General features: G+C 59.2%; 122 protein-coding genes, 1 tRNA gene, 1 other RNA gene and 1 pseudogene (1 of these 125 only partly in view). 50 read left to right on the forward strand and 75 right to left on the reverse strand.

The features are described 5' to 3' along the window. On the forward strand, nt 1–146 hold the final stretch of the coding sequence (locus ASD36_RS22400; RefSeq protein ID WP_060506429.1) for a YciI family protein. The gene continues 277 nt to the left of window position 1, outside the view; the window shows 146 of its 423 coding nt (coding positions 278–423); its start codon lies beyond the left edge, outside the window; the stop codon is at nt 144–146. Between the two features lie 71 nt (nt 147–217). Then, nucleotides 218–1,498 (forward strand): RNA polymerase sigma factor, encoded by a 1,281-nt coding sequence (locus ASD36_RS22405; RefSeq protein ID WP_060506430.1) that lies wholly within the window; start codon nt 218–220, stop codon nt 1,496–1,498. Here the strand turns inward: ASD36_RS22405 and ASD36_RS22410 are convergent. From ASD36_RS22410 to ASD36_RS22420, 3 genes are read right to left on the reverse strand one after another with little or no spacing between them, the layout of a single operon-like run. Continuing rightward, complete coding sequence (locus ASD36_RS22410; protein ID WP_060506431.1) at nt 1,495–2,250, reverse strand: DUF930 domain-containing protein; 756 nt, start codon at nt 2,248–2,250, stop codon at nt 1,495–1,497. The two genes, ASD36_RS22405 and ASD36_RS22410, sit on opposite strands and share 4 nt — an antisense overlap. Before the next feature lie 20 nt (nt 2,251–2,270). After that, nucleotides 2,271–3,428 (reverse strand): GTP-binding protein, encoded by a 1,158-nt coding sequence (locus ASD36_RS22415; protein ID WP_060506432.1) that lies wholly within the window; start codon nt 3,426–3,428, stop codon nt 2,271–2,273. A 28-nt stretch (nt 3,429–3,456) separates the two neighbouring features. Continuing rightward, nucleotides 3,457–4,551, reverse strand: a complete 1,095-nt coding sequence (locus ASD36_RS22420) for a D-alanyl-D-alanine carboxypeptidase family protein (protein WP_082512300.1) — start codon at nt 4,549–4,551, stop codon at nt 3,457–3,459. A gap of 171 nt (nt 4,552–4,722) precedes the next feature. On the opposite strand from ASD36_RS22420, the gene ASD36_RS22425 reads away from it, so the two are divergent. The 4 genes from ASD36_RS22425 (at nt 4,723) to ASD36_RS22440 (ending at nt 7,947) form a co-directional block, all read left to right on the forward strand. Beyond that, a complete protein-coding gene (locus ASD36_RS22425) occupies nt 4,723–5,886 on the forward strand; it encodes a M20 aminoacylase family protein (protein ID WP_060506594.1) in 1,164 nt (387 codons plus the stop codon). Nucleotides 5,887–5,955: 69 nt separating this feature from the next. Continuing rightward, on the forward strand, nt 5,956–6,420 hold the full coding sequence (locus ASD36_RS22430) for an Lrp/AsnC ligand binding domain-containing protein (RefSeq protein WP_037099784.1): 465 nt from the start codon (nt 5,956–5,958) through the stop codon (nt 6,418–6,420). A gap of 153 nt (nt 6,421–6,573) precedes the next feature. Then, nucleotides 6,574–7,425 (forward strand): 3-deoxy-8-phosphooctulonate synthase, encoded by an 852-nt coding sequence (gene kdsA, locus ASD36_RS22435; protein WP_060506433.1) that lies wholly within the window; start codon nt 6,574–6,576, stop codon nt 7,423–7,425. A gap of 159 nt (nt 7,426–7,584) precedes the next feature. Continuing rightward, on the forward strand, nt 7,585–7,947 hold the full coding sequence (locus tag ASD36_RS22440; protein WP_060506434.1) for a hypothetical protein: 363 nt from the start codon (nt 7,585–7,587) through the stop codon (nt 7,945–7,947). Between the two features lie 68 nt (nt 7,948–8,015). On the opposite strand, the gene ASD36_RS22445 is transcribed toward ASD36_RS22440, so the two are convergent. Beyond that, nucleotides 8,016–9,056: an NAD(P)-dependent alcohol dehydrogenase gene (locus tag ASD36_RS22445; RefSeq protein ID WP_060506435.1), complete on the reverse strand. Its 1,041-nt coding sequence runs from the start codon at nt 9,054–9,056 to the stop codon at nt 8,016–8,018. A 220-nt stretch (nt 9,057–9,276) separates the two neighbouring features. Here ASD36_RS22445 and ASD36_RS22450 point away from each other — a divergent pair, with 220 nt between their 5' ends. Next, nucleotides 9,277–10,215, forward strand: a complete 939-nt coding sequence (locus ASD36_RS22450; protein ID WP_060511839.1) for an AraC family transcriptional regulator — start codon at nt 9,277–9,279, stop codon at nt 10,213–10,215. 223 nt (nt 10,216–10,438) lie between these two features. Beyond that, the gene (locus ASD36_RS22455) at nt 10,439–11,227 is read left to right on the forward strand and encodes an ABC transporter permease (protein WP_244482364.1); all 789 of its coding nucleotides are present in this window, start codon (nt 10,439–10,441) and stop codon (nt 11,225–11,227) included. Nucleotides 11,228–11,280: 53 nt separating this feature from the next. Here ASD36_RS22455 and ASD36_RS22460 read toward each other — a convergent pair whose 3' ends face one another. The 8 genes from ASD36_RS22460 to ASD36_RS22495 all read right to left on the reverse strand — a co-directional run bounded on the left by ASD36_RS22460 (nt 11,281) and on the right by ASD36_RS22495 (nt 18,764). Beyond that, on the reverse strand, nt 11,281–12,300 hold the full coding sequence (locus tag ASD36_RS22460; protein WP_060506438.1) for an ABC transporter substrate-binding protein: 1,020 nt from the start codon (nt 12,298–12,300) through the stop codon (nt 11,281–11,283). Between the two features lie 127 nt (nt 12,301–12,427). Beyond that, on the reverse strand, nt 12,428–14,107 hold the full coding sequence (locus tag ASD36_RS22465) for a flagellin (protein WP_060506439.1): 1,680 nt from the start codon (nt 14,105–14,107) through the stop codon (nt 12,428–12,430). A 221-nt stretch (nt 14,108–14,328) separates the two neighbouring features. Further along, entirely contained in the window at nt 14,329–14,988 is a 660-nt protein-coding gene (locus ASD36_RS22470) for a hypothetical protein (RefSeq protein ID WP_060506440.1), read from the reverse strand. A 120-nt stretch (nt 14,989–15,108) separates the two neighbouring features. After that, on the reverse strand, nt 15,109–15,663 hold the full coding sequence (locus ASD36_RS22475; protein ID WP_060506441.1) for a hypothetical protein: 555 nt from the start codon (nt 15,661–15,663) through the stop codon (nt 15,109–15,111). After that, nucleotides 15,645–15,875, reverse strand: coding sequence for a hypothetical protein (locus ASD36_RS22480; protein WP_156393906.1), 231 nt, complete (start codon nt 15,873–15,875; stop codon nt 15,645–15,647). Before ASD36_RS22480 ends, ASD36_RS22475 begins: the two co-directional genes overlap by 19 nt. Before the next feature lie 517 nt (nt 15,876–16,392). Further along, a tRNA-Met gene (locus ASD36_RS22485) sits at nt 16,393–16,469 on the reverse strand. A gap of 171 nt (nt 16,470–16,640) precedes the next feature. Continuing rightward, on the reverse strand, nt 16,641–17,837 hold the full coding sequence (mnmA, locus tag ASD36_RS22490; protein WP_112834522.1) for a tRNA 2-thiouridine(34) synthase MnmA: 1,197 nt from the start codon (nt 17,835–17,837) through the stop codon (nt 16,641–16,643). Nucleotides 17,838–18,017: 180 nt separating this feature from the next. Further along, nucleotides 18,018–18,764, reverse strand: a complete 747-nt coding sequence (locus ASD36_RS22495) for a LuxR C-terminal-related transcriptional regulator (RefSeq protein WP_060506596.1) — start codon at nt 18,762–18,764, stop codon at nt 18,018–18,020. 497 nt (nt 18,765–19,261) lie between these two features. Here ASD36_RS22495 and ASD36_RS22500 point away from each other — a divergent pair, with 497 nt between their 5' ends. Then, a complete protein-coding gene (locus ASD36_RS22500; protein ID WP_037099805.1) occupies nt 19,262–19,537 on the forward strand; it encodes a DUF1153 domain-containing protein in 276 nt (91 codons plus the stop codon). Nucleotides 19,538–19,574: 37 nt separating this feature from the next. Here ASD36_RS22500 and ASD36_RS22505 read toward each other — a convergent pair. Beyond that, nucleotides 19,575–20,020 (reverse strand): annotated as a pseudogene (locus tag ASD36_RS22505) (paraquat-inducible protein A). Nucleotides 20,021–20,187: 167 nt separating this feature from the next. Between ASD36_RS22505 and ASD36_RS22510 the strand changes: the two are divergent. Further along, nucleotides 20,188–20,469, forward strand: coding sequence for a GNAT family N-acetyltransferase (locus ASD36_RS22510; protein WP_060506443.1), 282 nt, complete (start codon nt 20,188–20,190; stop codon nt 20,467–20,469). Nucleotides 20,470–20,575: 106 nt separating this feature from the next. Here ASD36_RS22510 and ASD36_RS22515 read toward each other — a convergent pair whose 3' ends face one another. Further along, nucleotides 20,576–20,926 (reverse strand): hypothetical protein, encoded by a 351-nt coding sequence (locus tag ASD36_RS22515; protein WP_037099811.1) that lies wholly within the window; start codon nt 20,924–20,926, stop codon nt 20,576–20,578. A gap of 441 nt (nt 20,927–21,367) precedes the next feature. Between ASD36_RS22515 and ctrA the strand changes: the two genes are divergently transcribed. Further along, complete coding sequence (gene ctrA / locus ASD36_RS22520; RefSeq protein ID WP_037099813.1) at nt 21,368–22,066, forward strand: cell cycle two-component system response regulator CtrA; 699 nt, start codon at nt 21,368–21,370, stop codon at nt 22,064–22,066. A 223-nt stretch (nt 22,067–22,289) separates the two neighbouring features. On the opposite strand, the gene ASD36_RS22525 is transcribed toward ctrA, so the two are convergent. Together ASD36_RS22525 and ASD36_RS22530 are read right to left on the reverse strand one after the other, a co-directional pair. Further along, a complete protein-coding gene (locus ASD36_RS22525) occupies nt 22,290–22,652 on the reverse strand; it encodes a response regulator (protein WP_060506444.1) in 363 nt (120 codons plus the stop codon). Between the two features lie 111 nt (nt 22,653–22,763). Beyond that, complete coding sequence (locus ASD36_RS22530) at nt 22,764–23,411, reverse strand: histidine phosphotransferase family protein (RefSeq protein WP_060506445.1); 648 nt, start codon at nt 23,409–23,411, stop codon at nt 22,764–22,766. Nucleotides 23,412–23,679: 268 nt separating this feature from the next. Between ASD36_RS22530 and ASD36_RS22535 the strand changes: the two genes are divergently transcribed. Together ASD36_RS22535 and ASD36_RS22540 are read left to right on the forward strand one after the other, a co-directional pair. After that, nucleotides 23,680–24,270, forward strand: coding sequence for an EipA family protein (locus ASD36_RS22535; protein ID WP_060506446.1), 591 nt, complete (start codon nt 23,680–23,682; stop codon nt 24,268–24,270). Between the two features lie 165 nt (nt 24,271–24,435). Next, nucleotides 24,436–25,635 (forward strand): hypothetical protein, encoded by a 1,200-nt coding sequence (locus ASD36_RS22540; protein ID WP_060506447.1) that lies wholly within the window; start codon nt 24,436–24,438, stop codon nt 25,633–25,635. Nucleotides 25,636–25,644: 9 nt separating this feature from the next. Here the strand turns inward: ASD36_RS22540 and ASD36_RS22545 are convergent, their stop codons facing one another. Together ASD36_RS22545 and ASD36_RS22550 are read right to left on the reverse strand one after the other, a co-directional pair. Continuing rightward, complete coding sequence (locus tag ASD36_RS22545; RefSeq protein ID WP_060506448.1) at nt 25,645–26,466, reverse strand: RNA methyltransferase; 822 nt, start codon at nt 26,464–26,466, stop codon at nt 25,645–25,647. Nucleotides 26,467–26,478: 12 nt separating this feature from the next. Beyond that, nucleotides 26,479–26,862, reverse strand: coding sequence for a hypothetical protein (locus tag ASD36_RS22550; protein ID WP_060506449.1), 384 nt, complete (start codon nt 26,860–26,862; stop codon nt 26,479–26,481). A gap of 30 nt (nt 26,863–26,892) precedes the next feature. Here ASD36_RS22550 and ASD36_RS22555 point away from each other — a divergent pair, with 30 nt between their 5' ends. From ASD36_RS22555 to rpoH, 6 genes are all read left to right on the forward strand, one after another. Continuing rightward, complete coding sequence (locus tag ASD36_RS22555; protein ID WP_060506450.1) at nt 26,893–27,915, forward strand: RluA family pseudouridine synthase; 1,023 nt, start codon at nt 26,893–26,895, stop codon at nt 27,913–27,915. Nucleotides 27,916–27,977: 62 nt separating this feature from the next. Continuing rightward, nucleotides 27,978–28,808, forward strand: coding sequence for a helix-turn-helix domain-containing protein (locus tag ASD36_RS22560; protein ID WP_060506451.1), 831 nt, complete (start codon nt 27,978–27,980; stop codon nt 28,806–28,808). Between the two features lie 93 nt (nt 28,809–28,901). Beyond that, a complete protein-coding gene (locus ASD36_RS31060; RefSeq protein WP_164491972.1) occupies nt 28,902–29,063 on the forward strand; it encodes a hypothetical protein in 162 nt (53 codons plus the stop codon). Nucleotides 29,064–29,132: 69 nt separating this feature from the next. Then, nucleotides 29,133–29,447, forward strand: a complete 315-nt coding sequence (locus tag ASD36_RS22565) for a DUF1127 domain-containing protein (RefSeq protein ID WP_082512301.1) — start codon at nt 29,133–29,135, stop codon at nt 29,445–29,447. A gap of 98 nt (nt 29,448–29,545) precedes the next feature. Beyond that, complete coding sequence (locus tag ASD36_RS22570) at nt 29,546–29,803, forward strand: DUF2171 domain-containing protein (RefSeq protein WP_060506452.1); 258 nt, start codon at nt 29,546–29,548, stop codon at nt 29,801–29,803. Nucleotides 29,804–30,049: 246 nt separating this feature from the next. Beyond that, nucleotides 30,050–30,955, forward strand: coding sequence for an RNA polymerase sigma factor RpoH (gene rpoH, locus ASD36_RS22575; protein WP_060506453.1), 906 nt, complete (start codon nt 30,050–30,052; stop codon nt 30,953–30,955). Nucleotides 30,956–31,030: 75 nt separating this feature from the next. Here the strand turns inward: rpoH and ASD36_RS22580 are convergent, their stop codons facing one another. Both ASD36_RS22580 and ASD36_RS22585 read right to left on the reverse strand, forming a co-directional pair. Next, nucleotides 31,031–33,337 carry a hypothetical protein gene (locus tag ASD36_RS22580; RefSeq protein ID WP_060506454.1) on the reverse strand — a complete coding sequence of 769 codons (2,307 nt, stop codon included), beginning with the start codon at nt 33,335–33,337 and terminating at the stop codon, nt 31,031–31,033. Between the two features lie 62 nt (nt 33,338–33,399). Beyond that, complete coding sequence (locus ASD36_RS22585) at nt 33,400–34,698, reverse strand: adenylosuccinate synthase (RefSeq protein WP_060506455.1); 1,299 nt, start codon at nt 34,696–34,698, stop codon at nt 33,400–33,402. A gap of 300 nt (nt 34,699–34,998) precedes the next feature. Between ASD36_RS22585 and ASD36_RS22590 the strand changes: the two genes are divergently transcribed. Continuing rightward, entirely contained in the window at nt 34,999–35,910 is a 912-nt protein-coding gene (locus ASD36_RS22590) for a DMT family transporter (RefSeq protein ID WP_060506456.1), read from the forward strand. Here the strand turns inward: ASD36_RS22590 and ASD36_RS22595 are convergent. The 14 genes from ASD36_RS22595 to tolQ all read right to left on the reverse strand — a co-directional run bounded on the left by ASD36_RS22595 (nt 35,907) and on the right by tolQ (nt 52,225). Then, nucleotides 35,907–36,428, reverse strand: a complete 522-nt coding sequence (locus tag ASD36_RS22595; protein WP_162246400.1) for a GNAT family N-acetyltransferase — start codon at nt 36,426–36,428, stop codon at nt 35,907–35,909. The two genes, ASD36_RS22590 and ASD36_RS22595, sit on opposite strands and share 4 nt — an antisense overlap. A gap of 93 nt (nt 36,429–36,521) precedes the next feature. Beyond that, nucleotides 36,522–38,117, reverse strand: a complete 1,596-nt coding sequence (gene serA, locus ASD36_RS22600; RefSeq protein WP_060506458.1) for a phosphoglycerate dehydrogenase — start codon at nt 38,115–38,117, stop codon at nt 36,522–36,524. 76 nt (nt 38,118–38,193) lie between these two features. After that, complete coding sequence (locus ASD36_RS22605; RefSeq protein WP_060511841.1) at nt 38,194–39,372, reverse strand: phosphoserine transaminase; 1,179 nt, start codon at nt 39,370–39,372, stop codon at nt 38,194–38,196. Between the two features lie 153 nt (nt 39,373–39,525). Continuing rightward, nucleotides 39,526–40,332: an outer membrane protein gene (locus tag ASD36_RS22610; RefSeq protein ID WP_060506460.1), complete on the reverse strand. Its 807-nt coding sequence runs from the start codon at nt 40,330–40,332 to the stop codon at nt 39,526–39,528. Between the two features lie 183 nt (nt 40,333–40,515). Next, nucleotides 40,516–41,337, reverse strand: a complete 822-nt coding sequence (locus ASD36_RS22615; protein ID WP_060506461.1) for an outer membrane protein — start codon at nt 41,335–41,337, stop codon at nt 40,516–40,518. A 232-nt stretch (nt 41,338–41,569) separates the two neighbouring features. Continuing rightward, nucleotides 41,570–42,922, reverse strand: a complete 1,353-nt coding sequence (gene glmM / locus ASD36_RS22620; protein ID WP_060506462.1) for a phosphoglucosamine mutase — start codon at nt 42,920–42,922, stop codon at nt 41,570–41,572. Nucleotides 42,923–43,286: 364 nt separating this feature from the next. Continuing rightward, complete coding sequence (gene ftsH / locus ASD36_RS22625; RefSeq protein ID WP_060506463.1) at nt 43,287–45,227, reverse strand: ATP-dependent zinc metalloprotease FtsH; 1,941 nt, start codon at nt 45,225–45,227, stop codon at nt 43,287–43,289. Nucleotides 45,228–45,328: 101 nt separating this feature from the next. Beyond that, nucleotides 45,329–46,627, reverse strand: a complete 1,299-nt coding sequence (gene tilS / locus ASD36_RS22630; protein ID WP_060506598.1) for a tRNA lysidine(34) synthetase TilS — start codon at nt 46,625–46,627, stop codon at nt 45,329–45,331. Between the two features lie 73 nt (nt 46,628–46,700). Continuing rightward, entirely contained in the window at nt 46,701–47,687 is a 987-nt protein-coding gene (gene ybgF, locus ASD36_RS22635) for a tol-pal system protein YbgF (protein WP_060506464.1), read from the reverse strand. Nucleotides 47,688–47,866: 179 nt separating this feature from the next. Then, complete coding sequence (pal, locus tag ASD36_RS22640; protein WP_060511843.1) at nt 47,867–48,391, reverse strand: peptidoglycan-associated lipoprotein Pal; 525 nt, start codon at nt 48,389–48,391, stop codon at nt 47,867–47,869. 197 nt (nt 48,392–48,588) lie between these two features. Further along, nucleotides 48,589–49,893 carry a Tol-Pal system beta propeller repeat protein TolB gene (gene tolB, locus ASD36_RS22645; protein WP_060506466.1) on the reverse strand — a complete coding sequence of 435 codons (1,305 nt, stop codon included), beginning with the start codon at nt 49,891–49,893 and terminating at the stop codon, nt 48,589–48,591. Between the two features lie 37 nt (nt 49,894–49,930). Continuing rightward, nucleotides 49,931–50,998, reverse strand: coding sequence for a TonB C-terminal domain-containing protein (locus tag ASD36_RS22650; protein ID WP_060506467.1), 1,068 nt, complete (start codon nt 50,996–50,998; stop codon nt 49,931–49,933). Nucleotides 50,999–51,008: 10 nt separating this feature from the next. Next, the gene (gene tolR, locus ASD36_RS22655; protein ID WP_037099870.1) at nt 51,009–51,473 is read right to left on the reverse strand and encodes a protein TolR; all 465 of its coding nucleotides are present in this window, start codon (nt 51,471–51,473) and stop codon (nt 51,009–51,011) included. A gap of 32 nt (nt 51,474–51,505) precedes the next feature. Further along, nucleotides 51,506–52,225, reverse strand: a complete 720-nt coding sequence (gene tolQ / locus ASD36_RS22660) for a protein TolQ (protein ID WP_060506468.1) — start codon at nt 52,223–52,225, stop codon at nt 51,506–51,508. A gap of 308 nt (nt 52,226–52,533) precedes the next feature. On the opposite strand from tolQ, the gene ASD36_RS22665 reads away from it, so the two are divergent. The 3 genes from ASD36_RS22665 to ligD are packed head-to-tail and all read left to right on the forward strand — an operon-like array spanning nt 52,534 to nt 56,293. Next, nucleotides 52,534–52,806 (forward strand): hypothetical protein, encoded by a 273-nt coding sequence (locus ASD36_RS22665; RefSeq protein ID WP_060506469.1) that lies wholly within the window; start codon nt 52,534–52,536, stop codon nt 52,804–52,806. A gap of 28 nt (nt 52,807–52,834) precedes the next feature. Next, nucleotides 52,835–53,674 (forward strand): Ku protein, encoded by an 840-nt coding sequence (locus tag ASD36_RS22670; protein WP_060506470.1) that lies wholly within the window; start codon nt 52,835–52,837, stop codon nt 53,672–53,674. 9 nt (nt 53,675–53,683) lie between these two features. Then, complete coding sequence (gene ligD / locus ASD36_RS22675; protein ID WP_060506471.1) at nt 53,684–56,293, forward strand: DNA ligase D; 2,610 nt, start codon at nt 53,684–53,686, stop codon at nt 56,291–56,293. A gap of 3 nt (nt 56,294–56,296) precedes the next feature. On the opposite strand, the gene ybgC is transcribed toward ligD, so the two are convergent. Continuing rightward, a complete protein-coding gene (ybgC, locus tag ASD36_RS22680; protein ID WP_112834513.1) occupies nt 56,297–56,740 on the reverse strand; it encodes a tol-pal system-associated acyl-CoA thioesterase in 444 nt (147 codons plus the stop codon). A 121-nt stretch (nt 56,741–56,861) separates the two neighbouring features. Here ybgC and ASD36_RS22685 point away from each other — a divergent pair, with 121 nt between their 5' ends. Genes ASD36_RS22685 through ASD36_RS22695 form a run of 3 tightly spaced genes read left to right on the forward strand, consistent with a single transcriptional unit; the run spans nt 56,862 to nt 59,852 of the window. Beyond that, complete coding sequence (locus tag ASD36_RS22685) at nt 56,862–58,082, forward strand: NAD-dependent epimerase/dehydratase family protein (RefSeq protein ID WP_060506472.1); 1,221 nt, start codon at nt 56,862–56,864, stop codon at nt 58,080–58,082. Next, nucleotides 58,082–58,951 carry a glycosyltransferase gene (locus tag ASD36_RS22690; protein ID WP_060506599.1) on the forward strand — a complete coding sequence of 290 codons (870 nt, stop codon included), beginning with the start codon at nt 58,082–58,084 and terminating at the stop codon, nt 58,949–58,951. The genes ASD36_RS22685 and ASD36_RS22690 overlap by 1 nt, the downstream gene beginning before the upstream one ends. Before the next feature lie 13 nt (nt 58,952–58,964). After that, entirely contained in the window at nt 58,965–59,852 is an 888-nt protein-coding gene (locus ASD36_RS22695) for an NAD(P)-dependent oxidoreductase (RefSeq protein WP_060506473.1), read from the forward strand. A 36-nt stretch (nt 59,853–59,888) separates the two neighbouring features. On the opposite strand, the gene ASD36_RS22700 is transcribed toward ASD36_RS22695, so the two are convergent. From ASD36_RS22700 to ruvC, 7 genes are read right to left on the reverse strand one after another with little or no spacing between them, the layout of a single operon-like run. Next, a complete protein-coding gene (locus ASD36_RS22700; protein ID WP_060506474.1) occupies nt 59,889–60,398 on the reverse strand; it encodes an NUDIX hydrolase in 510 nt (169 codons plus the stop codon). 3 nt (nt 60,399–60,401) lie between these two features. Then, on the reverse strand, nt 60,402–61,274 hold the full coding sequence (locus ASD36_RS22705; RefSeq protein WP_060506475.1) for a metallophosphoesterase: 873 nt from the start codon (nt 61,272–61,274) through the stop codon (nt 60,402–60,404). Next, the gene (gene ruvB / locus ASD36_RS22710) at nt 61,275–62,315 is read right to left on the reverse strand and encodes a Holliday junction branch migration DNA helicase RuvB (protein ID WP_060506476.1); all 1,041 of its coding nucleotides are present in this window, start codon (nt 62,313–62,315) and stop codon (nt 61,275–61,277) included. 40 nt (nt 62,316–62,355) lie between these two features. After that, nucleotides 62,356–62,973 (reverse strand): Holliday junction branch migration protein RuvA, encoded by a 618-nt coding sequence (ruvA, locus tag ASD36_RS22715; RefSeq protein WP_060506477.1) that lies wholly within the window; start codon nt 62,971–62,973, stop codon nt 62,356–62,358. A 13-nt stretch (nt 62,974–62,986) separates the two neighbouring features. After that, on the reverse strand, nt 62,987–63,406 hold the full coding sequence (locus tag ASD36_RS30345; RefSeq protein WP_081927832.1) for a type II toxin-antitoxin system VapC family toxin: 420 nt from the start codon (nt 63,404–63,406) through the stop codon (nt 62,987–62,989). Continuing rightward, nucleotides 63,384–63,650 carry an AbrB/MazE/SpoVT family DNA-binding domain-containing protein gene (locus ASD36_RS22720; RefSeq protein ID WP_060506478.1) on the reverse strand — a complete coding sequence of 89 codons (267 nt, stop codon included), beginning with the start codon at nt 63,648–63,650 and terminating at the stop codon, nt 63,384–63,386. Before ASD36_RS22720 ends, ASD36_RS30345 begins: the two co-directional genes overlap by 23 nt. Nucleotides 63,651–63,705: 55 nt before the next feature. Next, entirely contained in the window at nt 63,706–64,218 is a 513-nt protein-coding gene (gene ruvC / locus ASD36_RS22725; protein ID WP_060506479.1) for a crossover junction endodeoxyribonuclease RuvC, read from the reverse strand. Between the two features lie 173 nt (nt 64,219–64,391). Between ruvC and ASD36_RS22730 the strand changes: the two genes are divergently transcribed. Next, a complete protein-coding gene (locus tag ASD36_RS22730) occupies nt 64,392–65,393 on the forward strand; it encodes an LLM class flavin-dependent oxidoreductase (protein ID WP_060506480.1) in 1,002 nt (333 codons plus the stop codon). A 48-nt stretch (nt 65,394–65,441) separates the two neighbouring features. Here ASD36_RS22730 and ASD36_RS22735 read toward each other — a convergent pair whose 3' ends face one another. The 8 genes from ASD36_RS22735 to ASD36_RS22770 all read right to left on the reverse strand — a co-directional run bounded on the left by ASD36_RS22735 (nt 65,442) and on the right by ASD36_RS22770 (nt 70,188). Continuing rightward, entirely contained in the window at nt 65,442–65,792 is a 351-nt protein-coding gene (locus ASD36_RS22735) for a cupin domain-containing protein (RefSeq protein WP_060506481.1), read from the reverse strand. A gap of 93 nt (nt 65,793–65,885) precedes the next feature. After that, nucleotides 65,886–66,632: a YebC/PmpR family DNA-binding transcriptional regulator gene (locus tag ASD36_RS22740; RefSeq protein WP_060506482.1), complete on the reverse strand. Its 747-nt coding sequence runs from the start codon at nt 66,630–66,632 to the stop codon at nt 65,886–65,888. Between the two features lie 87 nt (nt 66,633–66,719). After that, complete coding sequence (locus ASD36_RS22745; RefSeq protein ID WP_060506483.1) at nt 66,720–67,199, reverse strand: hypothetical protein; 480 nt, start codon at nt 67,197–67,199, stop codon at nt 66,720–66,722. 15 nt (nt 67,200–67,214) lie between these two features. Next, on the reverse strand, nt 67,215–68,054 hold the full coding sequence (locus tag ASD36_RS22750) for an MBL fold metallo-hydrolase (RefSeq protein WP_060506484.1): 840 nt from the start codon (nt 68,052–68,054) through the stop codon (nt 67,215–67,217). A 115-nt stretch (nt 68,055–68,169) separates the two neighbouring features. Beyond that, the gene (locus tag ASD36_RS22755) at nt 68,170–68,487 is read right to left on the reverse strand and encodes a BrnA antitoxin family protein (protein WP_060506485.1); all 318 of its coding nucleotides are present in this window, start codon (nt 68,485–68,487) and stop codon (nt 68,170–68,172) included. Further along, nucleotides 68,474–68,728, reverse strand: coding sequence for a BrnT family toxin (locus ASD36_RS22760; protein WP_060506486.1), 255 nt, complete (start codon nt 68,726–68,728; stop codon nt 68,474–68,476). Before ASD36_RS22760 ends, ASD36_RS22755 begins: the two co-directional genes overlap by 14 nt. A gap of 46 nt (nt 68,729–68,774) precedes the next feature. Further along, on the reverse strand, nt 68,775–69,599 hold the full coding sequence (locus ASD36_RS22765) for a TIGR00282 family metallophosphoesterase (RefSeq protein ID WP_060506487.1): 825 nt from the start codon (nt 69,597–69,599) through the stop codon (nt 68,775–68,777). Beyond that, on the reverse strand, nt 69,577–70,188 hold the full coding sequence (locus ASD36_RS22770; protein ID WP_060506488.1) for a 5-formyltetrahydrofolate cyclo-ligase: 612 nt from the start codon (nt 70,186–70,188) through the stop codon (nt 69,577–69,579). Before ASD36_RS22770 ends, ASD36_RS22765 begins: the two co-directional genes overlap by 23 nt. Before the next feature lie 281 nt (nt 70,189–70,469). On the opposite strand from ASD36_RS22770, the gene ASD36_RS22775 reads away from it, so the two are divergent. Beyond that, nucleotides 70,470–70,682 carry a LuxR C-terminal-related transcriptional regulator gene (locus tag ASD36_RS22775; protein ID WP_060506600.1) on the forward strand — a complete coding sequence of 71 codons (213 nt, stop codon included), beginning with the start codon at nt 70,470–70,472 and terminating at the stop codon, nt 70,680–70,682. Here the strand turns inward: ASD36_RS22775 and ASD36_RS30785 are convergent. Beyond that, on the reverse strand, nt 70,677–70,838 hold the full coding sequence (locus ASD36_RS30785) for a hypothetical protein (protein ID WP_156393907.1): 162 nt from the start codon (nt 70,836–70,838) through the stop codon (nt 70,677–70,679). The genes ASD36_RS22775 and ASD36_RS30785 overlap by 6 nt on opposite strands. 149 nt (nt 70,839–70,987) lie before the next feature. Between ASD36_RS30785 and ASD36_RS22780 the strand changes: the two genes are divergently transcribed. Next, nucleotides 70,988–71,872 (forward strand): LysR family transcriptional regulator, encoded by an 885-nt coding sequence (locus tag ASD36_RS22780; protein WP_060506601.1) that lies wholly within the window; start codon nt 70,988–70,990, stop codon nt 71,870–71,872. Nucleotides 71,873–72,031: 159 nt separating this feature from the next. On the opposite strand, the gene ASD36_RS22785 is transcribed toward ASD36_RS22780, so the two are convergent. The 4 genes from ASD36_RS22785 to ASD36_RS22800 form a co-directional block, all read right to left on the reverse strand. Next, nucleotides 72,032–72,250 carry a hypothetical protein gene (locus tag ASD36_RS22785; RefSeq protein ID WP_037099921.1) on the reverse strand — a complete coding sequence of 73 codons (219 nt, stop codon included), beginning with the start codon at nt 72,248–72,250 and terminating at the stop codon, nt 72,032–72,034. 702 nt (nt 72,251–72,952) lie between these two features. Then, a non-coding RNA gene (gene ssrS, locus ASD36_RS22790) (6S RNA) lies at nt 72,953–73,112 on the reverse strand. Nucleotides 73,113–73,172: 60 nt separating this feature from the next. Continuing rightward, a complete protein-coding gene (locus ASD36_RS22795; protein ID WP_037099923.1) occupies nt 73,173–73,550 on the reverse strand; it encodes a cell division protein ZapA in 378 nt (125 codons plus the stop codon). Between the two features lie 30 nt (nt 73,551–73,580). Continuing rightward, nucleotides 73,581–73,853, reverse strand: a complete 273-nt coding sequence (locus ASD36_RS22800; RefSeq protein ID WP_037099924.1) for a DUF4164 domain-containing protein — start codon at nt 73,851–73,853, stop codon at nt 73,581–73,583. Between the two features lie 338 nt (nt 73,854–74,191). Here ASD36_RS22800 and tkt point away from each other — a divergent pair, with 338 nt between their 5' ends. The 6 genes from tkt to ASD36_RS22830 all read left to right on the forward strand — a co-directional run bounded on the left by tkt (nt 74,192) and on the right by ASD36_RS22830 (nt 81,529). Further along, complete coding sequence (gene tkt / locus ASD36_RS22805; protein WP_037099926.1) at nt 74,192–76,174, forward strand: transketolase; 1,983 nt, start codon at nt 74,192–74,194, stop codon at nt 76,172–76,174. 73 nt (nt 76,175–76,247) lie between these two features. Beyond that, the gene (gene gap, locus ASD36_RS22810; RefSeq protein ID WP_037099929.1) at nt 76,248–77,258 is read left to right on the forward strand and encodes a type I glyceraldehyde-3-phosphate dehydrogenase; all 1,011 of its coding nucleotides are present in this window, start codon (nt 76,248–76,250) and stop codon (nt 77,256–77,258) included. A gap of 186 nt (nt 77,259–77,444) precedes the next feature. After that, nucleotides 77,445–77,978: a putative glycolipid-binding domain-containing protein gene (locus ASD36_RS22815; RefSeq protein WP_060506489.1), complete on the forward strand. Its 534-nt coding sequence runs from the start codon at nt 77,445–77,447 to the stop codon at nt 77,976–77,978. Nucleotides 77,979–77,991: 13 nt separating this feature from the next. Next, the gene (locus ASD36_RS22820) at nt 77,992–79,191 is read left to right on the forward strand and encodes a phosphoglycerate kinase (protein WP_060511845.1); all 1,200 of its coding nucleotides are present in this window, start codon (nt 77,992–77,994) and stop codon (nt 79,189–79,191) included. Nucleotides 79,192–79,408: 217 nt separating this feature from the next. After that, a complete protein-coding gene (locus ASD36_RS22825) occupies nt 79,409–80,434 on the forward strand; it encodes a class I fructose-bisphosphate aldolase (RefSeq protein WP_060506491.1) in 1,026 nt (341 codons plus the stop codon). A gap of 174 nt (nt 80,435–80,608) precedes the next feature. Continuing rightward, nucleotides 80,609–81,529 carry a PhzF family phenazine biosynthesis protein gene (locus ASD36_RS22830; protein ID WP_060506492.1) on the forward strand — a complete coding sequence of 307 codons (921 nt, stop codon included), beginning with the start codon at nt 80,609–80,611 and terminating at the stop codon, nt 81,527–81,529. Nucleotides 81,530–81,580: 51 nt separating this feature from the next. On the opposite strand, the gene ASD36_RS22835 is transcribed toward ASD36_RS22830, so the two are convergent. From ASD36_RS22835 to ASD36_RS30945, 3 genes are all read right to left on the reverse strand, one after another. Beyond that, nucleotides 81,581–81,940 carry a response regulator gene (locus tag ASD36_RS22835; RefSeq protein WP_082512304.1) on the reverse strand — a complete coding sequence of 120 codons (360 nt, stop codon included), beginning with the start codon at nt 81,938–81,940 and terminating at the stop codon, nt 81,581–81,583. Next, entirely contained in the window at nt 81,933–83,447 is a 1,515-nt protein-coding gene (locus tag ASD36_RS22840; protein WP_082512305.1) for an HWE histidine kinase domain-containing protein, read from the reverse strand. The genes ASD36_RS22835 and ASD36_RS22840 overlap by 8 nt, the downstream gene beginning before the upstream one ends. Nucleotides 83,448–83,585: 138 nt before the next feature. Continuing rightward, nucleotides 83,586–83,846 carry a hypothetical protein gene (locus ASD36_RS30945; RefSeq protein ID WP_162246399.1) on the reverse strand — a complete coding sequence of 87 codons (261 nt, stop codon included), beginning with the start codon at nt 83,844–83,846 and terminating at the stop codon, nt 83,586–83,588. Nucleotides 83,847–83,919: 73 nt separating this feature from the next. Here ASD36_RS30945 and ASD36_RS22845 point away from each other — a divergent pair, with 73 nt between their 5' ends. The 3 genes from ASD36_RS22845 (at nt 83,920) to ASD36_RS22855 (ending at nt 86,297) form a co-directional block, all read left to right on the forward strand. After that, entirely contained in the window at nt 83,920–85,203 is a 1,284-nt protein-coding gene (locus ASD36_RS22845) for an MFS transporter (protein ID WP_060506494.1), read from the forward strand. Further along, a complete protein-coding gene (locus ASD36_RS22850) occupies nt 85,200–85,388 on the forward strand; it encodes a DUF1192 domain-containing protein (RefSeq protein WP_060506495.1) in 189 nt (62 codons plus the stop codon). Before ASD36_RS22845 ends, ASD36_RS22850 begins: the two co-directional genes overlap by 4 nt. A 390-nt stretch (nt 85,389–85,778) precedes the next feature. Further along, entirely contained in the window at nt 85,779–86,297 is a 519-nt protein-coding gene (locus ASD36_RS22855; protein ID WP_060506496.1) for a DUF1465 family protein, read from the forward strand. Nucleotides 86,298–86,378: 81 nt separating this feature from the next. Here the strand turns inward: ASD36_RS22855 and ASD36_RS22860 are convergent, their stop codons facing one another. The 8 genes from ASD36_RS22860 to ASD36_RS22895 form a co-directional block, all read right to left on the reverse strand. Beyond that, nucleotides 86,379–87,029, reverse strand: coding sequence for a CDP-alcohol phosphatidyltransferase family protein (locus ASD36_RS22860; RefSeq protein ID WP_060506497.1), 651 nt, complete (start codon nt 87,027–87,029; stop codon nt 86,379–86,381). Next, the gene (locus ASD36_RS22865) at nt 87,026–87,421 is read right to left on the reverse strand and encodes a hypothetical protein (protein WP_112834523.1); all 396 of its coding nucleotides are present in this window, start codon (nt 87,419–87,421) and stop codon (nt 87,026–87,028) included. The genes ASD36_RS22860 and ASD36_RS22865 overlap by 4 nt, the downstream gene beginning before the upstream one ends. Beyond that, nucleotides 87,418–88,368, reverse strand: a complete 951-nt coding sequence (locus tag ASD36_RS22870) for a phosphatidate cytidylyltransferase (RefSeq protein ID WP_060506499.1) — start codon at nt 88,366–88,368, stop codon at nt 87,418–87,420. The genes ASD36_RS22865 and ASD36_RS22870 overlap by 4 nt, the downstream gene beginning before the upstream one ends. Further along, entirely contained in the window at nt 88,365–89,009 is a 645-nt protein-coding gene (locus ASD36_RS22875; RefSeq protein ID WP_060506500.1) for a lysophospholipid acyltransferase family protein, read from the reverse strand. Before ASD36_RS22875 ends, ASD36_RS22870 begins: the two co-directional genes overlap by 4 nt. Nucleotides 89,010–89,117: 108 nt before the next feature. Next, nucleotides 89,118–89,534 carry a GFA family protein gene (locus ASD36_RS22880; protein ID WP_060506501.1) on the reverse strand — a complete coding sequence of 139 codons (417 nt, stop codon included), beginning with the start codon at nt 89,532–89,534 and terminating at the stop codon, nt 89,118–89,120. Nucleotides 89,535–89,738: 204 nt separating this feature from the next. After that, nucleotides 89,739–90,221, reverse strand: coding sequence for an SRPBCC domain-containing protein (locus ASD36_RS22885; protein ID WP_060506502.1), 483 nt, complete (start codon nt 90,219–90,221; stop codon nt 89,739–89,741). After that, the gene (locus ASD36_RS22890; protein WP_060506503.1) at nt 90,218–90,547 is read right to left on the reverse strand and encodes a metalloregulator ArsR/SmtB family transcription factor; all 330 of its coding nucleotides are present in this window, start codon (nt 90,545–90,547) and stop codon (nt 90,218–90,220) included. The genes ASD36_RS22885 and ASD36_RS22890 overlap by 4 nt, the downstream gene beginning before the upstream one ends. 63 nt (nt 90,548–90,610) lie before the next feature. Continuing rightward, nucleotides 90,611–91,039, reverse strand: coding sequence for a rhodanese-like domain-containing protein (locus ASD36_RS22895; RefSeq protein ID WP_060506504.1), 429 nt, complete (start codon nt 91,037–91,039; stop codon nt 90,611–90,613). An 88-nt stretch (nt 91,040–91,127) separates the two neighbouring features. Here ASD36_RS22895 and ftrA point away from each other — a divergent pair, with 88 nt between their 5' ends. Further along, the gene (gene ftrA, locus ASD36_RS22900) at nt 91,128–92,114 is read left to right on the forward strand and encodes a transcriptional regulator FtrA (RefSeq protein WP_060506603.1); all 987 of its coding nucleotides are present in this window, start codon (nt 91,128–91,130) and stop codon (nt 92,112–92,114) included. Nucleotides 92,115–92,199: 85 nt separating this feature from the next. On the opposite strand, the gene rpmE is transcribed toward ftrA, so the two are convergent. Then, on the reverse strand, nt 92,200–92,421 hold the full coding sequence (gene rpmE / locus ASD36_RS22905; protein ID WP_037099961.1) for a 50S ribosomal protein L31: 222 nt from the start codon (nt 92,419–92,421) through the stop codon (nt 92,200–92,202). A gap of 217 nt (nt 92,422–92,638) precedes the next feature. On the opposite strand from rpmE, the gene ASD36_RS22910 reads away from it, so the two are divergent. Both ASD36_RS22910 and ASD36_RS22915 read left to right on the forward strand, forming a co-directional pair. Further along, on the forward strand, nt 92,639–94,444 hold the full coding sequence (locus ASD36_RS22910; RefSeq protein ID WP_082512306.1) for an ABC transporter transmembrane domain-containing protein: 1,806 nt from the start codon (nt 92,639–92,641) through the stop codon (nt 94,442–94,444). A gap of 118 nt (nt 94,445–94,562) precedes the next feature. Then, the gene (locus ASD36_RS22915) at nt 94,563–95,552 is read left to right on the forward strand and encodes a tripartite tricarboxylate transporter substrate binding protein (protein ID WP_060506505.1); all 990 of its coding nucleotides are present in this window, start codon (nt 94,563–94,565) and stop codon (nt 95,550–95,552) included. A 47-nt stretch (nt 95,553–95,599) separates the two neighbouring features. Here the strand turns inward: ASD36_RS22915 and ASD36_RS22920 are convergent, their stop codons facing one another. From ASD36_RS22920 to ASD36_RS22950, 7 genes are all read right to left on the reverse strand, one after another. Then, on the reverse strand, nt 95,600–97,243 hold the full coding sequence (locus tag ASD36_RS22920) for an FAD-binding dehydrogenase (RefSeq protein WP_060506506.1): 1,644 nt from the start codon (nt 97,241–97,243) through the stop codon (nt 95,600–95,602). 128 nt (nt 97,244–97,371) lie between these two features. Next, nucleotides 97,372–98,403 carry a peptidoglycan -binding protein gene (locus tag ASD36_RS22925; protein ID WP_060506507.1) on the reverse strand — a complete coding sequence of 344 codons (1,032 nt, stop codon included), beginning with the start codon at nt 98,401–98,403 and terminating at the stop codon, nt 97,372–97,374. Beyond that, on the reverse strand, nt 98,403–99,506 hold the full coding sequence (locus ASD36_RS22930) for a MotA/TolQ/ExbB proton channel family protein (RefSeq protein WP_060506508.1): 1,104 nt from the start codon (nt 99,504–99,506) through the stop codon (nt 98,403–98,405). Before ASD36_RS22930 ends, ASD36_RS22925 begins: the two co-directional genes overlap by 1 nt. 263 nt (nt 99,507–99,769) lie before the next feature. Continuing rightward, nucleotides 99,770–100,570, reverse strand: a complete 801-nt coding sequence (locus ASD36_RS22935; RefSeq protein ID WP_060506509.1) for an inositol monophosphatase family protein — start codon at nt 100,568–100,570, stop codon at nt 99,770–99,772. A 70-nt stretch (nt 100,571–100,640) separates the two neighbouring features. Continuing rightward, nucleotides 100,641–101,204: an elongation factor P gene (gene efp, locus ASD36_RS22940; RefSeq protein ID WP_037099974.1), complete on the reverse strand. Its 564-nt coding sequence runs from the start codon at nt 101,202–101,204 to the stop codon at nt 100,641–100,643. Nucleotides 101,205–101,309: 105 nt separating this feature from the next. Next, the gene (locus ASD36_RS22945; protein ID WP_082512307.1) at nt 101,310–102,512 is read right to left on the reverse strand and encodes a tetratricopeptide repeat protein; all 1,203 of its coding nucleotides are present in this window, start codon (nt 102,510–102,512) and stop codon (nt 101,310–101,312) included. Between the two features lie 9 nt (nt 102,513–102,521). Next, nucleotides 102,522–103,175, reverse strand: coding sequence for a thiamine phosphate synthase (locus ASD36_RS22950; RefSeq protein ID WP_060506510.1), 654 nt, complete (start codon nt 103,173–103,175; stop codon nt 102,522–102,524). 103 nt (nt 103,176–103,278) lie between these two features. Between ASD36_RS22950 and ASD36_RS22955 the strand changes: the two genes are divergently transcribed. Next, nucleotides 103,279–104,058, forward strand: a complete 780-nt coding sequence (locus tag ASD36_RS22955; RefSeq protein ID WP_060506511.1) for a sulfite exporter TauE/SafE family protein — start codon at nt 103,279–103,281, stop codon at nt 104,056–104,058. Between the two features lie 142 nt (nt 104,059–104,200). Beyond that, entirely contained in the window at nt 104,201–104,461 is a 261-nt protein-coding gene (locus ASD36_RS22960; protein WP_060506512.1) for a metalloregulator ArsR/SmtB family transcription factor, read from the forward strand. Nucleotides 104,462–104,649: 188 nt separating this feature from the next. Here ASD36_RS22960 and ASD36_RS30350 read toward each other — a convergent pair whose 3' ends face one another. Then, nucleotides 104,650–104,823: a DUF465 domain-containing protein gene (locus tag ASD36_RS30350; RefSeq protein WP_037099985.1), complete on the reverse strand. Its 174-nt coding sequence runs from the start codon at nt 104,821–104,823 to the stop codon at nt 104,650–104,652. A gap of 178 nt (nt 104,824–105,001) precedes the next feature. On the opposite strand from ASD36_RS30350, the gene ASD36_RS22965 reads away from it, so the two are divergent. The 7 genes from ASD36_RS22965 to ASD36_RS22995 all read left to right on the forward strand — a co-directional run bounded on the left by ASD36_RS22965 (nt 105,002) and on the right by ASD36_RS22995 (nt 109,831). After that, complete coding sequence (locus tag ASD36_RS22965) at nt 105,002–105,205, forward strand: YdcH family protein (protein ID WP_037099988.1); 204 nt, start codon at nt 105,002–105,004, stop codon at nt 105,203–105,205. A gap of 115 nt (nt 105,206–105,320) precedes the next feature. Then, entirely contained in the window at nt 105,321–105,785 is a 465-nt protein-coding gene (purE, locus tag ASD36_RS22970) for a 5-(carboxyamino)imidazole ribonucleotide mutase (protein WP_060506513.1), read from the forward strand. After that, nucleotides 105,782–106,831, forward strand: coding sequence for a 5-(carboxyamino)imidazole ribonucleotide synthase (locus ASD36_RS22975; protein WP_060506514.1), 1,050 nt, complete (start codon nt 105,782–105,784; stop codon nt 106,829–106,831). Before purE ends, ASD36_RS22975 begins: the two co-directional genes overlap by 4 nt. A 184-nt stretch (nt 106,832–107,015) precedes the next feature. Then, nucleotides 107,016–107,141 carry a type B 50S ribosomal protein L36 gene (gene ykgO, locus ASD36_RS22980; protein WP_034855034.1) on the forward strand — a complete coding sequence of 42 codons (126 nt, stop codon included), beginning with the start codon at nt 107,016–107,018 and terminating at the stop codon, nt 107,139–107,141. Between the two features lie 175 nt (nt 107,142–107,316). Beyond that, nucleotides 107,317–107,910, forward strand: coding sequence for a hypothetical protein (locus ASD36_RS22985; RefSeq protein WP_112834516.1), 594 nt, complete (start codon nt 107,317–107,319; stop codon nt 107,908–107,910). Between the two features lie 119 nt (nt 107,911–108,029). Next, nucleotides 108,030–109,028, forward strand: a complete 999-nt coding sequence (locus ASD36_RS22990) for an alpha/beta hydrolase (RefSeq protein ID WP_060506606.1) — start codon at nt 108,030–108,032, stop codon at nt 109,026–109,028. Nucleotides 109,029–109,114: 86 nt separating this feature from the next. Beyond that, nucleotides 109,115–109,831, forward strand: coding sequence for a hypothetical protein (locus ASD36_RS22995; protein ID WP_060506516.1), 717 nt, complete (start codon nt 109,115–109,117; stop codon nt 109,829–109,831). The last annotated feature ends 180 nt before the right edge of the window (nt 109,832–110,011 follow it).

Here is a 110,011-nt window from a genome sequence, read left to right on the forward strand (position 1 = left end):
GGGCCAAGCGTTGCCCGAACCCGATGCTTGGACCAAGCGAGCTGGAAATCCGCCAGGTGTTCGAAGCAGCCGATTTCGGCGAGGCGTTTACGCCGGAACTGGCCGAGCAGGAAGAACGTCTGCGCGAAAAGGCAGCCAAGCGCTAAAACCCGTCAAGCTGCGTCAAGCCGCCCCCCCCCGCTTGACGCAGGCCTTGCTCCTCGCCTAAGCGGGATGCATGGCAGTAAACGAAACGCATCACGCGATAGAGACTGTTTTCCGGATCGAGCAGGCCAGATTGATCGGCGGCTTGGCCCGGATGGTCAGGGATGTCGGCCTTGCCGAAGAACTGGCGCAGGACGCGCTGGTGATCGCCCTGTCCGAATGGCCGAAAACCGGTGTCCCCAAAAATCCGGGCGCCTGGCTGATGGCAGCGGCCAAGCGGCGGGCCATTGATGGCTTTCGGCACAAGAAGATGCTCACCCGCAAACATGCCGAAATCGGCCGCGACCTCGAAGACGAACGCGATACCAGCGTCGAGGATGTGGAAGCTGCACTGGACGACGATCTCGGTGACGAACTGCTGGGGCTGATCTTCACGGCCTGCCACCCCGTCCTGTCGGCGGAAGCGCGTGCAGCACTCACCTTGCGGCTGATCGGCGGCCTGACAACCGACGAGATCGCCCGCGCCTTTCTCTCCAATGAAGCGACCATCGCCCAGCGGATCGTGCGGGCCAAGAAGACACTCGGCAATGCCGGCCTGACCTACGGCGTGCCGCGCGGGCCTGAACGCAGGGAACGCCTGTCATCGGTTCTGGAGGTGATCTACCTGATCTTCAACGAGGGCTATGCGGCTACCACCGGCGAGGACCTGATCCGTCCTGCCCTGTGCGCCGAAGCCCAGCGTCTCGGCCGTATCCTCGCCGGCTTGCTGCCGGGCGAGCCGGAAGTGCTGGGCCTGCTCTCGCTGATGGAAATCCAGGCTTCCCGCCTCAACGCCCGCACCGCCCCGGACGGTTCACCGATCCTGCTGACAGAGCAGAACCGCGCCCATTGGGATCAGTTGCTGATCCGCCGCGGGCTTGCTGCCCTTGAGCGCGCCGAAGCACTCGGCGGCGCCAACGGTCCCTATGCCCTGCAGGCGGCGCTGGCGGCTTGCCACGCCCGCGCCCGCAAGGCGGAGGACACGGACTGGCAGAAAATCGCCGGGCTCTACGACACGCTGCGCGAAATCATGCCGTCTCCGGTGGTCGACCTCAATCGGGCGATCGCACACTGCATGGCTTTCGGACCGGAAACAGGCCTCGCGCGCCTCGATGAAATCGATCCCGCAGCGGGCTTGCACGCCTATGCTCCCCTGCCGGCAGCACGAGGCGATTTCCTCTTTCGCGCCGGGCGGCTGGATGAAGCCAGGGTCGAATTCGAGCGGGCGGCAAATCTTACCCGCAATGCTCGTGAAAAAGCGTTCTTTCTCGGCCGCGCTGCCGCCTGCGGCCGTGGAGCCGTTCGCGCCGGCTAATCCGCAGGGCCATCGTCAGCCAACAGGTTGTGTTCGGCCCAGTCGCCTTTCGGAATCTCGCTGCCAACGGCAAAGGCAAACGACACGACCTGCTTCAGGTCCGGGGTCACCTCGCAGTTGAAGCCGATATTATACCAACGGCCTTTGCTGCGAAACGCGCCGCCATGGGCCGTCAGCTTTTGTCCGGAAAATTCGGTATCCGCCATCGCATAGGCAACCAGAAAATCCGGTTTCAGCGCCGCTTCCCAGAGATGGACCTGTTCCATCGCTTCGATATTGCAGAGCTGGACGATGCGCTCGGACGGTGCCAATTGCCCAAGCGTCTTGCGCGCCTTGGCGCTGCGCGGATCGGCCAGAACCTTTGCCGACCGCAGATGTGTTGCCTGAACCATGACGGGTGCTTGCGCAGGTGGCCGGTCCGTCGGCAGCTTGGCAAAATCTGGCGCGGGGCTTTCGGTTGATGGCTGAGACGACGCATCGTCCACGAGCTGAGGCAAGGGCTCAGCCGGGATTTGTGCCTCGGCAACCGGCGCCCTGCTTGCGGCTTCAAACTGTTGCGGCGTCAGAACATCGACACTGACGCTCTCTTCCGATGAAGGCCCCTGCGGGCGCGGCGCTACCGCGAGAAGGAGAGCAAGCCCGATCAGCAGGTGGAAGCCAAGAGAGGCGCTGACACTCCAGCCGCCGGGGCGGCTGGCAGCAGAGGCTGGCGCCCGCATGTTGCCGATGACTTCGCCCGCCTCGAGAAACATGCCAGCCCCTTGCCGGTGTGTTACATCCTGAGCCCGGGCACCGCGAGCGGATTGTCTTCCAGCGCCTGCCGGTCCGGCCGGTCGATACGCGGCTTGCCGGTGAAGGCGTCGAAGAGATCGCGCACGAACGCTTCCGGCAGGTCCTTGGTGATCAGCACCATGCGGGTGCGCCTGTCGGACGGGTCGGGCCAGGCCGCCATGCGCTGCGGCGTATGAAACACCGTCTGTACGCCGTGCAGGATCAGCGGCCTGTCCGGATTGTCCGACATCGAAACGATCGCCTTCATCCGCAACAGCTTTTCACCATGGGCGGAGCGCAGGAGGTCGACGAACATTTCCAGCGCCATCGGATCGATCGGCCGGTCATGCACGAGGCTGAACGAGCGGATATCGGCGCCATGCCGGTTTTCATCATGGTGGTGGTGATCGTGATGATGGTCATGACCGCAGTTTTCATGGCCACAATGGTCATGGTGATCATGATGGTGATCGTGGTCTGCCACCGCCTCATCCTGCAGCCAGCGTCCAACATCGGCGATCTTGGTTGCCGGGTCGTAGAGCCCGCAATGAAAGAGTTCGGCTTTGCCCGCTTCAGGCAGATCGCCATCGATCATCGGCGCGCGTGGATTGAGCGCTCGCAACCGCGCCTTCAGCGTGATCACCGCATCCGGCGTCGCAAGCTGCATCTTGCTGATCACCAGCCGGTCGGCCATCGCTACCTGCTTGACCGCCTCTTCGTGATGATCGAGCGTCGACAGACCATTGGCCGCATCGACGACGGTAACGACGCCATCGAGCCGGAAGCTCTGGGCGATGACCGGATTGCCCATCACCGACTGCAGCACCGGCGCCGGATCGGCAAGACCGGTGGTCTCGATAACGACGCGCTTCAACGGCTTGATCTTGCCGGTCTGCATCCGGTCCATCAGATCGGCCAGCGTATCGACCAGTTCGCCACGCACGGTGCAACACAGGCAGCCATCCGACAGCTCGATGATCCCGTCGCTCGATGCCTCGACGAGAAGGTGATCCAGCGAAACGTCGCCGAATTCATTGATGATCACGGCGGTATCGGTGAGATCAGGATCCTTCAGCAGCCGGTTGAGCAGCGAGGTCTTTCCCGCACCAAGAAAACCGGTGAGGATCGACACCGGCACGGCGTTCAAAACAGGGCTCATGGATTTATCCGATCAGTATGCGGGATGCTCAGAAGACGGGACGCGGAACCGGGACCGGCACATTGGCGACATCGCCCTGGGCGGCCTCCGTCTGTGCCTTGCCCTTGACGTCAGCCGCCTTCTCGGTGCCCGGGATAAGCCCGGCGGCAACAAGGTTCAGCGGACGGTTGATCTCGTGGATATAGGGCGACAGCAATTTCTGCCGGCCACCTTCGTCACGGTTTTCCGAACGCACCTTGGCAGCCTTCGGATTGCAGATTTCCTTGCTGACATCGGCGACCATGTCGCGGGTCTCGCCATAGGGCGCGATCTGGCCAAGGCCCGGCTTGCCGCCGCCGCTCGAGGTCAAACCGAGTTGAAGCAGTCGCGCCGACTCGTCCGCCCGCCCGCCAAGACTGTCTGCTCCGAGAACGACAGAGACGACCGCACGGCCATTGCGCGTGGCGGAAGAAACCTGATTGAAGCCCGAAGCGCAAATGAACCCGGTCTTCATGCCATCGGCACCATCGAAGCGGCCGATCAGCATGTTGAAGTTGGGATAATTCTTCTTGCCGGTGGTAAAACCCTCATAGGCGAAATACGGCGCGTATTCCGGAAACTCGCGCTTGATGGTGATCGCCAGAACCGCAAGGTCCCGCGCCGTCGTATACTGACCGGCACCCGGCAATCCGTTCGGGTTGATGAAATGCGACGAGGTCATGCCGATCCGCTTGGCTTCGGCGTTCATCTGGTTGACGAAGGCGGGCTCCGAGCCGGCGACTGTCTCGCCGATCGCGACCGCAATATCGTTGGCCGACTTGATCAGCATCATCTTCAATGCGCTGTCGAGCGTGACGGCCTGTCCGGGCTTGTAGAACATCTTGCTCGGCGGTTCGCCCGCGGCGTTTTTGCTCATCACCACCGGGGTTTCGAGCGTCAGCTGGCCGGATTTCAGGGCGCGGAAAGTCGTGTAGGCGGTCATCAGCTTGGTCAGCGAGGCCGGATACCATTTCTGGTAAATTTCCCGCTGCTCGTAGACCTTCAGCGAACTGACATCGACAACCAGCTGCGGATTGGCAGCACTTGGCAGGGTGGCAGAAAGCAGCGACGCGCAGGCGCCCGTCAGGACTGCGAATAACTTCAACGCGCCAGTCTTGCGAATTCCAGTTGTCACATCAAACCTCGAAATTTCGGGAATTGCCTCGTATCGTCCGGCTATTTAACCTATATGGCGAGGAGATGGCAAAGACCATTCTTTGTGCCGATGCCGAATATCCCGTATCCCATGCCCGCAATGGACCCACAGGAAGCCAAAATGCCTATTCTGAACCGCGCAGCAGAGCTCCAGACCGAAGTCACTGAATGGCGCCGCCATCTTCACACCAAGCCGGAACTGCTGTTCGCCGTCGAAAATACGGCAGCTTTCGTCGAAAATAAATTGCGCGAATTCGGCGTTGACGAAGTCGTGACCGGCCTTGGCCGCACCGGCGTCGTCGGCCTGATCAAGGGCAATCTCGGCGAAGGCCGCACCATCGGCATGCGCGCCGACATGGATGCGCTGCCGATGACCGAAACCAGCGGCAAGCCATGGGCTTCGACCACGGCGGGCAAGATGCACGCCTGCGGCCATGACGGCCATACCGCCATGCTGCTCGGCGCTGCAAAATACCTCGCAGAGACACGCAATTTCAAAGGCGCGGTCGCGGTGATCTTCCAGCCGGCCGAAGAAGGCGGCGCCGGTGGCCACGAGATGGTCAAGGACGGCATGATGGAGCGGTTCGCCATCGAGGAAGTCTACGGCATGCACAACATGCCGGGCATGCCGGTCGGCCAGTTCGGCAGCCGTGTCGGCCCGATCATGGCCTCGACCGATGAATTCAACATCACCATCGATGGCCGCGGCGGCCACGCCGCTCAACCGCATAAGACGATCGACCCGATCGTTATCGGCTCTCAGATCGTCAACGCGCTGCAGACCATCGCCTCGCGCACCGCCGATCCCCTGGCTTCAGTCGTGGTCTCGGTCACCAAATTCAACGCGGGCTTTGCCCATAACATCATTCCAGAGCAGGCCATCCTTGCCGGTACCGTGCGCACGCTGATGCCGGAAATGCGCGACATTGCCGAACAACGGATCAAGCAGATTTCCGAGAACTTGGGCGCCGCCTATGGCGCCAAGGTCAAGGTCTCCTATGCCCGCAACTATCCGGTCACGGTCAACCACCGCGAAGAAACCGGCCATGCGCTTTCGGCGGCGGCAAACATCGCGGGCGAGAATCAGGTATCGGGCGATCTCGATCCGATGATGGGTGGCGAGGACTTTTCCTACATGCTGCTGGCCCGTCCGGGCGCCTTCGTCTTCATCGGCAATGGCGATACCGCCGGTCTGCATAACCCGGCCTATGACTTCAACGATGAGGCAATCCCGCACGGCATTTCCTATTGGGTGAGGCTCGCCGAAATGCGGCTGGCGGCCTAAGCTGCTTTCGCCATTGAAGACATGGCGCGCAGATGGGTTTTTGCGCGCCGAAGGGTTTGGAGGCATCCCATGCATGAAATAGACAAGATCGACCGCCGGATCCTCAACATCCTGCAGGCGGATGGCCGGATTACCAATCTGGAACTGGCCGACCGCATCGGGCTTTCCCCCACGGCCACCAGCGAGCGGCTGCGCCGTTTGCTGAAAGAGGGTTATGTCTCCGGCTTCGGCGCCCGGCTCGACCCGCACAAACTCGGCTTCGGGTTGCTCGTCTTCATCGAGGTGATGCTGGACAAGACGACGCCTGAAGTGTTCGACAAATTTGCCGAGGCGGTCAAACAGGCACCCTCCGTGCTTGAATGCCACATGGTGGCCGGCGGCTTCGACTATCTCGTCAAGACGCGCTTCGAAGACATGAACGCCTATCGCAATTTCCTTGGCCAGGTGCTGTGGACCTTGCCGGGGGTCAAGGAAACGCGGACTTACGCCGTCATGGAAGAAATCAAGAACGACGGGCCGCTGCCGCTGGGCTGATATGCGCCGGCGCCGCCGTCCCGTTCCTCAATCTCAAATTGCAGCCTTCGCGAAATTCCATATTGTGCGCATCTGCGGTGATCAGAGGTGTGATTCTCGCTTCAATCCACAGAGTGCCGGCGCACCGCTGTGCCGTGCAAGGGAAAGTCGACCATGGCCGTAGCTCACCTGAAACACTGGAACATATCGTTTGGCGAGGGCCAGCCTTTGGCCGTTATCGCAGGGCTGAATGTTCTTGAAAATCTGGAGCTGGCACTGGGGGTCGGGCAGCACCTGAAGGCGGTGACGGCCGATCTCGGCTTGCCTTTCGTGTTCAAGGCAAGCTTTGACAAGGCAAACCGCTCCTCGAACGCCAGTTACCGAGGTCCTGGGCTGAAAGACGGCCTCGCCATGCTTGCGGAAATCAAGCGAACCTTGAATGTGCCGATTGCCACGGACATTCACGAAATCGACCAGGCAGAGGCGGTTGCCGCCGTTGCCGATCTGGTTCAAATTCCGGCGTTCCTCTGCCGCCAGACGGATCTGATCGTTGCCACCGCCATTGCCACGCAGCGTGCCGGTGGCCTGCTGCACGTCAAGAAAGCCCAATTCCTCGCTCCATGGGATTGCAAGAACATCATCGCCAAGGCGCGGGCGGTCGCGCCGGATCTCCAGATCGTCTTGTGCGAACGCGGCAGCTCCTTTGGCTACAACAATCTGATCGTCGACATGCTGGGTATCGCCGAAATGCAGCGCCTCGGCGTTCCGGTGACGATCGATGCGACCCATTCGGTGCAATTGCCGGGCGCCGACCCCCGCACCAACGGTGGTTCGACAGGTGGGCGCCGCGAGGGTGTTCCCATCATCGCCAAGGCGGCCGTGGCGGCCGGTGCCAATGGCGTGTTCCTCGAGTTCCATCCTGACCCTGACCGTGCGCTTTGCGACGGGCCAAGCTGCCTGCCGCTCGACACGGCTGCAAGCCTGCTTTCGACCCTGCGCGCGGTGCACCGGGCGGTGCGGAGTTAGCGCGGCGGCCACACGACGGCGGCCATCTTCGTGATGAAATCTGCCGATCTGGGGCTCCCCCGCGCACCAATCAGCACAATTTTGGTTCTTTTCAAACGGCCCTGATTGCGCATAGGCTCAAGTGCAGCTCGATCATCGAGCATTGCTTTGAGGGGTTAGATGAAAAAGATCATTTTCGCCGCAGCACTCGCGCTTGAGGCCGCGACCACTGCGCATGCGCAGACTGTCAACGCCGGAAAATACACGGTCGAGGGGACCAATCTTGATGGATCGAGCTATTCCGGCACGGCTGAAATAACGCTCGCCAGCGAAACCACCTGCGTGATCGAATGGGAAACGGCAGGCGTGAAGTCGACCGGTGTTTGCATGCTCAACGGCAACGCGTTTGCGGCCGGCTATGTCTTGGAAGACGCGCTGGGTCTGATCGTCTACAAGGTCAACGGCGATGGTACGCTGGATGGCAAGTGGACGATTACCGGCAAGGACGGCTCCGGCACGGAAGTTCTGACCGAAGTTAAATAGTCCGCCTTTTGGTGGCAGGACAATGAAAGGTCGGCAAGTCGAACCTGCCGGCCTTTCGTTTGAATGGATTACAGTGTCGCCATGTCGATGACGAAACGGTAGCGCACGTCGCTCTTGATGACGCGCTCATAGGCTTCGTTGACCTGATCCATGCGGATCAATTCGATTTCCGAGACGATATTGTGCACGCCGCAGAAATCGAGCATTTCCTGGGTTTCCTTGATCGAGCCGATCATCGAGCCGGCAATCGAGCGGCGGGACGGAACCAGCGAGAACGCATGGACCGGCACCGGCTTTTCCGGAATGCCGAGCAGCACCAGCGTGCCATCAACCTTGAGCAGGCCGAGATAAGCGTTCCAGTCGATCTCTGCCGACACGGTGCACAGGATGAGGTCGAACGTTCCTGCCAGTTTCGTGAAGGTCTCAGCGTCGGCGGTCGCGTAATAATGATCGGCACCGAGCTTCAGGCCATCTTCTTTTTTCGACAGGGACTGGCTGAGCACAGTGACATCCGCGCCCATCGCGTGGGCCAGCTTGACGCCCATATGGCCAAGCCCGCCCATGCCGACGATAGCCACCTTCTTGCCCGGGCCAGCGCCCCAGTTGCGCAGCGGGGAGTAGAGCGTAATGCCCGCACAAAGCAGCGGTGCCGTTGCCTCGAAGGGCAGGTTCTCCGGGATGGAGAGGACATAACCTTCCTTGACGACGATAAAATCGGAATAGCCGCCCTGGGTGGGTGTCTTGCCGTCGGCTTCGACGCTATTATAGGTGCCGACAAGGCCGGGCATATACTGTTCCAGGTCGACATCGCGGCTGGCGCAGGTGGTGCAGCTATCGACGAAGCAGCCGACGCCAACCCGGTCGCCGACCTTGAATTTTGATACTTTCGAACCTACAGCCGTAACGATACCGGCGATCTCATGGCCGGGCACCATCGGGAATGCCGAATTACCCCACTCGTTGCGGGCCTGATGGATATCCGAATGGCAGATGCCGGAATACTTGATGCTGATGACGACGTCGTCCTCGCGGGGTTCGCGCCGTTCGAATGTGAAGGGCTGCAGCGGCTTCGACGCATCCGTCGCCGCATATCCTCTTGCCAGGGCCATGGATCACTCCTTTATCTGATGAAGCGGGGATGTGATGGAAGCACAGATCGCCTCTCCCCGGAAGCATACTGGCAGATCGCACAGACAGAACGTTAGAGCAATCCTGCAAGATTATTGTACGATCCTGCAAAACATGTCGCCGCGGTTTTGCAAATGCACGCAGGAGGACTAACTTCCGGTGTGCGAGACACAATCTAAATAGCTGGAAAGACTTTCGATTATGACAGCTTCACGAACCCCACGCAGTCAGGAACTGATTGATCTTATTGCCCGTTTCGCCAAGGAAGATGGCGATCACCCAACGGCCATTCCGGGCGTCAGCGTGCATCGTCGCTCCGGAACCGGCACAAAATCCTGCGGCTCCTACAGACCGAGCCTGGCGTTGATTGCCCAAGGCGCAAAACAGGTGGTGCTCGGCGACGACGTCTATCGCTATGGCGGCGCCGATTATCTGCTGACCTCGATCGACCTGCCGGTCACCACGCAGATCGTCGAAGCCTCGGAGGACAAACCCTATCTGAGCGTGATGTTCGGCATCGATACCACGCGCATATCCTCGCTGCTGGAACACGCCGGCAGCGGCGGCACCCCTGCCCCCTCCGCACGCGGCATGACCGTGAGTTCGATGACAGTGGAACTGGAAGACGCGGCCATACGACTTCTCAAGCTGCTGGATCGGCCGGAAGACATACCGGCTCTGCTGCCACTGATCGAGCAGGAGATTATCTACAGGCTTTTGACCGGTCCTCAGAGTGCGCGCCTGCGCCAGATGGCAGTGACCGAAAGCCAGTCACACCAGATCAGCCGCGCCTGCGTCTGGCTGAAGGAACACTACGCCCTGCCCCTCAAGATCGAGGAACTGGCCAGCCGTGTCAGTATGAGCGTCTCCTCCCTGCATCATCACTTCAAGGCAATCACTGCCATGAGCCCAATGCAGTATCAGAAACAGCTGCGGCTGCAGGAAGCCCGCCGGCTGATGCTGGAAGACATGCTGGATGCAGGCTCTGCCGGCCATCAGGTCGGCTATGAAAGCCAGTCGCAGTTCAGCCGCGAATATGCCCGCCAGTTCGGCGAACCGCCGCTACGCGACGTCGGCCGTGTCCGACGCAGTCTGATGGACCGCTTGACCCGCGGCATGGAAATGTTGAGCGAAGGGTGAAGAGCGGGCGAAGTGCCAATCCTCGTGCTGCTACCTGCGGCTCCTGCGGGAGCCTGTGTTTAAGACACTCCTCCACTTCGACACCTAGACATCACGCACGTCCTGGCGCAAGGCGATTACAGACACAAGGTCCACGAAACGCGGTGGTGGTACGGCCTTGCCGAGGACCATTTGAACCCAAGTGATTTTGTTGAAGCGATTGCCTTTTCCAGCCAGAAAGCCCGTGCTGCATAACCTGGCCCCCCGGTTATTGGTGCGGATTGCGGGTTTCCTCATCCTCATCGTGGCTTGGCAGCTTTATGTCATCCTCGCTGGCGTACCAGCCTACATTTTGCCAAGCCCGCTCGCCGTGGCCAATTCCATCGTGACCGATTGGCCGATACTGGCGCCGGCTCTTTGGGTCACCACGAAAACGACCCTGTTCGGACTGATCCTTGCGGTCATCGGCGGGGTCGGCGCTGCGGTGGTTCTTGTTCAGGCCCGATGGGTCGAAACACTGTTCTCCCCGCTCATCGTGACCCTTCAAGTCACACCGATCGTCGCGATCGCGCCACTGATCCTGATTTACGCACCGTCGCCACAAATCGCTCAACTCATCTGCGCGTTTATCGTGACGTTCTTTCCGGTCCTTCTGAACACGCTTCAGGGCCTGAAAAACGCAGACCGGGATTTTACCGATTTGCTTCGAACATATGGTGCATCCCGGTGGCAGACGCTTCGTTATCTCGGCGTGCCATCGGCACTGCCGCATTTTTTCGCCGGCCTTAAAATTGGTGGCGGGCTGGCATTGATCGGTGCCGTGGTCGCGGAATTTGCGGCAGGCTCCGCCGGTGCGACGTCGGGGCTGGCATTCCGCCTGCTTGAAGCACAATACAGGCTGAACACCCCTCGCCTTTTCGCCGCCCTCGTATTACTTGCTTTGCTCGGCTACCTGATGTTCGAAATCACATCCCGTTTGTCCAGGCTGGCGCTGCGGCGGTGGCATCCAAGTGAAGCCGAGCGCGAAGGCTGAACCAGGTCCTGCCGCAGCAACATTCCGATCAGTACCGATCCGAGAGCGATACTCTACTTCTTCAACGCCAGCCCTACGCCTTTGCAAGAAAAGCGCGTATCGAATGCCACGGTATAATCGGTCTCCGCACGCAACAGCTTCACCTTCACCAATTCGTCAAAGAGCTGTTTGTAGCGGGCCCCCGTCATGCAGCCGATCCCCTTTTCCAGGGTATCGCCACTATCGACAATCCCATATGCCTTGATTTTGCCGATGGCATAAGCGATCTGGCCATCGGTCATCTCCGGGTTTTCCGCCTTGATCAGAGCATTGGCAGAGGTGTTGTCATTGTTGAGGTAATTGTACCAACCCTCAATTGATGCATCGACAAACCGCTGGACAAGGTCGGGATTGGTGTCGATGAGGCTCCGCTGGACGGTGATCATGTTCGCATAGGGTTTGTATCCGCTATCCGCGAGCAGGAAGATCTTTGGCTCGGTGCCGGTTTGTTTCTGGATCTCGTAGGGCTCCGCTGTGATCAGGCCCTGCTGTGCGGAGTTCTTGTCCAGGAGGAATGGCGCAGGACTGAAATTATAGGGCCTGAATTGCTCATTGCGGAAGCCGGCGAAATTAGCTTTCATCCATTCGAAATATGCGCCAAACCCACCGTGCGTCATGAAAATCGTTTCGAGCTTGGCAAGGCCTTCGAAATTCTCGATGCCTCTGTCAGGGTGCGCAAGAATAACTTGGGCATTCTTTTGATAGAACGCCGCGACATCGACCAGCGGAATACCCTGCTCGATCCCGATCAGTTGCTCCTGCTGGGTGCCGAGGTAAAAATCAAGCTTGCCTGCGAGCAGCATGGTGCGATTTTGGGTTCCAGGGCCGCCTTGGGTAATTTCCACCTCAAGACCGTACTTGGCATAGGTGCCGTCGGCAGCAGCCTGATAGAACCCCCCGTGATCGGCCTCGGCGAGCCAATCGGTGCCGAACCGGACCTTATCCAACGCATAGGAAGGAGAAACCATAGCGGCTGTCGCGATTGCCCACAGAGCGGCGCTACCCAGCCTGTGCAACGAAACATATGAGTTCATTCAAAATTCCTAAGATAGTTGACATGGGGGACAAACGCATGCGTTGTAAAGACATCCGTTTTGCCCGTGTCAATGGCAGTTTGTGAAAACGTCAAGCTATGGTTGGCTCGAGCCGATTGCCCGCCAATTATTGAAACAATTGCAGGACATTTTCGGCATTCACGTTGGCGATCTGAAGTGCTTGTATCCCAAGTTGCTGCTGCGTCTGGAGGGCTTTCAGCCGGGTCGAGGCTTCGTCCATATCGGCGTCGACAAGACGGCCGATGCCCTTGTCGATCGTGTCCATGAGGGTCTGCACGAAACTTTCCTGCATATCGACCCGCGTCTTGACGGCACCGAGCGTGCTTGCGCCTGAAATGACCTTTTGCAGCATGATATCGACGCCGGTCAGATAGTTGTCGAGATCATTGGCTGGGTCGGTGATATCCACGTCGAGGATGTCGAAATCCGGTACAGGACCGATATTGTCGGCAACGTTGCCGATGCTCATGAACGAGCGGGTACCGGCATTCGGATAAAGGGTCTTGTCGATGTCGAAGGTCACGGCCGTTCCGGTAGAACTGACATTCAACCCTCTCCCTGCAAGCTCCAGGCCAAGAAGCGTTGCCATGTCGGCGGCGGATGTGATTTTACCGTCCGATGTACCAAGCGCCAAATCCACCTTGTCGCGGGTGATGGTGAGGGTTATCGCCGGATCGCTTCCGACCTGAATGTCGAAGCTGAACTCCACGTCGCGATGGACCGACACAGGACCGGAAAAGCTAAAACTCCATTGCGGATACATGTTGGCCTGCTCGGCGACCGGTGGCAACTCCAGCCCGGCTCCAAAGTTCCCAGGGGCAACACTCGACGTGACGCCGGAAACGGCGATGCTGGAGCCGGGATGACCGGTCGTTTCATTGCTCCGAATAGAAAATGCGCTGCCGCCAGCCCATTGCGCTGTCGCTGGAACGCCGCCGGCGGCGAGAACATGCTGCAGCACTGCGGCATAAGCCTGGGCAGTCGAAACAAGGCCATCAGTCGTACCGAGAGCGGCATCTACCGCCGCCCTGTTGATGGTGATGGGGTAACTCGTGCCGGCCGCAAGCGGGCTGTCATCGACCAGAACGTCAAAGCTGATCGTGTCAGCAGCGTCCCATGTAAATGGACCGGAGAAACCATACTGCTGATAGCCAGCGCCCCCCGCCGCATCAATGTCTGTTGGCCTGAACCCGCCGATGTTTCCAAGCGCACGGATATCCTTCTGCAAGGCGGCACCGCCACCGGCATTGAACAGGCTGATATCGGCGGTATCGACTTCCGTTGTGCCGACGTGAACAGTGCCATCCGCAGAGCGCGTGAAGGCGGAGACGATGTTCGTGGGAAGCGAGGATAGATCCCAAAGATTTTGCGGTGCATCCGTCTTGAGCCAGTTGACGCCGTTAAAGCTCGCAGACGTGGCGATGGAGACGAATTGCTCCTTGAACTGTTCAAGTTCCTTCTGGATTTTGGCCTTGTCCACGCCTGGTTCTTTTGCGGCCACCAGCTTTGCCCGGAATTCGCTGAGAACATCTTTGGCGGCATCAAGGCCGGTATAGGTCGTATCGACCTTCGCCGCACCAAGCCCGATCGCATCAGCCACGGTGGAAATCGCCATATTGTCGGAGCGCATGGTGGTCGAAATCGACCAATAGGCTGCATTGTCTGCTGCGGTTTGAACGCTCAGGCCCGAGCTGATCTGAGACTGCGTTTCAGCCAGGCGGGAGCCTATGCCGCGCAATGTCTGGAGGGCAGCCATAGCGGCGGTGTTCGTCAGGATACTGGTCATGTTAAAAGCTCCTTGAGCATAGGCTAGCGCCCGGCGGTCAGAACCAGTCCGGTAAAAAGCTAGCAATGATGGGAACACTTTTAACGGTTAACCACGAGGGTGCCCGCCGTCATGGCGAGACCGTCACCCTAAAAAACGAGAACACTTGATATTTAGAGTTGCCCGACGAGAATCGAGCATATTTCATTAACCTTACTGCATTAAGATAGGTTAACAAAAAGTTAACGCCGCGCGAGCGCCTCTCTGACACGCAAGAACTGCGGTATGACGCGTGCGACCAATTCGAACTCCGGTTCGAAGTCAGCCATAAGCTGCACGATTTTACTCTCCACACCGTCCGTGTCGCTCATATCTTTCACAGCGGCGGAGTTTTTCCGCAGGAAACGTGAATAAAGTCCCCGTTCGTCAACGGCACCCGGCGGGAACTGGATGCGTTCCAGCCCTTCGGCAGATGCTGCCATCCGGATCGCCTCGATAATCCCCTTGCGGGTCTTATGGTCTGAAATGGGACCGACTTCCGCATTCAGCTTGAGGACCCCTGTGATTCCATCATCGCCAGCCCGTATCTCCACCCAGGCAATAAACGGATAGCCGGCCCACCAGTTCTCGCAGCCAGGCCACCTGCCCTTCGTCTTGTCCAACTCCTCGTGCCATCGTGCAGGCAGAAAACTTACGAGGTTTTTCTGAATCCCAGGACATACGACCGTGCTGTTGCCTATCCTGACGGGCTTCTCCCGCTCAGGTTTGTCACCAAACAACCGCTGGGCGGCGAGCTCAAAGCCCGTACCGGAACTGCGCTCCGCAAGCAGGCCCAGCACCTTTTTATGGTCGCGGTAAAGCTGACGTGCCAGGTTTTCCATCTCGGAGCGTTCTTTACCCATACCGGTCATTTCCTCAACAATTTGGAGGTGTTGGACAAGGCACGTAGCCGCATGGAGGGAAAAAAGAAAGATGCCTTGTCATTCCGCCGACACGCAGACGAAAAGTTCAACATCGAAGGCCTAGATTGTCGAAACCAAGGTATCGAGAATGGCAATCGGCTCTGCGCTCATGAAAAACCTCGGAATTCTAAAGGCGTAGTCTTGCAATCTTTGCAGGCTGCTCCTGCTCGCCATCGTGGCCTGCCGTTGAAGCTGCCTGATGCGCAGCAGCCTCAACGAAGCGACGTCGCTGGAATCACTCGAAGCAATTTTCACCACGGAGGCCGCAGCTTTCACTGCATCCTTCAACCGATCGGCATGCACCAAATAGTCTCGCTTCCTCCGATAGAGCTCAACGCTGTTTGGGAGTGAAGAAATGCCGTTGTCCAAGGTCGATATCGCGGCGGGCAAATCGCGAACCCGCATATTGAGGTGTGCAAGGTGAAGGATGTCTGCGGTATTGCGCGGAGCAAGGGAGACCACGCGCGCGGCAGCTTCGCGAGCCTCATAATTGCGCGCCAGAGCGTCGAGGCAATCCCGCCGGCGCCGCAACGCAAGAAGGCTTGCATTGTTGTCGATTGCGGCATCGATATGCTGAAGTGCACCAGAATAATTCTTTAGCGCGCCCTGCCGCAAAACTGCGTAACAACGTCCGCAAAATCTTGGAGACTTAGGTCACGGTACCAGTTATCGGCGCGCTTCTTGACGGCGATAACGCTGCAACCGCTTTTTTCAAGAAATTGCTGGCCAAAACCAGGCAACAATGGATCGTTTTCTCCAAACGACGAAAAGGTAATCACGAGCCTCTGGGCCGAGATAGGCGCATGACCGGCTTCGATGACAGTCATGCCATTGTCAAATAGAACAGCCCTCATTATTAGAACTCACTACAATAGTATAATCTAAAATTAAATAAAAATGTCCAGAATTCGCGAAATCAACACCTCGGATTCAGAAGCTCAATGCACTTGAATCGATCGGCTTTGGCAGTATTTAATGTTTGATCAACCTAAAAAGCCAGAGAATTTTGCTCCGGAGTCCTGCCGAAACAGCTCATAATAGTCAACTCAATATTGCAAGGACCCGACTAGCAGCTCTTGCTATGCTGAAAGCCAGCGTTCAGCCTGGACGATTTCTCGTTCCGGGCGGCTGTAAAAGTGCAGATGGATTGTTTTAGCCGCTGCGAGCTCAAACCTCGACGGCGTTACGCTGCAACAATGCCAGCGTTAAAACTGCGCGAATAGGTTCGAGCGAGCCTAACGCGGCCAATGAATGAAGGGGTGTACAAATGTACCGGAATGGCACCAGCAAGATTTTTTCAATAGTAGAGGTGGATTCTTCAATACTACTCTTGTTGAAGAGCAGTGGTAGCGGGAGAGGGACTCGAACCCCCGACACGCGGATTATGATTCCGCTGCTCTAACCACCTGAGCTACCCCGCCATCAGGCTGCGACTTGGGCTCTTGGCCGCTGTCGTCGCCGTCAGTGGGGCGGCTTATAAGGTGCGGTTCATGCTGGTGTCAAGCCGAGGTGTTTCAAAAAACGGGAAGTTTTTCAAGGGACGGTGGACAACGGCCGGAGACGGCATGTTATGGACCGTCCCCTGCCCTCAATCAGGCCGCAACCACGCCCTGCAGCAGATCCTTGAGCGCGGCCTCGGCCGCTGCCTCACGTTCGGAACGCAGGATGAAGCCGCCGCCGTAGACGCGGGCATCTTCGCCGATACCGGAATAGAGCGCGCAAGCCTGGCCGGGGGCAACGCCCGCCTCACCTTCCAGAAGCTCGACCGAGACGCCATTCTCGTCGGCACGCAGGATCGCAGGTGCCGGTTGGCGGGTGGATCGAACCTTGGCGAAACAGGCAAAACCATCGGCCGCCACATCGAAAACATCGCCGTCGCCCAGCCAGTTGATGTCGCGCAGATAGACGCGGCGTGTTTCCAGCGCCTCCTTCGGGCCGACGATGACGCGGCGCGAACGGGCATCGAGATGCACGACATAAAGCGGCTCGCCGGTAGCGACGCCGATGCCGCGGCGCTGGCCGATCGTATAGTGCAGGATACCATCGTGGCTACCGAGCACGCGGCCGTCGAGGTGGACGATATCACCCGCCAGCGACGCATTCGGCTTCAGCTTGTTGATGATATCGGCATATTTGCCCTGCGGCACGAAACAGATGTCCTGGCTGTCGGCCTTCTTGGCAACGACGAGGCCCATCTCTTCGGCAAGCTGCCGTGTTTCAGCCTTGGTGAGATTGCCGAGCGGGAACCGCAGATAATCGATCTGCTCCTGCGTGGTGGCAAAGAGGAAATAGCTCTGGTCGCGATCAGCATCCGTCGGACGAAACAGCGCGCGACGGCCCGGCGCACCCGGCTGCGGATTGGCCTTGGAGCGAATGTAGTGGCCGGTCGCCAGCGCATCGGCGCCGAGATCGCGCGCGGTTGCCAGAAGGTCGGCGAATTTGACGGTCTGGTTGCAGGCAACGCAAGGGATCGGCGTTTCGCCGGCAACATAGCTCTCGGCGAAAGGATTGATCACCGTTTCGCGAAAACGCTGCTCGTAATCGAGCACATAATGCGGAATGCCCAGCACCTCGCAGACACGGCGGGCATCGTCGATATCCTGTCCGGCACAGCAGGAGCCGGCGCGGTGGACGGCAGCGCCATGATCGTAGAGTTGCAGCGTGATGCCGAGGACGTCGTAACCTTGCCGTTTCAGGATGCCGGCCACCACGGAACTGTCGACGCCGCCGGACATGGCAACGACGACGCGCGTATCTTCGGGCTTGCGATCAAAATCGAGACTGTTCACGGCATCCAATCCGGCATTCCGGTCCATCGGCGGGTTGTTCGGCATTTTCGCGCGACCATACCCTGTTTCCTGCAAACGGCCAACGCCGCAGCGAAGCGGTCGCCGGGCAGACCGGCCATACCGCAAGCCGCTATATAGAAAGTCGGGAAGAATTGAACAAGGGCAAGGGCTCTGCCGCGTTCAGATCAGCTTCATTCGCATGGCGCGCGCGATCGCCTGCATGCGATTGACGGAATCGAGCTTGCGGGTAGCGGTCTTGAAATAACTGGAGACCGTATAGGCGGAAATGCCGAGAATGATCGCGATCTCATCGCTGCTCTTGCCGGCTGCAGCCCAGCGAAGACATTCAATCTCGCGCGTCGACAGCTTGTCGCGCGCCGAGGCGCCGACCTCGAAGGTGCGCTCGAGAGTTTCGAACAGTTGCAGCAATGTCAGATAGAGGTCAGCCGTCTCGGCCCTGTCAGGTTCACCACGCGGCCCGCAGAGCAGGACGGCAAACGCTTCCCCGTGGGTGGTGTGCAGCGTAACGGCAAATGTGTTGCTCATCGCCTGCCCGCCAAACAGCGCATCGACATGTTCACGTGCCGCAGGTCCTTGCGCATTGAGCAGGGATTGTGTTGCGCCGAAAACTGGCAGCTTCGTATGGCGCAGCTGCTCGATCAGCGCACTGGCCTGGAAAACCGTAGCGGCGTCATATTCCCGCACAAGCTCCGATGGCCAGCTGCTCAAAACGAGACGCTCGGCGAAGCGCTGCTGCTCGCCGAACGGAACGCGCGCGATCATGAAATGGCTAAAACCGAACTGCGCCGTACACTGGCGCATCAGGTGGAGCACTTCATACTCCGTCTGGACTGCGGAACTGTTCATACCGGAAAGGAAATCAGCATAAGCCTCGCTTCGCAAGGTCAGCTTGTCAGGGTCTCTCATATTTTTAATCACCAAACTGCCGGCCATACCACCAGCTCTCCAAAAAATTCTCGTTCCGGAATTTTTTCGGCAGCACGCTATAAATCCAACACCGACAAAACCCCGAGAGGCCCCAAGGGACACAATCGAAGCGAAAGGAACGGTATTTTGAAATAAAATGGTGCATCGAGAGCATTCCAGAGCAACAAAATGCTGCATATGCTCAATTACTGGCCGTTACTATCAACAATTTTATGCAAATTGAACCATTATATTTGCATAGCTCCCATGCAGACCTTGAAGACACGAATACAAAACTTCAACACCTTATAATAGAGCCACGCACCCGGGAAAACTCATGATGTATGTGCACGGGGTTTTCGAGATCTGCAATTGGTCGAAGAGCACGCTGGAAGTCTCTAAAATTATTAGCAAATTGTTACCACTCGCTTAGGCAAATGTTAAATGTGGCAGGGTAAGTTGAGCCTATATGGTCTTGAGTATGTGTAGAGAGTCCAATGACCGAAATGATACGACCCCGCGTGAAATATGTCATCGGACCCGATGGCAGCCCTTTGACAATTGCTGACCTTCCTCCGGCCAATACGCGCCGTTGGGTGATCCGCAGAAAGGCAGAAGTCGTCGCCGCCGTGCGTGGCGGACTGCTGAGCCTGGAAGAAGCCTGCGACCGCTATACCCTGACCGTTGAAGAATTCCTGTCCTGGCAGTCCTCGATCAGCGACCACGGCCTTGCCGGCCTGCGTACGACGCGAATCCAGCAGTATCGCCACTAGCCAGATACTTAATTTGCAAGAGCTCAAGCGGCCGCATTCAGTGCGGCCGCAGCCGCATTTGAACGAGCCCCGTCAGCACCGCCGATCCGGCATAGAACCATAGACCGGGTTGAGTGAAAGCCTCGGCCATTCCACTGGTCTTGGCTGCAAAGATGACGAGCGCCACAAGCATCACATCCATCATCGACCATTTGCCGAGGATCGGCAGAAGGCGGGCAACCACGCCCGCAGCCTTGCCGTCCGCCGACGCTGTCGCCTCGAAAGTCATGCCGACCAGCTTCGCCAACGGGAACACGACGGAAAAAAGCGCCACAATGACGGCAAGCATCTGATTGCCCTCATCCCAGAGTGACGACACGATTCCGAGAAGCGACGGCGTTTCGTTGAAAATACCAGTTTTTCAAACCTGACCAGCGGCAACACAAGCCCGAGAGCCAGAAAAAAGGCTGAAAGGACAAGGAAAAGCGGTGTGATAAGACGCATGATTCTTGTCTTCTGTTGCGCGGACAGGATTACATATCATCTTTGGCGATGCTGAACAGCGAGGTCCTTGGTGGTGCGCCGGGGACCTTGGCCTGAACATGTGCGGCAATGAACCAACCACGCAACGGAAACGGTCCCGGCTCAGCCGGAAAAAAGGGAGAGATGTCATGGATATCATCAGTGAGGAAACCGGCTCGCATGGCCGCTACAGCACAACGGTCGAGGGCCATACCGGAGAAATGACCTATTCCCGGTCATCGTCGCATCTGATCATCATCGATCATACCGCCGTTCCGGACGCGTTGCGCGGCAAAGGCGTCGGCCAGGCGCTGGCGGCGCACGCAATCGCCGAGGCGCGAAAAGGTGGCTGGAAGATCATTCCGCTCTGCCCTTTCATGCGTGCCCAGACGCAACGCCATCCCGAATGGCAGGATGTGATCCAGGCTTAGGAAGTGCTGCTAAAAACAGCTGGGAAATACACAAGGCCCTTCTCACGAACTTGAGACAAGTCCGTGAGAAGGGCCTTTTGGCCTTGAGCAAAAGCTCGAGCGCGCCTTAAGCGCGCATGCGAGCACCGCTATCACGTTCTTCAAGCGCTGCGGCCTTGGCGAATTCCGCCTGAACCTCTTCCAGCGCGAGTTCCGCCGCATCCTGCTGCACCTTCAGCTCCCGAACCGAGACCTGGAGATTGTCTGCCCGCTGCCGCGCAGCCTTGGCAAATGTCGGATAGGCGAAATGGGTGGGATCAGTGATCCCGGACTTCTTTTCCTCGAACGTGATCTGGTTTTCCAATTCCTTGGTCATCCGCTCAAATTCGGACATCATCAGCTGCAACTGGCTCAACTGACGCTGTTTCTCCTTCACCTGAAATTCCTTCAGGCGAACAAGGCTCTCACGTGACTTCATACGCAATACTCCCGTGATGCGAGACCCCGGTTACTGGATTTGACCCGTCCAACCGACCTTACGGTGTCGGAAACAAAAAAAATTACAGCGATCTTAACAAAATCCTACCGCTGGTAACCTTTCGTTTACGGGCATCGTTAATCATAGGGACGATCATTTAAGGGTCAGTAAATGCTAAGCGCAAAATTTGGTGTTTGGCATAGATTGAGTCAGATGAGTCAGATAGCCGATTTCCTTAATGTTACGCATTAAGGATGTCATTCTAGATTCACATGCAAAATCAGGGGACTGCAAAAAATATTTAACATTTTCGGTACACCTTGCCAGAGTGAATCAGAATTTGTTAACCATTTGCTGGCAGCCTCCAAATCAGGCAACGACTGGATCCGTATCGCGTAAGGGGGCCATCAACACCTTTCGGCGGCGGAAAAGGGGACAATTATGCGGGTTCTACTCATCGAAGACGACAGCGCGACAGCGCAGAGCATCGAACTGATGCTCAAGTCGGAAAGTTTTAACGTTTACACCACCGATCTTGGTGAAGAGGGTGTCGATCTCGGCAAGCTCTATGATTACGACATCATTCTGCTCGATCTTAACCTGCCGGACATGTCCGGTTACGAGGTTTTGAGAACGCTGCGCCTATCCAAGGTCAAGACACCTATTCTTATCCTGTCCGGCATGGCCGGCATCGAAGACAAGGTTCGCGGTCTCGGCTTTGGTGCCGACGACTACATGACCAAGCCGTTCCACAAGGACGAACTGGTCGCACGCATCCATGCGATCGTGCGCCGTTCCAAGGGGCATGCACAGTCGGTCATCTCGACCGGCGAACTGATCGTCAACCTGGATGCCAAGACTGTTGAAGTCGGCGGCCAGCGCGTTCACCTGACGGGCAAGGAATACCAGATGCTGGAGCTGCTTTCGCTCCGCAAGGGTACGACGCTGACCAAGGAAATGTTCCTCAACCACCTTTATGGCGGTATGGACGAGCCTGAACTGAAGATCATCGACGTGTTCATCTGCAAGCTGCGCAAGAAGCTCGCAAATGCTGCCGGCGGCGCAAACTACATCGAAACCGTCTGGGGCCGCGGCTATGTGCTGCGCGAGCCTGAAGGCGAACTCGCAGAAAGCGCCTGATCGGCGCTTGAAAGACAATACGGGCAGCCGGTTGGCGCTCAGCATCCCGCATATGCGCGGGCGCCATGACGGCATATGCCCCGAAGTTTCAGAAACCCGCCAGAAATGGCGGGTTTTTCGTTGCCACCTGCCAGGATAACCGGCACAGGGACTGAAAACAGAGACGAAAAAGCCGCGACCAAAGGGGCGCGGCTTCAAAGAAACTGGAAACTTGGCGAAGGGATCAGGCGGCGATCGACAGGCTGCCGAAGACGCTCGTCAGGATCTTCCGGTCGAATGGCTTGAGAAGAAAATCATCGGCACCGGCGCGTTTGCCAGCCATCATCTTCTTCAGGTCCGCCTCGACGACGCAGTAATAGATGCGCACGGTCTTGCCTTCAGGCAGATTGCGGATGTTGGCAATCAGATCCAGCGCGCCATCAAGACCGGCATCGACGATGATGATGTTGGGCAGTTCCGCTTCGCAGCGCACGAGTGCTTCGAGACCATTGGCAGCTTCGGAGACGAGGAAATTCAGGCCGGAGAGAATGCGCTTTCCGACCTTGCGTACGACGTCCGAATCATCGGCAATCATCAAGCGTTGCATCTCAAGCTCCCTCTCTGCGCTACAGCGGGAATTTAATCCCTATCAACAACCGTAGGCCGCTTTGGCAAAGAATCAGTTACCGCGACGCCTAAAAGCAGATTTATCTCCGCCTCAGGCTGCAACCATCTTCGCGGAAAACACGATTTCTTCCGCGTTCGAGTTGACCTCGATTTCCATGCCGGCCTCCTCGGCAAGCAGAACCGTGTAATAGGGCTGGATCGTATGGGCATCGACGGCTTCTTCGAGTGTGCCCGAAAGAAGCTCGACCAGTTTTGGCGGTACACGCATCATCCGCCCCTTGCAGATCAGCTTGAAAGCCGCGTCATATTCAGGGTTTTCCAGGATGACATCGATCGAACCACCGCGCGGAATGGCGCCGTAAGCGATCAGGAACAGGTTGAGCAGCAGCTTGACGCGGTTCTTGGCGATGATCACGCGCGGGCCGGTCCAGGTGACTTCCGTCTTCTTTTCGACGGAAGCGAAATCCTTGGCTGCTTTTTCCGCTTCACCGGTATCGATCGATGCGCCGACCGAGCCCGAGGCGCCGAACGCCAGCCGGGCGAATTTCAACCGGACGGAAGCATTGAGCGCGCTGGTGCGGATCAGGTCCATGGCATCGGCATCCGCCCCGCCCTCGTCGAGCAGTTCAAGGCCGTTGTTGATCGCGCCGACCGGCGAGATGATGTCGTGGCAGACACGGCTGCACAGAAGCGCTGCGAGATCGGGACCGGTCAAGGTCAGGTTCGGGTTCTTTCCCATGGTCGTATCCTCAATAGCCTTCGAGCGGCTCACAAGCGAGATCAGGCGGCCTTCCGCGATCCTTTTGCCCCATCGTCTAACCCACGAACATTGTGCGGGCATAGCCTCGGGACGAAGATCATAAAGACACCACATTTGGTAAACCGATTGTTAAGATCATCGGTTCAAATTGCTGACGATCAGCCCGAAGCCCGTCACCAAGTGAGACGGGACAGGACAGCGGCCCGCGCATGACGTCGCAGGCAGGCCTGAGTTTACGGAGAAGAACATGCAGCGGATCGTCAATGCCGTGAAATTCCCACTCTTGCGCACATTCGTGGCGTTGATGGCTGCGTTCAGCCTCATGCCGGCGGCGTTTGCGCAGAGCAACAACGGCGGCCAGTATACGATGCAGGAAATCGTCGATGCCGGCCACGGCTTCTTCGGCTCCACCTCTGGCGGACTTGCCAAGGTGGTCGAGAACGCATTTTCGAAATACGGCCTGCCGAATGGTTATATTCTCGGCCAGGAGGGATCCGGCGCATTCGTGGCTGGCCTGACCTATGGCGAAGGCGACCTCTATACCAAGAACGCCGGCCAACATAACGTGTTCTGGCAGGGGCCGTCCCTTGGCCTCGACTGGGGTGGCCAGGGCAGCCGGACGATGATGCTGGTCTACAACCTGCCGGCCGTTCCTTCACTCTACAAGCGCTTCGGCGGCGTCTCCGGCTCGGCCTATGTGGTTGCCGGGGTTGGCATGACCGTGCTGACGGACGAAAACATCGTCCTGGTTCCCATCCGCACCGGCCTTGGTGCACGCCTCGGCATCAATGTCGGCTATCTGAAGCTGACCCAACAGCCGACCTGGAACCCCTTCTAAACGCTCCGCCTTTTCCAAAAGTCTTTCCAGTCGCCGAGGCGGCTGGAAAAAAATGCGCGTTCGCGAACACTTGAAGTGATATTGTCGTTCGTCTTTAGTGCGAATGAAACGAAAACCATGGATTATGGCGTATCGCCGCGTGTTCAGAACTGAAATGGCCAGCCCGTGATTGAATTCGCACTCCTGTTTGCCCTGGGTTTTCTGACCGCGGCTCTCCTCGGCCTGCTGGCGGCACCGGTCGTTCACAGGCGTATCGTGCGCTTTGCAGAAGACCGGCTGACAGCAACGATGCCGCTATCGCCACAGGAAGTTCGCGCCCAGAAAGACGCGGCCCGCGCCGGTTATGCAGCCGAAAATGCCCGGACAAGCCAGATGCTGAAACGCGAGCGCGACAAGAACGTCGCGCTGCTGCTCCAGAATGGAGCGACGCTAAAAGAAACCCAGCGCCTCGCTGGTGAAAATGCCGACCTGCATGCGCAACTTGCCGACATGAATGTGGAAGCCGCGGACCTGCGCTCGGCAGCCCGCCAGCTCGAGCAGAACATCGAGCGGCTGAAAGCGACGCTTGCCAATGTCGAACGGGACAGTGTCAAAAAGAACGTCGATATCAAAACCCTGAACAGACAGGTGGACCATCTGACCGGCGACATGGACAGCCTGAAGATCGACGTCGCCGCCCATGATGCAGAGGCCGAGAACCTGAAAAGCCGTATTGCCGGCCTGAAGGATGAGCGCGAGATCATGCGCAACGAGTTGAAAGCCGAAAGCACCAAGGCGCGGGAACTGGAAGTACGGCTTGCCCGCGACGAAACCCGCCTGAAGCAGTTCGAAGTCAAGCTCGCCCGGGAAATGGCCGCCAATGCCGATAAGGACAATTTTCTTGAACGCAGGGGCAGTGAGATCGAACGCTTGAAGGCCAAGGTCAGGGATACGGGCACGGACCTGCGCGATGCCTCCAAGGCGCTGCGGGCCGCCGGCCTGACCATGCCCGTGCGCCGCGAAAAGAAAACCACAGCAGCCGGCCCGGCAACAGGCGGCACTTTGGAAACACAGGACAACACCGATGCACAGAACACCATGTCACCCGTAGCAGCCATCGATCTGACCGTACCGGCCGACTATGCCCGCAACCGGGCTGCAGCACTTTCGGAGCAGCTGACACACTCGACGTCTTCAGCGCATGACGATGCCTTGCGCGAGGAGATTGCCGATATCGCGGCAACTATGGTGGCTTTGACAGCGGCCAAGGAAGGTCCGGCGTCACCGATCCCTTCCCTCCTCTCGACAGCAAGCACGCAACCCAACGCCCCAGACAAGAGCCTCGCTGCCCGCGCCCGCGACATGCTACCGCCGGAACAGAACTAATCTTTGCCGTCAGATAAAGCCGTTGATCATCGCCACCTGATGCAGAGCGATGCCGGTGGCGGTAGCGACATTCAGACTGTCCAGTCCCGGCCGCTGGCGGATACGGGCGGTCTGGATCGATGCCATGATGTTTTCAGGCAACCCCTCGCCTTCCGTCCCGGCGAGAAGCACGGTGCGCGGCGACGGAGGAATATCGTGCAGGTCGGTCTTTCCGCGCGGCGACAGACCCCAGATCGCAAAGCCTTCAGCCTGCAGACGCCCGATCAGCGCCGTCACTGATCCTTCGCGGGCGAAGGGGACACTCAGCACCGAGCCGACAGAGACCCGGATCGCCTTGCGGTACATTGGATCGCAGCTGCTTTCGTCCATCAGGATGGTATCGACGCCAAAGGCAGCGGCGTTGCGGAACATCGATCCCATATTGTCGTGGTTGGAGATTCCGCAAGCGGCAAGAACCAGGCTTTTGGCGGGAAGACCATTTACCAGCGCATCCAGACCAGGCGCCGTTTGGCGCTTACCGAGCGCCAGCACACCACGGTGCATGTTGAAACCGGCTATGGCGTCGAACACGGGAGCACTGGCGACATAGACCGGAATGTCCGCCGGGAATTCGGCGAGAATGCCGCTGACACCATCGACGCGGTTTTCGAGAAGAAGAATGGCTTCAGCCTCGATACCACGGCCCGCTTTATGCGCCACCGCCAGCATGCGCAGCACGACCGTGCCCTCGGCGATAAAGCGGCCATGCCGGCCCGTCAGGTCGCGCTCCCTAATCGAGACGAAACCGGCAATACGCGGATCGGCCGGATCATCGATGCGGAGCGGTGTCACAGCTCAGCCTTCTCAGTTGGTCTTGACGGAGACATCCGCAACGACGCGGCCAGCGGCGATATCGAAAACGATCGCCTTGCGCTCTCCACCAGCAACCGCGCCGTAGAACAGGATCTGCCCGCCCGACAAGGCAACATTCGAAACTTCAAACCCGGCGGGCAGTGCTGCGATTGCCGTGATCGGCGCATCGCCCGGCACCGAGACTGAGGCGCTTTGCTCCACATCGGCCTTGCCCGGACGCGTAAGCTTATAGACAATCGCTGCAAGCACGACCATAAGCATCACCAACATGATACCACCCGAGACCAGCTGCAGCTTGATCATCTTGCGGCGCACGTTCTCCATCACCGGATCGAGCGGCTTGTCTTCCTGTTCGACTGGTTTCTGATTGGACATGGCTGGCCTTACCTGCGGAATGGAACGAGAATGAACGACCCCTTTAAACAAGCCCCGGCAATTAGGAAAGTCCTGACGGCAAATGAAGACGCGGCTGGGCGTTTGGACGCATACCTGACGGAAGCGCTGGGCGGCGAGTTTTCCCGCAACCGCATCAAGGCCCTGATCGAACAGGGTGAGGTCTCCGTCAACGGCAAGACCGTCAAGGAAGCCAAGAAGAAGGTGCAGCCCGGCGACGTCTTCGAGATCGGCCTGCCGGAAGCGGAAGACCCCGAGCCGAAGGGCGAGGATATCCCGCTCAACGTGCTCTATGAGGACGACGATCTGATCGTGCTGGTCAAGCCCCCGGGTCTGGTCGTCCATCCCGGCGCCGGCAACTGGACCGGCACGCTGGTCAACGCCCTGATCCACCACTGCGGCGCAAGTCTTTCGGGTATTGGCGGGGTCAAGCGGCCCGGCATCGTCCATCGGCTCGACAAGGATACCAGCGGCGTCATGGTGGTCGCCAAAAACGATATCGCTCATCGCCACCTCTCAGACCAGTTTGCCGACCATGGCCGCACCGGTCCACTGGAACGCGCCTACATGGCCATCGTCTGGGGCCGCCCGCGAGGGCTGAAGGGCACGATCGATGCACCGCTCGGCCGCGCCGGCGACCGCGTGAAGCGCGCGGTCAAGCAAGAAGGGTCAGATGATGCGCGCGAGGCGATCACCCACTATGAGGTGATGGAGCGCTATCACGAAAAACCGGATGCGACCGCCCTTGCCGCGATGATCAAGTGCAATCTCGAAACCGGGCGCACCCACCAGATTCGCGTCCACATGGCCCATATCGGCCACCCACTGATCGGCGATCCCGATTACGGCGCGGCCTTCAAGACCAAGGCCAACCTTCTGCCGGATGAAGCAAAGGCGGTAGTCAACCGTTTCCCCCGGCAGGCGCTGCACGCCTTCATGCTGGCCTTCGAGCACCCCACCACCGGGGAAACCATGCATTTTGAATCGCCGGTCCCGGATGACATGCAGGAACTGGTCGAAGCCTTGCGGGGCTAACGCTGGGACTTGGCGATCCGGCCATTCGAGGCGTATAAAGACCCTTGGAACCCGGAGCGCTCATGAGCCAGTTTGCGGCCAGGAAAATTCTCGATACCGAGATGGTCAGCGTCCATGACGTGCTGTGCACCGGTGAATGCCGGCACAGGAGCGACGTGGAATGTTCGCACGTCACCAGTCTGGTGTTTCCCTATCGGGGTGTCTTCCTTCGCCATGTCGGCAGCGATGACGTTGTTGCCGAAGCCAATCAGGTCTTGTTCTTCAATCGCGACGAGGACTATCGCATCACCCATCCCGTGGAAGGCGGCGATGCATGCCTGAGCCTGGCCGTGCACGAAGCGGCGCTTGAGGAACTGGTCCCAAAAGTTCACAGTGCCGCAAGAAGTCCCTTCGCCTTCAACAAGCAGCGCCTGCGCATAGACGCCCGCGCACAGGCGCTCGTCGCCCTTTTGCGCCACAGCCTGCTCAGGGGCACGGCGGAAACCCTGGAAGCAGAAACGCTGGCAATGACGCTGGTGCGCCGCGCAGTCGGCGAACGCACGGCCCGTGCGGCGACCGCCAGCATCGGCCGGCAGAAACTGGTGGACCGGGCCAAGCTTATCCTCTCCTCCGATCTCGCCCGGCGCTGGACACTGGCGGAGATTGCAAGGGAAGCCGGTGTCTCGCCGGTCTACCTGACGCAAGTTTTCCAGCAGGTGGAAGGCACGCCGCTCTATCGCTATCATTTACGGCTGAGATTGGCCAAGGCGCTCGACTTGCTCGGCAGCTATGACGACCTGACGGGGCTTGGCCTCGATCTCGGCTTTTCGAGCCATAGCCATTTCTCGTCGTCATTCCGCCAGGCTTATGGCCGCACTCCGGCCGAATTCCAGCGCTTCGCCGGCCTGCGCTGATCGATAGGCAAGATCGCTAAAGAATCTGACAGCGCTGTCCTGGCCAAAATGGTCTTCTCTCCTGGTCGAAACACATCAACCGGAGGAATGATCATGCAGGACAATACATGCGCCGCCTGTGACTGCGAACTTGATGCCAGCCGTATCGCCGTCAAGATCGGTGGCAAGACCGTCGAAGTCTGCTGCGAGGAATGTGCGCAGGCGCTGCGCGAGGCCGACGCGGCAATCCACCCCACCCAACTATCGAAGGGATAGGACCGAAACCGGTCCCCTGCCCCGACCCGCCGGCCTGATGATGGGCCGGCATTTCCCGGAGAGATATCGATGAAAAACGAACCTCATGTGATTGGTGATCGCGTGCCGCACGAACACGCCCTGATCGCCGGATTGAAGCTTGTTGTGCAAGGGTCCGGCGATCAGGCGTCGGCGGACATCACCCACCCCGCAGGCTTTGCGCGTCTACGTGCATTTCTCGGATCGATCGGCAGGCTGGTGCGGCAGCGCCGCAACCGGCTGGCCCTATTGGAACTCAACGATGACCAGTTGAAGGATATCGGCATCTCGCGATGCCAGGCCTATGGCGACGGATACAGCCGCTATCGCCGGGCCAGAACGGGTAACGGCGGCGCTTCGATTTGACGGCCCATGGGCTGGATTGAGGGCGGGCGGATTTCTAAGGCCGGTATGCATCCTTTCCCGCCGTCGTGCGTTTTGGCATGACAATAAGGAGAAACCCGATGATTGATGCCACACAGATCAGAGAACATGCCGAAATCATCAGCGCCGACGGTCTTCATATCGGCACGGTCGATCGCGTCGAAGGCGATCGCATCAAGCTGACCAAGAAGGACAGCGGCTTCGGCCACGAAGACCACCACCACTTCATCGCCCTTGAACTGGTGGCAAGCGTCGATGACAATCGCGTCCGTCTCAGCGCCAATGGCGATGTCGCCGTCATGTTTGAGGAAGAACAGGACAACTCGCCGATCCATTGACCGGCACGCGCCGGAAATTCTACAAAATGTTACAAATGACCGGTTCCGCCCTTGATATTTCGAGGGCGGACACAATTTACAGGCTGTAACCCAACTGGAGCATGCGCTTCTCTGGCTTCACATCTCTGTGAAACCGGAGTTCTTGAATCATGCTTTCGCCGCACTTATCTATGAGCATGTGGGGTCGGATAGACCCACATGCCCGGCCTGCCAAGAGGAGGCTGGAACGCGAAAGGGGGGTGCATCATGGCCCGCAGTACGTTACCGTCCATTACCGCTGGAGAAGGCGGTCTCAACCGTTATCTCGATGAAATCCGCAAATTTCCCATGCTTGAACCGCAGGAAGAGTACATGCTCGCCAAGCGGTATCAGGAGCATGACGACCGCAAGGCTGCCCATCAGCTCGTAACCAGCCATCTGCGCCTCGTGGCGAAGATCGCCATGGGTTATCGCGGCTACGGCCTGCCAATCGGTGAAGTCGTTTCAGAAGGCAATGTCGGCCTGATGCAGGCGGTCAAGAAGTTCGATCCGGAACGCGGCTTCCGCTTGGCCACCTACGCCATGTGGTGGATCAAGGCTTCGATCCAGGAATATATCCTGCGTTCGTGGTCGCTGGTGAAAATGGGTACGACCGCCAACCAGAAGCGGCTGTTCTTCAACCTGCGCCGCCTCAAGGGCAAGATTCAGGCCCTTGACGAGGGCGACCTGAAGCCCGATCAGGTCGCGCATATCGCCACGACCCTGAAAGTGTCGGAAGCGGAAGTGATTTCGATGAACCAGCGTCTCTCCGGCGACGCTTCGCTCAACGCGCCGATCAAGGCCGGTGAAGGCGAATCCGGCCAGTGGCAGGATTGGCTTGTCGATGATCACGACAACCAGGAAGACATCCTGATCGAACAGGACGAACTGGAAAGCCGCCGTAGCCTTCTGTCGAGCGCGATGAACGTGTTGAACGACCGGGAACGCCGCATCTTCGAGGCGCGCCGCCTGACGGAAGATCCGGTGACGCTGGAAGATCTGTCGACAGAGTTCGACATCAGCCGCGAGCGCGTCCGTCAGATCGAGGTCCGCGCCTTTGAAAAGGTCCAGGACGCCGTCCGCAAGGCGGCTCAGGATCGCCAGAACGCGCTGCGGGTCGTTGAAGACGCCTGATACCGGCGCTGACTGAACAAACAAAAACCCGGCTGGATCGCTCCAGCCGGGTTTCTTTTTGTGCGTATGGACGAATTACTGACCGGCCGGATCAGGCTTTGCGGCCAGGCTCCAGGCCTGCATGGCCTTGGTGAAGGCTTCGGTGCCAGCAGCACCCTTCTCCAGCGTCAGCAGCGCGCGGCGGCCGTTGCGGTAGGTCAACGGAATATCCATCCAGCCACGCGTGCGTAGAAGTTCGGTGTTTGTCGCAACGGCTTCCGGGAAGTCGTTGAGCGCGATCATGTGGAAATCCTCGGTGATCTTGGCCGGAACCGCGATCAGCGCATCGCCACGATCCTGTTCGTTGCGCTTCATCGAAACACGCTGAACGCTATCGATGCTGCCGCCTTCGAAGTTTTCCGGCAGTGAGAAGACGAATTCGATTACATGGCTGGCGGGCAGCGACGAGTCGGCATTGCGCTTGATCGTCATCAGTGCCGTCAGACCGCGTTCCGGAACATTGATTTGCGCCTGAACGACCGGCTCCGGTTTGGCGTCGCCACCCGGGGATTCTTCCTTCACAGACCAGGCAACATTGCCCTCGATCGCCGTTGGTGCGGACTGCCCCAGCCGTTCCTCGTAAAGGAACATCTTCTGGGCTCCGGCCGGCACCTGTTGCGTCGCCGGATTGGGTGTCGTCTGCTGACCGGGCACCGGTTGGGCAGGTTGCGCGTCAGTTGCCGTCTGGCCTGCAGGCGTGGTTGCCGTTGCCTGAGCGGTATCGACCGGCTTGCCCGCTTCCGTCTGCGCAGCCACAGACTTGCCTTCCTCGGTGGCAGCAGAACCTGCAGGCGCGGGCGCCGGGCCCTCGTCGATCTCGGTGCCATCCTGCTGCAGGCGCTGCGTGAATTTGGTGCTGCCTTCGACTGCCGCGACCTCGGCATTCGGAGGCGTCTGCGTCTGGTTGTTCGTCTCCGGCGCGGTCAGATCCTTGCTGCCCTCTTCAGGCGCAGATGCTTCCGGCGTCGTCTGTCCCGGGATGCTGGCGGTGATAGAAGCCAGTACGCCGGAAACCCAGGAATTCACCGTGGTCTGATTTTGCCAATAGGCGTAACCGCCACCGCCCAGGATCAGCGCAAGCACTGCCGTGAGCCCGATCGCCTTGACATTCAATCGCGAGCGCTTCGGCTCCACCCGGTAGGAAACCGGACGCGCCGGCACTTCGACATCTTCATCGACGGCGGAGGAAGCCTTGCCGGCCTGTGACGCTGCTGCAGCGCCAACGGCTGCAGCCGTACCGCCATGCGCCAGAAGCTCATCGATATCATTCCAGCTGTCATTGGCAGCCTTGCGCTGCTCAGGCTCAGCAGCATCCGTTTTCTCGACCGGCCAAGACCAATCGGCGATGGCGGGTTCCGATGTTTCGGCGGCCGCAGCGGCCGGGGCCTGGGTAAACGGATCGTTATCGTCCCAAGCCCAGGCAGCCGCAGCTTTATCCTTGGCGCCGCTGTCGTCATTCAGCGGCGTTACCGTCTCGACAGGCTCGTATTGCGTGAGGTCGGGGATTTCATCGGCAACAGGTGCTTGCTCCGCAGCCTCTGTCCAGACCGGCTCGCTATGGGCGGTTGCCGGAACCGGATCGTTCCATTCCGGCAATTCCCATTCCGTGGAGGCCGAAGGCGCGGGTTTTTCAACGACCGGCTCTACAGCCGGCTCTGCAAAGGTGTCCGATTGGACCGCGGCTTCCAGAATATCGGCCGTTTCATCAACCGTTGCGCCGTAACGGCTCTGAGGCTCGAACGTCGCGGCGGCCGGATGCTCCGGCTCTGCGACAACCTCGTGGCGATCATCTTCCGGTTCTTCCGAATAGGCCGCCTCGACGGGGATATTTTCCTCTATAGCATCGGCTGTGTTGCCAGCCTCGACCACTTCGGGTTCCGGCTGAGCATCAACATGATCGTCCTCCACCGTCGGCTCAACGACCGCAATCGGTGCAACGTCCGCGACGGGTTCCGGCTGTTCCACCGGTTCAGGTGCGACCTGCGACTCCGCTACAGGCTCCGCGCGTTCCTCTTCCTCGACGTCAGCCTCGGGCTCACGCGCTTCCACCACCGGCGGCTCTGCAACGTGATCCTCGACTTCGGCCGCTTCCGGCACCACGTCCGCGGGCTGATCGTCCAGCGGAGGTAGCGCCTCGGCGTGATCGTCCTCGACCTCGTTGATCGCCGCCTCGAGCTTGACCATCTGGCGTTCGATCATCTCGTCCGAGGGACGAGGTTTCATGCTTTCAAGCTGACGGCGGACAGCACCGCGGGCCTTGTCATAGACCTTGGCCCGCATTTCAGGAACATTGTCCGACAGACCATCGACGGTCCTTCGAATAACTGCAACAAAATCCGCCATCAGAACTTTCTCATACCATCGGCGTATTTACGCCAAATTCTTCCCTAGCCGTCAACGTCAGACTAGTCCTCAAACGGGTCCGTCACAAGTATGGTGTCGTCACGTTCGGGGCTGGTGGAAAGCAGCGCCACCGGCGCACCGATCAATTCCTCGACCTGACGCACATATTTGATCGCCTGAGCCGGAAGCTGCGCCCAGCTGCGGGCACCGACAGTCGATTCTTTCCAGCCTTCCAGCGTGATATAGCGCGGTTTTGCCTGGGCCTGCTGTGCCTGGCTGGCTGGCAGGTGATCGATATCGACGCCATCGAGCGTATAGCCAACGCAGATCTTCAGTTCATCGAGGCCGTCGAGCACGTCGAGCTTGGTCAACGCGATGCCGGTGATGCCATTGGTGGCAACCGACTGGCGCACGAGCGCCGCATCGAACCAGCCGCAGCGGCGCTTACGGCCAGTGACAGTGCCGAACTCATGGCCTTTTTCACCGAGAAACTGGCCGATTTCATCGTGCAGTTCGGTCGGGAACGGACCTTCGCCGACGCGGGTCGTGTAGGCCTTGGTGATGCCGAGGATATAGCCGAGCGCACCCGGGCCCATGCCGGAACCGGCAGCCGCCTGACCAGAAACCGTGTTGGACGAGGTAACGAAAGGATAGGTACCGTGATCGATATCCAGCAGCGTGCCCTGCGCGCCTTCAAACAGGATGCGGGCACCCTTGCGCCGATGACGATCCAGCAGCAGCCAGACGGTTTCCATGAACGGCAGGACGCGAGCAGCAACCGAGGAAAGCTCGGTCATGATCGTCTCATGGCTCACTTCGGCTTCGCCAAGACCACGGCGCAGCGCATTGTGATGGGTGAGCAGCCGATCAACCTTGGCCGGCAGTGTGTCGAGATCAGCGAGATCCATAACGCGGATGGCGCGGCGGCCAACCTTATCTTCGTAGGCCGGGCCGATACCGCGGCGTGTCGTGCCGATCTTGGTGCCGCTGTTGGACGCCGCATCCTCGCGGATGCCGTCCAGTTCGCGATGCAGCGACAGGATCAGCGTGGCATTGTCGGCGATGCGCAGGTTTTCCGGGGTAATGGCCACGCCCTGCTTGTCGAGCTTCTCGATTTCCGCGATCAGCGCGTGCGGGTCGATGACCACGCCATTACCGATGACGGCGAGCTTGCCCGGACGAACGACGCCCGACGGCAGAAGGGAAAGCTTGTAGCTGGTACCGTCGATGACCAAGGTATGGCCGGCATTGTGCCCGCCCTGAAAGCGCACAACCACGTCGGCACGCTCGGAGAGCCAGTCGACAATCTTGCCTTTGCCTTCATCACCCCATTGCGATCCGACCACCACGACATTCGTCATTTCAGTTTTCCTGTTTCCACGCGCCTGTGATTGCGCTGTCTTCAAACCCGCGCATCTATACTGTTTTGTTTTTTGGAAAGCGACCCTGTTTAACCGGGGATTCGGGGTTTTTGCATGGCAAAGACCGCATTTCGCTTCCCTTCATCGATAACAACACCAGCGACGGCCAATAATGCGGGGTTGCCATATCCGTTCTGGATTGATTCAATACAACCGAGAATGAGGTGTTCTGCAAGATCGATACGACCGCTTCATTCTATCCGCTGCCATCGTTTGCTTCCCCGACTTGCCAGGAACACCGTGCCCGTCAATCTGCAAGCCTATATCATCCTTTGTATCACCACCTTGATCTGGGGTGGAAATTCCGTGGCCGGGAAAATGGCGGTCGGCCATGTCAGCCCGATGATGCTGACCGGCATGCGCTGGGTCATTGCCTGTATCGTGCTGTTGATTTTCGCGGCCCCGCAGGTACGCCGCGATTTTCCGGCCATCCGCAAAAACTGGCTGCTTCTTTTAGGCTATGGCACCGTCGGGTTCACCGCTTTCAACGCCTTTCTCTATTCGGCATTGCAATTCACCAGCGCCATCAATGCCGTCATCGAGCAGGCTGGCATCCCGATGGTGATCTTCGTGATGAATTACGTGCTGTTTCGCACCGCCTTTTCCATGGCGCAGATTGCCGGTTTCACATTGACCCTGTTCGGTGTTGCATTGACCGCATCGCATGGCGACCTCACCACGCTGCTCTCGCTGGATCTCAACCAGGGCGACGCCATGATGATGGCGGCGGTCCTGCTCTATGCCGGCTACACGGTGGCGTTGCGCTGGAAACCGGACATCCACTGGAAAAGCCTGATCGCGATCTCCGCCTTCGGCGCGCTGGTCAGCAGCATTCCGCTGGTCATCTGGGAATTCTCCACCGGCCGGATGATCTGGCCCGATACGCAAGGCTGGATCATCGTCGCCTATGCCGGCCTACTGCCCTCTCTCGTCTCGCAGATCCTGTACGTGCGAGGCGTCGAGTTGATCGGCCCCAACCGGGCCGGCCTGTTCATCAACACCATTCCGATCTTCGGCACCCTGCTGTCGATCGCCCTGATCGGCGAAGCCCTGCAGATGTTCCATATTATCGCGCTCGCACTGGTGTTGGGCGGCATCGCGGTGGCGGAACGCGGCCGTCCGCGCCTGCTTGAAGACACGAGAAAAAACTAACTGAAATCTGCGCTGTTGAGATCGCGCTCCATGTAGACGGCCTCGCTGCCATAGCCGGACAGCTTGGCGGCAAGCATTTCGTGCCTATGCACCGCAAAACTCTGCCGTTCCCAGAAACCTTGCGATCCGTTGACGGAGACGAGTGCGACGGTTCGGTATCCGGCCTGACGGGCCTGTTCGGCAAGCAGCCCTGCGACCTTGGCCCCTGCCCCGGAACCACGTGTCCCCGGCAGCAAGGCCAGATCGTGAAGATACCAGCTATCCGCCTCCCCCGGGATCTCGCCCAGCTTTCTATCGAGTTGCGGCGGTGAAAACCGGCGCCATGGGTGGCTGAGAAGATATCCCGAGATTGTACCGCGCTTTCCAAACACAAAGCATCCCTGCGGGCACAGTTCAAGCCGCTCGAGCAGGACATCACGCGCTTCGGGATGATCGGCATGCGCGATGCACTGGATGTCGTAGATGGCGGCAATGTCCACCAGGGCAGCCGGGCGCCAATCGGCGGAGCGGTCAATCATGTTCATTTCATTCACTTTCATCAACGGCAAACGCGCCGGAGGTCATCCGGCGCGTTTGTGTCAATCCTTCGGAGCCCAAAGTGCTCCGGCGTATCAGTCGACGTTGAAGACCAGTGGCTTGGCAGCCCGGATGGCCGGGTTGGCGCGCAGCTTGTCAAGAACGTCTTCAGACACGGCACCATCGACATAGAGCAACGCAATCGCATCGGCACCGGCATTGTGGCGGCCGAGCTGGAAGTTGGCGATATTGACGCCCGCGTCACCCAGCGTCATGCCGATGAAGCCGATCATGCCGGGAACGTCGGTGTTGGTGATGTAGACCATGTGGTTACCGACATCGGCGTCAAGGTTGATGTCCTTGATCTGGATGAAGCGCGGCTTTCCATCCGAGAACACCGTACCGGCAACCGAACGTGTCTGGTTCGCCGTCGTCACCGTCAGCTTGATATAGCCATCGAAGACACCCGACTTGTCACGCTTCACCTCGGACAGGATGATACCCTTTTCCTTGATCATGACCGGCGCCGAAACCATGTTGACGTCGGAAACCTGACTACGGATGAGACCGGCAAGGGCTGCACTCGTCAGCGCCTTGGTATTCATCCCGGCAGTCGATCCGTCAAACAGGATCTCGATTTCCTTGATGGCGCTTTCCGTCACCTGACCGACAAAAGCGCCGAGGACATCGGCGAGCCGGATGAACGGCTTCAGGATCGGTGCTTCTTCCGCGGTGATCGACGGCATGTTGATGGCGTTGGAGACGGCACCCTTGACGAGGTAGTCCGACATCTGCTCGGCAACCTGCAGGGCAACGTTCTCCTGCGCTTCCGTGGTGGACGCGCCGAGGTGCGGAGTGCAGACGACATTCGGCAGGCCGAACAGCGGGCTTTCCGTTGCAGGCTCGACCTCAAACACGTCGAAGCCGGCACCAGCGACATGACCGGACTTGATGGCATCGGCAAGCGCATGCTCATCGACCAGACCACCACGGGCGCAGTTGATAATACGCACGCCAGGCTTGGTCTTGGCCAGCGCTTCGCGGTTGAGGATGCCGCGCGTCTTGTCGGTCATCGGCACGTGCAAGGTGATGAAATCGGCCTGAGCGAGCAGTTCGTCCAGTTCCACCTTGGTGACGCCCATTTCCTCGGCCCGTTCCTTCGACAGGAATGGGTCATAGGCCAGAACATGCATCTTCAGGCCAATGGCGCGCGAGCAGACAATACCGCCGATATTGCCGGCGCCGATGACACCGAGCGTCTTGCCGGTGATTTCGACGCCCATGAACTTCGACTTTTCCCATTTGCCGGCCTGGGTGGAGCTATCGGCCTGCGGCAACTGACGGGCAACGGCAAACATCAGCGCAATGGCGTGTTCGGCCGTCGTGATCGAGTTGCCGAACGGCGTGTTCATGACGATGATACCGCGACGCGACGCGGCCGGGATATCGACATTGTCGACGCCGATACCGGCGCGCCCGATCACCTTGAGGTTGGTCGCAGCCGCAATCAGCTTTTCCGTCGCCTTGGTGGCGGAACGGATAGCGAGACCATCGTAATTGCCGATGATCGCGGCAAGCTTTTCCTTGTCCTTGCCGAGCTGCGGCTGGAAATCGACGTCTACGCCGCGATCCCGGAAAATCTGGACGGCGGTTTCCGACAGTTCATCGGATACGAGTACGCGAGGTGCCATGAGAGGCCTCCATTGGTTTCGTCAAAAAATCTGATTGGTGAGGAGGACCGCGCCCTGTTGGCGCGGTCTAAGCCGGTTAGGCGGCCGCCTGAGACAGCGTCGCCTTCTGGGTCGCAAACGCCCAGTCGAACCAGGGCATCAATGCCTTGATGTCCGAAGTCTCGATCGTCGCACCGGCCCAGATACGGAAACCGGACGGCGCATCACGGTAAGCGCCGATGTCATGGGCGACAGCCTGCTTTTCAAGCAGTGCCACCATGCCCTTGGCAAAGGCCTCCTGACCAGCGGCATCAAGTGCTGCAACGTCCTTGTCGACGATCTTCAAGCAGACCGAGGTGTTGGACTGCGTTGCAGGATCGACCGCCAGATTGGCGATCCAGTCCGTCTTCGCAACGAAGTCATGGATGGCCTGCGCATTGGCATCAGCCCGGGCGATCAGCGCCTTGAGGCCGCCGAGCGACTTTGCCCAGTTGAGCGCATCGATATAGTCCTCGACGCACAGCATCGACGGGGTGTTGATCGTCTCGCCCTGGAAGATACCCTCGATGATCTTGCCGCCCTTGGTCATGCGGAAGATCTTCGGCAGCGGCCAGGAAGGCTCATAGCTTTCCAACCGTTCGACAGCGCGCGGCGACAGGATCAGAATGCCATGCGCACCCTCACCGCCCAGCACCTTCTGCCAGGAGAAGGTGACGACATCGAGTTTGGCAAAGTCCAGATCCTGCGCAAACGCGGCAGACGTCGCGTCGCAGATCGTCAGCCCCTTGCGGTCCGCCGGGATGAAATCGGCATTGGCAACGCGGACACCCGAGGTCGTACCATTCCAGGTAAAGACGACATCACGGTCGAAATCGACCTGGGCAAAGTCGACGAGCTTGCCGTAGTCGGCAACGAATTTGCGGGTATCAGGGAGCTTCAGCTCCTTGACGACATCGGAAACCCAGCCGGAGCCGAAGCTCTCCCAGGCGACCATGTCAACGCCGCGCGGACCGAGCAGTGACCAGAGCGCCATCTCGACTGCACCGGTGTCGGAGGCAGGCACGATGCCGATGCGGTAGTCCGCCGGCACCTGAAGAATTTCACGGGCGAGATCGATCGCCTGCTTCAGCTTGCTCTTGCCAACCTTGGCACGGTGCGAACGCCCGAGGGCCGCATCAGAGAGCGCATCAAGCGACCAACCGGGGCGCTTGGAGCAGGGACCAGAAGAAAAATGAGTATTTGCCGGACGCAATTCCGGTGTCGCAGGGATCGTCATCGAAGCTATCCTTCCAGATAGAAAGCCTCTCGTTAGGGAGAGGTGGCCTGCCGCCGTGAATATGGCGGACAGGCCTGGAAGTCAAGAATGATGTGTCGTTTCCGGAAAGATTTTTGGCGCTCGAAGCATCGCTGAATGCGGATGCTCTTTCAGCTACCAGATTGACAGGCGCAAACCGGCGCGGATTTCGTGGCGGCCGAGACCGTCGTCGAGGCCGTCGATATCGCTGCCATTGAACATATCGCCGTCGGTGATCTGCGAATAGCGATAGCCGACGTCAAGCTTCAGCTGCTCGGTCATGTTGTAGGAAACGCCGGCCATCAGCGCGTAGGTCAGACGCCAGCTGCTTTCGCCGTCAAAGGTCTGGTTGACCGGCCCGGCACCGGAGCAGCCTGCCGCTCCCGGCACGCAGCTGGTGCGCAGTGCGACGTCGTTCCAACGAAGCTGCGTCACCCCGAGACCAGCACCGACATAAGGCGTCAAGCCAGCCACCGTTGCCAGATCGACATAGCCGTTCGCCATGAGGCCAATTGCCTTGTAGTCGGCATTTAGCCGGCCGCCGCAAGACGTTCCAGCGGCTTCGCCAGCGCAGGGAATGTTGGCCTGGCCGCTTCCGCGGACGTCGCCTTCGAAATAATCGCCAGTCAAATCCGCCCGAAACATGTCGTTGAACTGATAGCCAACGCCGAGGGTCCCGGAAAAGGGTTGGTCGAAATCATTGTCGAACGACGCGGAGTTGGTAGCGCCGGTGCCGGCATCGAACAGCCGCAGTGACGGGTCGCCACCGCGCGTCCATCCGGCGTAGCCAAGATCACCACGCAGGTAGAAACCCTGGCCGCTTGTCTCCAGCGGCGAGATGCTGACTTCCGGCGCTTCGAGAAGATCAGCAGCCATCGCCTGCCCCGCGGCAAACAGCAGGATCAGTGCAGATGCATTGAGGAGAGTGTGCCGCAACTTCATTTTGCTGTCCTTGGAAAATCGTAACGGCGACAGAAACGCCCGTCGCCCGTGTTAATATGTCCCCATCATCGCATCCACGGGTTAACCTCAGGTTAAGCATGCTTCTTAACCAAACAGGCCGGCAAAAACCGAAAAGGCCGCCCGGAAACCGGACGGCCTTTTGAAACGAAGAGCGCGATGCGCTTACTTGTAGACGATCGGCTCAGCCGGTGGGACGTAGGCTTCGGCGCAACCACCGAAGGAATAACGCAGACCTGCACGGGCTTCATGCAGATACATGCCCTTGTCGGATCCAGGACCGCTATTGGCGTTGTAGCCGAACATGTCGCCACCAAGCACGTGGCGGAAACGATAGCCTACGTCTGCCTTGAGGTTACAGGTCAGGTCGATCGCCGTACCGGCCATCAGGCCATAGGTGAAGCGCCACTTGCTACGGCCATCATGTTCGAAGCTCGGGTCGCAATTGGTGGGGTCGCCGATTTCGCAGCTGGTATTGCGCAAATTGTCCCACTTGACCTGCGTACCACCGATACCAGCACCCACGTAAGGCGTGAACGAACCGTAGGTGCCGATATCAACATAGGCGTTGGCCATCAGGCTCCATGCGGCAATTGCCGAAACATCGCGCGAAGTGCAGGCGACGGCGACGCCGCAACCTCCGGTCGTCGAGCCTTCAAAATCGGCGTTGCCGAGATAATCGAGCGTCACGTCCGTGCGCAGATAGTTGTTGATCTGGTAACCGACACCGACGCCGGCGGTCCAGCTGTCATCGAGATCAGCATCGTCGAAATCGCGGACAAAGCGGCCTGGGCCTTGATAGAAATTGGCGCCACGCAGATTGGTGAAGGCATAACCGACATCACCACGCAGATACCAGCCACTGGCCTCCGTGAGCTGGACCGGTTCTGCAATTGGCGGCTCGATGGGCGGCTCGTAAAGATCCGCGGCGAAGGTCGCGGTGCTGCCCAGCATAGCTGCAACAACGCCAATCAAAATAGTCTTCATGGCCACACTCCAATACTTCTCGTTGCCTGGTCAGCCGACAAACCGGCCTCCAACAAATTGTGTTGGTGTGGATCATGGATAAGAAAGGTTAAGGTCCAATTAACTACAAAAATTTACCGTAACTGTTAATGAGTTGGCTACAGCGCCAAGCAACGTGCGCAAATACTTAAATAACACACAAAAAAAGACCGGGCAAAACCCGGCCTTTTCAAGTCTCATCGCGGCAGACAGATCAGGCGACATTGCGCACACCGCCGATCACGCCTATCAGTTCATCCACGATACGCTCCACCTGGGCGCGGTCATCGCCTTCCGCCATGACGCGGATCAGCGGTTCGGTGCCGGACGGACGGATCAGCAAACGGCCGTTCTTGGCAAGCTCCGATTCCGCATCGGCGATAGCCTGGCGCACGGCAGCGTTTTCAAGCGGCATGCCGGCAGACACCCGGACGTTCTTCAAAACTTGAGGCACAGGGTCGAACCGATTGCAAACTTCGCTGACGGTTTTGCCCTGCCGCTTGACGCAGGCAAGGATCTGGAGTGCAGCAACGAGACCATCACCGGTGGTGCCGAAGTCGGAGAGAACCAGATGGCCGGACTGCTCGCCGCCGACGTTGAAACCGTGTTGGCGCATGTGCTCGACCACGTAGCGGTCACCGACCTTGGTACGGTGCAGATCCAGCCCGCGGCCGTTGAGATAGCGCTCCAGGCCGAGATTGGACATGACAGTCGCAACAATACCATTGCCCTTGAGCACGCCATCGTCCGCCCAGCTATTGGCGATAACAGCCATCAACTGATCACCATCGATAACCGTGCCGTTCTCATCGACGATCAGGACCCGGTCGGCATCGCCGTCAAGCGCAATACCGATATCGGCCCGCACTTCATGCACTTTCCGTGATAGCGCAGCAGGGTGTGTAGAGCCGCAGTCGAGGTTGATATTGACGCCGTTCGGCTCATTGCCGATGGTCACCACCTCGGCCCCAAGCTCCCAAAGGGCCAAAGGCGCGACCTTATAGGCAGCACCGTTCGCGCAATCGATAGCAACCCTCAAGCCCTGCAGTGTCACATCGCGCGGTAACGTGCGCTTGGCATGTTCGATATAACGGTAGATGTCGCCCTCGACGCGCTTGGCCCGGCCGATTTCCTGCGACTTGGCAAGCTGTGCCGTCATGTCCTTGTCGAGCAATTCCTCGATCTGGCCTTCAAGATCGTCGGACAACTTGTAGCCGTCCGGACCAAACAGCTTGATGCCGTTGTCTTCGAACGGATTGTGAGAGGCCGAGATCATCACGCCAACGTCGGCGCGAAGCGAGCGCGTCAGCATCGCCACGCCGGGGGTTGGAATAGGACCGAGCAGGAACACGTCGAGCCCCGCGGCGGTAAAGCCGGCCACCATCGCGTTCTCCAGCATATAGCCGGACAGGCGCGTGTCCTTACCGATCACCACGCGGTGGCGGTGCCCGCCGTTGCGAAAGATCGTACCGACCGCAATGCCGACCCGCATCGCCAGATCCGGCGTCATTGGAAACACATTGGACTGGCCGCGGATCCCGTCCGTGCCGAAATATTTGCGCTTCATAAAAACTCCAATTTCTATCTGGGGTGCCAGCGGCTCACCAGGAGAGCACGTCCGGCGACATCGCCCTGGATTCCATCTCAAACCCAACGGGTCACTTCAAGAAACCCGTCGCCGGGGCGCATCCTCAACGACCGCTCTCCCGCCGCGCTCAGGCTTGCAGTTATGCCTGCAGTTGCGCCAAAATCCGACGCATCCTTTTGGGCGACCTCGCTACCTCATGCCATAAATCTTCTGCAACAGCATCCCGTTGTATCATCAGAATTCATTACAGCGCGTTACCAAGCCGGAGCCAGTCGGTACAAACGAAAACCGCCGCGCATCAAGGCGCGGCGGTTTTCGGTTCGATTGCCTGCTTCACGCAAGACTATTGCGGTTGCGGCTCAAACCCGCCTTCGGCTTCATCACCCTTGCCGACCGAACCATCTTTCTTAGTGCCGGCCGACGGAACGGCCGAACCACGATGCGGCGTCGAGTCGTCGCCAAGGTCGCGAGCCGGCTTTTCGCCGCGGATCAACGCCTTGATTTCATCGCCAGTCAGGGTCTCGTATTCGAGCAGGCCTTCCGCGATGGCCACGAACTCGGCGTGCATCTCCGTGATGATACGCTTGGCTTCCTGATACGCTTCATCGATCAGGCGGCGCACCTCGTTGTCGATCTTCTGGGCTGTCGCCTCGGAAACGTTCTTTGATTGCGAAACAGAGTGACCGAGGAAGACTTCCTGCTGGTTCTCGCCATAGGCAACCTGGCCAAGCTCATCGGAAAAGCCCCATTGCGTCACCATCGCACGGGCAAGCTTGGTGGCCTGCTCGATATCGGACGACGCACCGGAGGTGATGTTTTCCTTGCCGAAGGTGATTTCCTCGGCAACACGGCCGCCCATCATGATGGCAAGGCGCGACACCATCCACTTGTAGCTCATCGAATAGCGGTCGCCTTCGGGGAGCTGCATCACCATGCCGAGTGCACGGCCGCGTGGAATGATCGTCGCCTTGTGCAACGGATCGGCGACCGGAACCTTCAGCGCCATGATGGCATGACCGGCTTCGTGATAGGCAGTCAGCTTCTTTTCGGCTTCGGTCATGGCGGACGAACGGCGTTCCGCGCCCATCATAATCTTGTCCTTGGCGTCTTCGAATTCCTGCATGGTGACAACACGCTTGTTGCGGCGTGCGGCCATTAGGGCAGCTTCGTTGACGAGGTTCATCAGGTCGGCACCGGAGAAACCAGGGGTACCACGGGCCAGAACCTTCAGATCGACATTCGGCGCCAGCGGCACATTGCGGATATGCACCTTGAGGATACGCTCGCGGCCATTGATATCCGGGTTCGGAACGACAACCTGGCGGTCGAAACGGCCTGGACGCAAAAGGGCCGGGTCGAGAACGTCGGGACGGTTGGTCGCAGCGATCAGGATAATGCCTTCATTAGCCTCAAAGCCGTCCATCTCGACCAGCAGCTGGTTGAGCGTCTGTTCGCGCTCGTCGTTGCCACCACCAAGACCGGCACCACGATGGCGGCCGACGGCGTCGATTTCGTCGATGAAGATGATACAGGGCGCGTTTTTCTTGGCCTGTTCGAACATGTCACGGACGCGGCTTGCACCGACACCGACGAACATTTCAACGAAGTCAGAACCGGAAATTGTGAAGAACGGTACATTGGCTTCACCGGCAACCGAGCGGGCAAGCAGCGTCTTACCGGTACCGGGAGGACCGACCAGCAGCACGCCGCGCGGAATGCGGCCGCCGAGGCGCTGGAATTTCTGCGGGTCGCGCAGGAATTCGACGATTTCCTCGAGGTCCTGCTTGGCTTCGTCCACACCTGCGACATCGTCAAACGTCACACGGCCATGGGCTTCGGTCAACAGCTTGGCCTTGGACTTGCCAAAACCCATCGCACCACGCGAACCACCCTGCATCTGGCGCATGAAGAACAGCCAGACACCGAGGATCAGCAGCATCGGCAGCAGCGTACCGACATAGCTGAGGAAGCCGGACGAACCATCGGTTTCGGGGCGAACCGTCACAGTTACGTTCTTGGCTTCCATACGCTCGGTCAGGGCCGTGTCGATCGCAGGCGCATAGGTCTGGAACGTCGCGCCGCTCTCGGCATACGAGCCGATCACCTTATTGCCGGTGATCACCACTTCCTTGACGCGACTTCCGTCAACATCCTTCAGGAATTGGGAAAAGGGAACTTCCTTCGAACCAGTACGCTCGGTCGGCTGCTGGAACATGCTGAACAGCGCGATCAAAAGCAGGGCAATGATTGCCCAAAGTGCAAAATTTCTGAAATTAGGGTTCATCGAACTCCCCGGAACCTCTGTCGCAACCCGCAATGATTTGTGGCTGCATTCTTGCGCCTAACATAGGGTTGCGTGACCAGCTTGCCAAGGCAAACTCAAGACTAACCTGACTTTTCCGTCAATACACCGTAAACCGGAGGAGCAGGATAGTTGTCACGGCCAAAGAGCGTGGCAATGCTGTTTGCCATCATCAGGTCGAAACACGGCAAAAAGGTGTCGTAAAGGCTGATATAGGTTTGCACACAAGGCGTTGGCACCAAAGCGACAGCAGCATCCGGACGATCTGATGCCTGCGTCGGCGCAGAAAACCCGATAGCCGATTTGACAGCGCGCTTGGCCACAGGTTCGGGCAGGCCTGCGGCAATCAGTCTCGCGCACAATCCGGCCGTTTCGCCACGGGCGTGAACCGCTACACGATGCGCCCCTTCGTTGGTGACCAGAAAGCGGCCATCCCAAAGCCCGCACTGAGCGGGGTGAAGTTCGATCTCCGGCAAGCCCCTCGCTTCGCGATAGAGATAGAGACCCGATTTGCGGCGATCGAAAACCACGCGCCCTGCAGTCATCCGCCCGCCACTTGCGTCTCCCAAAAACGCCGTAAGCCGCGCGGCCGTCTCGCGGCCAGGAAGATGAAGACGTCCGCCGATGACGGAGGCGATCGACAGAACCGCACGCATACAGTCGGGATCGGCCATACCGGCCGGAATTTCCGGATCGACCTTCGCCACAAGGCCTTCAAAACCGTGCACATACCGGTCAATCAGCCGCGCTGCACGCTCGCTTGACCCGAAACGGGCTCGCCCCGCGGCAAGTACATCCGCGGACGAAGATCCCTCGCCGGACAGCGCCTGGCGCACTCGCACGCGCTCAAAGCGGCGATTGCTGTTGCTCGGATCATCGAACCACCCCTCGCCCCGCTCCATTAGAAAAGAGCGGATATCGATCCGGCGCAGATGAAGAAACGGACGCCAGACCCAGGCTCTACCGCCGACCAGAACTCCCGCCGCCATGCCTGCCAAACCAGGCGCATCTGGCTCCGACCGGCCTAGGCGCATGGCAATCGTCTCGTTCTGGTCATCCGCAGTGTGGGCAGTGACAATGCAGATGGCAGCCATATCTCGCGCGGCATCGGCAAGCTGCCCGTAACGTGCTGCCCGCGCCGCCGCCTGAATACCGGCCACCGGCTTGTCGCCGTCCCATTGGCGAATGGTATGCGGAATGCCTTTTTCAGCGCAAAAAGCCGCGACCGCCCGCGCTTCCTCAGCGGATTCACGGCGCAGCGCATGATCGACAGTGCAGGCGGACAGGGAAAAGGCCGAAAAGCCACCAAGCGTGATCGCCTCATGCAGCGCCAGAAGCAGGCCTTTTGAATCACTGCCGCCGGAAACGGCGGCGAGGATCATGCCGGGTGTCTTGAATGAAGAGAGAAATTGTTTCGCCGCCTCTACGGCAGCAAGCGGCGCGGCGCGGTCCACCTCAGCAGGCAAGGCGGCCCTGTTCGCTGGCAACCTTGGTCTTCACCGCCTGCGAAGCCTTCGGATAGCGCTTGTTGACCTCACGCAGCGTGGCGCAGGCCGTGTCCTTGTTGTCGAGTGCAGCCAACGACATGCCGAGTTTCAAGAGCATCTCCGGCGCCTTCGGCGACTTGCTGTAGGCTTGGTGCGCATTCAGGAACGTCTTGGCGGAATCGTTGAACTTGCCTTGGGAGTATTGCGCTTCGCCCATCCAGAAGCTGGCATCCGCGGCTTTTTCGCCCTTCGGGAATGCTTCGAGATAGGAGCGGAATTCGTTTTCAGCCTTGCTGTAGTCGCCCGTCAGCACATGGCCATAGGCCGACTGATAGAGATCGCCGGGATTATCGAGAGCGGCCGTCTGCTGCTGGCTGTCCGGCGTCTGGTTGATGCCCTGATCGGTACCGGGGAGCGTTGATTCCAGACTCGATGTGTCCTGGTTTGCGGCGATAGGATTGCCGTTTTCGTCAAAGACGATCTGGCCCAGCGTCGAGGACGCCGCGCCGGTACCGGAAGCAGTATCCGATCCCAAACCTGCGTTGGGATCGGTTACAGTTGCCTGATCAGTCGGTGCAGGCGCAGTGCCAGCTGTCTGATTGGTGCGCGGTGTTTCCAGCTGGCTCTTCTTCGTCGAGCCCGACTTGCCGCCTTCCAGATCCTGGAAACGGAACTCGTTGTCTTCCTGGAATTTGCGGATCTGCTCCTGCATCTGCAGAAGCTGGAAACTCATTTCCTCGATACGCCCGTTGAGCGAGCGGATCTGTTCCTCGAGCTGCCCGATGCGTCCAACCTCGTTCGACTGGACCTTGAGCAGCGGCGCCTTGCCCGGTGACTGGGCCTCGCCGTGGATTGCGCGGTTGAACAGCGCGGATAGCGGCATGGCGGTCACTGTCTGTCCAAACCCCGCAAAGGCAGTCAGGCCGATCAATCCCGCCACGACAAAATGTTTCATGTCATGTGTCCTGTTTGTGTATCCACTCTCATCCGAACCGGTTCAAATCGGTTGATGGATGATTGCCGCACAGTTTTCCAATTGGCCTCAAAAAGCAACGGAGTTCGGTCAAAGTGTGACAAAAAAGAAAAGGCGGCCCGAATGGCCGCCTTTTCGAGAGACTGCTGAAGGTCCGGCAATTACATGCCGGCGCCACCCAGAACCGTGACAGCGCGACGGTTCTGCGACCAGCAGGAAATGTCGTCGCAGACGGCGACCGGCTTTTCCTTGCCGTAGGAGATCGTCTTGATCTTCGAGGCCGGGATACCGCGCGAGGAGAGATATTCCTTGGCCGATGCGGCGCGGCGTGCGCCCAGTGCCAGGTTGTACTCGCGGGTGCCGCGTTCGTCGGCATGACCTTCGACCGTGATGGCATAGTTCGGATACTTGGCCAGCCACTGCGCCTGGCGATCAAGCGTTGCCTGGGCATCTGCACGGATCGAGGTGGAGTCTGTGTCGAAGAAGATGCGGTCGCCGACGTTGACCGTGAAGTCCTGGCTCGAGCCCGGGGTCGCCGCATTGGCGCCGAGGCCGAGATCACCAGCGCTGTTCATCGGCTTCTTGGCGCAAGCAGCAAGCGCCAGGCTGGCAAAGAGAGCGATCATGATCGGGTTGCGGGCGAAGGATTGCATGCGGCCTGCGGCCTGGGCGTGAATGCGGCTCATGGGCCGGTCTCCTTGGATGGTCTGTCTTAATTCAGGGTTGCCAGACTGTAACCGGAAGCGGTTAATCCCATTTCAACGGATATGGTTAGCAGACGGTTAAAATTCGCGTGGAGGCTTGCTAGATCAGTCCTTTGCGGCGAGAAAGCGGCAAATTCGCCATATTCCCCGCCGCATCGTCACAATGCTATTCAATGGGGCTATTCAAGTAGCGGCGACCATGCCGGGTCAGACGCAAAGCCCTTGGTCTGGACCAGCTGCTCGTTATAGCCGGTCAGGTCGATCGAATAGAGCTGCGGACCACCGGCACCGGAGTTCTGCCGGAAGAACATCAGGACACGGCCATTCGGAGCCCAGGTCGGGCCTTCGTTGTGGAAGCCGGTCGTCAGGATGCGTTCGCCCGAACCATCCGGCTTCATCACGCCGATCGAGAACTTGCCACCCGACTGCTTGGTAAAGGCGATCAGGTCTCCGCGTGGCGACCAGACCGGCGTGGAATAAGAGCCATCGCCGAACGAGATGCGGTTCTGTCCACCGCCGCCGGCGCTCATGACATACAGCTGCTGGCGGCCGCCGCGATCACTTTCAAACACGATCTGGCTACCATCCGGCGAATAGGACGGAGAGGTGTCGATCGCAGCGGTCGACGTCAGCCGCGTCGTGGTGCGCGAACGCAGGTCCATCGTGTAGATGTTGGCGTTGCCGTCCTGCTGCAAGCTCATGATCACCCGCTGGCCATCCGGCGAAAAGCGCGGAGCAAAGGTCATGCCGGGGAAATTGCCGACCACTTCGCGCTGTCCGGTTTCGAGCTGCAGCAGATAGACGCGCGGCTCGTTGCCTTCAAACGACATGTAGGTGATTTCCTGCTTGTTCGGCGAGAAACGCGGCGTCAGCACGATGTCGTTGGAATTGGTGATGCCACGGGCATTGAAACCATCCTGGTCCATGATGGCCAGTTGACGCTTGCGTGCCGTCTTCGGGCCGCTTTCGGCGACATAGACGATGCGGGTATCGAAATAGCCCTTTTCACCGGTGATCTGCTCATAGATAGCGTCGGCGATGATATGGGCGACACGGCGCCAGTTTTCCGGCTGGGTGAAGAACTGCTGCCCTGCCATCTGCTGGCCGGCAAAGCTATCCCACAGGCGGAATTCCGCCTTCAGGCGGCCATCGCCTTCCTGGGTGACCCGGCCGGTGACCAGCGCCTGCGCATTGATGACCTTCCAGTCTTCAAAACGCGGAGCGGCATCCGGATTGGTGATCTTCTCGATGAAGGCACTTTTGGCGATCGGCGCAAACAGGCCGGAACGCTTCAGGTCGGCTGCAACGACGTCGGAAATCTTCTGGCCCAGTTCACCTTGCAGGAAGTCGGTGACGGCGATGGGCAAAGGCTCGACATTGCCTTTGTTGATGTTGATTTCCACCCGCGCATGTGCAGGCGCGATCATCAGGGTGACCATCGTCGCGAGCGCGATCAGAAAACGGAAGGGATTGCGTTTCAACATTGTAACGGAGCCTTTCAGCCATTCATTCTATGATGTTCTAGAGCATGGAGCTTGGATCGAAATTGACGACCACTTCGCTCCAGGAATCGTATTTGTCTGCCGGCAGGTTATCGAACGGCGCCGATTTCAGGATGGCCCGCCGCACGCTGCCCTCGAAGGTTCGCCGTGCCGAATCCGTACCGCCCGAGGCGACCACTTCAGGCCGCCCGATGATCTCGCCATTCTTGTCGAGCTGCATCGTCACCGTGATCGTCAGCCCTTCGGCACCGGAAATACCGGCAACGACGGACCAATTGTTCTCGATGCGGCCCCTCAGCGCATCCATTTCGCTGGCCGACAGCGTGTTGCCGGTCGTCTTCTTTGCACCCAGCGAAGCTGTTTCGCTGGACCGCTTCTTGCCACCGCCGGAGGAATCCTGCTTGTTGAGAAGCGCCGCCACTTCATCGGCATCGAAGTCCGACTTCATGGCAGTCGATGTCTTCTTCTTCTCGGTCTTGTTTTCTTCGTTCTTGCGATCGGGCGTCTTGGCCGTCTGCGCCGGCTGTTCCACCTTGGGCTTTGTCATTGGCGTCGGAACTTTGTCCGGCAGCGCTTCTGCATCCGGATTTTCCGCAGGCTTTTCCTCGGCAGGCGTTTCCGCAGGCTTGGGGTCGGGCTGGACCTCCTGCTTCGGCTCGGGCAGAGCGGCAACTTCCGTTGCAGGCTCGGATGCCGGCTTGTCTTCCGTCACCTCGGGCTTGTCTTCCTTCACCGGCTCAGGTTTCGGCAGCGGAACGTCTTCAGACTTGATCGCGCCCGTCGATTCCTTTTCGATCGGCTTGGATTCCGGCTTTGGCGGTGTTTTCAGATCAACACTGTTGTCGCCGACGTTTTCACCATCATTGTTCTCAACTGGCTTCTTTGTCGGAACGGGCGAAGGCTTTTCGGATTTCGGAGCCTTTGCGTCCCCCATCTGCAACTGGGTCAGCTCTTCGACAGACACCATATCGACCGGGATGGACTCCATATTGGAGACCTCGAACGATTTGGGACTGCCGAGCGACACCAGCGCCCAGGTCAGAACCAGGCCATGCAGCACAGCGGATGTGATGAGACTGCTCTTCATCGTACGCGCTCTACTGGCCCTTCTGCGGCTGGGTGACGAGACCGATATTCTTGAAGCCTGCTTCCTGGATACGCGCCATGACATCGGCGATCACGCCGTAAGGCGACGTCGCATCACCCCGCACGAAAATACGCTCGCTATAGCCTGTCGTTGCGATCGCCTGCAGCTTTGCGGCAACCTCTTCGACCGGGATCGGCGTTTCCTGCAGGAAGACCTGGCCGTCGCTCTTGACCGAAATCGTGATCGGCTGGGTTTCGGCATTCAGCGCCTTCGCCTGCGTTTCCGGCAGATCGATCGGCACGCCGACCGTCATCATCGGGGCGGCAACCATGAAGATGATCAACAGCACCAGCATGACGTCGACGAACGGCGTCACGTTGATTTCGCTCATGACGCCCTTGCCGCCGCGGCCGCCACGGCCACCGCGGCGACGGCCGCCACCCTTCGATCCACCACCTGCTGCTGACATACCCATTGGTCTATCTCCGTCTTCGTGCCGCTCAGGCTTTACTGCGCGGCCTGGCGCGGCTGCAGCTTCTCATCGATCTGGCGCGAAAGAATGGCCGAGAACTCGTCGGCAAACCCTTCCATGCGCGCCGTCAGCTTGCCGGCATCGGCGGAGAACTTGTTGTAGGCGATAACCGCCGGGATAGCGGCGAGAAGGCCGATTGCGGTGGCGAGAAGTGCCTCGGCGATACCGGGCGCAACAACCGCAAGGTTTGTCGACTTCGAACCGGCGATGGCCTGGAACGAGGTCATGATACCGACAACGGTACCGAACAGACCGACGAACGGGCCGGCCGAACCGATGGTGGCGAGCGATCCGAGCCGCGATTCAAGCGCTTCGGCCTCACGGGCCAGCGTCACGTCCATCGCCCGGTCAATACGCATCTGCAGACCGATCGGCGAACGGGCGCCGCGTTCGAAGGACTTCTTCCATTCGCGCATGGCAGAGACGAAGATCGCCCCCATGCCGGAGGTCGTCCGGTCGGACAGTGTCCGGTAGAGTTCTTCCAGCGACTGGCCAGACCAGAACACCTGTTCGAACGCATCCAGCTGGCGGCGCACCTTGCCGAATTTAAGCGTCTTGTCGACGACGATCGCCCAGGTCCAGATTGAGGCGCCAATCAGTCCCAGCATGACGAGCTTCACCACGAAGCCCGCCTCCATGAATAGCGACCACAGCGTTACGTCTGTCGTCGCTGCAGCCAATCCAACCTGTTCCATCGTTCTCAAATCCCCGAATCCAAACGCCCGGCAAGAGCAATCTCATGCTCACAGCCAGGGTGCTTAAACGTCATTGTTGCAAGATTGACCCGGCAGCTGCCGATAACCGGCCTCATGCCGATCTTTAAGCTTCCTGTCTGCCTTCTTGCGTTCAATCTTGGTGAAAGGATGACGTGCAGTGCACAAAACCCTAATATGTGCATTAAGACATCATTATGGTTAAGAGAGTCTTACTTTGCCGCATTGCAATCTGATCTTTGCCATGAAGTACTGCGGGAACATTCAAGGCTTGGCCGCGTTCAGCGGACATGAGCACGATCACGCCAAAGACATCATCCAAACGTTCCTCCCGGCCGCATTTCGATCATCGCGACCGGTTGATCCTTGCGCTTTATGCGCAGCTGAGGGCGGAGCGTGAGACACGTGAAGCGCTGGAATGGGCCATCGAGAATGGCGCCGTTTCGCCTGAAGTGCTGCAGGCCATGGTGTCCGATCCGGTGCCGGTGATCACCAGCGAGGATGTGGCTGCGCTGGAGCGCCTGCTGGCCCGCGACACGAACACGGGGAATATTGCGCATTAAAACACCGGCCGACGGAGAAGGTGGAAACATGGTATCGCGTGCATTGTGGAAAGGACAGCTGCGTCTCTCCCTCGTTTCCATCCCTGTCGAAGTGTTCAGCGCCACTAAGACGGGCGCGCGCTTTGCCTTCCGCCAGATCCACGAACCATCCGGCAAGCCCGTCCACTACGACAAGGTCGTCGACGGCATCGGTCCTGTCGATACGGACGAGATCGTCAAGGGCTACGAGTATGAGAGTGGCAAGTATGTCCTGCTCGAACCGGAGGAAATAGACGCAGTCAAGCTTGAGACGAAAAAGACATTGGAACTCGTGCAGTTTGTCGATGCCTCCGAGATTTCACCGATCTACTATGACAAACCCTATTATGTCGTTCCCTCCGACGATCTGGCCGAAGACGCCTATCGGGTGGTCAGGGACGCCTTGCGCAAATCAGGCAAGGTGGGGCTTGGCCAGCTGACCCTGCGCGGACGCGAATACATCGCTGCGATCAAACCTTGCGGCGATGGTCTACTTCTCGAAACACTCCACTACGCCGACGAGTTGCGGAAAGCCGATCCGATGTTCCACGGACTTTCCGGCAAAACCTCCGACGATGATCTTCTGGAAGTGGCAACCGCGCTGATCGACAAGAAGACCGCCCCCTTCGACGCCACCACCTTCAAGGACAATTATTCGACGGCACTGAAAGAACTGGTCCAGAGAAAGCTCAAGGGCAAGAAGGCAAAGATCGAGGTCGAAGATGAGGACGACACCGGCAAGCGTGGCGACAATGTCGTCGATCTGATGTCGGCACTGAAGAAAAGTCTTGAGGGTAGCGGTGGGAAAGCTGCGCCCAAGAAAGCCGCTCCGAAGAAAAAATCCGCCTGAGGCACCGCTATGGCCGAGCATTACGATTCCCTCACCGAGTATAACCGCAAGCGCGATTTCACCAGGACCGCCGAACCCAAGGGGGCGTCGAAAAAGGGAAAGGCGGGCAAGCTCTTTCTGGTGCAGAAACATGATGCAACCCGGCTGCATTATGACTTCCGGCTGGAATGGAAAGGCGTACTCAAAAGCTGGGCGGTAACCCGCGGCCCAAGCATCAACCCGGACGACAAGCGGCTTGCCGTGCGCACCGAAGACCATCCCATGGCCTATGGCGATTTCGAAGGTACGATTCCGAAAAAGCAATATGGCGGCGGCACGGTGATGCTGTGGGACACCGGCTGGTGGGAGCCAGACAACGATCCCGACGAAGGCCTGAAGGAAGGCAAGCTGAAATTTCATCTCCACGGTCAGCGCATGCATGGCGGCTGGACCTTAGTGCGGATGAAGCCGCGCAACGGTGAAAAGCGCGAGAACTGGCTGCTGATCAAGGAGCATGACGGCGAGACCAGCGAAGACGGCGAAAGCCTGTTGACGGAAAATTTGACCAGCGTCAAAAGCGGCCGTTCGATGGGGGAGATCGCATCCGGCCAGGGGGAAAGGAAAGCCCATGTGTGGGAATCGGCGAAAAGCGCCGCCGCCAATGTCAAGGCTGGCGCCGTCGCCGAGGAAAAATCAGAGCCGCCAAAAGAACGGAAACGGTCGGGCAAGGCGCCCACCTTCGTCAAGGCGCAGCTGGCAACCCTCACCGCGGACGCGCCTGATGGCGACGACTGGCTGAACGAAGCCAAGTTTGACGGTTATCGTCTGATGGTTTCCATCGGCAAAGGTGGCGTCACCTGCTTCACGCGGACCGGACTGGACTGGACGGAAAAATTCCCCGATATCGCCAACGGATTGATGCCGCTGGATTGCGACACCGCTTTGATCGATGGCGAGGCGGTCGCCGCTTCTAACGAAGGCTCCAAGTTCTCCGCATTGCAGAAGGCAATCAAAACCGGGGGCGAAACGCGCTTCTATGCCTTCGATCTGCTGCACCTCGACGGCAAGGATTTGCGCAAAGCGCCACTGGTCGAACGCAAGGAGGCGCTGAAGGTGTTGCTGGACACGCTGGAACCTGGCCCTGCTATCCAGTACAGCGAACACGTCCGGGGCAATGGCCGAAAGGTGTTTCAGGCCATGTGTAAGGCCGGGCAGGAAGGCATCATCGCCAAAAAAGCCGATGCGTCCTATCGCGAAGGCCGCGCCGGCAACTGGCTGAAGATCAAATGCACCAAACGGCAGGAATTCGTCATCGGCGGCTATTCCCCCTCTGACAAGCGCGGGAGGGCTTTCGCCTCGCTGCTGGTCGGCGCGTATGACGGGAGGAAATTCGTCTATCAGGGCCGCGTCGGCACCGGGTTCGACGAAGAGACCATGGCAGATCTGGCCGCGCGTTTTCCCAAGCTGATACGCAAGACGTCACCATTCGATGCGGTCCCGAACCAGATCGCGCATGATGCGGTCTGGCTGACTCCGAATCTTGCGGCGGAAATTGATTTCGCCGAATTTACCGACGATGGTCACATCCGCCACGGCGCCTTTCAGGGCCTGCGCGAAGACAAGGAGGCTTCTGCCGTGACGCTAGAGACGAAGAAACCAGCACCAACGTCCAAAGCCGCCGTGGATAAACCGGAAGTGCCGGGCGCGGATAAGAAACGGCCACCGCACAAGGAAAAGGATGCAGACGGCGACGTGCTCGGTATCCGCATAACCCACGCCGACAGGCTGCTCTTTTCCGACCCCGCGATCACCAAGGTCGACCTTGCCCGATACTATGGCGTGATCGCGGTTCGCATGTTGCCCTTCGCCGCGGATCACCCTGCCTCAATCCTGCGCTGCCCGCAGGGGCCTGATCATCAGTGCTTTTACCAAAAACATGCCGGCGATGGCTTTCCCGATGAAATCCATCAGGTCCCGATCGAGGAATCCGATGGCGATACCGCCAACTATCTCTACGTCAACGATGCCAAGGGCCTCGTGGCCGCCGTGCAGATGGGCACGATCGAGTTGCACATCTGGGGCTCGACCATCGACCGGCTCGACGCTGCCGACCGGCTTGTCTTCGATCTCGATCCCGACCCGAGCGTCACCTTCGAAACCGTCAAACAGGCGGCCGTCTTGCTTCGCGACGCGTTGGAGGAGCTTGGCCTGAAATCGGTCGCCATGGTCTCTGGCGGCAAGGGCATCCATGTCATCGTGCCGCTGTCGCGCCGCGCGCCGTGGGAGGACGCCAAGACCTTCGCCAAGGGCCTTTCGGCCAAGATCGCCGACGAAGATCCCGAAAATTACATCGCCACCATGTCAAAAGCCAAGCGCAAGGGCCGCATCTTCATCGACTGGCTGCGCAATGAGCGCGGCTCCACCGCCGTCGCGCCCTATTCGGTGCGCGCCCGCTCCAATGGTCCGGTGGCAACGCCGGTCAGCTGGGATGAGCTTGGTGATCTCGGTGCTGCCAACGGTTTTCACATTCCCGATATTCTCGAGCGCCTGGAAAGCGGTATCGATCCCTGGGCGGAGGCGAAGGACTGGAAACAGAGCCTGACCAAGGCAATGCTGAAAGCGGTCGAAGCCGGGGACTGAAACTCAGCCCTGCCCGAGGAACTTCTTGCCCAGTGTCTCCGGCAATCGCCGCGGCCGCCCCTGCCCGTTGATGACGGCGATGATCACCTTGGCGGCGATCAGTAGCGTGCCCTCGCGGCGGATTTCCTGTTGCAAGACCATCTTGGCGCCACCGGCTTTTTCCGTCGCCGTGGTGATCGTCAGGATGTCGTCCATGCGTGCCGGTTGCTTGAAATCGATCTCCATCCGGTGGACGACGAAGACCAGACCTTCCGTGTCACCCTCGATCGCCAGCGTTGCCTGCTCGACGCCGAGAAGACGCAGATAATCGGTGCGTGCCCGCTCCATGAAATGCAGATAGCGGGCATGATAGACGACGCCGGAGAAATCCGTGTCCTCATAATAGACGCGCTGCACCAGCCGGTGTCCGGCATCCGTCAACTCGCCGGAAAGTGCAATCAAGGTCATGGGCATCCTCTGATTTTTGTTTTTCTGTGACGGAACAAATTGCTTTTGGCAAGCATTGTCGTCCTGTCACAATCCGCCCCTATCACCATCCATAGCGTTCCACCTGAAGGAGACGACGTGCATGAAAATTGCTGTCCTTGGCGGTGATGGTTTTGTCGGCTGGCCGACGGCCCTGCATTTGTCTGACGCCGGTCACGACATCCACATCCTCGACAACCTCTCCCGCCGCTGGATCGATACCGAACTCGGGGTTCAGTCTCTGACGCCGATGGATTCAATCCAGGAGCGCACGCGCATCTGGCACGCGGAGACCGGCCGGCGCATCCATTTCCACTTGATCGATCTGGCCCGCGATTACGAGCTCCTGAAAAATTGGCTTGCGGAAAACCGTCCGGATGCCGTGATCCATTTCGCCGAACAGCGCGCGGCGCCCTATTCGATGAAAAGTGACCGCCACAAGAATTACACGGTCAACAACAACGTCAACGCCACGCATAACCTCCTGAACGCCCTGGTTGAGATCGGCCTCGACGCGCATCTCGTCCATCTCGGCACGATGGGCGTCTACGGTTATTCGACCGTCGGCGCCGCCATTCCCGAAGGTTACCTATCGGTCGGCATCGAGGCCGAAAGCGGCGAGACGGCGAAGCAGGATATCCTCTACCCGGCCAATCCCGGCTCGATCTATCACATGACAAAATGCCTCGATCAGCTGCTGTTCCAGTTCTACGCCAAGAACGACGCGCTGCGGATCACCGACCTGCATCAGGGCATCGTCTGGGGTACACATACCGAGCAGACCCGCCGCCACGAACAGCTGATCAACCGCTTCGATTATGACGGCGATTACGGCACCGTGCTCAATCGCTTCCTGATCCAGGCGGCGATTGGCTATCCGCTGACCGTGCACAGCACCGGCGGCCAGACCCGCGCCTTCATCCATATTCAGGATTCGGTCCGCTGCATCGAACTGGCGCTGAAAAACCCGCCGCAGCGTGGCGCCCGCGTCGAGATCTTCAACCAGATGACCGAGACGCACCGGATCCGCGACCTCGCCGAAATGATCGCCGGGCTTACCGGCTCAGAGATCGCCTGGCTACCCAACCCTCGCAAGGAAGCAGCCGAAAACGATCTGATCGTCCGCAACGAAAAATTCCGCGCCCTTGGCTTGAATGCAATCACGCTGCAGGATGGCCTGCTTGCGGAAATCGTCGATGTCGGCAAGAAATACGCCTACCGCGTCGATCGCAGCCGAGTGCCCGCCGTTTCGGCCTGGACCAAGGACATCGCCGCCAAGATCAACCACGATCCGGAAGGAAGAAGGCTGAAATCGGTTTCATGATGGAGCAAGCGCTTGCTTCAAATGGTATCGCACCATCCGGCCCTGCCGGATCGCAGCACGCATTCGTGACGCTGGTGACGAATGCCGACTATGCGATGGGCGCAACCGCATTGGCGCGATCAATCCGCATAACGGGAACGAAAGCTGATATCGTCGTCCTCCACACCGGCGGCGTTGATCAATCCGCCCTGACGCCCCTCGCCGAATTTCGTTGCCGGCTTGTCCCCACCGACCTCCTGCCTCTGTCCAACGCCTTCAACGAGCGGCATGCCCGCAAGAGCATTCACAGCGCAGCCCCCTTCACCAAAGGGCGAAAACCGGACTTTCACTCGCCGCTCGACAATTTTTGCAAACTGCGGCTCTGGCAACTGACCGCGTATGATCGCTGCATCTTCATCGATGCCGATACGCTGGTCCTGAAAAACATCGACCGCTATTTCGGCTATCCCGAATTTTCGGCAGCGCCCAACGTCTATGAAAGCCTTGCCGATTTTCACCGGCTGAACTCAGGCGTCTTTGTCGCCACACCCTCCCCGCAGACATTCGAGGCCATGCTCACGCAATTGGACAGACCCGATGCTTTCTGGCCGCGCACCGACCAGACCTTTCTGCAGAATTTCTTCCCCGACTGGCATGGCCTGCCTGTCACGATGAACATGCTGCAATATGTCTGGTTCAACATGCCGGCTCTGTGGGATTGGCCATCCATCGGCGTGCTGCACTATCAATATGAAAAACCGTGGGAAAAGGACCATCCAAAAGCGGAAAGTCTGCGACCGCTGATCAATCTCTGGCATGCTTTCTTCAGCGGCGAGAACATTCCCGATATTGCCGGACTGCCAAATCCGGGCCTGGCAAACACGAACTGAAATCAGGAAGCTCATGACACGCGTTCTTGTTTCCGGCGGCACCGGCTATGCCGGCCGTTTCATCGTCGAACACCTGTTGGCCAACGGTTACAAGGTCACTGTCGGCGGCCGTGCTGCGCCGGGCCCGGGCTTTTTCTCCAAGGACGTTGCGTTCGTGCCTTTACGGCTTGATCCGGATGCCGACCAGATCGAGGCCTTCGATCACATCTATTATTTCGTCCATGCCGCCTTCGAGCACATACCCGGAAAATATCGCGGCGGCGAAGGCGATGATCCCGAGAATTTCCAGCGCGCCAATCTCGACGGCAGCGTGAGCCTTTTCGAAACTGCCCGCGATGCCGGCGTCCGCCGTTGCGTTTTTCTGTCCAGCCGCGCCGCCTATGGCCCGCAACCACCCGGCACGATCTTGCAAGAGGATATGCACGGCAAACCCGACACGCTGTATGGCGAAATCAAGTTGCAGGCAGAGCGGAGCCTGGCCGCCCTCTGCGGCCACGGCTTCGTCACCGCAAGCCTCAGAGCAACCGGCATCTACGGTGCTGCAGGACCCGGACAGCGGCATAAATGGGCGGGGCTTTTCGAGGATTATCTCGCAGGTAAGCCTATTGCCCCCCGCGCGAGCACCGAAGTGCATGGCACCAATGTCGCCCAGGCCGTGCGGCTGATGCTGGAATCGGACAGCCTGCGGATCAATGGCGAAACCTTCAACGTTTCGGATGTCCTGACCGATACCTACGACATCCTTTCCACCCTGCAGCGTGCCAGGCACTGTCCACATCCCTTGCCTGACGCCGGCGATAAAACAGGCTGCAACCCCATGAGCACCAGCAAGATCGAGGCGCTGGGCTGGAAGGCGGGCGGCTTGGAGCTACTCAGAGAGACTATAGAACACCTGGCTTAGCCTGGAAGGCTTCAGCCATGTTCGGGACGGTATGGTCTACCGGTCAAGATCGCCGTCATCCCAGATGATATGGACTGGCGTCAGCGGTAAGGTCTCGATCTGCTCGGCAATGAAATAGGGCGGGATATCGAGCGCTATCAGCGCCGCCTTGGTGGCTTTCACCCATTTGAACTCGAGATCATTCTTGCCGTCCCGCAAACGATGCACGATGTCGCTTGGATCAAACGGAAAATCCCCAGGGATTTCCATCTGGTAGTAGAAGCCGATCTCGTGATAGTCGCGCTCCTCGTAACGAAAGAAATTTTCCACGGTCCAGAGCAAGCGGCCGACGCTGACCTCGACGCCCAGTTCCTCGACCATCTCGCGCTTCAGCGTCTCCACCGATGTCTCGCCGATCTCGGCCCGCCCACCCGGAAACGTCCAGAAATCCTCGTGTGCTGCCCGGTGCACCAGAACATGCCCATCGCGAAACCCAAGGCCGGCAATACGAAAATTGAACCGCTGTCTCTGCGGCCCATCCATCCGGATCATCTTTCGTTTGGGCATGGTCTATCCAAGTTCGACAACGACGATTTCCGGCGGCGAACCGAAACGGATGGGCAGGATCGAGCAACCCAAGCCACCGGAAACGATCAGATTGCGATCATTCTCGACAATATGGCCGTAGACGTAACGATTGCTAAAGCGCGAGGGAACGAAGGGCGCATATCCAAACAGGCGGATCTGGCCGCCATGCGTATGCCCGGATAGCGTCAGGGACACCCGGTCTGGCACTTGCGGGAATACATCCGGCTCATGCGCCATCAGGATAACGGGCGCATCATCGGCGATCTGCGCCAGGGTGGCTGGCAGGTCATCGAGACCCGGCCAGGGACCGATCTGATCGGCCAGCCCGGCCAGCCAGAAGCCTTCGCCATCCTTCTCGAAACGGGTGGCATGGTTGTCATAGACGGGAACATTGATCGATGACAGCGCCGTGTGGACCAGCGTCGGCCCCTTCCCGGCCAGCATCGCACCAGGATCATCGAGCCAGTCATGGTTACCCATGACGGCATGAACGCCAAGTGGCGCGGACAGGGCGGCAAGCTCACGCACCCAGTCTTCCGGCGCCACATGCCCTGTCCTTATCCGCATGCCGGATAGAAAATCCCCCAAAAGCAGGATCATGTCACCGCCCAACACATTGGCCTGCCTGCAGATCTCGCCGATCCGCTTCGGTGACATCCAGGGATCACAGGCATGAATGTCGGCGAGGACAACAAGTTTCAGCTTCAAACCGGCGGGCCATTTGTCCGGAACGAGGCGATAGCGCTGTACGCGCGGCTGCCGGACCGGCTCGATACCGACGGCATAGGCGCCGGTCGCGATGCCCGTCAGCATCAGGCTTCCAACCGTCCTTAAAAAGCCGCGCCGGGAAATCAATCAATCATCCTCCTGAAACAGGCGGAACTGGGTGGCTTCCAGATCCTTCGGCACCTGCAATCCAAGGTGTTTCCATGCGTTTGCGGTCAAAATACGCCCGCGCGGTGTACGCTGGATGAATCCCTGCTGAATCATGTAGGGCTCGATAATGTCCTCGATCGCATCGCGAGGTTCAGACAGCCCTGCCGCAATGGTTTCAATGCCAACCGGACCGCCACCAAAATTCAGCGCAATCATGGTCAGATAACGTTTGTCGAGTTGATCGAGGCCCATATTGTCAACCAGCAACCGTGTCAGCGCCTCGTCGGCGATCTGCTTGGTCACAGCCTCAGCCTTGGCGACTTCGGCAAAATCACGCACCCGGCGCAGAAGCCGGCCCGCGATGCGCGGCGTGCCGCGCGCCCGGCGGGCGATTTCTCGGGCACCGTCATCCGTAATACCGAGACCCATCAGCCTAGCTCCACGCCTGACGATCAGTTCCAACTCCTCGACCGTATAGAAACTCAAGCGCACCGGAATACCAAACCGGTCGCGCAGCGGCGTGGTCAAAAGCCCGAGCCGCGTCGTCGCCGCCACCAGCGTGAATTTCGACAGGTCGATCTTCACCGAGCGCGCCGCCGGACCCTCGCCGATGATCAGATCGAGCTGAAAATCCTCCATCGCCGGATAGAGGATTTCCTCGACGGCTGGGTTCAGCCGGTGGATTTCGTCAATGAACAGCACGTCCCGGTCTTCGAGATTGGTCAGAAGGGCGGCAAGATCACCGGCCTTGGCGATCACGGGACCGGATGTCGAGCGGAAATTGACGCCGAGTTCCTTGGCCATGATCTGCGCGAGCGTCGTCTTGCCAAGGCCGGGCGGACCGACGAACAGAACATGGTCCAGCGCCTCGCCGCGGTTCTTTGCCGCCTCGATGAAAATTTTCAGATTGGCACGCGCTTCCGCCTGACCGGTAAACTCGTCCAGCGTCTGCGGCCGCAGCGTCGTATCGAGATCCTCGCCGCGCTTTTCCGGGGTGATCAGTCTCTGCTCTTCACTCATGTACACTCAATCTCATGCCTCGAACGCCAGGGCAACGCACTTAGCGCGCCAGCTCTTTCAGCCCCAACCGGATCAACTTGGCGCTATCCAGCCCCTCGCCACCATTCTTCAACGCAGCCGCCACCGCATTGGCTGCCTGATCGCGCGAATAGCCGAGATTGCTGAGCGCCGAGACCGCATCCGAGACCGGTGCGGAAGCAACGCCCTCCCCGAGTTCCTGCTTCAGTCCGATATTGGCGCTGGCTTCGCCGGCAAAGGCGGGCGCCTTGTTCTTCAGTTCGGTGACGATGCGCACCGCAACCTTTGGCCCGACGCCGGGCGCCCGCGAAACGGCGGTCTTGTCCTGCAACGCAATGGCATTGGCCAGTTCGCCGGGCGTCAGCACGGAAAGAACGGCAAGCGCCACCTTGGAGCCGACGCCCTGCACGCTCTGCAGCAGCCGGAACCATTCCCGCTCCAGCGCCGACAGGAAACCAAACAGCCGCAATTGGTCTTCGCGCACGTAGGTTTCGATAAACAGCACGATTGCTTCACCGGGCGAGCCGATCTTCGACAGCGTGCGCGACGAACAATGGGCGACATAGCCGACACCATGCACATCGACAACGACATGGTCGTCACCGATTTCGTCGATCGTTCCCTTCAGCTTGCCGATCATGGCGCAAAATCCTTCATGGGTGAGTGTCCGGCGTGATCAATTCGACGGAAGGGAAGTAGGAACTGTATCTGGCCCCGTCTCTCGTCAACAGACGGTGTCTGCGCCAGTCGGCATGGGCGCCGATGAGAAAATCCGGCAATGTCCGCTCCCGCTGACCACCGGCAAGCCGATAAGCACGATGCGCCTTGCCCGCTCGGAATGCCGCCTCGTACGGGATATTTTCACGTTTGGGATCGAGCCAGCTCAAGGCAGCAAGCAGCTCTCCTTCTGAAATGGGCGACGCCGCAAGTTCGGACCAAACAATCGGGCTGAGGACCAGAGTTCCGTCGCTGACGCATTGCCGCAAAGCTTTAAGCGACCATGGGCGAATGGGCGTTTCAGGCCCGAGAACATCAATGAAGATATTGGTATCAACGAGGGTCGAGATCGTCACGTTCACCTCTCAGCCAGACCATGAACTCGTCCGTGCTCTTGCCTCCGGTATCGAACGTCCCCTTCACGCTGGCGGCCCAGTCATCGAAGTCGCGGATCGCCGGCTCGTCTGCTGCAGCATCCACCCGCACCAGCAATGCGCCCTTGCTGGACGCAACGAAATCCACCTCTGACCCCGGCACAATGCCGAGACGGTCTCTGATTTCCTTCGGGATGGTCACCTGACCTTTTTCCGTCACACGCATGGTAATACCTCCAAGGTATTACTTAGATGCGAACCAGGAACAAGTCAAGAACAAATCAGCCTGCGAGTGCCGCCATGCGCATGCGGGCGCCACCGCGATTGTGGGCGTGGCAAATAGCGATCGCCAAGGCATCAGCCGCGTCATTGCCCTTGAATTCGGCCTTGGGCATCAGGATTTTCAGCATCATGTGGATTTGCTGCTTCTCACCGTGACCAACGCCGATGACGGATTTCTTCACCGCATTCGGCGCATATTCAGCGACCTGCAATCCCGCCCGTGCTGGCACAAGCATGGCAATGCCGCGGGCTTGGCCAAGCTTGAGGGTCGCCACCGCATCCTTGTTCACGAAAGTCTGCTCGACGGCCGCCTCATCCGGCTTGTGAACGTGAATGACATCGGCCAAACCATCGTGCAACTGGCAAAGCCGCGAAGCCAAATCCATATCGCCGTCGGACGTGACAGTGCCGGAGGCGACGAAACGCAGCGAGTTGCCGAGCGTATCGATAACGCCCCAACCGGTGCGCCGGAGGCCTGGATCGATACCGATGATGCGAATCGTGTTTTGCATGGTGGGAAGCTTAATACTCATCCCCGGACGCTGCCAGCAAAATGTGAACAAAACAAAAACATCCGCAACAATTCGGCCGTTCCACCCCTATCACATTTCCTCCTTAGGGTTGGATTTACGAAATTCGATCTTACATACGCTTCTATCAGTTCCATTCATCGAAGGCTTTTCCCATGGTGCCCTTTTCGATCCTTGACCTTTCGCCAATCACGCAAGGGTCAGATGCTTCGCAAGCCTTGCACAACTCGCGCAGGTTGGCACAGGAAGCGGAAGCATCCGGCTACAAGCGTTTCTGGCTGGCCGAACATCACGGCATGAAGGGCATCGCAAGTGCTGCAACATCGATCGTCATTTCGCATGTGGCAGCCGGCACCAAGACGATCCGCGTCGGCTCCGGCGGCATCATGCTGCCCAACCATTCGCCGCTGGTGATTGCCGAGCAGTTCGGAACGCTGGCCGCGCTCTATCCCGGCCGCATCGATCTTGGCCTCGGCCGCGCGCCGGGAACCGACATGCGCACCGCATCTGCACTTCGCCGCAACATGGAAGCCAGCGCCAACAATTTCCCCAATGACGTCGTCGAACTGCAGGCTTTGCTCGGGCCGATCAAGGACGGCCAGGATCTCATTGCCGTGCCCGGCGCCGATAGCAACGTGCCGCTCTGGCTGCTGGGCTCCAGCCATTTTAGCGCCCATCTGGCCGGAATGCTCGGCCTGCCCTTCGCCTTCGCGTCACATTTCGCGCCGGACATGCTCCTGTCAGCCCTGGAAATCTATCGCGAGCGTTTCGAGCCTTCACAATATCTCGACCAGCCCTATGCCATGGTCGGCATCATGGGCGTCGCTGCCGATACCGACGCCGAAGCCAACCATCTCTTCACCTCGATGCAGCAATCTTTCGTGGCGCTGCGCCGCAATGCGCGTGGCCAGTTTCCGCCGCCGGTGGATTCGATGGATGGTTTGTGGAGCGACAATGAAAAGATTTTCGTCGATCATGCCATGACCTATGCGGTCGTCGGCGGACCGGAGACGATCAGAACGAAGCTCGACCAATTCATCGGCCAGACAGAGGCCGATGAGGTGATTGTTTCCATGCCGATCTTCGACATGGACGCACGGTTAAAATCGGTGCGGCTGTTTGCAGATGCGCAGCAGCAACTGGCAAAAGCCGCATAAAAATACCCCGGAGAAACTCCGGGGTACCATCACACTCTCAAATCAGGCTTAAACCTTGAAATCGAAGTGCTTGCGCACCGTTTCGAGGATTTCCCAGGTGCCTTTGAAATCGGCCTCAACGACGAAGGCATCACCAGCAACGACCGTGACCGGCGTACCACCATCTGGCGTGATGATGATCTTGCCGGCAATCATGTGCACGAATTCATAGGCAGAGTAGGTTGCATGATAGGTGCCGGGTGTCGCTTCCCAATAACCTGAAACCATCGAGCCATCCGAAGACGTATGCAGCGCCCAGGTTTTCATCGAAGGATTTCCGGCGGCGACAACCCAACCATCCAGTGTTGCCGGATCGCCGGCGGCGGGAACGGGCGTCGCAAGTTTGGTCACAGTCTGCATGGGCCATATCCTCTCTGAAAGGAAGGAGCCTAATGCCCGGCTGCCGGAACTGACTTGCCAATCCCGACAGGCGGTGACGTGAACCGGCAGAAATCAGGCCGAAAGCTTGGCCATGACTTCGTCGGAAACTTCGAAGTTGGTGTAGACGTTCTGCACGTCGTCGTCGTCTTCGAGCGTATCGATCAGCTTCATCAGCGATTGTGCACGCTCTTCATCGACCGGCACCGTGTTCTGGGGCTTCCAGATCGCCTTGACGGTATCGGCTTCGCCAAGCGTCGCTTCAAGCGCCTTGGAAACGTCGCCGATGGCTTCGAAACCGCAGATGATGAAATGACCGTCCTCGTCGGTGGTGACGTCATCGGCACCGGCTTCGATCGCAGCTTCCATCACCGTGTCGGCATCGCCAGCCGAAAGCTTGTAGGAAATTTCACCGACGCGGTCGAACGAGAACGACACCGAACCGGTTTCGCCAAGTGCACCGCCGGCCTTTGTAAAGGTCGAGCGGACATTGGAGGCTGTGCGGTTGCGGTTATCGGTCAGTGCCTCGACGATGACGGCAACGCCGCCTGGACCATAGCCTTCGTAACGGACTTCTTCGTAATTTTCGCCGTCGGTACCGGAGCCCTTCTTGATGGCGCGCTCGATATTGTCCTTCGGCATCGACTGTGCCTTGGCGTTCTGGATCGCCAGGCGCAGGCGCGCATTCATCGTCGGGTCAGGCAGACCGCCCTTGACCGCAACGGTAATTTCGCGTGCGAGCTTGGAGAACATTTTCGACCGCACGGCATCCTGACGGCCCTTGCGGTGCATGATGTTTTTAAACTGTGAATGGCCAGCCATGGCGCCCTCTTCTCATGCTAATCATGTTTGGAATTGGGCGCCTTATAGTTTCATTGACGCTTTGCGTCCAGAAGGGCCGGCTTTTTTTCAGTTGGCAGCAAGGCGCTTGCGGCTAAGAAAGAACGAATGACCATCGTTGCGCTCGCAGGCGAGGCCCGTGCGGGTCGAAAGGCAGGAGAACGGGCCAGCAGTCCACGTCTGGCCATAGTCGAGCACCGGGCCTGCCGAACAGCAACTGGGATCACCAACATCCTTGGCGAGCCTGGCCCCGCCCTTGCGGGACAATGTCGCCCGGACATAGCTTGGCTCGACACGGTCGCAGGAGAGTTCGGGCCCGCCGTCCGCAGGTTGATAGACCTCTGTCCCGCCTTCAGGCGTGTAGATGCAGCCAATATTACCGGAGGGTAGAACGAATTCTTGCTGCTGCCCGGGCGTTTTCATCTCCGGCACCGTCACGGGCGTCCTGTCGCCTTCCGCGCTCGGCAACCGCGGCGGTGGCGCGCCATCGGCCAGAACCTGATGTGTCATGGAAAGAACGGCAAGAAGGCAGGCAGCGAAAAACTTCATTCCATGGTTCCCAGGTCAGACGCCCTGAAGGATATAAATCAGCGGCTTCTTTGGCAAGGAACGCATCGATACCGTCACGCTCGGTTGCGCGGCAAAGCTTTTGTCGAATTCATCGCCGAACATCTGTAGGAAACTGGTGACCGGCGGGCCGCGCCGGTGCATCGGCAGGATCAGCGACGAGCGCAGCCGCGTCACCACCCGGCTCATGCTTTCCGCGCCCATCGTCAAGCCGCCATCGACCGGTACCATCAGAACATCGAGACGGCCGATCCCGGCATAGTCGGTATCGTCGAGTTCATGATGCAGATGCCCGAGATGGCCAATGCAGAGACCCGCGACCTCGAAGATGAAGATCGAATTGCCGTCCGGCTCCATCGTCGCGCCGCCGGCGCGGATATCCGTCGTGACATTGCGAATATAGGCGTCGCCGACCACGACATCGTGATCGGCTGGCTCTCCACTATCGCCCCATCCATGCAGCACATGCTTGATCGCCGGGTCCGGCGTCAGCGTGTAGTGACTGGAATGCGCCTTGTTCATCGTAACGACGTCCGGGACCTTCGGTGGTACATACCAGCCGCTATAATCCGTGGCGATCGAAACGCCGCCGGGCGTTTCGATCAGAAATGTCGAATGGCCGACATAGGTGATAACAACCGCTTCGTCAGCAGTCGCCTGAACGTTAAGGGCAAGCGACGGTTTAAAACTTGCGAAAGTGACGTCGGGAACAGACTGCGCGATCGCCTGGCATTGGCTCACAGGCGGGCGGGCGCTCTGCGCATGGGCGGGCATCGGCCACAGGGCATGCAGGAGAACGATGGCGGCAAATGCAAGCAGGATCAATCGCGGCATCATGCGCCTCACGAAACCAAGGTTGGCATGGGTGCAGAGGATAGGCAGGCAGGACGCCAGGTCCAGCCCGGATTGCCGGGCCACCGCTCACGATTACGTCATCGCGGAATCGTTAGGATCAGAGTTTTGCCTGCTTCAAAATCTCGTTGACGCGCGCCTGCCAGCCCTTGCCGGTCGCCTTGAACTTGGCAATCACATCCGGATCCAGCCGCAATGAAACCTGCTGCTTGCGCACTTCAACGACCGGCCGTCCGCGCGAGCGGCGGATGCTTTCCGCAAGTTCGGGGAAAACCTCCGCGAAGGGACGCGCCCGCTTGAAGTCTTCTTCCGTCCATTCTGGATTGTCAGGATCAGCCGCAATACCGGCCTGAATTCGGGCCTCTTCTTCATCAGTAAGCGGAGCAGTATGGGACTTGAAACTCTTAGCACTGGTCATAAAGCTTCCTTTCCATTCGGCTTGCAGCCCGCATTGAGATGATAGATATGCCTTCGCTACCTAGCCTGAAAAATACGACAGATATCTTTCCATCGTTGAAAAGGCCGATGGCCTTCAGCCGGTTCAACTTGGTCTCGACAATGAGTGCGCTGCCGAAAAATTCCATGTCGAGCGCCAAAAAATCAAGCCCATGCTTCTCTAAATTGAGCCTTCGCTTGATTTCATCATAGACGATTTTCATAATTTTTGTATCACTTTTAATGGCGTGAAATTATGAAATGGAGATCCTACCCCCAGAACGCCGGGATCGCTTCCGCCAACCGCGGTCCGATCCTGAGCGGCGCAATGTTTTCCGCCAATCCCGTGCGATCGGAAATTTCAACGCCGACGCCGCAGAGGGTTGCAGGGCCGGAGGCAGCCTCGAAGCGGCCCTTCGGCATCTTGGAGATGAAACGGTTGAGGGGCTCTTCCTTTTCCATGCCAAGCGACGAGTCGTAATCGCCGCACATGCCTGCATCCGACATATAGGCGGTGCCGCCATTCAGAATCTGCGCGTCAGCGGTCGGTACATGGGTATGCGTTCCGACGACAAAGCTGGCGCGGCCATCGACGAAATGACCAAAACACTGCTTCTCGCTGGTCGCCTCCGCATGGAAATCAAAGATGATCGCGTCTGCCTGCTCCTTCAGCGGGCAGGCCGCGAGAATACTTTCCGCCGCCTTGAAGGGATCGTCGAGTTCCGGGTGCATGAAGACGCGCCCCATCACGTTGGCAACGAGGACGCGGGCACCGTTGCGGGCGAAATAGAGGTTGGAGCCGCGCCCGGGGGTACCGGCTGGATAATTGGCGGGCCGCAGGAACTGGTCGTGACGCTGGCAGAAGGAGACTGCTTCCTTCTGATCCCAGACATGGTTGCCGGTGGTGACGACATCGGCGCCGGCATTGATGGTCTCAAGAAAAATATCTTCGGTGATGCCGAAGCCGCCGGCGGCATTCTCGCCATTGACGATGACGAAATCGAGTTTCAGGTCGCTGATCAGGCCGGGAAGCTTTTCCCAGACCGCCGTCCGGCCAGTCTTGCCAACCATGTCACCCAGAAACAAAAGTCTCATATTTGCTTATTCCTAGCCCGAAAATCCGGAACCCGCTTTCGGTCAGCAAGGCATCCAGCGCCACGTCATGCGGCTCCGCCGGCACTGATGCCACTTCCTGGCAGTCAAATGCAATCCCGATCAGCCTAGGCATATGGCCTTTCAGGCGCAAACGTTCGATGGCACGGTCGTAATATCCAGCCCCATAACCGATCCGGTGGCCCGTCCGGTCGAAGGCAGCCAAGGGCACAAGCATGATATCCGGATCGAGAACCGGCGCGTCCCCGGCCGGGCCAGCCGTGCCAAATCCGGTCTCCACGATCGGAGCGCCGGGGACGAGTTCACGAAAAACGATCGTCTGCTTGTCGAGAATGGCAGGCAGGCAAAGCCGGGCGCCACGCTCGCGCAGCCGCGCCATCAACGGCCGGACATCGACCTCAGAGCGGATCGGCCAGAAGCCGGAGATCACCTGCCCTGGATCAAAATCGATCACATCACCGGCGTGGTCGAGCATCCGTAAACCTGCTTCGATGCGGGCCTCCGGCGTCATCGAATCGCGCAGTGCCAGACGTTCCAGACGCAGCGCAGCTTTCAGTTCCCTTGGTGTCATGGGCATGCTTCTCCCGTCTGCCAGTGTTCATGTCTATTGCATCAAACCGGGCAAAGGAAACCGCGCAACCACCACATCGACCATTTTTTGCCACACAACCGCGCACCTTTCCCAAACTGGCACGGTTTTAGAGGTCTGTTCATCATGCAAACGGGTTCCACTTTCACGTTGTCTTTTCACCGTGCAAGAGAGGGCCGCAATCAACATCAGAAAAACAGTTCGGTGCCCGCTTCCGGCGATGCGGGGAACTGTTCAGCTTTTAGACGGAGCCGGATATGTCCATGAAGGACAAGATGCTGCAGGAACTCGACCCTTTGGAATTGCGCTGCCTGTCATTGGCCGCACGTGGGCGCACCCGGGAAGACATCACCCGCGAAACAGATATCTCTCATGAAAGAATCGAGCAGGCCTTCACCTCTGCGATGGAGAAGCTGCAGGCGGGCAATGTCGCGGAAGCGGTGTTTCGAGCAGCGCGGATGGATTTGATTTCATAACATCCAGAAGCGGTGCCGCGCGGCGTCATCAATCGGGCCGGGAGAGGTATCCGCTTCGTTCATGCCGATATCCTCAAGCAGATGCGCACTCTTGCGCCGTGATATCTCTGCGAATGCCAGCCGCGCTAGGCGCTGCTGCCGCCATTGTGCCAGCATGCGGCAAACCCCTCCCCTGAGCCTGGCCGGCCACCGTCGCGTTCTGTAATCGTGCTTCATCTGGAAACTCCGGCATGTCACCGGCAGTATCGGACGTCCGTTGACATCAATCCAACGAATTGCAAAAATGGCTATCATTAGAAAAGATGATGGCTGAAACAATGTTTCCTCTCCTCGAAAGCGATCTGCTGCGAACCTTCGTTGCCGTGGCGGACAGCGGCAATTTTACCAAGGCTGGCGAGACGGTCGGCCGCACGCAATCTGCCGTCAGCATGCAGATCAAGAAGCTCGAGGATATTCTCGGCGAGACCCTGTTCGAGCGTGGGTCGCGTGGCGTCAACATGACAGGCCAGGGCATACGGCTGCTGGACAATGCCCGCCGCATCGTCACCCTGCTGGATGATACCGCAGCCTCTATCCGCCTGCCCGCGCTGGATGGCTCCGTCAAGATCGGCATCTCGGAGGAATACATCAACTCGACCCTGCCAAAGGCACTCGGCGCGTTTGCCGCCGTTCATCCCGGCGTCGAGGTCACCGTGCAGCAAGGCGTCTCGATGTCCAATCTGGCAGCGCTCGATGCCGGCGAGATCGACATCGCCGTTGTCTTCGAGCCGGGCGGCCCGACGCGCAACGAGGTCCTGATGGTCGACCCGACGGTGTGGGTAACCTCCGACCAGCATTGCGCCCACCAACGCTATCCGCTGCCGATCGCCACCTATACCTACTTGAAAAACGGATGGTGCGATGAACTGGCCCTGCGCAGCCTGACCAAACGCGGCCTGGAAAGCCGTGTCGCCTATGTCAGCCGTACCAGCAGCGGTCTGATTGCCGCCGTCACCTCAGGCCTCGCCATCGCGCCGCTGACCCGCTCAAGCATCCCCGTCGGATGCCGGGAACTGACCAATACCGACGGCTACGACGTCATCGACTTTTCCAACGTGGTGATGAAGACCCGGCCCCGGGGCAACAAACGCATCGTCGAAACCATGTCCGACGCCATCCGGGAAGCGTTTAGGCCAGGGGCGCAGGGATAAGTGTTTCAGAAAGAGGAAAAGCGCGATCGGCACCGACAGCACTGAGCTAAGGTGATCTTTTAGCTGCTTTTGAAGCTGCCGGCTGGGCAAGGACTGCCCGAGCCTGCCTGCAATGGTACACACCCGAAATTGCCGGGACAATCGCGCAGGTTTCCACGATCAAAGCCCCGCGGTGGCCGTTTGGCCCGCGGATGGTGGCCGCGGCACCCCGAAGAGGGCCAAGACCTCGTCAAGAAGACCGTTGGCGCTGTCTTCATCAATCTCAATGCATGACTGGCCTTGCTCCGTCTCCAGTGTCAGCAGCCCGCGTAGCGGTTCCTTGGACAGCACCATCAAATTTGTCTTGATCAGCTTCGGATGATTGACGTCGATTATCATTGAATGACATCCATTGAATTCAGATGTTGAAAACAGATCGTTATATTAGCAATTAATAACTTAATTGTCATATCTGATGGCAACGCCACAAAAGAGATAAATCTTCAAGCAGCCCAAATCGCAACCATTATGCGCTTCAAACAACTCCAGAATGTCGCTTGGGTAATGATAAACTAATGCCTAATATGACTGAAAACAATCTGCGAACGATCCGCGAACATTTTCGAATTTTTGGAGAAAATTGGCAATATGCGACCCGAGTCCGTCGCATCTAGTGACATTTTTTCATTGAGACGTGCCTTGTGTTTGCAGAAATCTGATCTTGCTAGAAGCACTTGCTCACCATAACGAGACTTTTCCAGTCAAGAATAAGCAACGATACACAAGACCAGGCTTTGTTTGCTTGCCGCCTTTGCTTCAATCGGATCTCGAGTATCGGCCTTCGTATGTCCTCACTCGAAAGCACTCGCTTTTCGCCTACCTACCTCTCCTGATTTCGCTTCCATCGAAGGTGCCAGGCTTGTCATGCAAGCCCGATCCGGCGAGGCCCGCGAGCACGTGCGCTATAAACGATGAAAATGGCCGCTCGGGTGAAGATCGAGACTATATTCCTATCACGCAATTCGACCGATCACCTTTGACACCGGTGCGAAATAGGTGCCAAAAAGTTACGCTACAAATCATTGAAAATAAAAGGAAAAAGTGCGATCCACACAACCGATGAACTGTTTACGATCCTGGGTGCCTACAAACGTAGGTGGGCGCCATGTGACCTAGCCCACGGGCCAGGTCAGGGACAGCTCCCTTTGGATCGAGTATGGCCCCAGGGATTGTGGTGTCCTGTCGGGAAGCGCAGACCGCAACTGGAATATAGAGTGCATTGATGGCTTGCGCCAGTGGCACCCTTCCAACTTGTCAAAATTCAGTGAGAAGCAGGTGCAGCCTTGCCGCTGAGCTTGGCCGCAAGCTCATGAATCTGTGACGTCACCTCAGACAGGGTCGACGCGAGCACTTCCTCGCTTTTCTGCTGATCGGACAGGGCGGCGACCCGGCCCTGTTTCAAGCCATCGGCCTCAGTCTGCAGATTTTTCAGCTTGCGGTCCACTTCGCTGAGCTCGTCCATCACCATGATCCCGGCCATCACGGTCAGGCGCAGATCGCCGATCTCGCCGAACTGGCTCTTCAGGTGACTGACATACTGGTCGAAGCGGGTGGCGAGTTCGGTCAGATGATCTTCCTGGCCCTCCTCGCATGCCATGCGATAGGCCTTGCCGTCGATCATCACCGTTACTTGTGCCATACGTCACCTGACCCGCAGGCTGACCACGCCTTAGCGGTCCAGCACTGCCCTTATCGTTTCCATGGCCGTCACCAGACGGCGCGAGACTTCGCGGTTGACTTCCTCAAGGCGGTTTGCCCGGAATTGCGATTGGTCGAGTTCCTGGGCGAGCCGCGACCGGTCGGTGTTGACACGCCGCACTTCGCCTTCAATCTCACCACGGTCCCGCTCCCGGTCGAAGCGTCCATCAATGGCATTCTCGAGGCTGCTTAATGCGCTTTGCAACTCATCGATCGCCGCCTTGACTGTCTTTCCTGCCGCCATCACGCTTTCCTGATACGCGCCAGACCGCGTCGAATCGCCGCCCGGAGCCTGTATTTCAAGCCAATCACACTAATAAACCCATTCGGCAAGTGTTCACAACGTCAACCGCTTGCAGCGGCTGCGTAACCTGTGGATCACGAATTTTAAATCGATTAGTATCGACCGGTCCGTTTGCAGAGAATAAGCGGGAAAGACGCTCAAAAAGCGTCCTTCAGCCCTGCCAAAAGGCCCGTATTTGTTGACTCCGTCGAAGCAGGTGCTATGTGTCAGCCGCTTCTCATACGGTCTTTGGAGGATAGAGACCGTCCCCTGTCCACCGAACTCAAGCGGAACAGACAATGATCTCTCGCGAAAAACACGACCGGATGGCAAATGCAATCCGATTCCTCTCCATGGATGCCGTCGAAAAGGCCAATTCCGGCCATCCCGGCCTGCCCATGGGTGCTGCCGACGTGGCAACGGTGCTATTCTCCCGTTACCTGAAATTCGATCCGAAGGCGCCGCTTTGGGCTGACCGCGATCGTTTCGTGCTGTCGGCCGGCCATGGCTCCATGCTCATCTATTCGCTGCTCTATCTGACGGGCTACGAAGACATGACGATGGAGGACCTCAAGCAGTTCCGCCAGCTTGGCTCCAAGACCGCCGGTCATCCGGAATACGGTCATGCTTCCGGTATTGAAACGACCACCGGTCCGCTCGGCCAGGGCATTGCCAATGCCGTCGGCATGGCGATTGCCGAACGCAAGCTCGAAGAAGAGTTCGGCAGCGACCTGCAGAACCACTTCACCTATGTGCTGTGCGGCGACGGCTGCCTGATGGAAGGCATCAGCCACGAAGCCATCGCGCTTGCCGGTCACCTCAAACTCAACAAGCTGGTGCTGTTCTGGGACGATAACAACATCACCATCGACGGCGCCGTCTCCTTGTCGGACTCGACCGACCAGATCGCCCGTTTCCAGGCCGTTCACTGGAACACGATCCGCGTCGACGGCCATGATCCCGAACAGATCGCAGCAGCCATCGAAGCAGCTCAGAAGTCGGACCGCCCGACCTTCATCGCCTGCAAGACGGTCATCGGCTTCGGCGCACCGAACAAGCAGGGTACCCACAAGGTCCACGGTTCACCGCTCGGCGCCGAGGAAATTGCAGCGACCCGCAAGGCACTGAACTGGGAAGCTGAAGCCTTCACCGTTCCGGCCGACGTTCTCGACGCCTGGCGCACGGCCGGTGGCCGCTCGGCAGACGCCCACAAGGCCTGGGAAGGCCGCCTGGCATCGACCGAAGCAGCCAAGAAGTCCGAATTTACCCGCCGCTTTGCCGGCGCGCTTCCGGGCAATCTCGATGCCGCCATCGACACCTACAAGAAGAAGCTGGCCGACGCTCCACCGGCGATTGCCACCCGCAAGGCATCCGAGGATGCGCTCGAAGTCATCAACGGCATCGTGCCGGAAATGCTCGGCGGTTCGGCTGACCTGACGCCGTCCAACAACACCAAGACCAGCCAGATGAAGTCAATCACCCCGACCGATTTCTCCGGCCGCTATATGCACTGGGGCATCCGCGAGCACGGCATGGCCGCTGCCATGAACGGCATCACGCTGCACGGCGGCCTGATTCCCTATTCCGGTGGCTTCATGATCTTCTCGGACTACTGCCGTCCGTCGATCCGCCTCGCCGCCCTGATGGGCATCCGCGTCATCCACGTTCTGACGCACGATTCGATCGGCGTCGGCGAAGATGGCCCGACCCATGAGCCGGTCGAGCACATGGCAGCGTTGCGCGCGATCCCGAACCTGTTGATGTTCCGTCCGGCCGATGCGGTGGAAACCGCCGAATGCTGGCAGCAGGCGCTGAAGGAACAGCATCGCCCGTCGGGCCTGGCGCTGACACGCCAAAATTTGGCACCGTCGCGTCTGACCTATTCGGCCGAAAACCTCTGCGCCAAGGGTGCCTACGAGCTGATCGCCGCTGATAATGCCAAGGTCTCGATCTTCGCATCCGGCTCGGAAGTCGAACTGGCCGTCAAGGCCGCAGCCGAACTGAACGGCAAGGGCATTGCGACCCGCGTCGTCTCCGTTCCCTGCTTCGAACTGTTCCAGGAACAGCCGGCCGACTACCGCAAGGCCGTCATCGGCAATGCTCCGGTCAAGATCGCCGCAGAAGCCGCAGTCCGTCAGGGCTGGGACTACTTCATCGGCAACGATGGCGATTTCGTCGGCATGCACTCGTTCGGTGCATCTGCTCCGGCCAAGGACCTCTTCAAGCATTTCGGCATCACCTCCGACGCAATCGTCGCGGCTGCCGAAAAGAAGCTTGCCTGATTTTCCTCTTCGGAGCGCGTCTGAGCGCGCTCCGGTTTCCACATCGAGATCTTAAGACAGGGAGAGACCTGAAATGACTGTAAAAGTTGCCATCAACGGCTTTGGCCGCATCGGCCGCAACGTCCTTCGCGCCATCGTCGAATCCGGCCGCACCGATATTGAAGTCGTTGCGATCAACGATCTCGGCCCTGTCGAGACCAATGCACATCTGCTGCGCTACGATTCCGTCCACGGCCGGTTCCCGGCTGAGGTTAAGGTCGAAGGCGACACCATCTCGGTTGCCGGCGGCAAGCCGATCAAGGTCACTGCGATCAAGGACCCGGCAACCCTGCCGCACGCTGCCATGGGCGTCGATATCGCTCTGGAATGCACCGGCATCTTCACCTCGCGCGACAAGGCTGCCCTGCACCTTCAGGCTGGCGCTAAGCGCGTTATCGTTTCGGCTCCTGCCGATGGTGCTGACCTGACCGTCGTCTTCGGCGTCAACCACAACGAACTGACCAAGGAACACCTGGTCATTTCCAACGCCTCCTGCACCACCAACTGCCTGGTTCCGGTCGTCAAGACCCTGGACGACGCCGTCGGCATCGATCATGGCTTCATGACAACGATCCACGCTTACACCGGCGATCAGCCGACGCTCGACACGATGCACAAGGACCTGTACCGCGCCCGCGCTGCAGCCCTGTCGATGATCCCGACCTCGACCGGCGCCGCCAAGGCCGTTGGTCTCGTCCTGCCGCACCTCAAGGGCAAGCTCGACGGCACCTCGATCCGTGTTCCGACCCCGAACGTTTCGGTCGTCGACTTCAAGTTTGTCGCCAAGCGCGACACGACGGTTGCCGAAATCAACGGTGCCATCAAGGCCGCTGCCAATGGCGCTCTCAAGGGTATCCTTGGCTACACCGACGAGCCGCTGGTATCGCGCGACTTCAACCATGACAGCCATTCGTCGATCTTCGCCAACGACCAGACCAAGGTTCTGGAAGGCAAGTTCGTCCGTATCCTGTCCTGGTACGACAATGAATGGGGCTTCTCCAACCGCATGGCCGACACGGCCGTTGCGATGGCAAAGCTGATCTAAAGCTATGTTTCGGCGGCGCCTAGGCGCCGCCTTTCTTTTGCCGGAAGGCACCGTTCCGCTCTGTCATCCAGGTCTTGCCGGAACTTCAGCAGCTTCAGGCGGTACGGTGCTTTGGAGCCGATCTGAAAATCAAGACGCAGAGTGCCGCCTTCGGTAACGTTGTTATCTGGCCGGGAGCCGCGCGAAATGGAGTTGAACCGAAGCGTCCGCTGGCGAGGCTTAGAGGTCGAGACGGTGGAGCATTGCGAAATAATCACCAACGGAGCGGGTCGACGCATCCGTGGCGCTATTGTCGCACCAACCTACGGTCTCCTCTATAGGATCGAACTTGACGAGACACTCGTATTGCGAAGCGCTGCTGTCGAACGAACAGATGGAAAGACACTTGCACTTTTTGCCGACGGCTCCGGCAACTGGACCGATGAAAATGCAGCCCCTTGCCCGGACCTTGCCGGTTGCATCGATGTCGATATCTGGCCGACGCCCTTCACCAACTCTCTGCCCGTGTGGCGCAATCGCTGGGTTGAAGGAGAATCTCAGCGTTTTGCGATGGCCTGGATTAACGGCGACGAGATGACCGTGCGCCGCGATGACCAGTTTTATACCAAGCTCGACTCACGACATTTCCGCTTCCAGAATACCAACGGCTTCGAGCAAGTGCTTGAACTTGATGATGACGGACTGGTGGCAGACTATCCCACCCTTTTCATGAGACTTTGACCGGAGACTATCCATGACTTTCAAGACCCTCGACGACCTCACCGACATCGCTGGCAAGCGCGTGCTTGTGCGCGTCGATCTCAACGTGCCGGTCAAGGATGGCCAGGTGACGGATGCGACCCGCATCGAACGCGTGGTGCCGACCATCCGCGAACTCTCCGAAAAAGGCGCGAAGGTCATCCTGCTTGCGCATTTCGGCCGCCCGAAGGGCGAACCATTCGCTGACATGTCGCTGTCGCTGATCGCGCCTGCGGTTGAAGACATCCTTGACCAACGCGTCCATTTTGCCGCCGATTGCATTGGCGACAAGGCCGCAGCAGCGATTGCCGGGATGAATGATGGCGACGTGCTGCTCCTTGAAAACACCCGCTTCCACAAGGGTGAGGAAAAGAACGACGCCGAATTTACCAAGGCGCTGGCTGCCAATGGCGACATCTATGTCAATGACGCCTTCTCCGCCGCGCACCGTGCCCATGCCTCGACTGAAGGCCTTGCGCGCCTGCTGCCGGCCTATGCCGGCCGCACCATGCAGGCTGAGCTTGAGGCGCTGGAAAAGGGCCTCGGCAATCCGAAGCGCCCGGTCGTCGCCATCGTCGGCGGCGCGAAGGTTTCGACCAAGATCGACCTGCTGATGAACCTCGTGAAGAAGGTCGACGCCCTCGTCATCGGCGGCGGCATGGCCAACACCTTCATTGCGGCCCGCGGCACCAATGTCGGCAAGTCGCTCTGCGAGCACGACCTTGCCGACACGGCCAAGCAGATCATGATCGAGGCAGCCACAGCCGGTTGCGCCATCGTTCTGCCGGTTGACGGCGTCGTTGCCCGCGAGTTCAAGGCTGGCGCCGACAATGAAGTCGTCGATATCGAAGCGATCCCGGCCGATGCCATGGTTCTCGATGTCGGCCCGAAGTCGATCGCCGCCGTCAACGATTGGGTGAGCAAAGCCGAAACACTCGTCTGGAACGGCCCGCTCGGCGCATTTGAGATCGCCCCGTTCGACAAGGCCACCGTCGCGGTTGCCAAGCATGCCGCCGCCCGCACCAAAAGCGGTGCACTCGTCTCCGTTGCCGGTGGCGGCGATACGGTTTCGGCGATGAACCACGCCGGCGTTGCCGAGGACCTGACTTACGTCTCGACCGCTGGCGGCGCGTTCCTCGAATGGATGGAAGGCAAGCCGCTTCCCGGCGTCGATATCCTGCACCAGCAGAAATAAACACAGGCGCTCAAACGAGCGTGAATCACGACCTTCAGCCCCGGCCTTGCGCCGGGGCTTTTCGTTGCGCCGCACCGAATTTTTGATGCATCGCAAAAATAATCCCAATATTTCAATCGATTAAAATAATTTCAATCGTTTAAACCAATTTAACTTCCATTTTCGTTGCCGTATTCTTCTGTTATCGGCGAGCCATCGCAACAACAGGAGAACGCATATGAGCGAAAGACTGGAAGACATTGCAGCGGCTATGGTCGCCACCGGCAAAGGCTTGCTGGCAGCCGACGAATCCACCGCAACGATCGGCAAGCGCTTCGAGACGATCAGCCTGACGTCGACGGAAACATCGCGCCGCGATTACCGCGAAATGCTGTTTCGCGCCGATGACGCAATGAAAGCCTACATTTCCGGTGTTATCCTCTATGAAGAAACACTCTTCCAGAAGGCAGCCGATGGCACGCCACTCGTTGACGTTATCCGTGCCGCAGGCGCCGTTCCCGGTATCAAGGTCGATACCGGCGCCAAGCCGATGGCAAAGTTTCCGGGCGAGACGATCACCGAAGGCCTCGATGGCCTCGCCGCCCGCCTGAAGACCTATTACGACGCCGGCGCCCGTTTCGCCAAATGGCGCGGCGTGATCTCCGTTTCCGACACATTGCCGAGCTTCGGCGCCATCAAGGCCAACGCGCAGGCTCTTGCCCGCTACGCTGCACTTTGCCAGGAAGCCGGCATCGTGCCGATCGTCGAGCCGGAAGTGCTGATGGATGGCGCGCCAGGAACGCATTCGATCGAGCGCTCGGAAGACGTCACCGAAGAAACGCTGCGCATCGTGTTTGAAGAACTGACCGATGCCCGCGTCAGCCTCGAAGGCATGATCCTCAAGCCAAGCATGGTCATCGATGGCAAGAAGGCACGCAAAGCCTCCGTCGCCGAAGTCGCCGAGCGCACCGTCAAGGTGCTGAAGCGCACCGTTCCATCGGCGGTGCCGGGCATCGCCTTCCTGTCGGGTGGCCAGTCCACCGAGGAAGCGACCGCGCATCTCTCTGCCATGAACGCCGGCTACGACCTGCCCTGGGGCATGACCTTCTCCTACGGCCGGGCGCTTCAGACCGAGGCACTCAACGCCTGGGCTGGCAAGCCGGAAAACGTCGCCGCCGGCCAGCGCGCCTTCAGCCATCGCGCCGAGATGTGCAGCCTTGCTGCCAAGGGCGGCTGGAAGAAAGAGCTCGAAAAAGCCGCGTAACACCACGGTTACGGAGGGGGAGAAGCCCGGTTCGCGCAAGCGGCCGGGCTTTTTCTATGACAAAGAACCCACGACATGCTTTCGATTGTCAGGGTGACAAGAACCTTGTTCGCATGATCTCCGGCGCACGTTATCCCTGACATACGGCTCCACGTAGCGAAGGGAAAAATCATCATGAACAGCGTTGCCTATGTCACCGTCGATGTCTTCACCAGCGAACGGTTTTCCGGCAACCAGCAAGCCGTCATTCCCGACGCACGCGGCCTCACGGACGCGCAGATGCAGAACATCGCCGCCGAATTTCGCTATTCTGAAGTCACCTTTGTGCTGCCGCCAGAAGACCCCGCCAATACGGCGCATGTGAGGATCTTCACGCCGACCATGGAAATTCCGTTTGCCGGTCATCCCAATGTCGGCACGGCCTTCGTTCTTGGCCGACAGGACGGAATATTCGGCAGACCAGCCGGCGATGTGCTCCGGTTCGAGGAGAAAGCCGGAATTGTCGAGGCGGCATTGACGCGCGATGTTGAGGGACACGTGATTGGCGCGGGCATTTTCGCACCGCAGCCGCTGTCGCTTGGGCCGCAGGTCGATAGCGAAACCATCGCCCGCTGCGCCTCGATCGGTGCCCAGTCGATATCGCTTACCACTCACGCCCCCGTCATTGCCTCCGTCGGCCTGCCTTTCGCGGTCGCCGAACTGGCTGATCTCGACGCGCTTGGCAACGCCTGCCCCAACACCGCAGCCTTTGCCGAAGCCGGGCGGCAGTATTCGCCGGAAGACGATCAGTTTGCCCTGTTTCTCTACACCCGACAGCCGGAAAATCCGTGGGCCCTGCGCGCCCGCATGTTTGCCCCTCTCGACAATGTCATCGAAGACCCGGCGACCGGCAGCGCCTCGGGTGCGCTTGGTGCGTTATTGACCTCGCTGCTGCCGGACATGGAGGCCACCGTTGAGATCACCATCGAACAAGGCGTCAAGATGGGCCGCAGAAGCGTGATCGGCGTCACTGCTGTAAAATCGAAGGGGCAAATTGAGAGCGTCCGGATAGCGGGGCAATGCGCCCCGGTCATGACGGGCTCCATTCTTCTCTAGGGCGGATCGGCCCAGTCGCCACGATCAGCAGGATCATAAATCTGAGAAACCTTACGGCACCACTTGCTGCATCGCCTTTTCCAGATCGTTGCGATCGAAAGGCTTTTGCAGCACCCGGACCTGCTCGAAGCCCTCCGCCAGCCCCGCAGTCCCATAGCCACTGGCGAAGAGGAACAAAATCCCGCGCTGGCGCAGAATTTCGGCAATGGGAAAGGATTGCTTTCCGGCGAGATTGATGTCGAGGACGGCAAAGTCGATATCCGCCGTCTGGGCCAATAGTAGTCCCGGCTCCAACCGCATCGCGGGGCCAACGACGTCAAAACCGAGATCAGTCAGATAATCTTCCACAAGCATTGCAACAAGGGCTTCATCCTCCACGAGAAGAACGCGTTTTTTAGCCTGTTCAATCACCGGGAACACTTTCCTCGATGGCTTGCATCGTCGTTTCCAGCGTGAAGATCAGCCCATCGGGGCCGTAGTTGACCTGGGCAGTACCCCCAAGTTCCATCGGCAGCACCCGCAAGATCAGCCGTGACCCAAAGCCCTTGCGGTCCGACGCTGGCATGGGCGGTCCACCAGTCTCGCACCACCTCAGCGTGAAGGCGCTGCTATCTGCCTTCCTGATCACCGACCAGTCGATTGTCACAAACCCCGCCTCATTGGAAAGCGCGCCGTACTTGACGGCATTGGTTGCCAGTTCGTGCAGAGCAAGCGACATCGACAGCGCCGCGCGGGGACCCAATCGGACGTGAGGGCCGCGGATCCGGAAGCGGTTCCCGTCAAGGCCATCGAAGGCTTCCAGCGAAGACGTCACGATCACCGCAAGGTCGGCGCCATCCCAATTCTCATTGGTCAGGATATTGTGTGCAGCTGACAACGCCAGAATACGCGCACTGATGGCACCGCTTGCCTCCTCCACGGAGTTTGCGCCGCGTAGCGTTTGCGTGGCAATCGATTGCACGGATGCGAGGGTGTTTTTCACACGGTGGTTCAGTTCGTTCACCAGAAGCCTCTGGTGATTTTCCGCCCGTACACGCAGCGTCACGTCCGATCCCTGGACGAAGATATGAGTCACATCGCCATCATCATTCTTGATCGGCTGATAAACGAAATCGAGATATCGTTCCTCGACACCTTCGCCCGGCTTTTGCAAGAGTACCTTTTCGGCGGTGCGGTTGACAGCCTGGCCGGTCTCGAAAACCTTGTCCAGCAGTTCGACGAAACCTTGGCTGGTGATCTCCGGGAGCGCCTCGCCGACCGGCTTTCCCAGAACATCGCGCTCGCCGATCAGTTTGCGATATTCCGGGTTGACGAGCTCGAAACGATGCTGCGACCCTTGCAGCATGGCCATGAAGGACGGCGCCTGCTCGAACAATTGCTGAAGCCGCTCATGCTCGGCCGCGTTGCGCCGGTCCGCAAGAACACGTTCGGTGGTTTCCACGACGATCGCAATCACACCTGCAGGCTTTCCGCTTTCATCAAGCACCGGCGAATAGTCGAGGTCCATCCAGACCTGCTCCGGATAGCCCTTGCGATGCAGTGTCAGCTCCTGATCGCGATAGGCAAGCGTTCCGCCGGCAAGCCCGACTTTCATGACATTGTCGTTGAAGTCGGCGACCTCCGCCCAGCCTTCGCGCACATTCGAGCCTAGAAGGTGCGGATGCCGCTTACCGGCAAAAACCGAATAGGCATCATTATAGATCATCACCCCCTGCTCTCCCCACAACATGACGATGGGCACAGGCGATTGCAGCAAAAGAGACGTGGCAGTCTTCAGACAGCCTGGCCATTCACTGACGGGGCCGAGAGGGGTTAAAGCCCAGTCGCGGTCTCGGATGAGCGCACCCATCTCGCCGCCATTCCCCAGAAACGCGAAGCCGTCTTCGCCGTTTCGGGATTCACTTAGCCCAAGGCTCATGGTTGCCAAGCCCTTTCACGTCGCGGACTGCAAAGCAGATCAAATGACCGATTGATCCTTAATGAGCAGGACTTAACGCTTGTTTCGAAAACGGCAAGGCTGATGAGGACCGGTTCAAGTCAAAGTTTTTTCGCGCGCCTAAGGCCGGATCAACACCGTCACCATCATCACCGCGATAGCAAACACGGCGATCTTCCAGAAATCGCGCCGATGGCGCAGCCCCGGCAAGTTGAGCGGTTTCAGCACCTGGATCAGCATCGCCAAAAGCAGCAGGACCGTTAACGCTTTGGACATTGTTTTCTCATTTGTTGAAAAGAGCTTAGGGCGCTTCCTGTCCGTCACACGCGCGTCACTTTTGCGCGCGATCTGGGTTAGAGCGTCTTTTGCAGTTTCACTCAATAAGAAATTCCGGCTGGCAATTGTGGCGGCATGGCCCTACCTTTCGGTGCAGCCCGGAACCAGCGGAATTCACATGCGAAAAAACCTTCTTCCCGTCGCCGCGCTCCTGCTTGGAACGCTGTTTCTCTTTCTCGGAAACGGCCTGCACAGCCTGCTTTTGCCTGTGCGCGGCACGACTGAAGGTTATTCGACGACATTGCTTGGTCTGCTTGGCACCTCCTGGGCCAGCGGCTTCGTGCTCGGCTGCTTGCTCGCCCCGACCATCGTCAAACGCGCTGGCCATGTCCGCGCCTTCAGCGGCTTTGCGGCACTGCTCGCCATCATCGCCCTTCTGACCGGCCTGCTCGTCGATCCGATCTGGTGGGTGGTCTTACGCGCTTTCACCGGTTTCTCCACCGCCGGCACCTCGATGATCATCGAAAGCTGGCTGAACGAACGCGCCACCAATGAAAGCCGTGGCGCAATCTTCTCGCTCTATATCGCCATCACGCTGATGGGCGTTGTCGGTGGCCAGCTGATGATCCCGTTCGGCAACACCGGGACGACGACATTCTTCATGATTTGCGGCATCGTCTATTGCCTGGCCATGCTGCCGACACTGTTGTCGACCGCCGCCTCGCCGCAGCCGCTGAAACAGGTGAGCCTTGACCTGCGCGGCCTCTACCGCAATTCGCCGATCTCCTTCCTCGGCATCCTGCTGGTCGGCATCGCCAACGGTGCTTATGGTACGCTCGGCGCCGTCTTCGGCCGCCAGGTCGGGCTGACGGACAGCAATGTCGCGTTGATGATGAGTACGACGATCTTTGCCGGTGCGGTCATGCAGTTTCCTGCCGGCCGCCTCTCCGACATGATCGACCGCCGTTATGTGCTCGCAGCCCTCGCCGCCGTTGCCGCCGTTGCCGGCACGCTGATTTTCCTGATCGAGCCCACGCATGTGATCATGCTGATCACGCTTGTCGGCATCTATGGCGCGACGGCCAACGCCCTTTATCCAATCGCCGTTTCGCACGCCAACGACTTCGCGACGCCCGAGGATTTCGTCAAGATCTCTGGCGGACTGCTGTTGCTCTACGGTATCGGCACGATCATCGGCCCGACCATTGGCGGCCCGATCATGACCGTCACCGGACCCTATGGCCTGTTCATGATCACCGCCTGCGCCCATGTCCTGATCACCGCTTACGCGATCTTCCGCAGCCGCATGCGTGCGGCCGTTCCAGCGGCCGAGCGCGACTCCTACTCGACAATCAATCCCGGCACGCTGACAACACCCGAGAGCCTGCAACTGTCGCCGCGAGCTGCTCCCTTCGAGGAGGAGCCGAATGGTGAAGAAGGGCTGGAAAGGAAACCGCAATGAGCCTGTTTGACGATGACCGCCCGAAGAAGCAGCCCGCCCATGAGATCGGCGCCGATCTCGCGTTGCTGTCGGCCGACGAGCTTTCCCTGCGCATTGATGTGCTGAAACAGGAAATCGAGCGGCTAGAAGCCGAACGGGCAAGAAAGTCGGCCAGCAAATCGGCAGCCGAAAGCTTCTTCCGTTAATATTCTTAACTTTCGAAGGACGATCGCGACGGCCGGCCATTGAAAACAATGGCAACATTTCGCCACGGCTTTGGCCGCCGAAACGCATCATTAAGCATTATAAGGTATTACTGAGGCATCCGGATCGCTCTGGACTCAGACATTTCACCATCGGCGAATGGTCTGATTTTTCTCCCTGTTTTACCTTGAGAGCCGCTTTATCGCGGCTCTTTTTTTGTCTTTTTTTCCACAATTTGCAGAGAATTGTGGAGATTAACCCTTTCTTAAGAATAGACTTGCGCGGAATGCGCTATGGGATCATGTTCAAGCTATCAGATGGACGGCAGGAAACTTTTTGTTAACCCGTTCGTTACCTGCCCAAGTCGATGCGTTTAACCAGGGAATCCGACCATGTCCGAACGTGGATTGAATACAGTGAGCTTTGCCGGTCACGCCGCTTCTTCGGCGCAGTTCAAAGTGCTGTACTCGGAAGGCATGGGCCTGGTTGAAGAAACGGCAAGCTATCTCGACGGTCCCGGCCGCACCGCCTCCAAGGTGCTGCCGCGCATGGCATCCGTGCTCTACGCCGCAGAGTCGATGCGCCTGACCACTCGCCTGATGCAGATGGCTTCCTGGCTTCTGCTGCAGCGCGCCGTCAACAATGGCGAGATGAACCGCGAACAGGTCCTGTCGGAAAAGAACAAGGTCCGCCTCGACAGCTTCAACGTTGACCGCACCGCACCCGGCTGGAACGACCTGCCGGAAGGCTTTCGCGATCTGATCGACCGTTCGCTGCGCCTGCAAAACCGCGTCGCCCTACTCGACCGCGAAATCTACCGGCCGCAGGAAGCCCAGAACTTCCTTCCGGACAACCAGAACGGCGTCAAGGCCCAGCTCAACCTACTGCAGACCGCCTTTGGCACCAACTGATCGGCGCCAAGCAGATAGCCTGACATGACAAACCCGGCCCATAGAGCCGGGCTTTTTGTTGTTGTGCCAATGCCCTCGAAACTATCGGTTCCCGGCCTGTTTCAGGCGAAGCACCAATGTCCGGCCCCGGCGAATTGCGGTCAACGCTGCTCCCGCCGCAACAACCCACAGCGCCACCATCAGCACCTGATTGTGGCCGTCCCACAGCGGCTCCAGGATGGAGATGGCTGCCGCCGCCGTGATGGCGGCCATCCGATGCTGCTTGGCCATCGGGCCGGAGAAGTCGCTCGGTTGCCCGGTGGCTCGGCCGAGTTCCCGGACGTAAGCTGTCGAGACGGCAAAGGCACCCGCCGCCCAGCCAAGGCCCGGCATGCCGATGCCATAGCCGACGCTGGCAAAGATCAAAAGGTCGGCGACCCGATCGGGAAACTCATTCCAGAACGGCCCATCCGGCGCGCCCTTGCCACCCTCCACGGCGACCATGCCGTCGAACAGATTGCAGAGCAGGCGCAACTGGCAAAACAGGATCGCCAGCAGCAGGCAGGCGATCCGCAACCCGCCGGTGTTTTGCCCCGCCAGCACAAATGCGCCACCGGCCAGCGCTGCCGCCAGCATACTCGCTTGTGAGATCTGGTTCGGCGTGATGGCGCGTGCCGCCAGCCACCGCGCAATAGCGCCGGCCCATTGCGTATTGCGGCTTGCCAGGGGCCTCCGGTCGCCTGTCTCCGTCATGATCCCGCACCTCTTCTTCTGGAAATCGAGTAATTGTAGATCGCCGCGTAAGTGGTCGACACCAGCAGCGGCACCGCGATAGTGCTGGCGATTTCGGGCGTGCCGATCAGAGCGTGCAGCGCGGTGAGCAAACTTGCCGAGCCCAGACAGGCGATCAGTGGTGGCGCCCAAAACCTCGCCATACCGAGAAAGCGTCTGGATAGGGTGTCGATCACGGATTTCAGAAACAATGTCAGGCAGGCAGACACGGCCCCCTGCAGAAATCCCGAATAGAGCGGTTGCGGCATGGCATGGCCGCGATTGGCAAATACAGCCCAGCCGCCCATGGCCAAAAAGGCGAACAGGACATGCACCGCGCCGCTGCCTGCCAATCGCCTGAGCGTTGCCGTCACGACAGCGACCACCAATAACGCACGATGTGGAAGAAGATCGGTGCCGAGAAGACCACGGAATCCAGCCGGTCAATCAACCCGCCATGACCTTCGATCAGATTGCCCCAGTCCTTGACGCCACGATCGCGTTTGATCGCTGACATGACCAGCCCGCCGAAGAAACCCATGAGGGTGATGATAAAGGCCAGAACGCCCGCCTGGAACGGCGTAAACGGTGTGATCCACGATAGCGATGCACCGATCAGCGTAGCGCTGATCACGCCACCGACAAACCCCTCAACCGTCTTCGACGGCGACAGGTTCGGCGCGATCTTGGTGCGTCCGAACAGCTTGCCCCAGACATATTGCAGCACATCGCTCAACTGCACGACGATCACCAGAAAGGCGATCAGAAGCACATTGCGCCCCTCATAGCCGGGGATAGAGAGGGTGAGCAGCGCTGGCACGTGCGACACGCAGAAGACACAGATCATCAATGCCCATTGCACCTCTGCAATGCGAAGGAGGAAACGCTCGGTGTCGCCCCTGAGCACGGAAATGATCGGCATTAACAGAAAAGCATAGACCGGAATGAAGATCGCGAAGATGCCGTACTGCTTTGTCCAAAGAAGGTAATACTGGATCGGCAGAACGATAAAGAAGGCCGAAGCCAGCGCCCAGTGATCGGCACGCCGGGTGTTGATCAGGGTGATGAACTCCCGCAAGGCGGCAAAGGAGCAGAACGCGAAGAGTATCAGAACGCCGACGCGCCCTGCGATGAAGGCGATGCCGATCAGGATGACCATCACCCACCAGGCCTTGATACGGGCATTGAGGTTCTCTACCGCCGCATTCGGCCCATTGGCGGAAAAGCGCTGTTGCAACACGTAGCCAATTGTCGAGGCGAAAATCAGCACGCCGAAAATACCGAGAACCAAAGTCAGAAGGTCGGAGCTTGCCGTGTTCATTCGCCGGTTCCCAGTGGTTTTGGAGCCAGGGCCAGAAGGGCCGACTGCATGCGTTCGAGGAAGGCGTCCTTGTCCTCGTTCACCATAATCCGCATTGCGTCGCCGAAGGTGACGGTGCAGATCAGGGGGATCGGCACGATCTCGCCCTTCGGCATGACGCGATTGAGATTGTTGATCCACACGGGCACGAGTTCGACGTCAGGCCGAGCCGAAACGAGATGGAAAAGCCCGCTCTTGAAAGGCAATAGCCGCGCATCCGTCAGGTTGCGCGTGCCCTCCGGAAAGAGGATCAGCGACGAGCCATCATCGATCGCAGACGTCATCAACGCGATCGGATCCTGCGTCCGCTTCTCCCGCTCACGCTCGATCAGTACCGCGTTGAAGACGTCGCGGCCGATGAAGGTACTGATCTTGGATTTGAGCCAATACTCGGCGCCCGCCACCGGCCGCGCCAGCTTGCGTAGCCTTGGTGGCAGCACCGCCCAGACCAGCACGAAATCGCCATGGCTGGAATGATTGGCAAAATAGACGCAAGGCCGCGACGGCAATCCATGCTCCGGCCAGATGGCGCGAACCGCGGTTATCGCGCGGGCAAACAGAACGAAGGCCGCAGCAGCGAACTCCGCAATTATGATCTTCATGCTTATCCCATCCCCGTCAGCACAGTGACGCCGGTGGGAACTCTAGCGGCGGTTGCGCCGTGAGGGAAGCGCCATTGACGCTTCCAGTGCAAAGCGGACGCGTTATCCCTATGCAGGCGGCATCCTGTCGAATTTCGGCAGGTTCGGATCGAGATGGTCCCAGCCGTAGCCACGCACATGGTAAGTCACGGCTTGCGGCTTGAACCGGCCGGGATCGTCCAGGCTTGCCGCATGCACCGTGAAGAAATCCGGCATGGCTGCGAAGGTCAGATAGACCGGCGACCCGCAAGCCGGGCAAAAGGCGTGCCGCTTGATCCCGCCGCTATCACCAGTGACCTCCCACTCTCTCGCCTCCCCTTCAAGCCTGACGTCCTTGCGGTCAGCAAATGTCAGGTAAGAGCCATGCCCCGTGCCACTTCGATGCTGGCAATCCCGGCACTGGCACTCGTTCATGAAAATCGGTTCTGCGGAGATTTCATAACGGATCGCGCCGCAGGCACATCCACCCTTGAAAGCCTTGCTCATCTCTCTTCTCCTCAAGATGCTGTTGAAAGCGAATATTGTTTGCGCACGGGTTCGCCGGCGCTGCTTGCGGGCAGCGCCCCAAGCGTCGTTCGGCAAGCGGTGTTATGATTTCAGCAGCGACGCAAAAAGAGCCCCGCCTCCCGCGACGAGCCGCCACTCACAGTCGTCGGACAGCTTCGGCAGTCAGATCTGCTGTAGGCATCGTCAATGCAGGGACGTCGTCCCATCCTGTTCGGCCACCACCGCATCCAGGTTGCGCACGACTTTTTTCCAACCATTGCTCATGTTCTGATAGGCCGTGTCATTCCTCGGCAGCACGAAGCCCGAATGGACAAGCCGGATACGTGTGCCACCTTCGACTTTGGTCAGCATCCAAGTCACAACGGTATCAAGCGGCGAGCCATAACCGGCATTACCCGCGTGCCCGCCCTTCCAGGCATAGGCCAGACGCTGGCTGGGGATCACCTGCAACACCTGGCAACGAATGATCCCGTCCCACTCCCCCGCCGGTGTCGTCTTGAACGTAAAATACGTACCCTCGACCGCCTCGAACCCGGTTGGGGCCATCATCCACCGGGCAATCAGGTCGCCCGTTGTCAGGGCTTTCCAGATCGTCTCGGGCGCATGCGGAAACACCTCCTCAAGCACGATATCCTGCGTTTCAGCCTTCAATACAGCGTCATTCATGGATCGATCTCCTTAAGCAGGGTTCTGAGATTGGCAAAGCGGTCACGCCAGAACGCACCATAGTGGCCCATCCAGTCGGCCAGGGGCTCAAGGCCTTCCGGCCTGGCGCGGTAGTAGACATTGCGGCCTTCCGGCCGCTCGACGACCAGGCCCGCCAGCTTCAATGACTTGAGATGCTGCGAGATCGCACCTTGAGTCACGCCGCTGCCGCGCGTCAGCTCCACCACGGTTATCTCGTCAGCACCTGCGACGCGCTCAAAAACAGCGCGCCGCGTCGGGTCGGCCAGTGTTCGCAGGACAGTGGTGATATCAGTGGCTTCGATCATGGAAAATCAAATAGCAAACACTAATTGATTAGTCAATACTATTGTTTTTTTGACCGGCTGCGATCACGCTGCTGGCTTGCGAAGGATGCCCGGTTCAGAGCCTGACGCAAAGGGTAATCCTTCATCGTCCCATCCGGTGATGCCACCGATCATAATCTTCACCGGCCGCCCGAGGCGCGCAAGCTTGAGCGCAGCCTGATCCGCGCCGTTGCAATGCGGGCCGGCACAATAGGCAACGAACAGCGTATCCTCCGGCCACTCCGCCATGCGTTCATGCGATATTTCCCGGTGCGGCAGATGCAGCGCGCCTGGAACATGCCGGCGCGCGTAGGCATCAGTCGAGCCGACGGCGTGAAGAAGGACAAAGTCCTGCTCGCCGGACATCAAGGCCGATGCCACATCGGCACAATCGGTCTCCACCGAAAGCCGCTTCAGAAAATGATCAATGGCGGCACTAGAGGATGCAGCGGGATAGTCGGTTACGAAACTCATTTTGATCTCCGTTGTCATGATGGAGAAATTCCTAGATCATATCCGCCCGGAGTTGCAGATGGCATTATCGCCATATATCATCAAGATCATGCCAAATACATCTCCAGCCTCGCCCAACCGCAATCCCCTCGTCGTTGCAATCGCCTATGATGGCCTGTGCACGTTCGAATTCGGCGTTGCGGTAGAGGTTTTCGGCCTTTCAAGACCCGAGATGGGGCCTGACTGGTATCGCTTTGCCGTTGCCGGGATCGACGATGGCGAAATGCGCGCAACAGGGGGCGTGCGGTTTGTCGTCGATGGCGGGCTGGAGCTTCTGTCACAGGCCGGCACGATCATCGTGCCGGGTTGGCGCGGAGTCGAGACGCCAGTGCCTTCCAGCCTCTGTGGCGCACTGAGGAATGCGCACGATCGCGGTGCCCGCATACTGTCGATCTGCTCCGGCGTCTTCGTCCTTGCCGCTGCCGGGCTTCTGTCCGGCAAACACGCAACGACACACTGGCGCTACACGGATATCCTGAAGCAGCGATATCCTGACATTCTGGTCACGCCCGATGTACTTTACGTCGATGAAGGAAGTGTTTTGACATCGGCGGGCAGCGCCGCGGGTCTGGATCTCTGCCTGCACCTCATCCGCCGTGACTTCGGCACGGCGGCCGCCAACATGGTCGCGCGGCGGCTGGTCGTTCCTCCCCACCGCGATGGCGGACAGGCGCAGTTCATTGCACAAGCGGTTCCCAAGCCACACGAGAGCAGCCGGCTCGGGCCGCTGCTCGACCACATGCGCGCCCATCTGGGTGGCGACCATTCCGTCGAGGTCCTGGCTGCGCGAGCCGGCATGAGCACGCGCACCTTTTTGCGGCGCTTTGAAGCCGCCACAGGCCTGACGCCGGCGCGGTGGCTTCTCGCCGAGCGCCTGTCACGCGCCCGTGACCTGCTGGAGACTTCGCAAGCATCTATCGAAACGGTGGCAGAGATCGCCGGCTTCGGAACGACCGCGACATTGCGCCATCACTTCCGCAAGCATCTGTCCACCACGCCTGCCGCCTACAAGGAGGCATTCGGCAAGGCATTTTGAAAAGTGCGAAAGATCGCACGATCCGCAACGCAAAAAAGCCCGGACGAACCGGGCCTTCTCGAAACTGTCTTCCAGCAGGAAAGGCTTAGAGGCCGAGGCCTTCGAAGCGCTTCTTGAACTTGGAAACGCGGCCGCCGCGGTCCAGCATCTGCTGATTGCCGCCGGTCCATGCCGGATGCGACTTCGGGTCGATTTCGAGGTTCATGGTCTGGCCTTCCGAACCCCAGGTCGAGCGGGTTTCGTAGGACGTGCCGTCCGTCATGACGACTTTGATCATGTGGTAAGCGGGATGGATATCAGCCTTCATAACAATCTTCCTGCAAGTTCCAGGGTCCAATTGTCGCAAGCCATTTGCGGGCCATTGCGGCATGGGGACCGAACACGTAAATGAAGCCGCAGACCACTGAAGGGACCACGGCTTCCCAATTTGATGCCGTGCCTATACATGATGGTCATTAGGATAACAAGTACCGCCGGAGAAGACTCGTACGAGTTTTGCAGCTTCTTCCGGTATTGGAGGTCATGTGTCGAATGAGGTCGTTCAACCGGCGGGACGAAAGTCAGTCCGCCCGCTGGTCAAGCTGCTGCCGTATATCCAGCGCTATCGCAATCTCGTCATAGGAGCCGGTATTTCACTGGTCGCCGCTGCCGTGACGACCTTGACGCTGCCGATGGCCGTGCGCCGGATGATCGACCACGGGTTCTCCAATTCCGATTCCGGCTTCATCAACACCTACTTCTCGATGCTGATGATCCTGGCGATCATCCTGGCCTTGGCGAGTGCCTGCCGTTATTATTTCGTCATCACACTCGGCGAGCGCATCGTGTCCGATCTGCGCCGCGATGTGTTCGATCATATCACCCGGCTTTCCCCCTCCTTCTTCGACGTCAACCAGTCCGGCGAAATCGTTTCGCGGCTGACCGCCGACACGACGCAGATCAAGTCTGCCGTCGGTGCGACTGCGTCCGTTGCGCTGCGCAATATCATCCTGTGTCTCGGGGCCATCGGCATGATGGTCTATACCAGCCCGAAACTGTCGAGCCTGGTGATTGCCGCGATCCCCGTCATCGTCTTTCCGCTGGTCGGATTCGGTCGCTCCGTCCGGCGCCGCTCGCGCGAAGCGCAGGATACGCTGGCCGCGGCATCGGCTTATGCCGGTGAAGCGATTTCCGCCGCCCGCACCGTCCAGGCCTTCAATGGCGAGGCTGCAGCTCAGGCTCGGTACGGCAGCGCCGTCGAAGGCGCCTATGAGGCCGCGCGCTCCGCCATCAGGGCCCGCTCCATCCTCACCGCCTTTGCCATCACCATGATCTTCGGCAGCGTCGTTGCCGTCCTATGGTTCGGCGCGCAGGACGTCTTGTCCGGCACGCTTTCGGCCGGCACGCTCGGCCAGTTCCTGCTCTACTCGGTCTTTGCTGCCGGTAGCCTCGGCGCACTTTCGGAAGTCTGGGGTGAACTTTCCCAGGCGGCGGGCGCCGCCGAGCGCCTGAGCGAACTGCTGGCTGAGCAGCCTGAGATTATCGCGCCAGCCGATCCGCTTGTCATGCCGGAACCGGCACAGGGTGCCGTAAGCTTTGACGACGTGCATTTCGCTTACCCCTCACGCCCGGGCTACAAGAGCGTCAAGGGCCTGAGCTTTGCGGTCAAGCCGGGCGAGACGGTTGCGATCGTCGGCCCGTCGGGTGCAGGTAAAAGTACCGTTTTCTCCCTGCTTCTGAGGTTCTATGATCCGGTGAAAGGCGCGATCAGCGTCGATGGCGCCGATATCCGTGCCGTCGATCCGGAGGCGCTGCGCCATCGCATCGCCATCGTGCCGCAGGACGTGACGATCTTTGCCGCCTCGATCCACGATAACATCGCCTTCGGCATGCCATCGGCATCGCGCGATCTGGTGAAGGCGGCGGCCGTCGCCGCGCAGGCCGACGAATTCATCGCCCGGCTCGATCAGGGCTACGACACGCAGGTTGGCGAACGTGGCATTACGCTCTCGGGCGGCCAGCGGCAGCGCATTGCCATTGCCCGCGCCATCCTCAAGAACGCACCGGTACTTCTCCTCGACGAGGCAACCTCTGCACTCGATGCCGAGAGCGAAACCCTCGTCCAGAAAGCGCTGGACGGGCTGATGCGTGAACGCACCACGCTGGTCATCGCCCACCGGCTGGCGACGGTACTCAAGGCTGACCGCATCCTGGTCATGGATCAGGGCAAGATCGTCGAAGAAGGCACGCACGCTTCCCTCGTCCGCCAAGGCGGCCTTTATGCCAAGCTTGCCCGGCTGCAGTTCGACTATGATGCGCCGGAAGCCAGCAATGTCGTGACGCTCGGCTGACACGCTTAACGGTTAATCTCATCCCCAAGGTTGCCCTGCAGGTCTCCAGCGCTATTGTTGGAGGCAGAAACGGTTTGAGCCGTTTTGCGGACAGCAACGTCTTTGGGAGGAGATTTGAATGGCTTTGTCTTTGTTGAAGCGGCGGACGGCGCTTGGCCTTGCAATGGTGGCGGCATCGGCGCTTGCGCTTGGCACTGCGGCGCAAGCACAGGAATTCCCCGATCGTCCGGTAACCCTCGTGGTACCCTTTGCAGCCGGCGGCTCGACCGACGTGGTCGCTCGCATCATCGGTCAGAAAATGGCTGACGATCTTGGCCAGCAGGTCGTGGTTGAGAACGTCGCAGGCGCCGGCGGCAATCTCGGCGCCGACCGGGTGGCACGCGCCGAGGCCGATGGTTACACGATCCTGATGGGAACGGTCGCGACCCACGCGCTCAACCCGTTGATCCTGAAGACCAAGCCTTATGATCCGGAAAAGGATTTCGCCCCTGTCTCGCTGCTGGTGCTGGTCCCCAACGTGTTGGTGGTCAATCCGGAACTCCCCGCCAAGAATGTTGCGGAACTCGTCGCTCTGCTGAAGGCAGCCCCGGAGCAATATTCCTATGCCTCGTCCGGCAACGGCACGCCGCTGCATCTCTCCGGCGAATTGTTCAAGAAGATGGCCGATGTCAGCATGCAACATGTTCCCTACAAGGGATCAGGCCCGGCGTTGAATGACGTCATCGGCAATCAGGTGCCGATCATGTTCGATAATCTGCCGTCCTCCTCCGGCCATATCAAGTCCGGCACCCTGCGGGCGCTGGCCGTCACCACCAAGGAGCGCGCGCCGTCCTTCCCGGACGTGCCGACGATCGCCGAGACCATCCCCGGCTATGAGACCTATACGTGGAACGCTCTGTTTGCTCCGGCAGGGACGCCGAAGGAAGCCATCGACCGGCTGAATGCTGCGGCAAAGAAAGCTCTGGCCGACCCGACAGTGGCCGAGAAGATGAAAGAGTTCAGCGCCACGATCGTTGCCTCGACGCCGGAAGAACTCGCCACCCATGTAACGGCGGAACTGGCGAAATGGGGTCCGGTCGTCAAGGACGCCAACGTCCAGCTGGATTGATGCTGTTCCGCTCCCCGGTCAATCCGGGGAGCATTTCCCGCGTCCGCTTAGACGCCGACGCTGCGTCCGGCGATGCGGCCAGAAAACAGGCAGCCGCCAAGAAACGTGCCTTCCAGCGCATTATAGCCATGCATGCCGCCGCCGCCGAAACCGGCGACTTCACCGGCAGCATAGAACCCCGGAACCGGTTCACCCGACAGCTCCAGCACCCGGCCATTCAGGTCCGTCTGCAGGCCACCCAGCGTTTTCCGCGTCAGGATATTCAGCCGCACGGCGATCAGCGGCCCGGCCTTGGGATCGAGCAGCCGGTGCGGTTTGGCAGTCCGCATCAGCCTGTCGCCGAGATAGTTGCGCGCACCCCGGATGGCGGTAATCTGCGCGTCCTTGGAGAAGGTGTTATCAATCTCCCGGTCGCGCGCTTCAATCTGGCCGCGCAGATGGTCCAGCGACAGCCGCCCCTCGCCGCTCAGGGCATTCATCGCCTCGACCAGATCCTCCAGCCTGTCGCGAACAATAAAATCCTCGCCCTTGTCCATGAAAGCCTGCACGGGGTTCGGCGGATTCTTGCCGAGCCTTTTCAGGAGCAGCGGAATATCCTTGTTGGTCAGATCCGGGTTTTGCTCGGAACCGGATAGCGCGAACTCCTTCTTGATGATCGCCTTGGTCAGGATAAACCAGCTATAGTCGGCCCCGGTCCTGCGGATGGCTTTCAGTGTGCCGAGCGTATCGAAGCCCGGCATGGCGGGCGCTGCAAACCGGTTGCCATCGGCATCGCACCAGAACGAGGATGGCCCGGGCAGGATGCGAATGCCGTGGTTCGACCAGACCGGATCAAAGTTTTTCAAGCCCTCGGTGTAGTGCCACATGCGGTCCTTGTTGATCACCGATCCGCGCGCATGCTCGGCAATTTCGATCATCCGCCCATCGACATAATCCGGCACGCCGCTGACCATGAAGCTCGGCGGCGGACCCAACCGATCGACCGGCCATTGGCGGCGAACCATATCGTGATTGCCGCCGATGCCGCCGGACGAGACGACGACGGCGCCAGCCTCGAACCAGAACTCGTCAACCACCTCGCGCGAACTGCGCTGGCCGCGCGGCACGCCGTCATTTCTCAACACTGAACCGCGCGCACCGGTGACAGTGCCATTGCTCATGATCAATTCATCGACCTGATGACGGAAGCGAAAGCGAATGCGGCCCCGCGCCTCCAATGCCCGTGCCCGGGCGATGAACGGCGCCAGAACGCCCGGACCAGTCCCCCAGGTCACATGGAAGCGCGGCACCGAATTTCCGTGACCATTGGCCAATCCTCCGCCGCGCTCGGCCCAGCCGACCACCGGGAACCAGCGCATGCCCTGACTGTGCAGCCAGGACCGTTTTTCGTTCGCTGCAAAATCGAGATAGGCCTCCGCCCAGCGGCGCGGCCAATAGTCTTCGGGGCGGTCGAACTGCGCCGATCCCATCCAGTCCTGCCGCGCCAGATCGAGCGCGTCGTGGATGCGCATGCGGCGCTGCTCCGGGCTGTCGATAAACAGAAGGCCCCCGAGCGACCAGAACGCCTGCCCGCCGAGATTCTGTTCGCCTTCCTGATCAAGAACGATGACGCGCAGCCCGCGATCGGCAGCCTCCACGGCGGTCACCAGACCGGCAAGCCCCGCCCCGATCACCAGCACATCGCAATCCATCGGTATCCTCCTGCAACTTCACCCTTACCGGACATTACGCACACGTAAACGTCAGGGCAACGGGAACACGACCGGAAAATCCATGGCAAAGAATGATGGACCGCCGCGCCAAACCGCGGCGGCATCCGCTACTTCTCGGTGAGCTTCAACTCGATACGGCGGTTCTGTGACCGAGCTTCGGGCGTGTCGCCCTCGGCAATCGGCTGAAACTCGCCAAAGCCCGCAGCAACCAGCCGATCGGCCGGAACACCCTTGGAAATCAGGAATTTGACGACCGATGTCGCGCGCGCCGAGGAAAGCTCCCAGTTGTCGGCATAGCGCCCGGAGCCGGACAGCGGCACATTGTCGGTATGGCCATCGACGCGAAGCACCCAGTTGATCTCGGAGGGAATTTCCTTGGCGAGATCAAGCAGCGCTGAGGCAAGCTTGGCCATCTCCTCCTGTCCAGCGGGGTTCAACTCATTGCCGCCGGACGGAAACAGAACCTCCGACTGGAAGACGAAACGGTCGCCGACAATACGGATATTTTCGCGGTCGGAGAGGATTTCGCGCAGACGGCCGAAGAAATCGGAACGATAACGGTTGAGTTCCTGCACGCGCTGCGCCAGCGCCACGTTCAGGCGGCGGCCGAGATCGGCGATCTTTGTCTGCGAGGCATTGTCCTTGGCTTCTGAGGCCTGCAGCGCGCCTTCGATGGCAGCGATCTGACTGCGCAACGCGGCGATCTGCTGGTTCAGCAGGTCGATCTGGTTCATCGCCCTTGTGCTCACCTGCTTTTCAGCATCGAGCTTGCCCGTCAGGTCGCCAATCTGCTGGTTTGCGCTGTCGGAACTGCCTGCCCCCTGTTGCAGCAGCGCCTGCAGCCGCGAGCGCTCGCCCTCGGACGTCGCCAGCGAAGCCTGCAGATTGGCCAGTGAATCCTCAAGATCCTGCTTGCCGCCCTTTTCCAGCGCCAGAAGCTGGGTTAGTTCGTTGATCTGGCTGTTCAACCGGTTGAGCACATCATCCTTGCCGCTGATTTCGCGGCTGAGCAGAAACTGCCCGAGCACGAAGACGCAGAGCAGGAACATGATGGACAAGAGCAGCGTCGACAAAGCATCGACAAAACCAGGCCAGTAATCGACAGTCCTCTGGCTGCGGCCCTTACGCGCCAATGCCATCAGTCATTACCTCCGCCGTCTTCAACGCGGGCAAGCTTGGACGGTGCTCTGTCTGGATGCGCCGGGATCCTGTCTGCCTGGCCGATGCGGGCCGAGAGCTTGTCGAGCGTCTTGCGCATCGACTTGGCTTCCTCCTGCTGTGCCTCGATCCAGTCGCGCAGCATCTGCTGCTCGCCGCGCATATTCTTGACCAACCCTTGAATGCCCTCTGCAAGGCTGGCCATCGCAGCCGTCGTGCGCTGGTTCATGCCGCCATCCTGGTTCAGCCGGGCCAGTTGCTCGGTCAGTTGACGCAGTTCGTCCACCGGCGCAGCCGTCTGCCTGCCGGGCGCAACCATCTGATCGGAACTGACGTCCGTCACGGAGGACAGCCAGTTTTCAAGTTCGGTATAAAACCGGTTCTGCGCCCTACCCGCCTGCAGATCGAGAAAGCCAAGGATAAGAGAACCCGACAGACCGAAGAGCGATGTCGAAAATGCCGTACCCATGCCGGTCAAAGGTGCGGACAGGCCGGTCTTCAGTGCGGCCAGGACGTCTTCTGTACTTCCTGTTCCTGCATCCAGAGACTGGATGACGGTGTTGATCGAACCGATTGTGCCGAGCAGGCCCCAGAAGGTCCCGAGCAGGCCGAGGAAGACCAGAAGCCCGATCAGGTAGCGCGAGGTATCGCGCGATTCGTCCAGCCGGGTCGCAATCGAATCGAGGATGGAGCGCAGCGCGGTTGTCGAGATCGACATCGAATGGCGCTGGCCGATCAATGCCCGCATCGGCGCCAGAAGCACCGGATCGCGGCCCACCTTCTCGGCGCTGCCGGCTGCGCGGAACGAATTGAACCAGCGAACTTCCGGCCGCAGGCTGAAAACGTGATTGAAAACCAGCAGGATACCGATCAGGAGAACGCCGAAAATCAGACCATTCAAGCCGGGATTGCTGAGAAAAGCCGCCTGTGCCTGGCGAAACAGGATAGCCCCAAGGAAGCCCACAATGATCAGGAAGATCACCATGGTCCAGAAGAAGACCATCGGGCTCGACAGCTTGTTGGGATTATACCCCTCGTTCAAATCTCCGCCGGCATCCCATCCCGACAGTTCCAATTTCGCCATGGGGCTCTACTCTCCGGTTTGCCAGTGCTGCGGCCTTGCCATTATCCAACAGGTAGGGCGGCGCTGGGCGGAGACTACTGCATAATTCCTCAAATCGGAATCGATTTAAGGAAAAATTAGGCTGCAAATTTAAAGCACTACAGTGGCCTTCGCGCGTCACGAATGACGCGCGTTGCCGTGGCCGGACTTTTCGCCAAGCCGAAAGGGAACAACGGGCAACATCAACGGGACGAAAACAGCCGCCCGCTCAGGTTATTGCTGGCTTACTTGCCCGGAATGGGGCGGTGCAGCACATCGTGCAGCGCCTTGCGGATATATTCGTTGCCCGCAACGATCGAGCCATCATCCATCGGCTTGTTGCCGCCGTCGATATCGGCGACCCAGCCGCCGGCTTCACGAATCAACAGGATGCCCGCGGCCAGATCCCACGGCATCAGGCCGCGTTCCCAGAAACCATCGAACCGGCCAGCCGCGACGTAAGCGAGGTCAAGCGCAGCGGCTCCCATGCGGCGCACGCCGGCAACTTCGCCCATGACATGGCGCAGCTCGACCAGATAGGTGCCGTGATTGGCCACGCCCAGATGCGGGGTGCCGGTGCCGATGACGGCATCCGAGAGGTTCTTGCGGGCGGAAACGCGCAGACGGCGGTCGTTGAGGAAGGCTCCGCCGCCACGTTCAGCCGTGTAAAGTTCGTCGGTCGCCGGATTGAGGACGACAGCCGCGACAACTTCCCCCTGGCGCTCCAATGCCACCGAAATGGCGAAATGCGGAATGCCGTGCAGGAAATTGGTCGTTCCATCCAGCGGATCGACGATCCAGCGATGCGCGCCATCGGTGCCGGCGATTTCTTCGCTTTCCTCGCCGAGGAAACCATAGGTCGGGCGAGCCTTCAAAAGCTCTTCGCGGAGCAGCTTTTCCGCCTTGCGGTCGGCCTGCGAAACGTAATCGCCTGGGCCTTTCAGCGAGACCTGCAGGTTCTGCACTTCGCCGAAATCGCGCGCCAGGGACTTGCCGGCCTTGAACGCGGCCTGAACCATGACATTGAGAAGAGCTGAGCGTGCCATTTTGGCTTTCCTTCGAAACAGAAAACCGGCCGCAGGAACGGCCGGAAAAATTCAGATATGCCGCTGCGGATCAGTCCGCGCGGCGGAGATAGGTAATTTCATTGGTATCGACCAGAATGCGCTCTCCGGTCTCGACGAACGGCGGAACCATGACGCGAACGCCATTTTCCATGATCGCCGGCTTGTAGGAGGACGCCGCCGTCTGTCCCTTCACCACCGGATCCGCTTCCGCGATCGTCAGGACCACCTGGTCCGGCAGCGAGATACCGATCGGCTTCTCGTCGTAAAGCTTCACCGTCACCATCATGCCGTCCTGCAGGAAGGTGGCGCGATCGCCGACAAAATCCTTCTGCAATTCCAGCTGTTCATAGCTCTCATTGTCCATGAACACCAGCGCATCACCCTGCTCATAGAGGAACTGGAAGTCTTTCAGTTCAAGAGTGACCAGTTCAACGGTTTCCGACGAGCGAAAACGCTCGTTGAGCTTGGTGCCATCGATCAGGTTCTTCAGTTCCACCTGATTGAAAGCGCCACCCTTGCCGGGCTTGACGGTGTTGCACTTCACGGCAGCCCAGAGGCCACCATTGTGCTCGACCACGCTGCCGGGGCGAATTTCATTACCATTGATTTTCATGGGGAGCATTCCCTAAAGAACTGAAAGCCGCCCCTACGGCCAGCCAATCCGGCGCTTCAAGACCACAAAACCCCCGAAAGTTCAAGTCTTGGCGCAAAAACAGGATCAGGACGACCGGTATTTGTTGGCAGCGCTCAGCGCCGCCTTCTGCTGCTCGTCCGTGAGCCCCAGGTAGAAATCCTCAAGAGCAGCGTCTTTCAACCCTGCCCGGCGCGACAAGACATACCATTTCGCAGCCTCGACCGGGTTGGGCCGCGTGCCGATCGCATTGATATAGAGATGCGACAGCTTGTTCTGCGCCACGACGTTGCCGCCTCCGGCGGCGCGCGACATCCACTTGAAGCCTTCCTCGAGGTTGCGGTCGCCGCCGATGCCATCGACCATCCAGATGGCAAGATCGAGCTGGGCGGTATCGAACCCGGCCTTCGCGGCCCTGAGCAACCAGTCGCGTGCCGTCGCCCGCTTGTTGTCATCGATGCCATCGACATTGAGATAGATCTGCGACAGCGCATATTGCGCATCGGCAATGCCCTGTTCGGCCGACTTCTCATAATACGGTAACGCGGCCTTCAGGCCCTTTTCGCCGGGCATGTCGGCGACAAGCAACTGGCCATAGTTGAACTGTGCCGAAGAATTGCCGAGATCGGCCGCCTTCTTCATCAGCTCTTCCGACCTCTTCTTGTCGCGCGTCACATCGCGGCCTTCCATCAACAGCAGCGCGTATTTGAACATCGCCGCCGGATCGCCGGAGTTAGCCGCCTGGCCATACCAGAACGCCGCGTCCTTTTTGTTGCGGGCAACGCCGAGCCCTTGCGAGAAAATTTCCGCGACCAACGTCTGCGCCGCCGCATCGCCAAGCTGGGCGCGCGGCAGAGCCATTTCCATCGCCGTCAGGTAATAGCCGCGCTGGAAGGCGCCATAGGCATCGTCGGCCTTGCCCTCGAACGGCTTTTCCTGCGGCAGGGCCGGCAGTTCGGCGCCCATCCGCTCCAGCACGTTGACACCGGAAGAAGGCTCAAGCTTTTGCGCATCGTCCTTTTTCGCCGCATCATCGGCCTTTTTGGCTTCCTCGGGAGATTGCAAGGCGGGGATTTCGCCCTCCGGCAACGCAGCCCCATTGAACGGCGTGATGCGGCCGCGCTTGGCAACCACACCCTCGTCATTTTCGTCTTGCGCGACAACAGGCGCAGCATCGTTGACACCCGGCAGCGCGTCGTCGGCACGAAGGCCGGACGGCGCAGCCAGAAGGGCAACTCCCAGCAAAAAGAGAGGAATTCGGCGCAGCGATGGAGAACGACGGATCAACATGCAAATGTCTTAAGCTTCAAACCGTGGCGCTTTTTCGTCAAGAAGCGCATTGACGCTTGCAACGATGGCCCGGGCCTGTTCGGGCGCCGCAAACACGGCCAGCCGCAAGGCGACGAATTCGGCGCCGCTTTCGGCAACGGCCAGCACCGATTCCGGATCCGTGCCGCCCATGACGATGCAGGGAATTTCGATCATCGAGGCCCACCATTCGGCCAGCGCCACATTCTTCGGATGCGCTTCCGGCTTGATATCGCCATCGATCTTGCCGAAGAACACATAGTCTGGGCGAATTTCACCCATTTCCAGTGCATGGTGCCGATCGGCGGCATTACCGCCGCCGACGATCAGCTTGGGTGTGAATTTTTCCACTGTCTCCGCCAGTTCCGCGGCATTGCCTGTCACATGCAGGCCGTCAGCCTTGGCACGGCCAGCAACGCGTGTATCGCCCGCAATCAACGCTGCCGCGCCCGCTTTCTGGATGACAGGAACCAGCACTTCGGCGTGCTTCTGGAACGTATGATCGTCCAGGCCGTATTGTGGCACGATCACGGAGCCGACATCGCCACCGCGCAGCGCATCGCCCAAAATGTGCGCCCGGCTGTCGATATCGGCGATATCCGGCACGATGAGGACGAGGCGGCAGCGATTATCTGTATTGCTCATAATATCTCTATTCCCGGTGAAATACGCACCCGCGCGTCACCCCTACTCGATTTCAATCTGCAAAAGCGATAGACCCTAGCGGCAAAAGGATCAACCGATACCCATGCTTCCTGATTTCCAATTCTATGCCATTGCCATTCCCGCAGTGCTGCTCGTCGGCTTCAGCAAGGGCGGCATGGGAGAAGCACTTTCGCTGATGGGCGTGCCGCTTCTATCGCTGGCCGTCTCGCCGGTACAGGCGGCGGCACTTCTTTTGCCGATCCTGATTGCCATGGACCTGGTAGCGCTCTGGACATGGCGAAAGCATGGCGACATGACGACGCTCAAGATCCTCCTGCCGGGCGCCCTCGTCGGCATCGTCATCGGCTGGGCCACAGCCGCGTATGTTCCGCGCGATGCGCTCAGGCTGATCATCGGGGTGATTACCGTTCTTTTCGTCTTGCGCTACGTCTACAATCTCTGGCGCGCGCGACGCGGCATCATCACGCCCGCCAAGCCGCAAAGACCGGTTCAGGCTACGTTTTTTGGCGGCCTCGCCGGTTACGGCAGCTTCGTCGCCCATGCAGGCGGCCCACCGTTCCAGATCTACACCCTGCCGCTGAAACTGCCGCCGCGCGTGTATACCGGCACGATCGTCCGGTTCTTTGCCATCCTCAACGCCGTCAAGCTCATTCCCTATTTCGCGCTCGGGCAGCTCGATCTCAGCAATCTGACCACGTCGCTGACGCTGTTTCCGCTGGCCATGCTGGCCACCATGGCGGGCGCCTGGGTTGTCCGGCGGATGCAGCCGCAGGTATTTTATCCGTTCATGTACACGATGGCATTTCTGGCCGGCTCCAAGCTCGTCTACGACGGAATTATCGCGCTTGTTGCAGGGTCCTGAACGCCCGGCGGCACCGGCCCCGGCATGTCGGAGGCAACTGCCCGGGTTCGGCACGCGGCGATTGCATACCGCAAGGCAAAATTTCTCTACCGCACCGCACAATTTACTTGCCGGGCGTCCTGATTTCTCCTAGCTTTTGCTTATGTCACAGGCTGATCCCTTCGATGCGATCTCGGACCCCAACCGGCGGTATCTGCTGGAGGAATTGCGGCGCGCGCCGCGGACCGTGAACGAATTGGCCGAAGGATTGCCGATCAGCCGCCCCGCCGTATCGCAGCATCTGAAGGCACTTTTGGATTCAAATCTGGTTTCCGTATCGGCCAGCGGTACGAAGCGGATTTATGCGATCAACAAGCCGGGCTTTGACCGGGTCAATCTCTGGCTGGATCAGTTCTGGTCGTGAGAGGTTTCGGCCGCCAAAGGCCAGTCATCGGGAAACTCAATACTTGCGGGCTTTTGGGGAACGTCATGTCCGCATCAACAAGTCCACGTATCAACAGCGCTTGAAGCCGGTCCTCAAAGTTGGCTTTCCGGGGTTCAACATATGCGCTGGAACAAGAGTCTCCCGATGAATGAGATTGCTAAATATAATCAGTGAGTTGAAGAACGAATCTTCTCAATTTCGTCCTTCAAGCGCAGCTTCCGACGCTTGATGTCAGCAATGTGCTGATCCTGGACAGACGGCTGTGTCAGGGCCGAATGGAGCTCCTGCTCCAAAACACCATGTTTTTTCTCAAGCGTTGCAAGATGAGCCTCAATGGTCATGTGGCAGTCCCTTCCTTTTGCTTGCACCCGATCGGTAGATGCCGGGTGTTCCACGTATTAACCGAGATAGTGTGCCATGCTATTTTTCATTTGTCGAAGGCGAAATCGTGGCGAAGGATAACTTCCCGTTACCAACAATTCTGTGCTAGAGCGACGCTCGATTTATGGGGAACATTGCATGCCAGATCAGGATCAGGCCGAACTCAGACTGAGCGTAGCGCGGCTGAGGCAGGAACATGAGGATTATGATGTTGCTATCAACGCCATGATCCAGACGGGCTGTGATGCCCTGCGCATCCAGCGGATGAAGAAGAAGAAACTGGTCATCAAGGACAAGATCACCAAGATCGAAGACCTGATCATTCCTGATATCATCGCGTAAAGCCGTGCGTGTCCGGCCAGGATACGCTGCAAACGCTCCGGCCAGACCTTCGGCCCTGTAACAAAGCGGAACGAACAACGTGACGAAAGCTGCAACTCCGCCCGTCGCCATTATCATGGGCAGCCAGTCCGACTGGGAAACCATGAAGAATGCCGCCGACACGCTTGACGCCCTCGACATCGCCTATGATGCCCGCATCGTTTCGGCACATCGCACGGTCGACAGGCTGATCAACTTCGCCAGAGGCGCGCGCGACGAAGGCTTCAAGGTCATCATCGCCGGCGCCGGCGGTGCTGCCCACCTGCCCGGCATGACCGCAGCAATGACGCCCCTTCCCGTCTTCGGCGTTCCCGTCCAGTCCAAGGCGCTTTCCGGCCAGGACAGCCTGCTCTCCATCGTCCAGATGCCGGCCGGCATTCCCGTCGGCACACTGGCGATCGGCCGCGCCGGCGCCGTCAATGCCGCCCTTCTTGCCGCCGCGGTTCTGGCGCTGAGCGACCCCGACCTTGCCGACCGGCTGGATGACTGGCGCGAACAACAGAGCGCTTCCGTCGCCGAATACCCTGTGGACCAGGCATGAAGACGGTCGGCATCATCGGCGGCGGCCAGCTCGGCCGCATGCTGGCCATGGCCGCGGCCCGGCTGAATTTCCGCACCATCATTCTGGAGCCCCAGATCGACTGTCCGGCCGCGCAGGTCGCCAATGGCCAGATTGTCGCGGCCTATGACGACCCGGCAGCACTGAAACAGCTGGCAGCTGAATGTAACGTCGTCACCTACGAATTCGAGAACGTTCCCGTCGGCGCCGCCGAAATGCTGGCGCAGACGCTTCCGGTCTATCCGCCGCCGAAGGCTCTGGCCGTTTCCCAGGACCGTGTCAGCGAAAAACAGTTCCTCAATGGTTGCGGCATCGAGACCGCCCGATTCCACGCCATCGACAGCCAGGAACAGCTCGAGCAGGCGCTCGCCGATTTCTCCGGCCAGGGCGTCCTCAAAACCCGCCGTCTCGGTTATGACGGCAAGGGCCAGCGTGTCTTTAAGGGCGCCAGCGACGACGCCACGGGCGCTTACGCCGCACTGGGCGACGTTCCAATGATTCTGGAGAGCTTCGTTGCGTTCCAGCGGGAAATCTCGATCATCGCCGCCCGCGGCACCGATGGCACCATCGCCTGCTACGACCCGGCCGAAAACATCCACCGCAACGGCATTCTGCATACATCGACCGTTCCTGCCTCGATCAACGAGACAACGGCAGAGGCTGCCCGCCTTGCAGCCGCGGCTATCCTCACCGCCCTCGGTTATGTCGGCGTCATCGGCGTCGAGTTCTTCGTGCTGGCGGATGGCAGCCTGATCGTCAACGAGATTGCCCCACGCGTTCACAATTCCGGCCATTGGACGGAGGCTGCCTGCGTGGTTTCGCAGTTCGAGCAACATATCCGTGCAGTCACCGGGCTGGCCCTGTCGGACGGCGCCCGCCACTCCGATTGCGTGATGCAGAATCTGATCGGTGACGATATCAACGACCTGCCGGCCTGGCTTGCCAAGCCCAACACACTCGTCCACCTCTATGGCAAGACAGAGGCGCGGCCGGGGCGCAAGATGGGGCACGTCACCTGGCTTGCCTGAGGGTTTAACCCACAGAAAAGCCGCCAACCGCTGCGAAAACAGGCTCTCTGCGGTTGACACTTTTACGATGCCGGGTTATTTGCCTGCCACCCTAAGAGCGCGCTCGGCCTTAACGGTCTGCAAGCGCGCTTTTGATTGTTAAAGACCGGCGCACTCAAAACCGCCGAAACTGCGGATCAGAAAAATGAAGATCAAAAATTCGCTTAAGTCGCTGAAGGCCCGTCACCGCGAAAACCGTCTGGTTCGCCGCAAGGGTCGCGTCTACATCATCAACAAGCTGAACCCGCGCTTCAAGGCCCGTCAGGGCTGATCCATCGTGCGCGCCGGAAGTTTGTGCTTTCGGAACGGCCACGCATGGATTGAGTGCGCTCGGGTACGCTTGCTTTCAACAAAGTTGGCGTCCCAGGCGGTTCATCAGTTTGATGTCTCAAATTTGATTTGATCTTCGGCCATGGCGGACTACCTTATCTGCCATGGTTAAACTCATGTCTTCATTTTTGATTCTCGGTAGCATTCTGGCGGCAACAGCCACCAGTCCCCTGCCCGCCTTTGCAGCTGACGCGGCACAGGCCTCGGTGACGTCTGAACTGGCGACACCCAAGCAGCGGATCGACACCCTTTTTGCAGAACTGAAGCGGGAACGCGATCAGGACAAGGCGCGCGAGATTTCCAACCGGATTCGCGTGGAGTGGCAGGATTCCGGCAGCGCCACCATCAACCTCCTGATGCAATGGGCTTCCAAAGCCGTCGAAACCAACCGGCAGGCAACGGCGCTGGATATTTTCGACCAGGTCATTACCCTCTCTCCGAACTATGTCGAAGGCTGGAACCAGCGGGCTACGCTGCATTACCAGATGGGCAATTACCGTAAGTCGATGTCCGACATCAATCGGGTTCTGGCAATCGAACCTCGTCATTTCGGCGCGCTGGCCGGCATGGCCGCCATCCTGACATCGTCCGGACAGGATGAACTGGCGCTGCGTGCCTGGGAACAGTTCCTCGATATCTACCCGGCCGACCGCAAGGCGCAGGAACAGCTTGGCGAACTGGAAGAAAAACTTGCCGGCAACCGCACATAATTCCGCCCGCCCAGCGAAACCGTAGCGCCCCCTTCCTCGTATCGGACAATAACCGGCCCATCCTGCCGATTGGCCAGCACGCGGAAGAGTGATTGATGAATTTCGTCTTCAGGAAAGTCATGCTGTTCATCGCATCCCTGTTCCTAGCCGCCCTCGCCACCGGGTTCGGCTTCAGTTCCTATCAGGCTTCAGCCTTCGAACGCGATAATCCGAATACCGGCGAGCGTATCGATGTCGGCGGCTACCGGATGAACAGCGTCTACATACCGCGCCCGAAAAACGCGGATTTGCCCACCCTCGTGTTCATCCATGGGGCAAGCGCCAATCTGCGCGACCCGATGGTCGCGTTCCGCAGCAAGCTGGAAGGTCGCGCCGGCATGCTGTTTCTCGATCGCCCTGGCCTCGGCTTTTCCGACCGCGGCGGGCCACAGAACGCCCATCCCGATGGTCAGGCCGATGCCATCGCTGCCCTGATGAAAAAGCGCGGCATCAAGAAGGCCATCATCGTCAGCCATTCCTTCGGCGGCGCGATTGCCGCGACCTTTGCCTTGAACCACAAGGACATGGTGGCGGGCCTTCTGTTTCTATCCCCGGCGACTCACCCGTGGCCCGGCGGTATCGAATGGTATTACAACGTCACTAGAACGCCGGTGCTCGGCTGGCTGTTCGCCACCCTCGTAGCGCCCCCAATCGGTCTTGCTTCGATCGACAAGGCGACCAAATATGTCTTTGCACCCAATCCGCGTCCCGACAGCTACATCAAGGATACCGCCGCCTATCTGGCAATCAGACCGGCCGCCTTTCGCAACAATGCCATCGATGTCGCCAATCTGCTGGAGTACGTGAAGCGGGTTTCGCCACGCTACAAGGAAATCAAGGCCCCAACCGTGATCATCACTGGCGATGCCGACCGTGTCGTCCTGCCCGAAATCCACTCCCGGCAACTGCACGCGGACATCGCCGGCTCGACACTGCTGCGTATCCACAATCTCGGCCACAAGCCGGACTACATCGTCACGGACCTGGCGATCGCCGCGATCGAATCCCTGGCGGGCAAGAAGCGTGACCTGAACGCACTCGCCACACAGGCAGAGGCCAGGATTACCGTGGTAAACTAGCTTCCTTTCAGCAACTTACCGCTTACGCGAAAGCCCCATGCAAGTTGCCGATTGCAACGTGCGGCCTCAATCTGGAGGTCAATCTTATGCAGATCGGCGGCATTGCCACAACCTATCCCCTTCGAAATACGACAGCAGCGGCAAACGCCACGTCGGTCGGGGTGACGGCCGATGCTCAAAGCCCGCGGGACCGGGCACTTGAGATGCTGAAAGACACGGCCGAAACGGATGCGGCCGACATAAAGGCGCGGGCCAAGCAAAGGCTGGAGGACGCCAAGAAGCAGCTGGAATTTCTGCGCCGCTGGAATTTCGATCCGGAAGTCCTGGCCCGGCAGGCGGGCCATCTGGCCCGCGAAGTCGGCGCTGCAGCCAAGGACTTTGCATCCGCTGTTTCCGGCAATTCCGCCGGGGGAGCGGCTACGGCCAACACGACAGAAGCAGCGGTAGGACTGAAAGCACAGCCTGAAACGGCAGAGACGGACGGTGACGGCGTATCCTTTGCCCAGAAGGCCTACCAGGACACGATGAAGGACGCCACGGAGCAGAAGACCACCTCGGCCGCCGATCGTAAGACGCTTGAGGAATTCAAGGCGGCGGCGCAGGAGATCAAGGCTTTGCTGGAAGAAGCCGTGAGCCGCATGCGTGAGCAGAAGAATGCTGATCAGAATGCCATAAGCGAAGCGCAAAAATCCGGCGCACACCTGGACCAGGCCATTCAGGGATTGAGCGCCGCACTCGGCGGCGGCTCGGCGGCCGGAACACCGGGCATGGTGGTCGCGATCCCCGCCAGCATCACCATCTGAGCCGATAGTCCAAGGAAAGCCATCGGCTTGCTTCCCGGCAGCTGAACCGCATGGGGAAGACTTGCTTTTATAAAAGCCGGTTTTCGCCGAAGGCAAGACAGACCCTGATCCGCTCGTTCCGCGAGGCGTTCCCACCGCCCGACTGGAGGGCGAGAATGCGTGCTTTGCACCATCAGGATA

Origin of the sequence: Rhizobium sp. Root1334 (genome assembly GCF_001426665.1) — a bacterium.
GTDB lineage: Bacteria > Pseudomonadota > Alphaproteobacteria > Rhizobiales > Rhizobiaceae > Pararhizobium.

Excerpts from the sequence above, each read along its gene's own strand:
- ASD36_RS22665 (WP_060506469.1), top strand. The coding sequence starts at position 52,534 with ATGAGCACGATCACGCCAAAGACATCATCCAAACGTTCCTCCCGGCCG.
- tolR (WP_037099870.1), bottom strand. The coding sequence starts at position 51,473 with ATGGGTATGTCAGCAGCAGGTGGTGGATCGAAGGGTGGCGGCCGTCGC.
- ASD36_RS22750 (WP_060506484.1), bottom strand. The coding sequence starts at position 68,054 with ATGATGCCGCGATTGATCCTGCTTGCATTTGCCGCCATCGTTCTCCTG.
- ftrA (WP_060506603.1), top strand. The coding sequence starts at position 91,128 with ATGCCAAATACATCTCCAGCCTCGCCCAACCGCAATCCCCTCGTCGTT.
- ASD36_RS22650 (WP_060506467.1), bottom strand. The coding sequence starts at position 50,998 with ATGAAGAGCAGTCTCATCACATCCGCTGTGCTGCATGGCCTGGTTCTG.
- ASD36_RS22975 (WP_060506514.1), top strand. The coding sequence starts at position 105,782 with ATGAAGACGGTCGGCATCATCGGCGGCGGCCAGCTCGGCCGCATGCTG.
- ruvC (WP_060506479.1), bottom strand. The coding sequence starts at position 64,218 with ATGCAAAACACGATTCGCATCATCGGTATCGATCCAGGCCTCCGGCGC.
- ASD36_RS22955 (WP_060506511.1), top strand. The coding sequence starts at position 103,279 with ATGCTTCCTGATTTCCAATTCTATGCCATTGCCATTCCCGCAGTGCTG.
- ASD36_RS22780 (WP_060506601.1), top strand. The coding sequence starts at position 70,988 with ATGGCTGAAACAATGTTTCCTCTCCTCGAAAGCGATCTGCTGCGAACC.
- ASD36_RS22445 (WP_060506435.1), bottom strand. The coding sequence starts at position 9,056 with ATGGCCCTGGCAAGAGGATATGCGGCGACGGATGCGTCGAAGCCGCTG.
- purE (WP_060506513.1), top strand. The coding sequence starts at position 105,321 with ATGGGCAGCCAGTCCGACTGGGAAACCATGAAGAATGCCGCCGACACG.
- ASD36_RS22480 (WP_156393906.1), bottom strand. The coding sequence starts at position 15,875 with ATGACTGTCATCGAAGCCGGTCATGCGCCTATCTCGGCCCAGAGGCTC.
- ASD36_RS22470 (WP_060506440.1), bottom strand. The coding sequence starts at position 14,988 with ATGGGTAAAGAACGCTCCGAGATGGAAAACCTGGCACGTCAGCTTTAC.
- ASD36_RS22465 (WP_060506439.1), bottom strand. The coding sequence starts at position 14,107 with ATGACCAGTATCCTGACGAACACCGCCGCTATGGCTGCCCTCCAGACA.
- ASD36_RS22960 (WP_060506512.1), top strand. The coding sequence starts at position 104,201 with ATGTCACAGGCTGATCCCTTCGATGCGATCTCGGACCCCAACCGGCGG.
- ASD36_RS22885 (WP_060506502.1), bottom strand. The coding sequence starts at position 90,221 with ATGAATGACGCTGTATTGAAGGCTGAAACGCAGGATATCGTGCTTGAG.
- pal (WP_060511843.1), bottom strand. The coding sequence starts at position 48,391 with ATGAGCCGCATTCACGCCCAGGCCGCAGGCCGCATGCAATCCTTCGCC.
- ASD36_RS22855 (WP_060506496.1), top strand. The coding sequence starts at position 85,779 with ATGTCCGAACGTGGATTGAATACAGTGAGCTTTGCCGGTCACGCCGCT.
- rpmE (WP_037099961.1), bottom strand. The coding sequence starts at position 92,421 with ATGAAGGCTGATATCCATCCCGCTTACCACATGATCAAAGTCGTCATG.
- ASD36_RS22785 (WP_037099921.1), bottom strand. The coding sequence starts at position 72,250 with ATGATAATCGACGTCAATCATCCGAAGCTGATCAAGACAAATTTGATG.
- ASD36_RS22570 (WP_060506452.1), top strand. The coding sequence starts at position 29,546 with ATGATTGATGCCACACAGATCAGAGAACATGCCGAAATCATCAGCGCC.
- ASD36_RS22755 (WP_060506485.1), bottom strand. The coding sequence starts at position 68,487 with ATGACCAGTGCTAAGAGTTTCAAGTCCCATACTGCTCCGCTTACTGAT.
- tkt (WP_037099926.1), top strand. The coding sequence starts at position 74,192 with ATGATCTCTCGCGAAAAACACGACCGGATGGCAAATGCAATCCGATTC.
- ASD36_RS22580 (WP_060506454.1), bottom strand. The coding sequence starts at position 33,337 with ATGGCGGATTTTGTTGCAGTTATTCGAAGGACCGTCGATGGTCTGTCG.
- ASD36_RS22765 (WP_060506487.1), bottom strand. The coding sequence starts at position 69,599 with ATGAGACTTTTGTTTCTGGGTGACATGGTTGGCAAGACTGGCCGGACG.
- ASD36_RS22720 (WP_060506478.1), bottom strand. The coding sequence starts at position 63,650 with ATGCGTGTGACGGAAAAAGGTCAGGTGACCATCCCGAAGGAAATCAGA.
- gap (WP_037099929.1), top strand. The coding sequence starts at position 76,248 with ATGACTGTAAAAGTTGCCATCAACGGCTTTGGCCGCATCGGCCGCAAC.
- ligD (WP_060506471.1), top strand. The coding sequence starts at position 53,684 with ATGGCCGAGCATTACGATTCCCTCACCGAGTATAACCGCAAGCGCGAT.
- ASD36_RS22990 (WP_060506606.1), top strand. The coding sequence starts at position 108,030 with ATGCTGTTCATCGCATCCCTGTTCCTAGCCGCCCTCGCCACCGGGTTC.
- ASD36_RS22760 (WP_060506486.1), bottom strand. The coding sequence starts at position 68,728 with ATGAAAATCGTCTATGATGAAATCAAGCGAAGGCTCAATTTAGAGAAG.
- tolQ (WP_060506468.1), bottom strand. The coding sequence starts at position 52,225 with ATGGAACAGGTTGGATTGGCTGCAGCGACGACAGACGTAACGCTGTGG.
- ASD36_RS22415 (WP_060506432.1), bottom strand. The coding sequence starts at position 3,428 with ATGAGCCCTGTTTTGAACGCCGTGCCGGTGTCGATCCTCACCGGTTTT.
- ASD36_RS22870 (WP_060506499.1), bottom strand. The coding sequence starts at position 88,368 with ATGAACACGGCAAGCTCCGACCTTCTGACTTTGGTTCTCGGTATTTTC.
- ASD36_RS22860 (WP_060506497.1), bottom strand. The coding sequence starts at position 87,029 with ATGACGGAGACAGGCGACCGGAGGCCCCTGGCAAGCCGCAATACGCAA.
- ASD36_RS22500 (WP_037099805.1), top strand. The coding sequence starts at position 19,262 with ATGACCGAAATGATACGACCCCGCGTGAAATATGTCATCGGACCCGAT.
- ASD36_RS22565 (WP_082512301.1), top strand. The coding sequence starts at position 29,133 with ATGAAAAACGAACCTCATGTGATTGGTGATCGCGTGCCGCACGAACAC.
- efp (WP_037099974.1), bottom strand. The coding sequence starts at position 101,204 with ATGAAAATCAATGGTAATGAAATTCGCCCCGGCAGCGTGGTCGAGCAC.
- ASD36_RS22830 (WP_060506492.1), top strand. The coding sequence starts at position 80,609 with ATGAACAGCGTTGCCTATGTCACCGTCGATGTCTTCACCAGCGAACGG.
- ASD36_RS22510 (WP_060506443.1), top strand. The coding sequence starts at position 20,188 with ATGGATATCATCAGTGAGGAAACCGGCTCGCATGGCCGCTACAGCACA.
- ASD36_RS22745 (WP_060506483.1), bottom strand. The coding sequence starts at position 67,199 with ATGAAGTTTTTCGCTGCCTGCCTTCTTGCCGTTCTTTCCATGACACAT.
- ASD36_RS22840 (WP_082512305.1), bottom strand. The coding sequence starts at position 83,447 with ATGAGCCTTGGGCTAAGTGAATCCCGAAACGGCGAAGACGGCTTCGCG.
- ASD36_RS22895 (WP_060506504.1), bottom strand. The coding sequence starts at position 91,039 with ATGAGTTTCGTAACCGACTATCCCGCTGCATCCTCTAGTGCCGCCATT.
- ASD36_RS22550 (WP_060506449.1), bottom strand. The coding sequence starts at position 26,862 with ATGTCCAATCAGAAACCAGTCGAACAGGAAGACAAGCCGCTCGATCCG.
- ASD36_RS22525 (WP_060506444.1), bottom strand. The coding sequence starts at position 22,652 with ATGCAACGCTTGATGATTGCCGATGATTCGGACGTCGTACGCAAGGTC.
- ASD36_RS22560 (WP_060506451.1), top strand. The coding sequence starts at position 27,978 with ATGAGCCAGTTTGCGGCCAGGAAAATTCTCGATACCGAGATGGTCAGC.
- ASD36_RS22820 (WP_060511845.1), top strand. The coding sequence starts at position 77,992 with ATGACTTTCAAGACCCTCGACGACCTCACCGACATCGCTGGCAAGCGC.
- glmM (WP_060506462.1), bottom strand. The coding sequence starts at position 42,922 with ATGAAGCGCAAATATTTCGGCACGGACGGGATCCGCGGCCAGTCCAAT.
- ASD36_RS22685 (WP_060506472.1), top strand. The coding sequence starts at position 56,862 with ATGAAAATTGCTGTCCTTGGCGGTGATGGTTTTGTCGGCTGGCCGACG.
- ASD36_RS22535 (WP_060506446.1), top strand. The coding sequence starts at position 23,680 with ATGCAGCGGATCGTCAATGCCGTGAAATTCCCACTCTTGCGCACATTC.
- ruvB (WP_060506476.1), bottom strand. The coding sequence starts at position 62,315 with ATGAGTGAAGAGCAGAGACTGATCACCCCGGAAAAGCGCGGCGAGGAT.
- ASD36_RS22875 (WP_060506500.1), bottom strand. The coding sequence starts at position 89,009 with ATGAAGATCATAATTGCGGAGTTCGCTGCTGCGGCCTTCGTTCTGTTT.
- ASD36_RS22845 (WP_060506494.1), top strand. The coding sequence starts at position 83,920 with ATGCGAAAAAACCTTCTTCCCGTCGCCGCGCTCCTGCTTGGAACGCTG.
- tolB (WP_060506466.1), bottom strand. The coding sequence starts at position 49,893 with ATGTTGAAACGCAATCCCTTCCGTTTTCTGATCGCGCTCGCGACGATG.
- ASD36_RS22740 (WP_060506482.1), bottom strand. The coding sequence starts at position 66,632 with ATGGCTGGCCATTCACAGTTTAAAAACATCATGCACCGCAAGGGCCGT.
- ASD36_RS22735 (WP_060506481.1), bottom strand. The coding sequence starts at position 65,792 with ATGCAGACTGTGACCAAACTTGCGACGCCCGTTCCCGCCGCCGGCGAT.
- ASD36_RS22985 (WP_112834516.1), top strand. The coding sequence starts at position 107,317 with ATGTCTTCATTTTTGATTCTCGGTAGCATTCTGGCGGCAACAGCCACC.
- ASD36_RS22405 (WP_060506430.1), top strand. The coding sequence starts at position 218 with ATGGCAGTAAACGAAACGCATCACGCGATAGAGACTGTTTTCCGGATC.
- ASD36_RS22935 (WP_060506509.1), bottom strand. The coding sequence starts at position 100,570 with ATGGCACGCTCAGCTCTTCTCAATGTCATGGTTCAGGCCGCGTTCAAG.
- kdsA (WP_060506433.1), top strand. The coding sequence starts at position 6,574 with ATGGCCGTAGCTCACCTGAAACACTGGAACATATCGTTTGGCGAGGGC.
- ykgO (WP_034855034.1), top strand. The coding sequence starts at position 107,016 with ATGAAGATCAAAAATTCGCTTAAGTCGCTGAAGGCCCGTCACCGCGAA.
- ASD36_RS22530 (WP_060506445.1), bottom strand. The coding sequence starts at position 23,411 with ATGGGAAAGAACCCGAACCTGACCTTGACCGGTCCCGATCTCGCAGCG.
- ybgF (WP_060506464.1), bottom strand. The coding sequence starts at position 47,687 with ATGAAACATTTTGTCGTGGCGGGATTGATCGGCCTGACTGCCTTTGCG.
- ASD36_RS22585 (WP_060506455.1), bottom strand. The coding sequence starts at position 34,698 with ATGACGAATGTCGTGGTGGTCGGATCGCAATGGGGTGATGAAGGCAAA.
- serA (WP_060506458.1), bottom strand. The coding sequence starts at position 38,117 with ATGGCACCTCGCGTACTCGTATCCGATGAACTGTCGGAAACCGCCGTC.
- ASD36_RS22695 (WP_060506473.1), top strand. The coding sequence starts at position 58,965 with ATGACACGCGTTCTTGTTTCCGGCGGCACCGGCTATGCCGGCCGTTTC.
- ASD36_RS22880 (WP_060506501.1), bottom strand. The coding sequence starts at position 89,534 with ATGAGCAAGGCTTTCAAGGGTGGATGTGCCTGCGGCGCGATCCGTTAT.
- ASD36_RS22890 (WP_060506503.1), bottom strand. The coding sequence starts at position 90,547 with ATGATCGAAGCCACTGATATCACCACTGTCCTGCGAACACTGGCCGAC.
- ruvA (WP_060506477.1), bottom strand. The coding sequence starts at position 62,973 with ATGATCGGCAAGCTGAAGGGAACGATCGACGAAATCGGTGACGACCAT.
- ASD36_RS22925 (WP_060506507.1), bottom strand. The coding sequence starts at position 98,403 with ATGGCATTGGCGCGTAAGGGCCGCAGCCAGAGGACTGTCGATTACTGG.
- ASD36_RS22410 (WP_060506431.1), bottom strand. The coding sequence starts at position 2,250 with ATGTTTCTCGAGGCGGGCGAAGTCATCGGCAACATGCGGGCGCCAGCC.
- ASD36_RS22920 (WP_060506506.1), bottom strand. The coding sequence starts at position 97,243 with ATGGATTGCGATGTGCTGGTGATCGGGGCGGGGCTTGCCGGTCTGGTG.
- ASD36_RS22430 (WP_037099784.1), top strand. The coding sequence starts at position 5,956 with ATGCATGAAATAGACAAGATCGACCGCCGGATCCTCAACATCCTGCAG.
- ASD36_RS22555 (WP_060506450.1), top strand. The coding sequence starts at position 26,893 with ATGAACGACCCCTTTAAACAAGCCCCGGCAATTAGGAAAGTCCTGACG.
- ASD36_RS22690 (WP_060506599.1), top strand. The coding sequence starts at position 58,082 with ATGGAGCAAGCGCTTGCTTCAAATGGTATCGCACCATCCGGCCCTGCC.
- ASD36_RS22460 (WP_060506438.1), bottom strand. The coding sequence starts at position 12,300 with ATGAACTCATATGTTTCGTTGCACAGGCTGGGTAGCGCCGCTCTGTGG.
- ASD36_RS22595 (WP_162246400.1), bottom strand. The coding sequence starts at position 36,428 with ATGATTGACCGCTCCGCCGATTGGCGCCCGGCTGCCCTGGTGGACATT.
- ASD36_RS22770 (WP_060506488.1), bottom strand. The coding sequence starts at position 70,188 with ATGACACCAAGGGAACTGAAAGCTGCGCTGCGTCTGGAACGTCTGGCA.
- rpoH (WP_060506453.1), top strand. The coding sequence starts at position 30,050 with ATGGCCCGCAGTACGTTACCGTCCATTACCGCTGGAGAAGGCGGTCTC.
- ASD36_RS22775 (WP_060506600.1), top strand. The coding sequence starts at position 70,470 with ATGAAGGACAAGATGCTGCAGGAACTCGACCCTTTGGAATTGCGCTGC.
- ASD36_RS31060 (WP_164491972.1), top strand. The coding sequence starts at position 28,902 with ATGCAGGACAATACATGCGCCGCCTGTGACTGCGAACTTGATGCCAGC.
- tilS (WP_060506598.1), bottom strand. The coding sequence starts at position 46,627 with ATGATCCTCGCCGCCGTTTCCGGCGGCAGTGATTCAAAAGGCCTGCTT.
- ftsH (WP_060506463.1), bottom strand. The coding sequence starts at position 45,227 with ATGAACCCTAATTTCAGAAATTTTGCACTTTGGGCAATCATTGCCCTG.
- ASD36_RS22815 (WP_060506489.1), top strand. The coding sequence starts at position 77,445 with ATGGAGTTGAACCGAAGCGTCCGCTGGCGAGGCTTAGAGGTCGAGACG.
- ASD36_RS22800 (WP_037099924.1), bottom strand. The coding sequence starts at position 73,853 with ATGGCGGCAGGAAAGACAGTCAAGGCGGCGATCGATGAGTTGCAAAGC.
- ASD36_RS22670 (WP_060506470.1), top strand. The coding sequence starts at position 52,835 with ATGGTATCGCGTGCATTGTGGAAAGGACAGCTGCGTCTCTCCCTCGTT.
- ASD36_RS22730 (WP_060506480.1), top strand. The coding sequence starts at position 64,392 with ATGGTGCCCTTTTCGATCCTTGACCTTTCGCCAATCACGCAAGGGTCA.
- ybgC (WP_112834513.1), bottom strand. The coding sequence starts at position 56,740 with ATGACCTTGATTGCACTTTCCGGCGAGTTGACGGATGCCGGACACCGG.
- ASD36_RS22450 (WP_060511839.1), top strand. The coding sequence starts at position 9,277 with ATGACAGCTTCACGAACCCCACGCAGTCAGGAACTGATTGATCTTATT.
- ASD36_RS22915 (WP_060506505.1), top strand. The coding sequence starts at position 94,563 with ATGGCTTTGTCTTTGTTGAAGCGGCGGACGGCGCTTGGCCTTGCAATG.
- ASD36_RS22850 (WP_060506495.1), top strand. The coding sequence starts at position 85,200 with ATGAGCCTGTTTGACGATGACCGCCCGAAGAAGCAGCCCGCCCATGAG.
- ASD36_RS22945 (WP_082512307.1), bottom strand. The coding sequence starts at position 102,512 with ATGTTGATCCGTCGTTCTCCATCGCTGCGCCGAATTCCTCTCTTTTTG.
- ASD36_RS22965 (WP_037099988.1), top strand. The coding sequence starts at position 105,002 with ATGCCAGATCAGGATCAGGCCGAACTCAGACTGAGCGTAGCGCGGCTG.
- ASD36_RS22615 (WP_060506461.1), bottom strand. The coding sequence starts at position 41,337 with ATGAAGACTATTTTGATTGGCGTTGTTGCAGCTATGCTGGGCAGCACC.
- ASD36_RS22930 (WP_060506508.1), bottom strand. The coding sequence starts at position 99,506 with ATGGCGAAATTGGAACTGTCGGGATGGGATGCCGGCGGAGATTTGAAC.
- ASD36_RS22950 (WP_060506510.1), bottom strand. The coding sequence starts at position 103,175 with ATGAGCAATACAGATAATCGCTGCCGCCTCGTCCTCATCGTGCCGGAT.
- ASD36_RS30350 (WP_037099985.1), bottom strand. The coding sequence starts at position 104,823 with ATGACCATTGAGGCTCATCTTGCAACGCTTGAGAAAAAACATGGTGTT.
- ASD36_RS22995 (WP_060506516.1), top strand. The coding sequence starts at position 109,115 with ATGCAGATCGGCGGCATTGCCACAACCTATCCCCTTCGAAATACGACA.
- ASD36_RS22795 (WP_037099923.1), bottom strand. The coding sequence starts at position 73,550 with ATGGCACAAGTAACGGTGATGATCGACGGCAAGGCCTATCGCATGGCA.
- ASD36_RS22495 (WP_060506596.1), bottom strand. The coding sequence starts at position 18,764 with ATGAGAGACCCTGACAAGCTGACCTTGCGAAGCGAGGCTTATGCTGAT.
- ASD36_RS22440 (WP_060506434.1), top strand. The coding sequence starts at position 7,585 with ATGAAAAAGATCATTTTCGCCGCAGCACTCGCGCTTGAGGCCGCGACC.
- ASD36_RS22825 (WP_060506491.1), top strand. The coding sequence starts at position 79,409 with ATGAGCGAAAGACTGGAAGACATTGCAGCGGCTATGGTCGCCACCGGC.
- ASD36_RS22610 (WP_060506460.1), bottom strand. The coding sequence starts at position 40,332 with ATGAAGTTGCGGCACACTCTCCTCAATGCATCTGCACTGATCCTGCTG.
- ASD36_RS22425 (WP_060506594.1), top strand. The coding sequence starts at position 4,723 with ATGCCTATTCTGAACCGCGCAGCAGAGCTCCAGACCGAAGTCACTGAA.
- ASD36_RS30785 (WP_156393907.1), bottom strand. The coding sequence starts at position 70,838 with ATGCTGGCACAATGGCGGCAGCAGCGCCTAGCGCGGCTGGCATTCGCA.
- ASD36_RS22515 (WP_037099811.1), bottom strand. The coding sequence starts at position 20,926 with ATGAAGTCACGTGAGAGCCTTGTTCGCCTGAAGGAATTTCAGGTGAAG.
- ASD36_RS22700 (WP_060506474.1), bottom strand. The coding sequence starts at position 60,398 with ATGCCCAAACGAAAGATGATCCGGATGGATGGGCCGCAGAGACAGCGG.
- ASD36_RS22605 (WP_060511841.1), bottom strand. The coding sequence starts at position 39,372 with ATGACGATCCCTGCGACACCGGAATTGCGTCCGGCAAATACTCATTTT.
- ctrA (WP_037099813.1), top strand. The coding sequence starts at position 21,368 with ATGCGGGTTCTACTCATCGAAGACGACAGCGCGACAGCGCAGAGCATC.